Below are 114,442 nucleotides of genomic sequence, written 5' to 3' on the forward strand. Positions count from 1 at the left end.
TGCTTCCGTTATCTTTCGAATCGAAACTTAAGCCGCCATGTCGAAACGTAATACACCTCAGCGCCGCCACAACATTCTCGCCTTGCTCAACGAGCAGGGCGAAGTCAGTGTGGATGAATTGGCCAAGCGTTTCGAAACCTCCGAAGTTACGATTCGCAAGGATCTCGCCGCGCTTGAGAGTCATGGACTGCTGCTGCGCCGTTACGGCGGGGCGATCACCATGCCTCAGGAACTGGTCGCCGAAACCGCCCAGACCGTTTCCAAATACAAACAAGCAATCGCTCGCGCAGCGGTGAAGCGCATCCGTGAGCACGCGCGCATCATCATCGACAGCGGCAGCACCACCGCCGCGATGATCCCCGAGCTCGGCCAGCAGCCGGGTCTGGTGGTGATGACCAACTCCCTGCACGTCGCCAACGCCTTGAGCGAACTCGAGCACGAGCCGGTGCTGTTGATGACCGGTGGCACCTGGGATCCGCATTCGGAATCCTTTCAGGGCCAGGTCGCCGAGCAAGTACTACGCTCTTACGACTTCGATCAATTGTTTATCGGCGCCGATGGCATCGACCTGTTGCGCGGTACCACCACGTTCAACGAATTGCTCGGCCTGAGCCGGGTCATGGCTGAAGTGGCGCGTGAAGTCATCGTCATGGTCGAGGCCGACAAGATCGGTCGCAAGATTCCCAACCTGGAGCTGCCATGGAGCAGCGTCCATACCCTAATTACCGATGATCGCCTGTCTCTAGAAGCGCGCGATCAGATTCAGGCCCGCGGTATCACCGTGATTTGCGCGGCTGTCAGTCAGGAGAAATAAGCATGTGTGGAATTGTCGGCGCAGTTGCTGAACGTAATATCACCGCCATCCTGCTCGAAGGCCTCAAGCGCCTTGAGTACCGCGGCTATGACAGCGCCGGTGTGGCGGTCTACACCAACGACGAAACCCTCGAGCGCATGCGCCGCCCGGGCAAAGTCAGTGAATTGGAAAACGCGTTGGCCGAGCACCCGCTGGTCGGCCGTCTCGGTATTGCCCACACCCGTTGGGCCACCCACGGCGCACCCTGCGAGCGCAACGCCCACCCGCATTTCTCCGGCGATATCGCGGTGGTGCACAACGGCATCATCGAAAACCATGAAGCCCTGCGTGAACAGCTGAAAGCCCTGGGTTACGTGTTCACCTCGGACACCGATACCGAAGTCATCGCGCACTTGCTCAGCCACAAACTCAAAGACCAGCCAGACCTGACCGTTGCCCTTAAGGCAACCGTCAAGGAACTGCATGGCGCTTACGGTCTGGCGGTGATCAATGCCGCGCAGCCTGATCGACTAGTGGCTGCGCGCAGTGGCAGCCCACTGGTGATCGGTCTGGGTCTGGGTGAAAACTTCCTCGCCTCCGACCAACTGGCCCTGCGTCAGGTAACTGACCGTTTCATGTACCTCGAAGAAGGCGATATCGCCGAAATTCGCCGCGATAACGTGCAGATCTGGGATATCGACGGCAACGCCGTCGAGCGCCAGACCGTGCAGTACACCGATGGTGCCGAAGCGGCCGACAAAGGTGAGTTCCGCCACTACATGCTCAAGGAAATCCATGAGCAGCCAGCGGTGGTGCAACGCACCCTTGAAGGTCGCCTGAGTAACGATCAAGTGCTGGTTCAGGCATTCGGCCCACAAGCGGCCGAGCTGTTCGCCAAAGTGCGCAACGTCCAGATCGTTGCCTGTGGCACCAGCTACCACGCCGGCATGGTCGCTCGTTACTGGCTGGAAGAACTGGCCGGCATCCCGTGCCAGGTCGAAGTTGCCAGCGAGTTCCGCTACCGCAAAGTGGTAGTACAGCCGGACACCCTGTTCGTGACCATCTCGCAGTCTGGTGAAACTGCCGATACCCTGGCAGCGCTGCGCAACGCCAAGGAGTTGGGCTTCCTCGCCAGTCTGGCGATCTGCAACGTCGGCATCAGCTCGCTGGTGCGTGAATCCGACCTGACCCTGTTGACCCAGGCCGGCCGCGAAATCGGTGTAGCCTCGACCAAAGCCTTCACCACGCAATTGGTCGGTTTGCTGCTGCTGACCCTGTCGCTCGGACAAGTGCGCGGTACCTTGGCCAAAGGCGTCGAAGCCACTCTGGTCGAAGAACTGCGTCGCCTGCCAACCCGCCTCGGCGAAGCGCTGGCCATGGACAGCACTGTGGAAAAAATCGCCGAGTTGTTCGCCGAGAAAAACCACACCCTGTTCCTCGGCCGTGGCGCGCAATTCCCGGTGGCCATGGAAGGTGCCTTGAAGCTCAAGGAAATCTCCTATATCCACGCCGAAGCCTATCCGGCCGGTGAGCTGAAACACGGCCCGCTGGCACTTGTGGATAACGACATGCCGGTGGTTACGGTGGCGCCGAACAACGAACTGCTGGAGAAGCTCAAATCCAACCTGCAGGAAGTCCGTGCCCGTGGCGGTGAACTGATCGTATTCGCCGACGAGAAAGCCGGGATGACCAACGGCGAAGGCACCCACGTCGTGCAGATGCCGCACATCCACGACATCCTCTCGCCGATTCTCTACACAATCCCGCTGCAACTGCTGTCGTACTACGTTGCGGTGCTCAAAGGGACGGATGTGGATCAGCCGCGTAACCTGGCGAAGTCGGTGACGGTGGAATAAGTTATCCACAGTTGATCGACGCACAAAATAATCGCAGCTTCGGCTGCGATTTTTGTATCTGACTCGAGGGCCTCCATGGACCGCTTCCAGGAAATGCAAATCTTCGCCGCCGTTGCTCAGGAGCAAGGTTTCTCCGCAGCAGCGCGGCGCCTCGGTTTGTCGGCGGCCAGTGTCACTCGGGCGGTGGCGGCGCTGGAGCAGCGGATCGGCACGCATTTGCTGGTGCGGACCACGCGCAGCGTGCACCTCACCGAAGCCGGTCAGCGTTATCTGGAAGACTGTCGCCGAATTCTTGCCGAGGTGCAGGAGGCCGAGGATTCGGCGGCGGGCAGTCATGCCGAGCCGCGGGGGCAATTGACGGTCACGGCGCCGGTGTTGTTCGGTGATTTGTTTGTGACGCCGGTGATGGCGAATTATCTCGCGCAGTATCCGGATGTCACGATCAACGCCGTACTGGTGGATCGGATCGTCAACATGGTCGAGGAGGGCATCGATGTCGCGGTGCGCATCGGTGATCTGCCGGACAGCAATCAGCACGCGATTCGTGTGGGTGAGGTGCGCCGGGTCATTTGCGGCTCGCCGAAATACTTTGCCGAGCGTGGTCGGCCGGTTCATCCCCTCTCGTTGGCGGGAGCGCCAGTGGTGGCGACTTCGGCGATTGGTCAACAACGCAGTTGGCCGTTTCTCGACGGTGGCGAGCCGCTCGGTGTGCGTCCTGAACCGCGTTTGATCGTGACCGCCAATCAGGCTGCGATCACGGCTGCTTGCATGGGCTTGGGTTTGACCCGGGTGTTGTCCTATCAAGTGGCGAGTCAGGTGGCTGCCGGTGAGCTGGAAATCGTCCTCGCAGAATTCGAACTGCCGCCGTTGCCGATTCATGTCGTCTATCAGGGCGGGCGCAAGGCCCCGGCGCGAATCCGCAGCTTTGTCGATTTCACGGTCAACGCGTTGCGCGAACATCCTGCTTTGAAAAATGCTTCGTTATTGCACCCACTGAAATAATTGATTGCGCTTGATGGTGATTCTGCTGTTTTGGCGAACAGAGGAAGATGGCCCTCATTGGCGCTCTCATCCCCGCAGCGGCGCCCCTGTTCAGCGGAGTCGACCATGCAAGCGATCAAACTCTACAACTTTCCACGTTCCGGCCACGCCCACCGTGTCGAGCTGATGTTGTCCCTGCTGCAACTGCCGACCGAGCTGATCCTCGTCGATCTGGCCAAAGGCGAGCACAAACAACCCGCTTACCTCGCAATCAACAGTTTCGGCCAGGTGCCAGCCATTGATGACAATGGCGTGGTGCTCGCCGACTCCAACGCGATTCTGGTGTATCTGGCGCAGAAATATGGCCACGGTCGTTGGCTGCCAACTGATCCGGTCGGTGCCGCACGGGTACAGCGCTGGTTGTCGGCCGCCGCCGGACCGATCGCTTTCGGGCCCGCCGCTGCGCGATTGGTCACGGTGTTTGGTGCACAACTGAACGCGCAAGAGGCGATCACTCGTGCGCACAACCTGCTCAAGGTGATGGACGCCGAGTTAAGCACAACCCGGTATCTGGCCGGCGACGAACCGACCATCGCCGACGTTTCCGCCTACAGTTACATCGCCCACGCGCCGGAGGGCAACGTTTCGCTGGATGACTACGCGAACGTGCGTGCCTGGCTTGCCCGGGTTGAAGCCCTGCCGAATTTTGTCGGCATGCCGCGCACCGTCGCGGGTTTGCAAACCGCAGTCTGATTCCCGCAATCCACACTGTGCCGACGGCGCAGGGGAGAGGTCGTGATGGAACGTTCACCGTGGCACGCTGGCGAGCAACAACTGCAAGCACATGTCGGCGTTGCGGAACGCATGGAGGAATTCGGTCGTAAGGTGATTCGCACCTGGATGCCGGACCAGCACCGCGAGTTCTATCAGCAATTGCCGTTCATGCTCTACGGCGCAGTCGATGCTGAAGGTCGTCCGTGGGCCAGCGTGCTCGAAGGTGCGCCGGGGTTTGCCCATTCACCGGACCCTGAGCATTTGCACTTCGCCACGCTCCCCGCCGCCGATGATCCGGCGCTGTTGCGCAACGGCGAGCCTATCGGTCTGCTCGGCATCGAACTGCACACCCGTCGGCGCAATCGCCTCAACGGGCATGTCGGCGATTTGAATGGCGGCGGTTTCACCCTGAGCGTCGATCAGGCGTTCGGCAACTGTCCGCAGTACATTCAGCTTCGGCAGTTTCAGCGGGTACCGCTCAGCGATCCGCAGACGCGTCCATCTCAGCATCTCGACAGGCTCGACGACGCGGCCACAGCCCTGATTGCAGGCGCCGACACGTTCTTCGTAGCCAGTTACGTGGATGTCGAAGGCCAGCGTTCGGTGGATGTTTCCCATCGGGGCGGTCAGCCCGGTTTTGTCCGGGTGGAGGGCAATCGTCTGACCATTCCGGATTTTGCCGGCAACCTGCACTTCAACACCCTCGGCAATCTGCTGCTCAACCCCAAGGCCGGCCTGCTGTTCATCGACTTTTCCACAGGCGATCTGCTGCAACTCAGCGGGCGTACCGAGATTATTCTGGAAGGGCCGCAGATCGAGGCGTTTCAGGGCGCGGAACGGTTGTGGACATTCGAGGTGGAAAAACTGGTGCGCCGCCCGGCAGCACTGGCCTTGCGCTGGCGTTTCGACGGCATGTCGCCGACCAGTCTGTTGACCGGTAACTGGGCCGAGGCCGATGCGCGTTTGCAGGCACAGGCGTTGGGCAATCGCTGGCGGCCGCTGCGGGTGGCGAAGATCGACATGGAAAGTCGCCACATCCGTTCGATCTATCTGGAGCCGGACGACGGTGCTGGTTTACCGGTGTTTCAGGCTGGCCAGCACTTGCCCCTGCGTTTCACCCTCGATGGCGAGGTACACATTCGCACCTACAGCCTGTCGAGTGCGCCGTCGGACGGTTTTTACCGCATCAGCGTGAAGCGCGAAGGGCGGATTTCCACGCACTTGCATGAGCAGATTCGTGTCGGCGATGTCCTCGAAGCACGAGCGCCGCAGGGGCATTTCACCGTGGCGCCACTGGAGCGTCGGCCGTTGGTGCTGCTGGCCGCCGGGGTCGGCATCACACCGTTGCTGTCGATGTTGCGCGAGGTGGTGTATCAAGGCCTGCGCACTCGGCGGATTCGTCCGACGTGGCTGGTTCAGAGTTCACGCAGCCTCGCCGAGCAGCCGTTTCGCCAAGAGCTGGATCGTTTGCTGGAAGAGGCGGGTGATGCCGTGCGGGTCTTGCGTCTTCTGAGTCAGCCGGAAGTGGATGCACACCAAGGCGAGGATTTTGATCTGCAGGGGCGCATCGACGCTGACCTGTTGAGAAATCTGCTGGAGGTTGAGGATTACGATCAGATCGATTTCGTCCTCTGCGGCCCCGGCGGTTTTACCCAAGGGCTTTACGACAGCTTGCGCGAGCTGGACGTCAGCGATCGGCAGATCCACGCGGAAACTTTTGGCCCGTCGACCCTCAAGCGTCGACTCGATCCTGACGCCAATGTGCTCGAGCAGCCGCCCGCTGCCACCACGTCTGTGCCGGTGGTTTTCGAACGCTCGGCGAAAGAGGCGCGTTGGCAACCGGACGGCGGCAGTCTGCTGGAGTTGGCGGAAAGTCGCGGCTTGCGCCCGGAGTTCAGTTGCCGGGGTGGTTCCTGCGGAACCTGCAAGACCCGTCTGGTCAGCGGTGCGGTGAACTATCCACAGGTGCCGGCCGAGGTGCCGGAAGCCGGGCATGTGCTGATTTGCTGTGCGGTGCCAGCCCAAAGCGACCAAACGCTGGTGCTGGACCTATAAACTGCCGATCTCCATTCGGCACCAAAACCCTGTGGGAGCGGGCTTGCCCGCGATGGCGTCGGTAAATCCAACATCTATCTCGGCCGACATACTGCAATCGCGGGCAAGCCTGCTCCCACACGGACAGTGGTGGACAGGGGTCAGGCGTAGGAGAGGGATTTTTCCTCCAGCAATTCCTGGTACAGCTCCGTCCACTTGCGGCCCATTTCATCGGCTGTGAATAACTGCCGATAGCGCGCCTCGGCCTTTACCCCCATCTCTGCCGCGCGCAGCGGGTTTTCCCACAAGGTGCGCATGGCTTCGCGGAACGCTTGTGGATTACTCGGTGGCACCACCAGCCCGGTTTCGTTGTGGATATTGATGTAGCTGGTTCCGGTGCCGATTTCGCTGGAGATCATCGGTTTGCCGTACATCGCGCCTTCAAGCAGGGAGATACCGAACGCTTCGGAACGCAGGTGGGACGGGAACACAATGGCGTAGCTCAGTTGCAGCAGCGCCACTTTGTCTTCATCGCCCAAACGTCCGAGGAAATGAATATTGCGCAGCCCCAACGCCGAAGCCTGGGCATGCAGTTCCCGTTCAAGCGGACCGGCGCCGACGATGACCACCGGGTAATCAACATCCTTCAGTGCATCGAGCAGGATGTGCAGGCCTTTGTAGTAGCGCATCACCCCGACAAACAGGAAAAACTTATCCCCAAGCTGCTGGCGCCAGCGGTTCATCCGCTCGGTGTCCGCCTGTGGATAACCTGATTTGTTCAAGCCGTAGGGAATGACCCGGGTCTTGTTCTGGAATTGCTGCAATACATCGCTGGTGTGCAGGTAATTGGGTGAGGCGGCGACGATGCGGTCGGCGCTGGCGAGAAAGCGATTCATCAGCGGCCGATAGAGTTTGAGCAGGTGTTTCTGGCGAATGATGTCGGAGTGGTAGGTCACCACGCTTGGCTTGTTCATGCCACTGGCGAAATGCACCAGATCCATGAACGGCCAAGGGAAGTGGTAATTGACCACATCGGCTGCAGCGGCCAACTCGCGAAACTGTTTGAACACGCTCCAGGAAAATCCGGTGGAGGCGAACTGGATGTCGAGTTTCGCCCGGTGCACTTCGTGTTGCCCCAGTTGCACGACGGCGGGCGTCGGGTCGGCGCTGAGGGTCAGCACCTGACCGTCGATGCCGTGCTGGGCGCCGCTTTCGCACAGTTGGAAGATCACTTGTTCGATGCCGCCGACCGAATCAGGCAGGTACGTCTTGAAAAAATGAAGAACGCGCATTCAACCTCCCATGGCCTGTCGGTAGGCACCGGCCGTGGCCTGTGCACAACGCTTCCAGGAAAAAAATCGTGCCTGCTGCAATCCGGCTTCGCGGCATGCCTGCCAGTGCGTCTGATCGTCGATCAGGCGAGTCATCACATCGCGCAAGCCGTGCGCATCGTCAGCGTCAATATAGTTGCCAGCGGCCCCCGCCACTTCCGGCATGGCCGAAGAGCGTGTGGTCACTACCGGTGTGCCGCTGGCCATCGCCTCCAGTACCGGCAGGCCGAAGCCTTCGTACAGCGAAGGAAAAATCAGTGCCCGGGCGCCAGCGAGCAATTGCGCCACATGCTCGTCGGGCAGATAACCGAGCAGGCACACATGGCCGCTGGCCAGTGCCTGGCGCAACGGTTCACTGAACTGCTCACGCTGCCAACCGGCCATGCCGACGATCAGCAACGGAAAGCGCTCGCGCACGGCTTCCGGCAGCAAGGCATGGGCGCGCAAAGCCAGACTCAGGTTCTTGCGCGGCTCCAGCGTACCGACACACAGGAAATATTCCCGCGCCGTCACTGCGTGGGCCTTGAGCACCTCATCGATGGTGTGGGTTTTGCGCGGACGAAACCGTTCGGCGACACCCAATGGCGCCACGACGAAGCGCTCGGCGGGCAGCCCGAAATGTGCTTGAGCTTCGTCGGCAATCGCCTGCGAGTCCGTCAGGATCAGACGCGCCTGCTGTACCCCGACGGCCAATCGCCGCTCGATTTCCTTGAGCCGTGCCGGTGGCTGAGTCTCGGGAAAATGCAGGTGGGTCAGATCGTGCAGGGTGATCACGGTCGGGCCGTCAAAGGCCAGTGGCCACAGGCTCGGCTCGTGATACAGATCGATGCCCCGCGCGCGGCCCTGATCGAAGCGTTTCTGTTCCAGCCAACGGCGTGCCTGGTAAGCCCCGGGAATCTGCCGCAGCAGTGGCGTCAAACGCGAATAACCGGGCATGGCCGCTTCTGGCAACGCCGAACTCCAGCCCCAGCCGTGAAACAGATTTACTTCAACATCAGGTTCGTTGTGCAGGGCGTTGACCAGCTCAGCGACGTAGTGGCCGATGCCAGTGCGCGGCGCCTGGAGAATCCGCGCGTTAAGAGCAATGCGCATGCTGACTCTGCGGGCCGACCGCTGCGGGGTTCACATTGCGCTCGATGCGCTCGACCAGCTGCGCACTCGCTTCGCGCCAGCTCAACCAGCGCCATTGGTCCAGGCTGAGAGGGGCAGGAAATACCTCGCTGCGCTCCATGCCGGTGACCAGATCGGTCAGGCTCTGCGGGTTGGCCAAATCGAAGTAGGCCATGTAGTCGCCGCCGATTTCGCGGAACACCGGAATGTCACTGCCCATCGCCGGCAAGCCGCGCTGCATCGCTTCCACCAGCGGCAGGCCGAAACCTTCGACGTGGGACGGGAACACCAGCGCCGTCGCGTGGGAGTAAGCGTGTTCGAGGCTTCTGTCCGACAGCGAGTTGTACATGAACAAGCGCCGGTTCAATTCGGGATGCTGGCGGATGCGCTCGATCAACGCCTCGCACTTCCAGCCGATCTTGCCGACGATGCATAACCGCGCTTTCGACCCCGCAGCCCAGGCGCGCTCGAACGCATCCAGCAGATAAGCATGATTCTTGCGCGGCTCGATGGTGCTGACCATGAGGAATACCGGATCCGCCGTTTTGAACAGACGTAACAAGCCGCGATCGACCTCGGCGTCGGGGTCGCTCAGATCCAGCTCTGAACCGAGGTGGAAGTGATCGAACCAGCGTTGCGCGACCTGTTGCGGGCCGATGCGCCGCAGCATTTCCTCGCGCACCTGATCGCGGATAGTGGTCGAGATCGCCACGTAGCCATCGGCCGTGCGGGCGATCCAGTCGAACCAGTGGTTGAATACCTTGACCAGCCCGGCATCGCAGAACTGCGGATGGGTCAGCGGGATCAAGTCGTAGATCACCGAAACGATACCGACCCCTTCACGCTTGAGTTGCTCGGCCAAAGGGAAAAAGTTGGCGTGCCAGGACGAGTCGAGCAGCACCAGTTGATCACCGGCCCGATGCTGCAACGGCACGCAGCGTTCGGGGATCTGTTTGCCCTTGAGTGCTCGTCCGAGCAAGCGCATCGGCAGGCTGAAACAGGCGAAGGCGGTGAGCCGGCAACCGACGTACAACACGCGACGAGCGAAGTGCGACTGAGTGAACGGGCGCCGCCGCTCCAGGGCTCGGTGGCGCAACCAGAAGGCATTGGCCCACTGTTCGAGTTTCACCCGCAGACCGATCAGATCGAGCTTCAGCGATTTCAGCGGGGCCAGACTCTTAACCTGATACAGGCCACCGTCGATCATCACCACCGGAATACATTCAAGGTGCTCGTCGGCTGCGGGCAGTTGCTGGATGACGTTGCGCACCACACGCTGGATACCCGAATTGGCGCTGGGGTGTTCAAAGACGTAAGTGCATTCCACCAACAGTCGCGTCATTTCGAGATCTCTCTGTCGGGCAGGGGCGCGAGGTGTCCCCCGGAACGGCTGATTTCAGTTTGCGCTTGCAGCCAGGCGCAACCGACAAAGTCTTCCTGACGGTTGTTGATGACGTGGAAGATCAAACCGAAGTCGCGCCATTCGAAGTTGCGATCCAGATGCGAATCCAGACGCGACAGGCTCAGTGCGACCGAATAACTGCCCTTGCCCAGGCGCATGTCAAAAGCGAAGCGGAAGGTCACGCGCTCGCCGGCACTCAGATCGATGACCGGTTTATCGAGGCGATGGGTGTTGATGCCGTAAATCGCCTGACCCAGACGATCCTTGATCATGAAGCCGAGAATCAGCCGTTCGATGTCTTTGCGCACTTCGGTCTGTACTTCCAGCACCACAGGCTGGCCGACCTCCGCGACTTCGAGGCTGCGGCCCTGGGCATCGAGCAGGCGGACACTGACGATCCCCGCTTCCCCGGTGCCGGAAATGGTTTGCACCTGCCCATTGGCCAGCATCTCCTGACGCACGATCTGGCCTTCGCGCTGGGCGAGCATGGCGTTGTAGTAGTCCATGACTTCTTCGGGTTTGCCGCGCATCGCCAGACGCCCGTTTTCCAGCAGGATCGCGGTGTCGCAGATCGACTGGATGGCCGAGCGGTCGTGGGAGACGATCAGCAGGGTGGTCCCGGCCTTGCGGAAGCTGCGGATGCGTTCGAAGCTTTTGTGCTGGAAATAGGCGTCGCCCACCGACAACGCTTCGTCGACGATCAGGATATCCGGGCGGCGCGCGGTGGCGACACTGAACGCCAGGCGCATCTGCATGCCACTGGAATAGGTGCGCACCGGCTGATCAATAGCCTCGCCGATCTCGGCAAAACTTTCGATCTGCGGCATCAGCGCCTCGATCTCTTCTACCTGCATGCCCAATAACTGGCCGGCCATGAACGCGTTCTGGCGACCGGTAAAGTCAGGATGAAAGCCCATGCCCAGTTCCAGCAGGGCAGCGACTCGACCTTGCAGTTGAATCTGGCCGCGAGTCGGTTGGGTGGTGCCGGTGATCATCTTCAGCAACGTGCTTTTGCCCGCGCCGTTGACGCCGACGATGCCCACGGCTTCGCCCGCTTGAATCTCGAAATCGATGTCCTGCAAGACCCAGTGCAAGTGATGCCTGGGCCGGGAAAACGGCACCATCCATTCGAGCAGGCGGCTCCAGCGATTGGGGTACTGCTTGTAGGCCTTGGCCAGGCCACTGACACGTATGTTCCCCATCAGAGTTCGTCCACCATTTCACCGATACGTTGGCGGAACAGGCGCAGCGCCATGGCGCAGAACAGCAGGCCGATGATCAGCAGCGGCACCAGCGACGGCCAGTTCGGCCACTGGTTATAGAGGAACACGTTCTGGTAACTGGTCATCAGCGCCGTCATCGGGTTGAGGCTGATCAGGTGCTGGATGCCTGGCGGCAGAATCGACAGCGGGTACACGATCGGTGTCAGCCAGAACCAGAATTGCAGGCAGATACCGAACATCTGCCCGACATCGCGGAAGAACACGTTGAGGATGCCGAGGATCATCCCCAGTCCGGCGGCAAAGATCACTTGCACGATCAGCAGTGGTATCAGCGCCAGCAACGCCATGCCGGGCATACGCCCGCTGATCAGTAGAAAACCGAAAAACAGCGCGAGGATGATCGCGAAGTTGATCCCGGCATTGAACAACGCAATCACCGGCAGGCAGATACGCGGGAAGCTGATTTTCTTCAGCAGGTTGGCGTTTTCCAGAAACATGCTCTGGCTGCGCGAGGTGATTTCCGCAAACAGCCCCCAGGTCAGCAGGCCCGCACACAGGTACACGCTGTAGGCCAGACCGTCATCCACACCTGGCAGGCGTGCACGCATGATCTGGGAAAAGATCACCGTGTACACGACGATCATCGACAACGGATTGAGCACGGTCCACAGCGCGCCGAACAGCGAATTGCGATAACGCGCCTGAAACTCCCGCTTGACGCTACCGAGGATGAATCCACGGTAGCTGCGCAGCGAGCGGTACAAGGAAAGCAGCATTCAGGCCGTCCTGCCGTAATCGTCTTCGAAGCGCACGATGTCGTCTTCACCCAGGTATTCGCCGCTCTGCACTTCGATGATCACCAGATCGATGACGCCGGGGTTTTCCAGGCGATGCCGGTGTCCGGCGGCAATGAACGTCGATTCGTTCTTGGCCACCAGATGCGTGCCGGCGCCGTTGTTGGTGACCTTGGCCATGCCTTCGACCACCACCCAGTGTTCGTTGCGGTGATGGTGCATCTGCAGGGACAACTTGCCGCCGGGCTTGACCACGATGCGCTTGATCTTGAAGCGCGGGCCTTCCTCCAGCACGGTGTAGGTGCCCCACGGACGGCTGACCGTACGATGCAGGCGATAGGCTTCGTGGGATTTGTCCTTGAGCTGTTTGGCCACCCGCCGCACATCCTGTGCGCGGTCGGCGTGGGCCACCAGCACGGCGTCGGCGGTGTCGACGATAATCAGGTTATCGACACCGACAGCGGCGACCAGGCGGCCTTCGCTCTGGACGAAGTTGTCGTGGCTGTCGATGAAAATCGCTTCACCGCTGGCGCGGTTGTTGTCGGCATCCGCCGGCACCAGCGCGGCCACCGCGCCCCATGAGCCGATATCGCTCCAGTCGAAACCGGCGGGCACTACCACGACTTTTTCCGAACGCTCCATCAGCGCGTAGTCGATGGAGATGTCAGTGATCTCGGCGAACAGCGCCGGCGACAGTTCCTGTTGCAGGCAGCCGACGGTTTCCACCGGAGCGCTGGCGGCCATGCACGCGCGGGTCTGTTCCAGCAACTCAGGTGCATGCAATTGCAGTTCGGCGATCACGGTGGCGGTGGTGAAGCAGAACATCCCCGAGTTCCACAGGAAGTTACCGCTCTCCAGATAGTGTGTGGCGGTGTCCAGGTCGGGTTTTTCCACAAAGCGCTGCACTTTCGCTGCGCCTTTGGCGTCCAGTGGCGCACCGGTCTCGATATAGCCGAAGCCGGTTTCCGGGGCGGTCGGCAGCACGCCGAACGTCACCAGATAACCGTCCTTCGCCAGATTGACGGCGTGCTCGACCGCTGTTTTCAGTGCGTTCTGATTAACGATCAAATGGTCGGCCGGCATCACCACCATGATCGCGTCGTCGCCGTGCAGCGCTTGCAGCGACAGCGCGGCGGCGGCGATGGCCGGGGCGGTGTTGCGCCCGGTCGGCTCCAGCAGGAAGTGCCCGCGATGGCGCGATACGTGGGCAGCGCAATAGTGATCCTTGCTCTGGAAGTAATACTCGCGGTTGGTCACCGTGACGATGTCGCCCCAGCCGTCCAGCAATGCGGCGGCACGCTGATAGGTCTTGCCCAGCAGCGACTGGCCGTCGGGCAGGGTCATGAACGGCTTGGGATGGCCCTCGCGGGACACCGGCCACAAACGGGTGCCGGCACCGCCGGACAGAATCACGGGGATCAGCATGGCCTACTCCTTGGCGACGCGTTTCATGTCCGCATCCATCATCATGCGGATCAAGGTATCCAGGTCGGTCTTCGGCTTCCAGCCCAGCACGCGCTGAGCCTTGGCCGGATTGCCGAGCAGCACTTCGACTTCGGCCGGACGGAAGAAGGCCGGGTCGATTTTCACGTAATCGCGGTAGTTGAGGCCGACGTGATCGAAGGCGATACGGCACATCTCGCGCACCGTGGTGGTGACGCCGGTGGCGACGACGAAATCGTCAGGCTTGTCCTGTTGCAGCATCAGCCACATGGCTTCGACGTAGTCGCCGGCAAAACCCCAATCGCGTTTTGCGTCGATGTTGCCCAACGCCAGCTCCTGCTGCTTGCCTTGCTTGATGCGGGCGGCGGCGTCGGTGACTTTGCGGGTGACGAACTCGATGCCGCGCAGTGGCGATTCGTGGTTGAAGAGGATGCCGCTGCTGGCATGCAGGTTGAAACTTTCGCGGTAGTTGACGGTGATCCAGTGGCCGTACAGCTTGGCCACGCCGTACGGGCTGCGCGGGTAGAACGGCGTGTTTTCGTCCTGCTGCTCAGCCTGAATCAGACCGAACATTTCACTGGTCGACGCCTGATAGAAGCGGGTATGCGGGCTGAACTGGCGGATCGCTTCGAGCAAGTGAGTAACGCCCAGGCCATCGACGATGCCGGTGGTTACCGGCTGATTCCACGACGCGGCGACGAAACTCTGCGCCGCCAGGTTATAGATTTCGTCCGGAGTCGATTGAATGACTGCACGTTGGACCGAGCAGGCATCGGCCATGTCACCGTCCAGATAGACGATGTCGGCCTCGACGCCCATTTCGCGCAGACGCCAGCGCGAATCGCTGCTGCGCCGAGCCACGAAGCCATAAACCTTGTAGCCCTTGTCGAGCAACAATTTGGCCAGATACGCGCCGTCCTGACCGGTGATCCCTGTGATCAATGCACTTTTTGTCATTCTTGTCGTACTCGCGTCTCCCAGTCGGACAGGATCGCCCGCAGGGATTGTTGTGTAGTGATGTCTGGCGCCCAGCCGGTGGTGTTGGCCAGTTTTGCGTGGCTGCCGCAAACGCGGCGCTGATCGGCGCGACGCATGCGCGCCGGGTCCTGAACCAGTTGCATCTCGACTTCGGCCAGGTCCGCCAACTGTTCAATGAGGCTGCGGATGCTTTGCTCGCGTCCCGAGCAGATGTTGTAGACCTGCCCCGGTTGGCCTCTTTCGAGCAGCGCGAAGTAGGCCGAGACCACATCGCCGACATCGAGGAAGTCGCGCGTGACATCGATGTCACCGACTTCCAGTTGTGGCGTTTGCAGGCCCTGCTTGATGCGAATGATCTGGCGGGCGGCGCTGGCGATGACAAAGCTGTCTTTCTGCCCGGCGCCGATATGGTTGAACGGGCGCGCCACCAGCACCGGCCAGTGTTCGCTCAGGCCCCATTGCAGGCTGAGAAATTCCGCCGCGAGTTTGCTCACCGCATACGGGTTGCGCGGGCAGGGCGGTTGTTGCTCGGTGATTGGAAGATCGTGCTCAGCCACTTGGCCGTAAACGTCGCCGGAGCTGACATACAGGAAGGTGCCGGTAAAGCCGCGAGCCTTGAGGGCCTGCAACAGATTGAGAGTGCCGAACAGATTGATGTCGAGGGTACGGGCCGGATCGCGAAAGGCTTCGGGGACAAAGGTCTGCCCGGCCAGATGAATGACAGCGTCGGGCAATTGCGGCCAGAGATCGACGAGGCTGTCGGCATTCGTGAGGTCGTAGGGCGAAGCGACAGGCAGCAACTCCCAAGACGAATCAGGTACTGCCAGACGTGCCTGGATATGGTGTCCCACGAATCCGCTAAGACCCGTGACGAACAGACGCTTTTTCAAACAGCGACCCCTTGGTCTTGAACTTGCGCCACTTTCCCACAGGCTTTAAGGAAATATCCGTCAGATCGAAAGAAAAAAGCGTCTGAGGGGCTGGCGAAGTCAAATGTTGTAGTTGTTTGTTACCAATCTGTGCCAATTGCTCGGCAATTTCAACAGGCCAAACCGTGACCGGTCAGTTCTCATTAGCGTAGTCAGGTTTTTTCTCGCCGTGCGGTTCACGAATGCTCGACGGATGTGTTTAGAATGCCCCTCGTCGCCATGCTCGGAGTTCGCCGTGGGCTTGGCGCAACAGGGTGAAACCGACCACTAAAACAAGAACGAAGACGGGCCTCAAGAGTAAGGACAAGCACCGGTGATACCGGCTTGATCCGACGCCGGGCCGTCATAGCATGAGGTTGCCGGAATGGCTGCTTCATCGTGGGATGCCATGAATTTCATTCTTTACTCGGACGTCAACGACCGTTCCATCAGCCAGAGTCTCGGTCGTCCTGAATACAGTTACTACTTCGTGCTCAAGGCCTATCGCCCGGTGCTGGAAAGCCTTGGTCGCGTGCATGTGGTGGCGTCCGTCGCCGACGTCGATCCGCTGTATCAACAGCTGAGTCAGGCCGGTGAGGAATGTCTGTTCCTTTCGTTTTCGCCACCGCATAAAGCCCCGACCGATCTGCAATGCCCGATGGTCTGCGTGATTGCCTGGGAATATGACTCGATCCCGTCCGAGTGCTGCGACGACGATCCCCGCCAGGACTGGAGCCAGACCCTGGCGCGTCATGGCCGGGTAATTACCCTGTCCACCCACACGGCGCAGGCGATCCGTAAAACCCTGGGTGAGGACTTCCCCGTACTCGTGCTACCCGCACCGTTGTGGGAGCGCTTTGCGCAGGTGCGCCAAGACTATCCCGGTGCCCCGGTAAACCCGGGCACGACGTTGCAGATCAAGGGCTGCATCATCGACAGTCGCGCGATGGGCCTGTCCGCCGATGGCTTGATCGCGCCGATACACAGTGAGCAGGAACTGGAACTTCGCGGCCTGGCTGAACCTGAGCCGGAACCCGAGCCCGAAGCGGCACCGCCCCTGACCTGGCGTCGGCGTGGATTCATCACCAAGCATTACCTGCGCGAAGCTTGTCGGGCGCTGAGCAGCCCTGGCGAACACCCGCCGCTGTTCTTGCTCAAGCACAATCTGTTGTTGTGGTATCGCGAAGCCGTTGGCGATCTGGTGCCGGACGGCCTCCGCCAGCGGTTGGCGAAATCGCGTACGCCAGCATCGCCGCCCCTGCCGGTGGCCACCACGGTCAGCGAAGCGCTGGACCCCGCAGAACATCCGCAAGCGGTACTGCCCGACACCAGCGAGCAGGTGGCCATCGATGTCAGTGGCGTGGTCTACGTGAGCGTGTTCAACCCTGAAGACGGTCGCAAGAACTGGCATCACCTGATCACCGCTTTTTGCTGGGCCATGCGTGACAACGAAGACGCCACGCTGGTGCTGAAAATCACCCAGAACGACCTGGCGAGCTACTACGTTCACTTGATCACCTTGCTGTCGCAACTCTCGCCGTTTGCCTGCCGTGTCGTGGTCATGCACGGCTATTTGCAGGACGAGGAGTTCGCCCGGTTGTACGGTGCCGCGAGTTTCTACGTCAACGCCTCCCGCTGCGAAGGTTTGTGTTTGCCGCTGATGGAGTTCATGTCGTGCGGCAAACCGGTGATCGCCCCGAATCACACGGCGATGCGCGACTACATCGACGAAAAGGTCGGCTTCATCGTCAAGTCCAGTCACGAGCCGACGATCTGGCCGGAAGACGTGCGGATCCTCTATCGCACCGTGCGCCATCGCCCGGACTGGAGCTCATTGAGAGCCGCTTATGAGGACAGCTATGCCATGGCCAAAAACCACCCGCAGGCTTATCTGGCCATGGCCGCTGCCGCCAATCAACGCATGCGCGATTACTGCGGGTTTACCCCGGTGCAGCAGCGCGTGATGGCGTTTTTCGACCTGAAGGCGAACAGCGAAAACACACCGCTGATGGCCGAGGCGGGGACTGCCGCATGCTGATCATCATTCATTCGGAAACCAACAAGAGCAACATCCAGCAGAACCTCGGCCGCCCCGAGTACAGCTACTACTTCGTCCTCAAGGAATTCCGCCCGGTGCTGGAACGAATCGGTCAGGTGATCGAGGTCAGCAACCCGGACGAACTGGTTGATCGCCTGTATTTTGACTGCCTGAGCCGTGGCGAGGACTGCGTTTTTCTGTCGTTCTCGCCGCCGCATCGCACGCCGATTCATTACGCCTGCCCGACCATCCCGGTGTTTGCCTGGGAGTTCAGCACCATCCCCACCGAAAGCTGGCAGGGCGAACCTCGCCATGATTGGCGGGTGGTGCTGGAGGCATGCGGCCGGGCGATCACCCATTCGAGCTTCACGGTCGACACCGTGCGCAATGCGATGGGCGCGGATTACCCGATCTGCGCGATCCCAGCGCCCGTGTGGGATCGCTTCGCCGCGCGCGGTGAACATCTGGATCGACGCCCGGTCATCGAGCCGATCACCCTGACGCTGCGCGGGTTGCTGATCGACAGTCGCACGGTGGATTTACGCCCCTATGGGCCACCCGGGCGGTGCGAAGGCTCGCCGCTGTCCTTCGCCGGGCCGGCGCAGGATTGCTCGCTGCAGCTTGACGGCGTGGTCTATTGCTCGGTGTTCAACCCCTACGACGGGCGCAAGAACTGGCAGGACATGCTCAGCGCGTTTTGCACCACGTTCCGTGATACCGCCGATGCGACCCTGGTGCTGAAACTCACGCACCACGACATCGCCGAGGCGTTGACCGACATGCTGCACCACCTCTACAAGAACCAGTCTTACCAATGCCGGATCGTGCTGATCCACGGTTATCTGGCCGACGTCGATTACGAACGCCTGGTGCAGGCCACCAGCTACGTGGTCAACAGTTCCTTCGGTGAAGGCCAGTGCCTGCCGCTGATGGAATTCATGTCCTGCGGCAAACCGGCGATTGCGCCGTTGAACACCGCGATGGCTGACTACGTGAGCGCCGACAACGCGTTTATCGTCGATTTCACCGAAGAACTGACGGCCTGGCCCCACGACCCGCGAGCGGCCTATCGCACGATGCGCTACATGACCAATTGGGACTCGCTGTGCGCGGCGTATCGGGCCAGCTACGACGTGGCGAAGACTGATCAACAGCGTTATGCGGCGATGTCGGCCGAAGCGGTGCGCAGTCTTGAGCGCTTCTGCAGTCAGGCCAGCGCCGAGCAGCGTTTACAGGCGTTCCTCGAGCCGTTGTTGCAAGCGGCCGGCTCTTCATCAGCGCCAGTCGCCGTCGCATGATCCGGCGCCTGCTCGCACGATTGCGTCCGGCGCCTGCAGCGATCCCCGTCGTGGAGCCGGCCCCTGCCGCACCCGATGCCGCGTCGCCACTGTATGTCGGGTTGCGCGACGCGGTCCTCGACGGCTGGTTTCTCGGTGACAGCGGCGAGTTGCTCAAGGGCTTTGCCATTACCGCTGACGATACGTTGCTCGACGTCGGTTGCGGTGACGGCGTAGCGACACTGTTCGCCGTGCGCCAGGGCGCGTCTGTGATCTTCACCGACAGTGAACACGACAAGGTCCGCGAACTGGCGCGGCAGGTCGACGCGCAAAGCCGCCAGTTGAATCTGGGGCTGGTCAGTAACAGCCTGCCGCTGCCGCTGGCGGACGGTTGCGCCAGTAAAGTGGTGTGCATGGAAGTGCTCGAGCATGTCGACCAGCCTGAAGCGTTCATGGCCGAACTGGTGCGCATGGGCCGTCCTGGCGCGCAGTATCTGCTCAGCGTGCCGGCCCCGGTTGGTGAGCACCTGCAAAAAGGCATCGCGCCGGCCAGTTATTACCAATCGCCCAATCATGTGCAGATTTTTACTGCGGAGCGTTTCGCCGCGCTGGTGGAGGACGCCGGTCTGGTGATCGAGCATCGTCAGGCCAGCGGTTTTTTCTGGGTGATGGGCATGATCTTCTTCTGGGCCGGCGAACGGGCGGCCGGCCGCGAACTCACGGGGGCCGTGCGTGACCGTATCCATGAGCCGTTCACGCCGATGATGGAGCACTGGGCCAGGGCCTGGCAGAGCCTGCTCGATCAGCCTGACGGGCTGCTGATCAAACAGACGCTGGACCGGTTCATGCCCAAAAGTCAGGTGATCATCGCGCGCAAGCCACTGGACGGCGGAGGCGCACCATGAGCGACAAGCGCATCATGGACATCGAAGTCTTGCGCGCTGTCGCGGTAATGGGCGTGCTGTTCCATCACGTGCAGGGGAGTCTGTTTACCGATACCGTGCCGCTGCTGGTGAAAATTCAGGTGTGGGCGCAGTCGTGGTGGGGCGTCGATCTGTTCTTCGCGATTTCCGGGTTTGTCATCGCTCGCGGCCTGATCCCGGCACTGCGCCGTTGCAACACGCGTCAGGAGTATTGGCAACAGACGCGCAATTTCTGGTTGCGCCGCGCCTTCCGGTTATTGCCAGCGGCCTGGCTGTGGCTGGCGCTGATGCTGCTGGCGTGTGTCTTTCTCAATCGCTCGGGGGCGTTCGGTTCGCTGTACGCCAACCTGCAGGCGACGCTGGCAGGTGTGCTGCAGTACGCCAATTTCCGCTTGGCCGACAGTTTCTTCCATTACGAGTACGGCAGCAGTTTCGTCTACTGGAGCCTGTCGCTGGAGGAGCAGTTCTATCTGCTGTTCCCGCTGCTGATTGTGCTGTTGCGCAAACACCTGGTCTGGGCGTTGCTGGCGCTGATCGCGGTGCAGATTCTCACCGTGCGCTCGCCGTTGCTGATGTTTGTGCGCACCGATGCGCTGGCAGTTGGTGTGCTGCTGGCAATGTGGAGCGCGCAACCTTCCTATCGACGCTGGGAGCCGACCTTTCTGCGCTTGCCCGGGGTTGGCACAGCGGTGTTGCTGGGCATCGGATTGCTCTTGTGTTTCATGGCCACCGACCGCTTTACGTTTGCCAGCTATCGCATCGGTTCGCTCACCGTGCTCAGCGCGCTGCTGGTGTGGATCGCGTCGTACAACCGCGATTACTTGCTGCCGGCCGGCCGATTGCAGCAACTGATGGCCTGGATCGGCAGCCGTTCCTATGGCATCTACCTGATCCATGTTCCGGCCTATCTACTGGTGCGTGAATTGATCTTTCGCTTGCAGGCAGCCGGCCTGCCAAGTCCCGCCGGGCATCCGATTCTGACGTCGCTGCTTGCCCTGGGCCTGATCGCGCTGCTCAGCGAACTCAATTACCGTTTCGTCGAAATGCCCATGCGCAACCGCGGAGCCGCCCTGGTGGCGCGCCTCGGTACGTCCCGATCCGCTGTCCCATCCTCTGGAGCCACCTCATGCTGAGCTTTTTGAAGAAACGCACAGTGGCGGCGCCTGCTCCCGCCGTTGCGCCAGCCGTCATCCCACCGGCGCCCAGGGTCGATCCATTCCTGCTCGGCCTCCACGATTCGGAGCTCAGCGGCTGGTTCAACCAGAAGACCGGGGAGTTGTTCACAGGCTTTCCCGTGGGCCCCGAAGACACGCTGCTCGACGTCGGCTGCGGCGACGGCGGCAACGTGCATTTCTGCGGCATGCGCGGGGCGAAGATCATCATCGCCGACATCGACGGCGCCAAGGTTGAAGCCACCCGCCAGCGTCTGAGCGATACTCCGGCGCGCGACATCGAATGCCACGTCAGCGACTGCAACCCCTTGCCGATCGCCGATGGCACCGCGACCCGCGTGGTGTCCACTGAAGTCATCGAGCACGTTGACGATCCGGCGCAGTTTCTCGCCGAACTGGTGCGTGTCGGCCAACCGGGCGCGCTGTATCTGCTGAGCGTGCCGCACCCCAGCTCCGAGCACCTGCAAAAGGGCATCGCCGCGCCGGTGTACTTCGAGAAGCCCAACCACGTGCGGATCATCGGCGAAGAACAGTTCAAGACGATGGTCAGTGAGGCGGGGCTGGAAGTCATCAGCCACAGCCAGCACGGTTTCTATTGGGCCATGTGGATGTTGCTGTTCTGGGAAGCGAAGGTTGACCTGAGCAACCCCGATCACCCGTTGCTCAACCACTGGGCGGCTACCTGGCAGGCCCTGCTGGAAACTCCGCGCGGGTTGCAGATCAAACAGGCACTCGATGCGGTGGTGCCAAGATGTCAGATCATCATTGCCCGCAAGCCCTGAAGTTTTACCGCCGGGAGCCTGCTCGCGGCGGTTTTGTGTACCCTGCATTTTTGTGTCGGCAGGGATTAGCGATTTCATGCGGTTGGGTTATTCGATACTGATTACGGTGATGTTGCTGGCGGGGTGTGAACAACGGGACGCACCGCCACTCGACCAGCAACTTTATGTCTGGCAACGCCAGTGGACGCCCGCCCATGCGGCAGCGTTGCGCGATAGCCGAAATGATTTCTCCACCTTGCGCGTGTTGGCGTTGCAGGCTTTTCCGGGGGCGGACTGGAGCCGGGCGCGAATCGATGCAGCGTTGTTGAAAAGCGATGGCCGTCCGCTGATCGCAGTGATTCGTCTTGACGGCCAACTCAAGGCGCTGGACCAGCAACAGGTCACGGCGCAAATCCTTCAGGTGATCCAGGACTGGCAGGCGCAAGGCCTCACGGTGCAGGGCGTGGAGATCGACCACGATGCCGGCAACGCCCGCTTGCCGGACTATGCAAAATTCCTCAACCATCTACGTTCGGCGTTGCCGGTGTCATTGCCGCTGAGCATCACCGCGTTGCCGGCGTGGCTCGACAGTGCGCAGCTGCCGACCCTGCTGGCCGCGGTCGATAGCAGCGTGCTGCAAGTGCATGCCGTCAGTGACCCGCGACGCGGTCTGTTCGATCCCGAGCAGGCACGGCGATGGGCGGACGCCTGGGGGAAGATCACATCTAAACCCTTTTACCTAGCGCTACCGGCCTATGGTGTGGCGCTGTTGGCGGATGGCGACGGCGCACCGCTGGTTGAAAGTGAAGTACCGCTTGAGCGCGGCGGTCAGCGCCGCGAATTGCTCGCTGAACCGTTGCAACTGAGCCAACTCGGTAAAGCATTACGCGAAGATCCGCCTGCGCATCTGGCCGGGTTGATCTGGTTTCGGCTGCCGTTGGCCAATGACCGGCGCGCCTGGAGTCTGACCACGTTGCGCGCTGTAGCGCGGGGCGATGCGTTGTACAGCCAGCTCGGCCTGAGCTTTAGCGAGCAGGGTGGCCTTTACGACATCACGCTGAACAATCCCGGCAACCTCGACAGCCCATGGCCCGCGCGGATCACCATTAAGGCCCAAGGTTGTGAAGGGGCCGATGCACTCACCGGTTATTCGTTGCAACAAAGCCCGGATCTGCTTACCTTCACCCGCCTTCGCGACGGCCGCTTGCCGGCGGACGGGCAGCGCGCCATCGGTTGGGCACGTTGCGCACATATTGATCAAGGAGGTTCGCATGTTGACCCGTAACTGGCCCCGCCATCTGCTCTGCCTGAGCCTCAGCCTGCCGCTGGGTTCGGCTGTGGCCTGCGGCCCGGATTTCCCCAACCGGCTGCTCGATGATCGCGGGCAGACCCTGGCCGATTTGCCGGCGGGCAGTTTCAAATTCGAAATCAGTCGTCTCGGCAAGACCATCGCCGGGCTGAAGAATGTCACGGCGGCGACGTACAATCCCGATGAAATGTATGGCGATGAAGAGGCGCCGGCCAAGGCCCGCGAACAAGCCGAACAGCTTGGTCTGGACAACGAGCAGGCCGCGCTGGTCATGCAACTGCGTGGCCTGACCGATGCCCGTCAAGCCGAAGAGCAGGGCGCCAGTCTGCCAGCGGAAATCCGTCTGTACGTGGCGGGCGCGGTAGCGTTTGCGACCGGCGAGCATCAACTGGCGGTCGAGTATTTCGACAAACTGCTGGCGTTGCCTGCCGAGCAGCGTCCGTTGCGCAGCACCTGGGCGGCCTACTCGCTTGGCCGTACCTGGTTGGCCATGAGCAGTGAAGCGGACGACGCCGTCACTGCGCTGGAGCAATCGCGCGAGGCGTTCCGCCAAGCCCGCCAGATGAGCATCGACGGCTTCAGCGATCCGCTGGAACTGGGCGTTGCCAGTCTCGGCGAGGAGGCGCGGGTGTTGCGTAGCGCCGGCGACTGGAGCGGCGCCATCGAACTGTATGAAGCGCAAAATCTGCATGGTTCGGCCGTGGGTTACACCTCGCTGAAACAATTGGTGAACGAACTAGCCGAGTTGCCCGAGGCTGATCTGGCGAAATTGCTGCAACGCAAAGCGGTGCAGCAGTTGGTCACCGCATCGTTGGTCAGCCGTCTCGACTGGTCGTATGGCGAGCAGCCGCCGAACGAGAAAAAACTCATCAAACTGCTGCAGAGCAGCACCCGCGGCAGCCTCGAAAACGCCGATCGGCTGGCGGCAATGAATTACCAACAGGGTGACTACGCCAGCGCCAAGGCCTTCCTCGAAAACGCCGGTGACGGCGGACTGGCCTGGTGGTTGCGGGCGAAGCTGGCGGTACGCGATGGCGATAAAAATGCCGCCGCTGCTGCTTACGCCAAAGCCGCACAAGCGTTCCCGCAGAGCGAAAGCTGGGGCTATCAGCGCACGGCGGACTGGGCGTTTGAAACCGTCCAGCCGAAATGCCGGGTCGAGGGCGAAAGCGCGATTCTGGCCTTGCAACGGGGCGAATACCTGCAAGCTTTCGTGCAGTTGTATCGCAGCAACAGCATCTATTGGTTTGACGCCGCGACGGTGGCCGAGCGCGTGCTGACGGTCGAAGAGCTCAAGCAGTATGTCGATGAAAACGTCCCGGCCCCGGCAGTGCCGATTGACGATGGTCAAGGAGACGCCGAGCAACTGCATACAGCCGAAAATCTGCGTTATCTGCTGGCCCGGCGTTTGTTGCGTGAAGGGCATTACGCCGAGGCGGTCGACTATTTCGACAGCAGCAGTATGAAAGATGAGGCCAGGTACTACGGCGAACAGCGTCTGGCGGCAGACAATGCATGGTGGCCGACGAAACGCGCCACGGCGTTGTTCAATGCTGCGGTGGCCGCGCGTGAAAACGGCTTCTTGATCCTGGGGTACGAGATGGCGCCGGATTATGTGTCGTTTGGCGGTTTCTATTCTCTCGGCAGCCCGGCGTTGCAAGCCGGGCCGCTGGTCAATGAAGACGAAGTGCAACGCCAGCAGGCCAGCGAAGCGCTGACCAAGCATCGTTTCCACTACCGTTTCGTCGCGTCCGAGTTGGCCAATCGTGCGGCCGACAACCTGCCGCATACCAGTCAGGCGTTTGCTGCCGTGTTGTGCAGGGCCGCCGGGTTCAACACCAGCGTGGAAGATCAGCAAGCGCTGTATCAGCGTTACGTGAAGGAAGGGCCGTACGTGCAGTGGGCGGAGAATTTCGGCCGTCAGTGCGAGGAGCCGGACTTTGCCAACGCTGACAAACGTTACGTCACCCAAGTGACCGATGCCGTACGCACGGCGCTGCGGCCTTACAAATGGCCGGTGATCGGTGCCGTTGTGCTGTTTGGCGTTGCCGCGTTGCTGGTGTTCGGCCGTCGTCGCAAGGTGCGCAAAAACTAAGCCTGCTGGATGAACGTCAGGCGCACCGCAAAGCCGATCAACAGGCTGCCGAACAGCCATTGCTGAACCCGTTGCGCCGTTGGACTGTGTTGCAGCCAACGGCCCAGCGCGGCGCCGGTCAGGGCGTAGGCGCTGTCGAACAGCAATCCGACGCCAACCAGCAGCATGCCGAGGACGGTGAATTGGCTCAGCACCGGTGCGCCATCGGCGACGATGAATTGTGGCAACAGCACGGAGCAGAACAGCAGCGCCTTGGGGTTGAGCAGATTGGTCAGCAAGCCGCGCCGGATTGCTTCGCGCCATTGCCCGCGCGTGTCGGCAATGTCCCCGGCGTTCAGGTTCGGCACCAGTGTGCTGCGCAGGCATTGAATGCCGATCCACAGCAGATACGCCGCCCCGGCCAGTCGCACCACGTCGAACGTCCACGGCGCAGCCTTGAACAACGCCGCCAGCCCCAACGCCGCCAATGCCACGTGACAACCGCGGGCAATCGCCAGACCCACCGCCGTGGCCAGCGCTGCCCCACGACCCTGACGGGCGCCGGTTTGCAGCAGCAGGATCATGTCCGGTCCGGGCAACAGAAACACCACGGCCAATGCCAGGAAAAACAGCCAGAGACTCGCCACGTCATACCCCTTTCGTTGTCGATTCGGTGACGTCAGTCTAGGGCTGAAGGGCGGGGCAGGTGCTTGCGTAGTCAGCTTCAAAAGGTTGCAGATTTGGCATAACCTGCGTTCTTTTCATGCATACACCATCAGGATCTGCCAAAGATGAAACTCGACGCTTTTGATCGCAAGATTCTCGCCGCGCTGCAACGGGACGGACGCCTGAGCAACGTCGAGCTGGCGGACGAAATCGGCCTGTCTGCCTCGCCCTGCCTGCGCCGGGTGCGGATGCTGGAAGAGGCCGGGGTGATTCGCGGCTATCAGGCCAATCTGGATCGCGATGAAGTGGGGTTGGGGTTGACGGTGTTTGTCGGGGTGAAAGTCGAGCGGCATAACGATGAACAGGCGGAAGCCTTTTACCGGGCGGTCACCGCGTTGCCGGAAGTGATTTCGGCGTTTCTGGTGTCCGGAGAGTCGGACTTTCTGCTGCAGGTTGTCGTGCCGGATCTGCGCGCGTATGACCGTTTTCTCAGTGGTTGCCTGTTGAAGCTGCCGGGGGTGAGTGACATCCGCAGCAACTTTGCGATTCACACGGTGAAAACTCCGGGAGCCTTGCCGCTGGGGCATCTTCCTGCCTGAAAGCAGAGATCGCAGCCTTCGGCGGGCAATGCGTATTCCTGTAGAAGTTGCCGAAGGCTGCGATCTTTTGATCTTTACATCTGCGTCGCCATCCCCTCGACATTCATTGCTGCCTGGCGCAGCGCCTCGGACCGTGTCGGGTGCGGATGGCAGGTCAAAGCAATGTCCTCAGCCGAAGCGCTGAACTCCATCGCCACACAGAACTCGCCGATCATTTCACTCACGCTTGGGCCGACCAGGTGCACGCCGAGCACTTCGTCTGTGCGCTCGTCGGCGATGACTTTGGCAAAACCTTCGGTCTCGTGATTGATCTTCGCCCGGCTGTTGGCGGTGAACGGAAACTTGCCGACCTTGTAGGCGCGACCTTCAGCCTTGAGCTGCTCTTCGGTCTTGCCGACGCTGGCCAGCTCCGGTTTGGTGTAGATCACGTTGGGGATCAGGTCGTAATTGACCTCTCCGGCCTTGCCGTGAATCTGCTCGACGCAGGCCATCGCTTCATCTTCAGCCTTATGGGCGAGCATCGGCCCGGAGGTCACGTCACCAATCACCCAGACGCCGGGGGCTTCGGTGCGGTGCTGTTTGTTGGCGAGCATGCCGCGCTTGTCGGTACTCAGACCGACGTTTTCCAGGCCCAGGCCTTGGGTATACGGGCGGCGACCGATGGCCACCAGCACATAATCAGCTTCCAGCAGTTCGGCGCTGCCGCCCGCCGCCGGCTCGACGCTGAGCTGCACACCGTTGGCCGAGGTGGTGGCGCTGGTGACTTTCGAACTCAGTTTGAAGGCGATGCCTTGTTTGCTCAGCGCACGCTGCAGGGTTTTGCCGGCCTCGCCATCGACACCCGGACAGATGCGATCGAGGTACTCGACCACCGTGACTTGCGCACCAAGCCTGCGCCATACCGAGCCGAGTTCGAGGCCGATCACGCCGGCACCGATCACCACCAGATGTTTGGGCACTTCGCTCAGGGACAGCGCACCGGTGGAGTCGAGGATGCGCTTGTTGTCGATCTCGACACCCGGCAGGGGCGTGGGCTCGGAGCCGGTGGCGATGATGATGTCCTTGGCGGTCAGCTCGATCTTGCTGCCCTGATCGCCAGTGACCGTGACTTTGCCCGGCCCGTCGATATGTCCCCAACCCTTGATCCAGTCGACCTTGTTCTTGCGAAACAGAAACTCGATGCCTTTGGTCAGGCCGGCCACGCTCTCGTCTTTCTGCTTCATCATTTGCGCGAGGTTCAGCGTCGGTTTGACTTCGATGCCGAGGTTGGCGAATTCCGCGCCCATGGCCGCGTCGTACAACTCCGAGGCATGCAACAAGGCTTTGGACGGCATGCAACCGACGTTCAGGCAGGTGCCGCCAAGGGTCGCGCGACCCTCCACGCAAGCAGCCTTGAGGCCCAACTGGCCGGCGCGGATGGCCGCGTTATAGCCGCCGGGGCCGCCGCCCAGAATCACTACGTCATAGTTGCTCATGCGCTTACTCCTGGTTGAGGGATGCGGATCGCTAAAAGTAGTCGGTGATAAAAATTACGAACGTAATATGTGCGCGTATGGACATTTCGGTCAAGGCTTCAGGCAAGCGACAGGTTGCGCGTCTTTAGATAAGCGCAATTGTGTACGAATATTTCACGACTTTCGTTATATCGTAACGATAAGAGCAGTGAGCCGATGGCTTTGGGGTGATATGCAAGTCGATCTGGAGGTTGAGGGCACGCAAGTGACCGGACTGCCGCGCTTTCAGCAGGCCGCGACACAGGGCCGGCGATTACGCCGTCTGGCGATTGGCCTTGGCAGTCTGGCCGGGGCAGGGTGGGGGCTGGCGTTTTTTGTCGGGTTGTTTGCCCCGCAATCGTTATGGCTGCCGCTGCTGGTCAATCAGGGGGCGGCGTTGCTGGTGTTGGTCGCCGGACTGCAATCGGCGTGGGGGGTGACGCAGTGGCGTGCCCGGGTGATGAGTCCGCTGGCGTCGCTACCGCTTGCGGCTGAAGAGTCGCCCGCACCGGATGGCTGGTACGAGCGGTTGCTCGATCGTCTGAGTCGACGAAGTGTCTACTTGCTCGGCCTGATCGGCGCGGCGACGTTGTGGCTGGGTGGTTGGGCACTGTTGGTGGTGCTCAGTATCGAGCAGGTGTGGAACCTCGCCTTACCGGCCGCCGCAGTAGGTTTGTCCGCCACGGTTGGCGCGGCACTCGCCTTGCTGTTGGCGTTCGGGCTGCTGGTGCTGGAGCGGCAACTGGCTCAGGAAAACCCCACGCAATGGCCCGAAGCCGGTTCATTGGCCCAACTGATCCGCGTGGCAATTATCGGTCTGGTGCTGGGAGCGCTGTGTTTACTGTTTGCCAGTGACCAGGCGTTGTGGCCCGTTCGCTTAGCGGTGCTGTTGGGAATCTTGCCGGGATTGGTCGCGATCGAGTGGTTATTGCGTGCCGTTCTGTCACTGTTCAGCCCTCGACGTGATCAGCTTGAACCGACCTTGCTGGCGCGCAGTTTTGTCGCCGATCTGCTGCGTTGGCCGCCGCAACCCTTGCTCGCGTTACAGCACGAATTGCATAACCGATTTGGCATCGATCTTCGCCAGATCTGGGCGTTCAGCTACATGCGCAAGGCATTTCTGCCGGTGTTGGCATTGGTCGCGGTGGTGGGCTGGGCGTTAACCGGCCTCCACGAAATTCCCCTGCAAGGACGTGGTATCTACGAGCGCTTCGGCAAACCGGTGCAGGTGTTCGGCCCCGGCTTGCACGCGGGTTTACCGTGGCCATTGGGACGGGTATTGAGCGTCGAAAACGGTGTGGTGCATGAGTTGGCGACCAGTGTTGGCGAAACGCCGGCAGTTGTTCAATCCGAACCGGCCGAAGGACCTGCTCCGTACACAGCCAACCGTTTGTGGGACGCCAGCCATGTAAACGACAAATCCCAGGTCATCGCCAGCAGCCGTGGCGAGCAGCAGAGCTTTCAGATCGTCAACATGGACGTTCGCTTTGTCTATCGCATCGGTCTGAGCGATCAAGCGGCGCTGGCGGCAACCTACAACAGCGCCGATGTGCCGACGCTGATCCGCAGCACCGCCAGCCGAATTCTGGTCCACGATTTCGCCTCGCGCACCCTCGACGGATTGCTTGGAGCGGACCGGGCAGGGCTGGCAGAAGACATCGGCCGCGCTGTGCAAAGCGATCTGCAAAAACTCGACAGTGGCGTGGAAATTCTCGCCACGGTCGTCGAGGCGATTCATCCGCCGGCCGGTGCAGCCAACGCTTACCACAGCGTGCAAGCAGCGCAGATCGGTGCGCAGGCATTGATCGCCCGCGAACGCGGTGCAGCGGCCGAAGCGAGTAATCAGGCGCAGTTGCAGGCCAGCCTTGCCCGCGATCAGGCCAGCGCCAACGCCCGCGAAATCAGCGCCGCCGCGCAGGCCGCTGACTTGAAATTCAGCGCTGAGCAAAAAGCCTACGCCAGTGCCGGCCAGGCGTTTGTGCTGGAGCAATACCTCAGTCAACTCAGCCAAGGCCTGAGCAAAGCCGAATTGCTGGTACTCGACCATCGACTGGGCGGCAGCAGCAACGCCCCGACCATCGACCTGCGCTCATTCACGCTGCCGGCTGACCCGACGCCCGCGCGTACCATCGCTCAACCAGGAGTCGCCCATTGAGCCAGTCGCACACACACGATCATCATGACCACAGTGGCCACGATCACAGCCATGGCGGGCATCACCATCATCACGGTCATCACCACCACGGCGCGCCGGAAGAGGCGGGGCCATTGCCGTGGCGACGCATGGGTTGGGCGGCGTTGCTGGTGGCGTTCGCCATCGCTGCGGCGAGTCTGGTGCAAGTGCGCTCCGGCGAGGCTACGGTCATCACGCGTTTCGGTAATCCCTCGCGGGTTTTGCTTGATCCGGGCTTGAGCTGGCGCTGGCCGGCACCGTTCGAAGCGGCGATTCCGGTGGACCTGCGTCTGCGCACCACCTCCAGCGGTTTGCAGGATGTCGGCACCCGCGACGGTTTGCGCATTATCGTTCAGGCCTACGTGGCGTGGCAGGTCCAGGGCGATCCGGACAATGTGCAACGCTTCATGCGCGCCGTACAGAATCAACCGGACGAGGCGGCGCGGCAGATCCGCACGTTTGTCGGCTCGGCCCTGGAAACCACCGCGAGCAGTTTTGATCTGGCGAATCTGGTGAATACCGATTCCAGTCAGGTACGCATCGCCGACTTCGAGGCGCAGTTGCGCCAGCAGATCGATCAGCAACTGCTCGCCACGTATGGTGTGCGCGTAGTGCAGGTCGGTATCGAACGGCTGACGTTGCCCTCGGTGACACTCACCGCCACGGTTGATCGGATGCGCGCCGAGCGTGAAACGATCGCCACCGAACGCACCGCTATCGGCAAACGCGAAGCGGCACAAATCCGTTCTGCCGCCGAGCGTGATGCGCGAATCGTTCAGGCTGACGCGACAGTGAAAGCTGCCGATATCGAAGCGCAATCCCGTGTCGAAGCGGCGCAGATCTACGGGCGCGCCTATGCCGGTTCGCCGCAGCTGTACAACTTGCTGCGTTCGCTGGATACCCTCGGCACCATCGTTACTCCAGACACCAAACTGATATTGCGCACCGATGCCGCGCCGTTCCGTGTGCTGGTCGATGGCCCGCCGAATCTCGATAGCAAAAGCGGAACGCAGCCATGAGTGAAGAAGTTCCACGTGGAACACATGCGCTGAACAGTCCGTGGATTCAAGCCGGTCGCTTGGCGTTTTTCGCCTTGTACGCGGTTACCGTATTGGCAGCATTGGCGTGGGCGTTTTCCAATGTGCGGCAGATCGATCCGCAGAATCGTGCCGTGGTCTTGCACTTTGGCGCGCTTGATCGCATCCAGAATGCCGGTTTGCTGTTGGCGTGGCCGCAGCCATTCGAACAGGTGGTTCTGCTGCCAGCGGCGGACCGGGTAATTGAGCGGCGAGTGGAGAATCTGTTGCGCAGCGATGAGGCGTTGAAGGCCGACCGAGTCGCCTCGTTCGCGACACCGATCAGCGATGCGTTGGCCGGCTCTGGTTATTTATTGACCGGTGATGCCGGGGTGGTGCAACTGGATGTGCGGGTGTTTTACAAAGTCACCGATCCGTATGACTTCGTGCTGCAGGGCGACCATGTGCTGCCGGCACTCGATCGTCTGGTCACCCGCAGCGCTGTGGTCCTGACCGCCGCGCGGGATCTGGACACCATTCTGGTCGCTCGACCAGAACTCATTGGCGCCGACAATCAAGCCGCCGAACGCCGTGAACGCTTGCGCGGTGATCTGGTGCAAGGCATCAATAAACGCTTGGCTGAACTGAAGGCGAACGGGCAGGGCATCGGTGTCGAAGTGGCGCGGGTCGATGTGCAATCGAGTCTGCCCGATCCTGCCGTCAGTGCATTCAACGCCGTCCTCACCGCCAGTCAGCAGGCCGACAAAGCTGTGGCCAATGCCCGCACCGACGCCGAGAAACTCACCCAGTCCGCCAACGAGCAGGCCGACCGCACGCTGCAAGTCGCCCACGCTCAAGCCGGTGAACGCCTGGCCAAAGCGTCAGCTGACACCGCCACGGTGCTGAGTCTGGCCAAGGCCCGACAACAAGGCACCGACCCGCAAATGCTCCTGCGTCTGTACCGCGAGCGCATGCCGAAAATCCTCGGCCAGGCTGGATCGGTGACCACGGTCGATCCGCAAGACGATTCCCGCCTGATCATTCAGGGAGCCAGTCAATGAACGCGACTACCGCTGCACCGAGTCTGTTGTCCTCAGCCGAACAACGGCGCGCAGCCCGGCAACTGACGTTGGCGATGCTCGCACTCGGGCTGCTCGGCCTCGGTTTGATCTGGCGCTGGGCGATGCCGGAACAAACCGGTGTCAGCCAGTTGCTGCTAGGTTTTGCTTCTTTGTTAGTTGCCGTGCCGGTGATGCGTTCGGCGTGGTACAGCCTGCGTTATCCGAGCCTGCATGGCATTACCGATCAACTGATTGCTCTGGCGATGCTCGGGGCGTGGGCGACGGGTGATCTGCTGACCGCCGCGCTGCTGCCGATCATCATGATCTTCGGCCACGTGCTGGAAGAGCGCAGCGTCATTGGTTCACAGGAAGCGATTCACGCCCTCGGCCAATTGACCCGCAGTCACGCGCGCAAACTGCAGGCCGATGGCTCAATCATCGAAGTCGACAACGGCATGCTCAAACCCGGCGACACGGTCGAGGTGCGTGCCGGTGATCGTGTACCGGCGGACGGACGCGTTCTGTCTGGCCAGGCCAGTCTCGATACTGCTTCGATTACTGGCGAGGCGGTGCCGGTGGAAGCTGGCATCGGCATGTCGGTGTTCGGCGGTGCGATCAATCTGGACGGACTGCTGCATATCGAAGTGACCCGCACCGGTGATGAATCAACCCTCGGCAAAGTCATCGCGCTGATGCAAAACGCCGAGCGCTCAAAACCGCCCATCACTCGACTGCTCGAACGCTATGCCGGCAGTTACATGGTGCTGGTGTTGCTGCTGGCAGCGGTGACGTGGTTTGTCACCCACGATGCGCAAGCGATGCTCGCGGTGTTGGTGGCGGCGTGCCCGTGCGCCTTGGTGCTTTCCGCTCCGGCCACGGCGATTGCCGGTGTCGCGGTAGCGGCGCGCCACGGGATTCTGATCCGCAGTTCGGCCTTCCTCGAAGAATTGGCCGACCTCACTTCGCTGGTGGTCGACAAGACCGGGACCCTGACTTTTGGCACTTTGCGCGTGCAGTCGATCAACAGCCCATGCGCGGATTCGTCCTCGGTGATGGCGTTGGCGGCCAGTCTCGGCGCGGCAAGCAGTCACCCGGTCAGCCGCGCACTGGCCGGATTGGTGCGGCAGGAAGACTATTTGTCCCTCAGCGATATCCATGAGCGGCAGGGGCTCGGCGTCGTCGCCTTCACCGGACAGGGCGAAGCGGCTCTCGGCCGCCCCGAGTTGTTTGCGCAACTCGGCATCACCACGACCACGGTTCCCGATCACGACGGTCCCATCGCCGGGCTGTCGCTCAACGGGGAATTTCTCGCATGGTTGTTACTGGCTGACAGCGTCAAACCGGAAGCAAGATTTGCCCTCGGTGAATTGCGTGAACTGGGCCTTGGACGGCAACTGCTGCTTACGGGCGATCGACACAGTGTGGCGCAGTCTCTGGCCAGAGAGGTCGGGTTGCACGAAGTCGAAGCCCAAGCCTTGCCCGAGGACAAACTCAATCGCGTGCTCAAGGAAATCGACAATGGCTTCCGGCCGATGGTGGTCGGCGACGGCATCAACGACTCGCTCGCGCTCAAGGCGGGTGTGGTGGGTGTGGCGATGGGGGCGGGCGGTGCGGATATTGCTCTGGCGTCGGCGGACATCGTGCTGATCGGCAGCGATCTGCGCCGGCTCGGCACCTGCGTGCGACTCAGTCGTCAGTGCCGCAGGACATTGCAGGTCAATGTGATCATCGGCCTGGGCTGGACGCTGGCCATTGTGGTGTTCGCCGCGTTCGGCTGGCTGGGGGCTGCCGGGGCGATGATTGCGGCGTTGCTGCACAACCTCAGCACGCTGTTGGTGCTGGGTAATGCCGGGCGATTGCTGCGCTTTCAGGAGCCGTTGCTCAAGCTCAAGGAAGAATCCTGAAATTATTTTTCGCTCCTCTGTAACGCCGTCGGGGCTGCTCTCTCTAGTGCCATGTCGGGACTGAACAACCTTCCAGCCGACAACCCCTGACGATGACCGAGGATATAAAAATGACGATCAAGACCGCTGCTGCCGGTGCCGCCCTCGCTTTGGCCGCCGCTACCCTGTTTGCCGGTGTCGCAACCAACGCGATGGCCGCCGATGCCAACGTTCACTGCTACGGCGTGAATGCCTGCAAAGGCCAGAACGACTGCAAAACCAAAGACCACGCGTGCAAAGGCATGGGCTCCTGCAAGGGCCAGGGCTTCAAAGCCATGACTCAAGCGGCTTGCGAAAAAGCAGGTGGCAAGGTCGGCGAGTAACTGACCGGCAAGTGCCGCCGCAGTGGCTCACGCCACTGCGGCCACTTTTTATCAGGAGTTTGCTCATGCCCACCTCTGTACCTTTTCTCGGCTACGGCCTGGGATTGCGCAGCGCTTACTACCAGCAGATCCTCGAACAGTCGCCCGACGTGGACTGGTTCGAAGTGGTCTCGGAGAATTTCATGGTGCAGGGCGGCAAGGCCCTGTATCACCTCGATGCCATCGCCGAGCGTTATCCGTTGGTGATGCATGGTGTGTCGCTGTCCATTGGCGGTCCGCATGCCCTTGACGTCGACTATCTGCAACAGCTCAAGCAACTGGCCGAACGGGTCAGGCCAGCGTGGATCTCGGATCACTTGTGCTGGAGCCGCGGTAACGCCCATCAATTGCATGATCTGCTGCCGTTGCCCTACACCGAAGAGAGCCTGGAATACATCGCCGGGCGGGTGATGCAGGTTCAGGATATGTTGCAGCGCCCCTTGGTCCTGGAGAACGTCTCCAGTTACGTCCGTGCAGCCTCGGACGATTTCACCGAATGGGAGTTTCTCGCCCTGTTGAGCCGTGTCAGCGGCTGCGAGTTGCTGCTGGATGTGAACAACGTCTACGTCAGTTCGCGCAACCACGGCTTCGATCCGTGGACCTTCATTCAAAGCCTGCCTGTCGACAAAGTCCGCCAACTGCATCTGGCCGGGCACAGCGATTACGGCGATTACGTGATCGACACCCATGACCATCCGGTGAGCGATCCGGTCTGGGCGTTATACCAGCGCACGCTGGAGCATTTCGGTCCGGTGGCGACTCTGCTGGAACGAGACGACCATTTCCCGCCCTTCGAAGAACTCCTTGATGAATTGCAAAAGACTCGTGAGCTGGGCACCAAGGTCTTGGCCGGGAGGCAGCAATGCGCCTGAATGAATGGCAATTGGCGTTCGAAGCATTTCTGCTCGATGAGACAGCGACGGCCAATCTGAACCTGGACGAGAGCCTGATCGGCGGCCCGACGCTGGATATCGCTACTGGCCTGGCGATCTATCACAACGCCTACAAGGCACGTTTGCTGGAGGTGCTGCGTAACGACTTCGAAGCGATCTGGCAGTGGCTGGGCGACGAGGAGTTTGATCTGCTCGCCACGGCCTACATTCGCCAATCCCCGTCGGCGCACTACAGCCTGCGTTGGCTGGGCAAGGGTTTTGAGGGTTTTATCCGCAAGTATCTGGTGCCCGAGCAGAGCGCGCCATTGGCCGAAATGGCCGCACTGGAGTGGGCATTCACCCTGGCCTTTGATGCGCCGGCGGGTGATCCATTGACGATCGAAAGCATGGCGGCGCTAGCCCCGGAAGAATGGCCAGAACTGCAATTCAAACCGATACCTTCTTTGCAGTGGCTTGATTGCCGCTTCAATAGTCTTGCGCTGTGGCGCTCGGTCAAGGACGGCACTGATTTTCCGGCCAGTGCGGCGCTCGATACGCCCAACATCTGCCTGATCTGGCGCTACGAGCTGATCTGCAACTACCGCAGTCTTGAGTCGGCTGAAGCGGCGGCGCTGAATGGCTTGCTCAATGAAGGCTGGAGCTTTGCCGAACTGTGCACGAATTCAACAGTCACTTATGGTAAGGACGCGCCATTGCAAGCGGTTACCTGGTTGAAGCAGTGGGTGCAGGATGGTTTGCTCGAGCGTCTGCAACGATAGTTTCGGCTGATCAAATCGATAGCCTGCTATTTTTCAAGGATGGTCTACCCTCAGATCTGACGTCTGAAACAAGGGGGATTTTCCATGCTCGCGCAACTTCCACCGGCCTTACAGAATCTGCAGCTTCCGCTTCGCCTGCGGCTCTGGGACGGCCATGAGTTCAATCTGGGGCCGACGCCCAGTGTCACCATCGTGGTCAAGGACCCGCAGATCGTCAGCCAGTTCACCCATCCGAGCCTGGACGCATTAGGGGCGGCGTTCGTTGAAGGCAAACTCGAACTGGAGGGCTCGATCAGTGAGGTCATCCGGGTTTGCGACGAACTGAGTAATGCCTTGCTGGGTGAAGATGACGACACTCAACCTGTGCGTTCTGTCCACGACAAGGAAACCGACGCCAAAGCCATTTCCTATCACTACGACTTGTCCAACGCGTTCTACCAGCTCTGGCTGGACAGCGACATGGCGTATTCCTGTGCCTATTTCGAGACCGGCAGTGAATCGCTCGAACAGGCGCAGCAGGCCAAGTTCCGCCATTTGTGTCGCAAGCTGCGTTTACAGCCCGGTGACTATTTGCTGGATGTCGGCTGCGGCTGGGGCGGACTGGCGCGTTACGCCGCACGGGAATTCGGCGCCAAGGTGTTCGGCATCACCCTGAGCAAGGAACAACTGGAACTGGCGCGCGAGCGGGTCAAAGCTGAAGGCCTGGAAGATCAGGTCGAACTGCAGTTGCTCGACTACCGCGATCTGCCGCAGGACGGTCGATTCGATAAGGTGGTCAGCGTCGGCATGTTCGAACACGTCGGTCACGCCAATCTCGCCGAGTACTGCAAAACCCTGTTTGGCGCGGTGAAGGAGGGCGGTCTGGTGATGAATCACGGCATCACCGCCAAACACACCGATGGCCGCCCGGTGGGGCGTGGTGCCGGGGACTTCATCGAGAAATACGTATTCCCCAACGGTGAGCTGCCGCATCTGGCGATGATCTCGGCCGAGATCAGTGAAGCAGGGCTGGAGATCGTCGACGTCGAAAGTCTGCGTCTGCACTACGCGCGTACGCTGGATCATTGGAGCGAGCGGCTGGAAGACAACCTGGAAGCAGCGGGGAAACTGGTGCCCGATCAGGCGCTACGGATCTGGCGTCTGTACCTGGCCGGTTGCGCCTATGCGTTCGCACGTGGCTGGATCAATCTGCACCAGATCCTTGCGGTGAAGGCGCACGCCGATGGCAGCCATGAGTTGCCATGGACTCGCGACGACATCTATCACCCTTGACCCTTGATCACCTCTTTCCTTTCGGTAGAGAGGCGTTTCAAAGAATCGGTGAAATCAGCCGGGCGATCCGCATGCCGACCTGTTGCAGGCGGTGGATCTCCCGGCTTTCTTCTTTGGCGATCTCGTAGGATTGTTCGAAATCCTTGATGAGCATGTGTTCCACGCTGGCGGCGAAGGCGCTATCGACGGTCAGCAGCATCACCTCGAAATTCAACCGGAACGAACGGTTGTCCAGGTTGGCGCTGCCAATGGCGCTGATCTCGCTGTCGATCAACACCACTTTCTGATGCAGGAAACCGGGTTCGTAGCGGAACACCCGCACGCCGGCGCGAACCGCCTCAAAGGCGTAAAGGCTGGAGGCGGCGTAAACAATGCGGTGATCGGGCCGCGACGGCAGCAGCAAACGTACATCGACCCCGCGCAACACCGCCAGGCGTAAAGCGGCGAACACGGCTTCATCGGGAATGAAGTACGGGCTGGTGATCCACACCCGTTCCGTCGCCGCGTGGATGGCTTCGACGAAGAACAGCGAACAGGTTTCGTAGGCATCCGCCGGGCCACTGGCGAGCAATTGGCAGAGCACGCCGTCATCCGGGTATTCATCCGGCAGGATCAACGGTGGCAATGCACGGGCGGCCCAGAACCAGTCTTCGGCAAACGATTCCTGCATGCACGCCACTACCGGGCCGCGCACTTTTACGTGGGTGTCGCGCCAAGGTGCCAGTGGAGGCTTCTCGCCCATGTATTCATCGCCGACGTTGTGCCCGCCAACAAAACCGACCACGCCATCGACCACGACAATCTTGCGGTGATTACGGAAGTTGACCTGAAAGCGGTTGAGCCAGCCACTGCGCGTGGCGAACGCTTTGACCTCGACGCCGCCATCGCGTAACGCCTGCACATAACTGTGGGGCAGGGCGTGACTGCCAATGCGGTCGTAGAGCAAATGAATCGCCACGCCTTCGGCGGCTTTCTTCAACAGCAGGTCGCGCAGACGTTGGCCGAGTCGATCATCGTGGATGATGAAAAACTGGATGAGCACGGCTTCCTTCGCTTGGTCGATAGCGTGGAAGATTGCCTCGAACGTCGCGGTGCCGTTTACCAGCAATTGGACTTCGTTGTTGGCCAGACATGGCATGCGCCCCAGTTTCGGCATCGCACGCAGCGATGCGTAGGCTTTCGAGGCGCGAGCGGTCAGGGCTTCTTCCACCCAGGGACGCCAGTTCAGTTCGGAGATGGCCTGACGCATATGTTCGTTGGCCTGGCGGCGCGCCTTGATGTAACCATCGAAGGTGCTGCGGCCGAACACCAGATACGGAATAAGCGTCAGGTAAGGAATGAAGATCAGCGACAATGCCCAGGCGATCGAGCCTTGAGCCGTGCGCACGGTCAGCACCGCGTGAATCGCAGCGATCAAACCAAGGGTGTGTATCAGGGCGATCAAATAACCGAAAATGTGCGGTCCGAAATAATCCATGGGGCAGCCTTGCTCCTCAAGATTCAATGCCTTAACAGACCATGTTCTGTGGCGAATGTCGCTATTTAATTGGTGCATGAACCGAAGCAATCGGCCGACGTCTAACGGCCACTACTGATCAGGAGTTACTCGATGAACGTTCGTCTGCTGGGTTTGGCGCTGGGCCTGGGTTTTGCATTGCCGGTGATTGCGCAGGCGCAAATGCTGCAGCCGGGTCTGTGGGAAATGACCTCAAGCAATGTGAAGGTCGATGATCAGCCGATGGATGTGCAATCGATCCTTGGCCAGCTTCAGGGCCAGATGACCCCGCAGCAGCGGGCGGCGCTGGAGAAGAACGGCATCAATATCGGCGGCAAGGGGATCCGCGCTTGCCTGACACCTGAGCAAGTGGCGACCAACGATATTCCGCTGGCCGATCCGCAATCGGGTTGCAAGCAGCAGATCACCGAGCGCAGCGGCAACCAATGGAAGTTTCGTTTCAGCTGCCCGAAAGCGCAGGGTACGGGTGTAGCGACGTTCCTCAGCGATCGGGAGTTCACCACGGTCGCCAACGGTACGTTCAACGCGATCGGTATCAATCAGAAGGGCAGCCTGGAAACCCGCGCGGTGTGGTTGGGTCAGGATTGCGGCGCCGTCAAACCAAGAGCTTAAAAGCTTCGCGAGCAAGCCCGCTCCCACAGGTTCAGCGTGATCCTGTGGGAGCGGGCTTGCCCGCGAAGGCGTCAGTAAAATCAACGCATGAATCGCAGCGGCAATCCCCGACACCCATCATTCACGCGACCCTCGCGCCAGGCGATCTGCCCCGACACCAGCGTTGTGCTCACCCGATGCCGAAAGCTTCGACCCGCAAACGGTGTCCATCCGCATTGCGACAGTATCGTTTGTCGAGACACCTCCGACATCTGCGGTTGAACCAATACCAGATCTGCCCAATAGCCCTCGCGCAGATAACCACGATCCGGAATGGCAAAAAGGTCCGCCACGCGGTGACTGGTCTTCGCCACCAGCGTAGTCAGCGGCACCACGCCATCCGCCACCAGTTCCAGTAACGCCGGCAGCGCATGCTGCACCAATGGCAAACCCGACGGCGCCTCGGCGTAGGGTCGCTGCTTTTCGGCCCAGGTATGCGGCGCGTGATCACTGCCGATCACATCCAGTCGATTGCTCAGTAATGCCTGTCGCAATGCATCGCGGTCGGCTTGGCTCTTGATCGCCGGATTGCATTTGATCAGGTTGCCGAGGTTTGGATAGTCGCGATCATCGAACAACAAATGGTGCAGGCAGACTTCTGCGGTGATGCGTTTTTGCGCCAGCGGTTTGTCCTCGAACAGTTCGAGTTCGCGAGCGGTGCTCAGGTGCAAAACGTGCAGGCGAGTGCCGTGACGTTTGGCCAGGTCCACGGCCAGCGAGGAGGAGCGATAACAGGTTTCAGCATTGCGAATCTGCGAATGCGCCTCTGGCGGCAAACGATCGCCGAACCGTTCACGCAGTCTGGCCGCATTGGTGTCGATGCTCGGCGTGTGTTCGCAGTGAGCCAGCAGGATCGTTGGTACTTCAGCAAACAGCCGTTCAAGAATTTGCGGTTCATCCACCAGCATGTTGCCGGTCGAGGCGCCCATGAATACTTTGACCCCGGCCACCTCACAAGGATTGAGCGCGGCCACAGTGTCGAGGTTGTTCTGGCTGACTCCGAAGTGGAAGCCGTAATTGGCCACCGAACTGATTGCCGCTCGGCGCTTCTTGTCGGCCAGTGCTTCGAGGGTGAGAGTCGCCGGATGGGTATTGGGCATGTCCATGAAACTGGTGATACCCCCCGCGACTGCCGCGCGCGATTCGGTATGAATGCTGCCCTTGGCCGGCGCGCCGGGTTCGCGGAAATGCACCTGGTCATCGATCATGCCCGGCAGCAGCCATTGGCCGCAGGCATCGATTTCCACGCTCGCGTTTTCGCCTTCGATACTGCGAGCAATCTTGACGATGCGACCGTTGCTGACCAATAGATCGCTGTCGAACTCCCGTCCCTCGTTGACCAGCCGTGCGTTGCGGATAAGCACACTGCTCATGGTTCAGAACTCGTTCTGCAAGGCTTTGTAGCCGCGCACCAGATCGACATTGGTTCGCGCCACGTCTTCGGAAAACTCCGAGGCACTGACACTCACCGGCGGGAATAACGAGAGGTCGGTGTTCGGGCCAATGCGCGTAGTGGAGGGTACGTAGAACGCATCCGGCAAGTCGCGCCCGTCGACCACCGAGTTGTGGCGTACCACACAACCATTGCCGACTACGCAATTGAACAACACGCTGTTGAAGCCGATGAATACTCGGTCGCCGACCACGCAGGGGCCGTGCACGATCGAGCGGTGGGCGATGGACGTGTATTGGCCAATGGTCACCGCCGCGCCGGACTTGGAATGGATGACCACGCCGTCCTGAATGTTCGAATTGGCGCCGATGGTGATTGGCTCCATCTCGCCAGTCGCGTCGACTTCGTCGGCGCGGATAACTGCGTAGGGGCCGACGAAAACGTTTTCGCCGATCAGCACTTTGCCGCAGATGATCGCGGTTTTATCGACGTAGGCCGACTCGGCAATTTGCGGCAGATCGCCTGAAGGATTTTTGCGGATCATGGTTGGCTCAGCGCGTTGTAAAGGGTGTTGAGGTTGTATTCGAACAGCCCGGTGAAGGTGCTGGCCGGGCCGCTGGCAGCCAGGGCATCGGAGTAGAGCGTGCCGCCAATGTGTGCGCCGCTTTCGTCGGCGATCTGTTTGAGCAGGCGCGCGTCCTTGATGTTTTCCATGAACACCGCTTTGACGTTGGCCTGACGGATCTGGGTAATCAGCGCCGCCACTTCCGCCGCTGACGGTTCACGCTCGGTGGACAATCCTTGCGGTGCCATGAAGTCGATGCCGTACGCCTGACCGAGGTAACCGAAGGCATCGTGGCTGGTGACGATCTTGCGATTGCCCGGCGGCAGCGAACCGAGTTTGGCCTTGGCTTCGGCGAGCAGGGCGTAGATCTGCTTCAAATAGGATTGGCTGTTGCGCTCGTAGTCCGCCTTGTTCGCCGGGTCGGCGGTGATCAGCGCCTTGGTGATGTTGGCGATGTACAACTCGGCGTTGGCCAGATTGTGCCAGGCATGTGGATCGGGAACGGTTTCGCCGTCCTCATCCAGCGAACGCGGAATCACGCCATGGCTGGCACTGATGATGACGGCTTTGGTTTCAGTGCTGGTTACCAGACGATCAAGCCAGGGTTCAAAACCCAAACCGTTCTTGAAGATCAATTTGGCCTTGAGCAACGCTTTGGCGTCGTCCGGCGTCGGTTCGTAGGTGTGCGCGTCAGCGTCCCGGCCGACCAGATTGGTGATCTGAATGTGCTCGCCGCCGACGTGATGAACCATATCGGCGAGGATGCTGAAACTGGTGACCACTGGCAATTTCTCCGCCGCCGCCGACAACGACATCGACAGCATCAGGCTGAACAGCACGAGTAGAACACGCATCGGGAAACACCTCATTGGGATGTGAGCAACGGTGGGCGGCGCAGCAGCCCATGTACCGGTCCGAACACCACGGACAGCAGATAACCGACGCCGGCTACCAATACGATGGCCGGGCCGCTGGGTAGCGAGTAATAGAAAGACAGCAGTAAGCCGAGCCACACCGACAAGCAGCCGAGGAGGGCGGCGATGGCAATCAGGATCGGCAAGCGTCGACTCCAGAAACGTGAGGCAGCGGCGGGTAGCATCATCAATCCGACGACCATGAGCGCGCCGATTGCCTGGAATCCGATCACCAGATTCAGTACGACCAGGGTCAGGAACACGCCGTGGGCGAGTGGGCCGAGGCGGCTGACGGTTCGCAGGAACAGTGGATCGAGAGTGTCGAGCAGCAGCGGTTTGTAGATGAACATCATGGCAATCAAGCTGAATGCCGAGACCCACAACATGCCGGTGAGGGTCGGGCCATCGACGGCCAATGCTGAGCCGAACAACAGGTGCAGCAGGTCGAGGCGTTTACCGGCCATACCCAGAATCAACACACCGCAGGCCAGCGATATGGGATAGATCGCCGCCAGGCTTGCGTCTTCACGCAGGCCGGTACGGCGGGTAATCCATGCAGCGAGGCCGGCCATGCTCAGGCCTGCTCCGAGACCGCCGAGTGTCAGCGCCGGCAAACTCAGGCCGGCGAACCAAAAGCCAAGTGCTGCTCCGGGGAGGATGCCGTGGGCGACGGCGTCACCAATCAGGCTCATGCGCCGCAGGATCAAGAACACCCCGAGCGGCGCAGTGCTGCAGGCCAGCACCAGGCCGCCAAGCAATGCGCGACGCATGAAGACGAATTCGTTGAACGGTTGCCACAGGGTGACAGTGAGCATCAGGCCACCTGCATGTGCGGGGATTGCTGGATGAGTTCTGCGCTCGCGCCGTAAAGGCAAATTCGGTTTTTGATCAGCAACGTTTTCGGGATGTGTTGGCGAACGGCGGCGAGGTCATGGCAGACCACGACCAGCGTTCGTCCTTCGGCGTGCCAGGCGTGGATGTGTTGCCACAGGAGCTGTTGACCCAGTTCATCGAGTGCGGCGTGGGGTTCGTCGAGGAGCAGCACAGGCGAGTCGGTCAGGCTCAATCGCGCGAGGAGCGCGCGTTGTAGTTGACCACCGGACAGCGCCATCAGCGGGCGATTGTCGAGGCCATTCAGGTGCCAGGCTTCCAATGCCGCGGCGAGGCGTTGGGCGCGCAATTGGGTGGAAAGTCTGCGACCCCAGAATCCCGCGGCAACCAGTTCCTGGAGGCTGATCGGGAATTGACGATCCAGATGCTGTTGTTGTGGGAGGAAGGACACACCACTTTGACGTGGAACACTCAGGGTGACCTGTCCTGCCAAGGGTTTTTGCAGTCCGGCAATGACTTTCAGCAGGCTGCTTTTGCCACAACCATTGGCTCCGATGATTGCCGTCAGACTGCCGCTTTCAAGCTCAAGGGTCAGAGGCGAAGTGAGTGCTTGGCCGGGTGCGCCCCAGCTCAGGTCCTGGCAGCGAATCATGCTAGCTCCCGGTGCCAGGTGCTTTCCGCGACAGCGTCATGGGCATGGAGGCTTTCGGCGTGAATCACTCGCAGGTGGAGTGCGCTGACTCCCGGGGAGCGGCGTAGCGCGAGATTCAATCGGCGTGCGGCGTCTTCGCAGAACATCAGGTTCTGCCCATTGGCCAAGGCGAAGGCTTGTTCGTCTGCACGTTTCACCGCCGTTTGTACGGCGGTGCCGAGCGCTGCTTCAGCGTCGTTGATGATCGTGCTCAGCGGCAACTCGTCTATAAATTCGTCGAGGTGCACGTGCAGTTGGGCGGTGCTGCGTTGACTGTGTGGCGTGGCAACAATGCCTTGGGACGAGCCTAGCCAGGTTAGAACTTCGGCATGTTGCAGTGGCTTGTTGGCGAAATCATTGATGAATTGTTGCTGGATCAATTGCCTCGCCAAGGCTGCTGAGCATGGACAAGTTGAGGAGTATGGCACCTCGATTTTGAGTTCCACGTGGAACACTGTGTTTTTCAGGCTGGCAGAAATGATCGCGGGGTAGGACTTCCACCCAGCCAGAGGGCTGACCATCGCCGGCCTTTTCAGCAGCAAATTCGTATGAATATTCAGGTAGGCGTTAGTGGATAAACCATGGTGGCTGTCGAGGAAAAACTGGAGAAGTCGGCGCAATAGAGCAGGGCGGAGGTTCTCCTCCTCAAGGGCTTCCAAAGCCAGATACAGGCGCGACATGTGAATACCGCGCGCTTCACCATCGTCAAGGCTCACGCCTGCATCAGCCTTCGCGGTCAAGCGTTGGCCATCTAACAAGACCGGTAGCGCTATGCCGCACATGCCCACCCATTCGAGCGGCAAGGCTTGGCGAGCAGATTGTGCGGCGATATCCGGGAGTGTCAGCGAATTCATGTTCGGAACCATCGTGTTGATTGAATTAGATGTTACATTATAACAATTCAAATCACGATGCCTTTTTCATGAACAGGCTTTCATATGCACAGACGTCATTTGCTCACTCTGATTCTAGCCAGCGCCGCCTTCGCTTTACCTATAAGTGGCTCCGCGACACAAATCCGCCAAGCGAGGTTCTGGCGCTCCGATAAAAAGCTTCGGTTGGTGTTCGATTTAAGCGCACCTGTTCGATACAAGGCGTTCAGCCTCAGCGCACCAGAGCGGCTTATTATTGATTTGAGCGGTGCAACGCTCAGTGGAGATTTGAGCCAACTGGCTCTCAACGACACGGTGATTCGTTCGATTCGATCAGGGCAAACGGGGCTGGGCGACACCCGTATCGTTCTCGATCTGAAGGCTCCCGTGCGGCTAAGCAGCTTCCTGCTGGCGCCTCAGGATGGGCAGGGTCATCGCTTGGTATTGGACCTGATCAGTGCAAAACAAGAGTCGACAGTCGCAATGGTTCCACGTGAAACACCTGCGATTAAGGTCCATCGAAAGCGCGACATCATTGTGGTTGTCGATCCTGGCCATGGCGGCAAAGATCCCGGCGCAGTTGGCGCGAAAGGTGAGCGTGAGAAGGACGTTGTACTTTCAATCGCTCAGATGCTCGCCAAACGCCTGAAAAAAGAGAAGGGCTATGACGTAAAACTAGTGCGAAACGACGACTTTTTTGTGCCGTTGCGCAAGCGGGTGGAGATTGCCCGTCAGCATAAGGCTGACCTGTTTATCTCCGTGCATGCTGACGCAGCGCCGCGACTGACGGCCTCAGGCGCATCGGTTTACTGCCTCTCCGAAGGTGGTGCGACATCGGCGACTGCGCGGTTCATGGCGCAGCGCGAGAACGGTGCGGATTTGCTTGGCGCAACAAGTCTGCTCAACCTCAAAGACAAGGATCCGATGCTTGCGGGTGTCATCCTCGACATGTCGATGAACGCCACCATTGCTGCCAGTTTGCAGCTTGGCAGCAAGATTCTGGAGAGTCTGGCGGGGATTACCACACTGCATCAGAAGCGTGTGGAACAGGCAGGCTTTGCAGTGCTCAAGTCACCCGATGTGCCATCGATCCTGGTGGAAACCGGCTTCATTTCCAATGCTCGCGACAGTCAACGTTTAGTCACCAAGAGACATCAGCAGGCCATTGCGGACGGGTTGTACGAGGGCTTGCAGCGCTACTTTCAGAAAAATCCGCCGATCGACAGCTTTCTGGCCTGGCAGCAGGAGCAGCCCATAAGCCTGGTTTAGCAGCCGCTAATCCGGCTACAGGTAAATTTTGCGCTACTGCCTCCCGAGCTGGAGAAACGATTGATCGTCGTCCATCCCACGCGTCGGGTGTAGCCCACCCAGGCTTCACCGTCGGAGGCGATACCGGTGAAGAACGTCAGTTGGCCGAAGCGGCTGTTGGTTTGTGCCCAATAGCGTTGGCCGTTCTTCTCGAAACCTCGCAGGTAGAGCGTACTGCCAACAGTGTTGACGCTGTAGGCATTGCCGTCGACATCCATGCAGGCCAGCAGATTGGCGCTACGCGTGCAGGTGGCGGGCGCAGAATTCTTCGCCCAGGCGCTAGCGGCTGTTAACAACGCCAGACTCAATATTGAGCATTTCAGCGCTTCTTTCATGACATTTCCTGAGCGGCGTATTGATCGCAGCTTCCGACTCTTGGTCGTGAAGAGCAAGGGCGGGGCTGGCTAATTCACATTGTTATACTATAACATAAATTTGAACTGAGCCTGATTCGGTCGATTTCAAGCGTTTAGCTTCCTGCAAATCCATTGTTTGAAGCCCAAAAACGTCCAGCGCTACGCAAAAGCGCAGATCGGCTGCCACTTGTAGAGGATTACCCAATGTCAGCCGCACTGCCTGTGACCGTTCTTTCCGGATTTTTGGGCGCCGGAAAAAGTACACTTTTGAATTACGTACTACGTAATCGGCAAGGGCTGCGTGTGGCAGTCATCGTTAACGATATGAGCGAGATCAATATCGATGGCAGCGAAGTTCAGCGTGATGTAAGCCTGAACCGCGCTGAAGAAAAGCTTGTGGAAATGAGTAATGGCTGTATCTGCTGTACGTTACGCGAAGACTTGCTTGAAGAAGTCAGCAAACTGGCCCGCGATGGACGATTCGATTACTTGTTGATCGAATCCACCGGCATCTCCGAGCCTCTGCCGGTCGCGGAGACCTTCACCTTCCGCGATGAGCAGGGCCAAAGCCTCGCCGATATCGCCCGGCTAGACACCATGGTCACTGTAGTCGACGGGGTGAATTTCCTCCTCGACTATCAGGCCGCAGAATGTCTCGCCTCCCGCGGAGAAGTCCTTGGCGAAGAGGACGAACGCTCCATCACCGACTTGTTGATCGAGCAAATCGAATTCGCCGATGTACTGCTGATCAGCAAGATCGATTTGATCAGCCAGCGGGAGCGTGAAGAACTGGTCGCCATTCTCAAGCGCCTCAACGCCCACGCCGAAATCATCCCGATGGTGATGGGGGAGGTACCGCTGGACAGCATTATCAATACCGGCCGTTTCGACTTCGAGAAAGCCGCACAAGCGCCGGGTTGGTTAAAGGAATTGCGCGGTGCGCACGTCCCGGAAACCGACGAGTACGGCATCGCATCCACTGCTTATCGCGCGCGCCGACCCTTTCACCCGCAACGCTTCTTCAACTTCATCGACCGCCCGTGGCTCAACGGCAAATTGCTGCGCTCCAAAGGTTTTTTCTGGCTGGCCAGCAAGCCGAATGACGCCGGCAGTTGGTCGCAGGCCGGCGGTTTGATGCGTCATGGTTTTGCCGGGCGTTGGTGGCGTTTTGTACCGAAAGACCAGTGGCCGCAAGATCAGGAAAGCACCCTGGCGATCATGGAAAACTGGACGCCGAGCGTCGGAGATTGTCGTCAGGAGCTGGTGTTCATCGGCCAGAACATCAATTTCCCTCAGCTCTCAGGCGAACTCGATGATTGCCTGCTGACCGACGAGGAAATGGCGCTCGGTGTGGAAGGCTGGCGGTTGCTGGCGGATCCGTTTGGCCCTTGGCACGCAGAGGTGGCCTGATGCTCGCGTTGAAAATGCTCCACGACCGTACGCGTCATCAGCATCAAGGTAATACGCCAAAAGCACTGATACGGATTCTGGAAGATGACGTAAACCTCGCCATATGGCAGCGACAATTACCGCTGCACATCGCCGACTTTGCCAGTGTGCTGTTGTCACTCAACGAACCCTTGGCCGAGTCGCTGTGCCTGGAGATCAATGACGAAGACGCCGATCCTGATCTCACTGGGCTGGCCACAAGCTTCCGCGATCTGGAGGGCTACGAAGGCTTTATCGCTGACTTGAAATGGCTGGTCGGCGCGTTCGCCTGCCTGCTCGGTGCGCGGCGTATTGGCCTGCGCTTGCGCGTGCTGGATAAGGCCATGTGCCCGCGTTTCCACGTCGACCATGTTCCGGTGCGGCTGATCACGACCTATGCCGGCATTGGCAGTGAATGGCTCGAGGAAGGTGCAATGGATCGTCGTCAGCTTGGCCAGGCAAACGCCGAGCCGCACGAGCCCCGGCAGATTCAGCGACTCAAGAGTGGCGAAGTGGCGCTATTGAAAGGCGAAAAATGGCACGGCAACGAAGGTTTCGGGCTGATCCACCGCTCGCCGCAATTGGCGCCCGGCGAGCGTCGGTTGATGCTGACCCTCGACTGGCTCGGCTAGCGCTTCAAGGCTTGAGCCACGCGCCTTGGCTCTGACTTTCGCAATACGGCTTCAAGTAGGCCGCATCGGTGGCGACGCCGTAATAGTGGATATCCTGGCGATAGGGCATATTGGCGACTTGGGCGTTGCTGCACACGCCAAATGCCCCGCTCGGGCATTGATCGACGTACTGCACGTCGACCTTTTGCCCGGCCAGCGTTGGCTGACAGAAGCCGTCGTTAAACAGTTTTTCCGGGATGTTGCGGTTCTGCTGGCAGACTTTGACGTCGAGCCGTTCGCTCTGACTATGCACCACACAGGCCTGGGCCAGGACTTCGCTCGACACCAGCAGCAACAGCAACGACCATCCGTTTAAACGCATCTTCGACCCCCTCAGAAACTCTCCTCAGACAAGTGCCGGCCATGTTGCAGAACATTCCTACCCATGTCATCGCAGGCCCGCTGGGCGCTGGCAAGACCAGCCTGATTCGCCAGCTCATGGCGCAACGGCCGGCGGATGAGCGCTGGGCGGTGCTGATCAACGAGTTCGGTCAGATCGGCCTCGATGCCGCGCTGCTGACCAGCGACGGCGATGGTATCGCACTGGGCGAAGTGGCCGGGGGCTGTTTGTGTTGCGTGAATGGTGCGCCGTTTCAGATCGGCCTTGGACGGTTGCTGCGCAAGGCCAGGCCGCATCGGCTGTTTATAGAACCGTCCGGACTGGGCCATCCTGCGCAATTGCTCAAGCAACTGAGCGAGGCGCCATGGCTGGGTGTACTGACGGTTCAGCCGTGTGTTTTGGTACTGGATGCTCAAGCACTCCAGGCGGGTAAACCGTTGCCGGCAGCTCAACAGCAAGCATTGGCCAGCGCCGGTTTGCTGTTGCTGAACAAGGCTGAAAATCTGGATGAAGCCGCCCGACAGACGATATCCAGTCAGTTGCCGCCAGTCAGGCAGATCTGGACACAGCAGGCACAACTGTCAGTGAGCGAATTGCCGGGGTTGGCCATTCGAGCGGTGGCAGCTGTGGATAACCTGATCATGCCAAACGGTGCCGCGCCAATGCCGGCGCTCTGGAGCGACCCGACGCTGCCGATTTGTCTGAGTCAGGCGCAGGAGGGCGGATGGAGTGTCGGTTGGCGCTGGCATCCGAGCCAGACATTCGATCGACAAAGCCTCGACGATTGGCTCAGCGGTCTTACCTGGAACAGAGCGAAAATGGTTATCCACAGCACCGATGGCTGGACGTCAGCCAATGCTCTGGATAACGCAGCGCTCATTTGGCAAACCAGTGAATGGCGCAAGGACTCACGGATCGAACTGATTTTCGCCGATCCACAGAGCATCGCCGAGTTGCAGGCCGGGTTGGCGCAGTGCCGGATTCAGCCGAGCTGATTCACGGCTTCCACTTGGTGTGTTCCTGCCGCCACTGACTCAGCTCGATCACCTCGGCCCGGGGCTTGTGCACCTCGACCACCGGCGGCGTATCGTCGAACGGTGCCGGGTAAGGTGCCAGCTCGATCTGCGCACTGTGCGCGCCAAACTGGGTGATGGTGCCGTTGTGACGGGTCTCGCCGGTCACGGTGAACTCGAAGTTGTACACCCGCGCCAGACGTCGACGGCCGTTGGCGTCCTTGATGAAACCGATTTTCTTCAGCGCCACGTTGCCGTCGAGCAGCTCGACACGCACGTTCAGGCAATGTTGCTTGACCCGTTCCAGCGCCCGCTCGCGCAAGCCATGGTTGTGCCACAACCAGGCGCCGGCAGCGGCGAACAGCATCAGCACGAAGATGTTTTCGAGGGTCAGCATCAACAAGGGACTCCAAAAGATAGCGTCAGCTTAACTGCGTCGCCGGTCTGTCGTACAGGCTGCGTTTCGTCGCATACTGCGCGGCTTGAATTTCAATCGTTTTACGGAAAAACCCGAATGAAACGTACGCCTCATCTGCTCGCCATCCAGTCCCACGTGGTGTTCGGCCACGCCGGCAACAGCGCTGCGGTTTTTCCGATGCAGCGCGTCGGGGTGAATGTCTGGCCACTCAACACCGTGCAGTTTTCCAACCACACGCAGTACGGCCAATGGGCGGGCGAAGTGCTCCCGCCGCAGCAGATTCCCGAATTGATCGAAGGCATCGCGGCCATCGGCGAGCTGGGCAACTGCGACGCGGTGCTGTCCGGCTATCTCGGCAGCGCGGCGCAGGGCCGGGCGATTCTCAGTGGTGTGGCGCGCATCAAAGCGGTCAATCCCAAGGCTTTGTATCTGTGCGATCCGGTGATGGGGCATCCGGAGAAGGGTTGCAGTGTGCCCGCCGAAGTCAGCGACTTTCTGTTGGACGAGGCGGCCGCCGTGGCGGACTTCATGTGCCCGAATCAACTGGAGCTGGACAGCTTCTCCGAGCGCAAGCCGCAGTCGCTGTTCGATTGCCTGGCGATGGCGCGGGCGCTACTGGCGCGTGGGCCGAAAGCCGTGCTGGTCAAGCATCTGGATTACCCGGGCAAGCCGGCGGATGGTTTCGAGATGTTGTTGGTAACCGCCGAGGGCAGTTGGCATCTGCGTCGCCCGCTGCTGGCATTTCCGCGTCAGCCGGTGGGCGTGGGCGACCTGACGTCCGGATTGTTCCTGGCGCGGGTTTTACTGGGAGACAGTCTGGTCGCTGCGTTCGAATTCACGGCGGCGGCAGTGCATGAAGTGCTGCTGGAGACTCAGGCGTGCGCCAGTTATGAGCTGCAACTGGTGCGGGCGCAGGATCGGATTGCGCATCCGCGGGTGAAGTTCGAGGCGACCGCGATCAGTCTGTAAGACCGCGTTACCCCATTCGCGAGCAGGCTTGCTCCCACATTTGGTGTGTGTACGCCACCGATCCTATGTGGGAGCGAGCCTGCTCGCGAAAGCTTTCGTCAGATCGCTACCAATCTCAGGCGTCGCCCTTGATCTCCTGATAGCGCTTTTCCAGCTCCTGGCGAATCTGCCGGCGCTGCTGAGCCTGCATGTAGCGGCGTTTGTCTTCACTGTTCTGCGGTTGCAGCGGCGGCACGGCGGCCGGTTTGCGCTGGTCATCCACCGCGACCATGGTGAAGAAACAGCTATTGGTGTGGCGCACCGAGCGCTCGCGGATGTTTTCCGTCACCACTTTGATGCCGACCTCCATCGAGGTATTGCCGGTGTAGTTGACCGACGCGAGGAAGGTCACCAGTTCGCCAACATGAATCGGCTCGCGGAAAATCACCTGATCCACCGATAGCGTCACCACGTAGCGGCCGGCATAACGGCTCGCGCAGGCGTAGGCCACTTCGTCGAGGTATTTGAGCAGGGTGCCGCCGTGGACATTGCCAGAGAAGTTGGCCATGTCGGGGGTCATCAGTACCGTCATCGACAGCTGGGCGTTTCCGGGTTCCATAACGTTCTCACGGATCAAGGCTGGTTTGCTGGAAGCGCCTCTGCGGGCGCCTGGTCGCTTTTCAAAAGCACCGTTATCGGGACGCCGGGCGACTGGCCGCCGTCACGCCGGGATCGATCTGTTTCCATATATTGCACCGCCTTTCAGGCGTAAGTCGCGGTGTTACCCTGCAAAAGCCCACCCCAAGGGCAATTCCCACACGAAAAGCGGATTTTTACCCTGCTCGCTCAGATCTTTCTGACGCCTGACTGCGAGCCTCGTCATTCAAGGAGCCCACGCCATGCATGCCATCAGTTTTATTCAGGACCTGGCAGTGATCATGTTGGTCGCGGGTGTGGTGACTGTCCTGTTTCACCGTTTCAAGCAGCCGGTGGTGCTGGGCTACATCGTCGCGGGATTCATCATCGGCCCGCACACCCCGCCATTCGGCCTGATCCACGATGAAGAAACCATCAAGACCCTCGCCGAGCTGGGAGTGATCTTCCTGATGTTCTGTCTCGGGCTGGAGTTCAGCCTGCGCAAGCTGTTCAAGGTCGGCGCCACGGCGTTTATTGCGGCGTTCCTCGAAATCGTCCTGATGATCTGGATTGGCTATGAAATAGGTCGCTGGTTCGACTGGAACACCATGGATTCGCTGTTCCTCGGCGCAATTCTGGCGATCTCCTCGACCACCATCATCGTCAAGGCGCTCAATGATCTGAAGATGAAGAACGAGCGTTTTGCGCAGTTGATCTTCGGCGTGCTGATCGTCGAGGACATTCTCGGCATCGGCATCATCGCTTTGCTCTCGAGCATCGCGGTCAGCGGCACCGTCAGTTCCGGCGAAGTGTTCTCCACGGTGGGCAAGTTGTCGCTGTTCATGATCGTCGCACTGGTCATCGGCATTCTGCTGGTGCCACGTTTGCTGGCCTACGTCGCCAAATTCGAAAGCAACGAGATGCTGCTGATCACCGTGCTGGGCCTGTGTTTCGGCTTCTGCCTGCTGGTGGTCAAGCTCGAATACAGCATGGTGCTGGGCGCGTTCCTGATCGGCGCGATCATGGCCGAGTCGCGGCAACTGCTGAAGATCGAGCGGCTGATCGAGCCGGTGCGTGACCTGTTCAGCGCGATTTTCTTTGTCGCCATCGGCCTGATGCTCGACCCGATGATTCTTCTCCAGTACGCGTGGCCGATTGCGGTCATCACTGTGGCGGTGGTGCTCGGCAAGATGCTGTCCTGCGGGCTCGGTGCGTTCATCGCCGGCAATGACGGACGCACCTCACTGCGGGTAGGGATGGGGCTGTCACAGATTGGCGAATTTTCCTTCATCATCGCCGCGCTCGGGATGACTTTGCAGGTCACCAGCAACTTCCTCTATCCGGTGGCCGTGGCGGTGTCGGTCATCACCACGCTGCTGACGCCTTACCTCATTCGTGCGGCTGACCCGCTGTCGATCAAGCTGTCTGCCGCCATGCCCAAGCCTCTGGCACGGGTGCTCGGGATGTACGGCGAATGGTTGCGCAGCATCCAGCCGCAAGGCGAGGGCGCCATGCTAGCGTCGATGATCCGGCGGATTCTTTTGCAGGTGGGGGTCAATCTGGCGCTGGTGATTGCGATCTTCTTCGCCGGAGCGTACTTCGCCGAACGCATCTCGCTGTCGCTGCACGACTGGATCAGCGATCCGAGCTGGCAGAAGGCGTTGATCTGGGGCGGGGCGTTGCTGGTGTCGTTGCCGTTCCTAATCGCCGCTTATCGCAAGCTCAAGGCGCTGTCGATGCTGCTGGCCGAGATGGGCGTGAAGCCGGAGATGGCCGGAAGGCACACGCAGCGAGTGCGCCGGGTGATCTCCGAGGTGATCCCGATTCTCTCGCTGCTGGTGATTTTCCTGCTGCTGGCAGCCTTGTCGGCCAGTATTCTGCCGACCAACAAGTTGCTGGTGCTGATCGCCGTGGTCGCGGCCGCCGTGGCGGCGCTGCTCTGGCGCTGGTTCATCCGCGTGCACACGCGGATGCAGGTGGCTTTGCTGGAAACCCTCGACAATCACAAGGAGTCGTCGGGGCATTGACCACCCGGGGCATTGGGCAAATCAGCTTTCCAGCCAGACGTCCCGCGCCCAGTGCCACACCGATTCCCAGGATTCTTCGGTGATCAGCTCTTCTTCGCCGGACCACAGCACCACGGTGCCGTCTTCTTCGACGCAGTAATAGTTGTCGCCATCCTGGCAGATCGGGATCAGATCGCGCGGCACGCCGGCGTCCCAGGCATTCGCTGCCACATCCGGCAAATAGGTATGCGATTGCGGGTCGGTGACAGTCACCGGCTCCAGGCTGCCGTAAACCACGTCGCTGACGGTCAGCAAAAACTCTTTGAAGACGAATGGAATGTTGATGAAGAGTTCTTCTTCGACTTCCACCAGTTGGTCTTCGTCAGGCAACTCCAATGGAACCGGTACGGGTTCGTTGGCTTCGCGCAGTTGTTCGATGATTTCTTCCACGTCCGGGATCCTCTTGCTTGAATGGCGCGGTTTATATGGGCCGGTTTATACAGTAGCTCGCTATAGATGCAACCGCGAAATAGAAAAACCCCGGACAAGTCCGGGGTTTTCTTCAACCGTTGCCTGACGCAGAAGGGATCAACCGTTCTGGCGGATACCGGCCACCAGCCAAGGCTGGTTTTCGCCTTGCGGACGTTCCATGTTCCAGCTTTCGCTGAAGACTTCGCCCTGGTCGAAACGCGAGGTCTTCGACACACCGCTGAAGGTCAGGGTGGCGATGGTCTTGTCGGCACGGTCATCCACGCCGTCCAGTTGCACCTGAAGGTTGTCGATGTAGGTCGACTGGAAGCCGTCGCCCAGATCCGCACGCTCACGCTTGAGGAACTCAAGCATTTGCGGGGTCACGAACTCGGCGATCTTGTCCATTTCGTTAGCGTCCCAGTGTTGCTGCAGCGACTGGAAGTGGCTGCGCGCAGCGGCCAGGAAGTTCTGTTCATTGAACCATGCTGGCGCGTTGATTACCGGACGGGCGGCAGCCGGAGCAGCCGAACCACCGAAGATCGAACCCATGCCAGCAGGCTTCTGCTCGAATGCCTCACGCTGCATCGGCGCGCCGGCCGGAGCCAGGTGCTCCTGTTGCTTGCGTCGACGAGCGGCGATGAAGCGGAAGATCACGAACGCGATCAGGGCCATGATCAGGATGTCGAAGATCTGCATGCCCTGGAAGCCGCCACCCATGAACATGGAAGCGAGCAGGCCACCGGCGGCGATGCCGGCCAGAGGGCCGAGCCATTTCGAAGCGCCGCCAGCCTTGGCAGCAGCACCGGCGGCACCGGCAGCACCCGCGGTCGCCGCAGCGCCGCCCATGCCTGGAGAAGAAGGAGCCATCTGGCTGGTCTGGTGCGTCGGCGCAGCGCCGGCGCTTTTGCCACCACCAAAGCGCTTGGCATTGGCGTCGAGGCTCATCGTCAGGCCGATGCACAACGCCATGGCGATGCTAAGAAAACGTTTCATAAAGGGAATTCCCGTTTGTGGAGACACGCGCGCCATGTTGCACAGCTCAAGTGGCACTGGCTAGCGAGAGAGTGTTTCGGGCTTTTGCCTGACAGCTTACGTTCAGCTCGGTCGCGGCAATAGGACCCTGTACTTTTGTCTGTAGGAAAAAGGGATAGGTTCAGCGGGAAATGTTGCCTAGCGACGAAACGCCAGCATCACCACACCGGCAGTGATCAAGCCGATACCGCCCCACTGGCGCAGATCGAGTTTCTCACCCAGCAACATCACGCCAAGTACCGCCACCAACACCACACTGAGCTTGTCCACCGGAGCGACCAGTGAAGCCGGGCCCACCTTTAACGCGCGGAAGTAGCACAGCCACGACGCGCCGGTGCCCAGACCGGACAGCAACAGGAACAGATAGCTCTTGGCGGATATCGATCCCAACGACTGATATTGGCCCGTGGCATACAGAATCAAGGCCAGGCTGACGAGTACCACGATGGTGCGTAGCAGGGTGGCGAAGTCAGAGTTGACGTTTTCGATGCCGATTTTGCCGAAGATCGCCGTCAAAGCAGCGAAAGTCGCCGAAAGCAGGGCCCAGAATGTCCAGGAAGAAAAGAAGCCTGAGCCCATGGTGTTGCCTCCAGTGTTCATGTGCGATCGTTCCCACGCTCTGCGTGGTAACGCCGCCATGGACGCTCCGCGTCCACAGTGACGCGGAGCGTCACGGGATGCATTCCCACGCCGAGCGTGGGAACGATGAGCAACGACGGGCTGCCTTTAGATCGCTTCCAGCTTCGCGTACCCCAGCATCAGCCACTTGCTGCCTTCACTGAAGTTCACCTGCACCCGCGCCTGCGCACCTGAACCTTCGAAGTTGAGGATCACGCCGTCACCGAATATCGAGTGACGAACTGTTTGCCCAAGGCTGAACCCCGTTTCCGGGATCTCGCTGCCGCTGAACAGGTTGCTGCCGCTCATCGACTGATTGCCGCCGAACGGTCGGCTGACGCTGTTCGACAGGCGTACTTCCTGAATCAGACCTTTCGGCACTTCGCGCACGAAACGCGAGACCTTGTTGTAGGTTTCGCTGCCGTACAGGCGTCGGGTTTCAGCATAGGTCATCACCAGATTCTGCATCGCCCGGGTGATGCCCACGTAGGCCAGGCGCCGCTCTTCCTCGAGACGGCCAGGTTCTTCCAGGCTCATCTTGTGCGGGAACAAGCCTTCTTCCATGCCCACCAGGAACACGTAAGGGAATTCCAGGCCTTTGGCGCTGTGCAGCGTCATCAACTGAATGCTGTCTTCATGCTCGTCAGCCTGCGTGTCGCCGGCTTCCAGCGAAGCGTGGCCGAGGAAGGCCGCCAGTGGCGTCAGCTCTTCGTCGTCTTCGGTGTTTTCGAAGTTGCGCGCGGCGCTGACCAGTTCCTCAAGGTTTTCTACCCGGGCCTGGCCTTTCTCGCCTTTTTCCGCTTCGTGATAAGCGATCAGGCCAGACTGCTCGATGACAGTCTGGGTCATCAGGTGCAGCGGCATCTCCATGCACTTGGCGGCGAGGTTCTCGATCAGTTCGATAAACGCGCCCAGCGCACCGGCGGCGCGACCGGTCAGGCCTTTATTGGCGACCAGTTGGCGCATCGCTTCCCACATCGACACATCGCTGTGACGGGCGTGGTCGCGGATCGCTTCGACGGTTTTCTCGCCGATGCCGCGAGCCGGAACGTTGATCACCCGTTCCAGCGCGGCATCGTTGCCGCGACCTTCGAGCAGGCGCAGGTAGGCCATGGCGTTCTTGATTTCTGCCCGTTCGAAGAAGCGCTGGCCACCATAGATACGGTAGGGAATGCGCTCACGCAGCAAGGCTTCTTCCAAAACGCGCGATTGAGCGTTGGAGCGGTACAGAATCGCGATATCGCTACGAGCCAAGCCGGTTTTCAGCGCGCTTTCGATGGTTTCGACAACGTAGCGTGCTTCGTCGTGCTCGTTGAACGCGGCGTACAGATTGATCGCTTCGCCATCGCCGCCATCGGTCCACAGCTCTTTGCCGAGACGACCGGTGTTATTGGCGATCAGAGCGTTGGCGGCTTTGAGAATGCCAGCGGTGGAGCGGTAGTTTTGCTCCAGACGAATGGTCACCGAATCCGGGAAGTCAGACGAGTACTGATGAATGTTCTCGATTTTCGCGCCGCGCCAGCCGTAGATCGACTGATCGTCGTCGCCGACCACCATCAGGCTGTCGCCGCCCTTGCCGAGCAGACGCAACCAGGCGTACTGCACGGCGTTGGTGTCCTGGAACTCGTCCACCAGAATGTGCCGGAAACGCTTTTGATAATGCGCCAGCAGGCCCGGGTGATCGCGCCATAGATCGAGGGCGCGCAGCAACAGTTCGGAGAAGTCGATGACGCCGGCGCGCTGACACGCGGCCTCGTAGGCCTCATAGATGCCGCGCATGGTCGCCAGATACAAATCGCCGCTGGCTTGAATGTGTTTGGGACGCAGACCTTCGTCTTTCTGCCCGTTGATGAACCACTGGGCCTGACGGGCCGGCCAGCGCTGTTCGTCGAGGCCCAGCTCGCGGATCACCCGCTTGACCAGGCGTTGCTGGTCATCGCTGTCGAGAATCTGGAAGGTCTGGCTCAGCCCGGCCTCCTGCCAGTGCGCCCGCAGCAAGCGGTGCGCCAGGCCGTGGAAGGTGCCGACCCACATGCCGGCCGGGTTGATACCCAGCAACTGCTCGATGCGATGACGCATCTCTGCAGCGGCCTTGTTGGTGAAGGTCACCGACAAAATGGAGTGGGGCGAGGCGTTTTCAACCTGGATCAACCAGGCGATACGGTGCACCAGCACTCGGGTTTTACCGGAGCCAGCACCGGCCAGGACCAACTGACGGCCAACGGGGGCAGCTACGGCCTGGCGTTGGGCATCGTTGAGAGAGTTCAGCAGAAGGGAGAGATCATCGCGCATCGGGGCATTCTAGGGTGCGCCGCAGGCCCGGGCAAACCGAGCTTTGCATTAGCCGATGAAAGTGCTGCCGATGACGACCGGTCGGTCACCGGCTACAGGCGTTGGTCCGTCTCGCTTCGCGGGTTTTGCTGGCGAGAGAGGCGGGTAAAGTTTCGCCCGATTTATGATCTGGAGCAGTTTGGCAAAGGGGGCGGCTTGTGTATGCTCCGTCCACGTTTCGGGCGCACGCCCTCCTTATAAGAACAAGAACGTTGCCCATGACCCTCAGCGCCGAACTGTCGGGCCCCTCCGTGGAACCCCGGGTTATCCGCAAGCACTATGCCGTTGAAATGGCGGTGGAGCGCACGCGCCTGCTGTATCAGGGCTCCTTGTTGCCCACCCTTTTCATGTTGATCAATGGTCTGGTCTGCGCCGGTTTGCTCTGGAGCCCGCAGCGCTATTTCGTGGTCAGCGTCTGGCTGGTGTGGTTGCTGTCGCTGGTGGCGTTGCGGGTGATTCAGGTTGCCGCATTCGACTCGGCGATCCCCAACCGTCAGGCCCAACCGATCTGGTTCCGGATGTTCCTGATCGGTTCGACCATGACCGGCCTGACCCTGGCCGGTGCCGGCATCGCCTTGGTGCCTGCCGACAACTTCATTCAGCAAGCCTGGGTGTTCGGCCTGATTGGCGCCGCGACGCTGTCAGCCAGCGTCGCCTATGCAGTGAGCCTTCCAGCGTTTCTGTCGTTTACCTTGCCGTGTCTGTTGCCGGCGATTGGTTTTCTGTTCTGGGGCGGCGATGAACTGGCGCGAGGCTGGGGCTGGCTCGGGCTGATCCTGCTGGGCTCATTGAGCGTGGTGGCGTGGCAGGTCAATCGGCTGATTGATCGCAGCTTGCTGCGGCGCTTTCAGAATCAGCGCCTGATCGAACACCTGCAGCAAACGCAGTCGCGCAGCGAGCAGCTCAATCAAGAGCTGGCGACGGAAATCGACCATCGCCGCTGTGCCGAGGGCAAGTTGCGCGAAGCGCAGGTCGAGCTGGAGGATCGCGTCGCCCAGCGCAGCCGTGAACTGGATGCCGCCAATCAGGCCCTGAGCAAAAGCGAAGCGCGCCTGGCGCTGGCCTTGAAGGCCAGTGAGCTGGGACTGTGGGACTGGAATCTGCAAACCGATGAAGTCCATCACACGCAAATCCAGGAACTGTTCGGCCTCGCCCCGGAATACGTCACGGCGATCCTGCGTGACCTCAAGCCGCGCTTGCACCCGGAAGACGTGCCACCGCTAAAGCATGCGCTGGTCGAACATCTGAAGGGGCGCACCGAGGATTATCAGATCGAGTATCGCGTGCGTCACGGCGATGGCCACTGGGTGTGGATCGAAGACCGTGGTCGCGCCGTGGAGCGCAGCGACAGCGGGCGCGTGATCCGGATGGTCGGCACCCGTCGCGACATCAGTGCCAGCAAAAGCCTTGAAGAGCAGCAGAGGCTGGCGGCGACGGTGTTCGAAGCGGCCAGCGAAGGCATCGTGATTCTCGACCCGAACTACGCGTTGATCGCGATCAATCAGGCCTTCAGTCGGGTCACCGGTTATGACATCGACGACATGCTCGGGCGCAACGTCGTCGAGCTGCCATGCAGCCGCGATGCCCGTCGTCATTACGTAGCGATCCGTCACGCGCTGGAACAGCACGGCAGTTGGCAGGGCGAACTGGTGGAGACCCGCAAGAATGGCGAGCTGTACCCGCAGTGGCTGCAACTGAGCGCGGTGCGCGATCATCGGGGAAATGTCAGTCATATTGTCGGTTTCTTCGCCGATCTTTCCGCTCGCCGCGAATCCGAAGAGCGCATGCGTTACCTGACGCACTACGACGAACTCACCGGGCTGGCCAATCGCTCGCTGTTCCGCGAGCGTCTGCACGAAGCGCATCAGCGGGTCCGGCAGGGCGGGCGGCGCAGTCTGGCGCTGCTGCACATCAATCTGGATCGCTTCAAGTTGCTCAACGACAGCCTCGGTCATGAAATCGCTGACCAGTTGCTGCAGAAAATGGCTCGTCGTCTGGTCAACGCCTTGCCGGAAGCCGACACCATTGCGCGCCTGTCCGGTGATGAATTTGCCGTGCTGTTCGATGCCTACGGCAACCTGTCGAGTCTGGCCCGTGTCGCCACGCGGTTGTCGGCCAAGCTGCGTCTGCCGCTGACTGTGGAAGGGCATGAGCTGGTGGTCAGCGCGTCGATGGGCATCAGCATGCTGCCGGACAATGCGCGGGAGATTTCCGCGCTGGTCAGTCAGTCGAATATGGCCATGCAACATGCCAAGCATCTGGGCGGCAACAACTTCCAGTTCTACACCGAGAGCTTGCAGGCCAGCACCCTTGAGCGTTTGCAACTGGAAAACCAGCTGCGCAAAGCCATCGACGAGAAGCAACTGAAGGTGTTCTACCAGCCGAAGCTATGCCTGGAGACGGGACGCCTGAATGCGGCGGAGGCGCTGGTGCGCTGGGATCATCCGACGATGGGGCGGGTACCGCCGGGGGATTTCATCGGGTTGGCCGAGGAGACCGGTCTGATCGGGCCGATCGGTGAGTTTGTGTTGCGTCAGGCCTGCTGGCAGGCGTGCGAATGGCAGCGACAGGGGCTCGCGCCGATTCGTGTTTCGGTGAATCTGTCGGTGCATCAACTGCGTCAGGGCAAACTGGTCAGCCTAGTGCGTCAGGTGCTCGAAGAAACCGGGCTGGCGCCGCACTACCTTGAGCTGGAACTCACCGAAAGCCAGTTGCTCGACAGCGTTGAACACATCATCGCGACGTTCCAGCAACTGCGCGATCTGGGGGTGAAACTGGCCATCGATGATTTCGGCACCGGCTATTCGTCGCTGAGTTACCTCAAGCGCATCCCGGTGGATTACGTGAAGATCGATCAGGCTTTTATCCGTGGCCTGGGCGAGGGCAGTGAAGATGCGGCGATCACTCGGGCAATCATTGCCATGGCTCATGGCTTGTCACTGAAAGTGGTGGCCGAAGGGGTTGAGCGGCAGGAGCAGCTGGAATTTTTACGCGCTGAACGTTGCGATGAAGTGCAGGGCTATCTGATCAGCCGACCGGTGGAAGCTGCCGGGCTGGCCGGGCTTTTGCGCGAACAGGAAAACCCGGATTAAGGGCTACATGGATGCCATCGCGCCTGATATGGGGACATGGAGTTACGCATTGAGCAGGCAAAAAGCCGATTCATGTAGTATAACTACAAGCTTGCTACATCCCCGACCATAAGAAGAGTCCAGCCCCTTGAATCTGCTGCAACACATCGCCCAGTCACGTCACCTGTTACGCAAGTCGGAGCTCAAGGTCGCCGACCACGTGCTGCTTGACCCTGCGGCCGTGATGCACAGTTCCATGGCCGACCTGGCCCACAGCGTCGGCATCAGTGAGCCGACCATCGTGCGCTTCTGTCGCGCCATTGGTTGTTCCGGTTTTCAGGATCTGAAGCTCAAGCTTGCGCAAAGCCTGGCGGCGGGTGCCAGCTTCGGTCAGTTCGCGATCCATGAAGATGACTCGGTCGCCGATTACAGCCTGAAGATTTTCGACACCACGCTGCACACGCTGATGGAGGTTCGCGAGAAGCTCGATCCGGTGGAGTTGCAGCGCGCGGTGACGCTGATGTCGCAGGCGCAGCGTGTCGAGTTCTACGGCTTCGGTGCCTCAGGCGCGGTGGCGGCGGATGCCCAGCACAAGTTCTTTCGCCTGCTGCTGACGGCGGCGGCGTATTCCGATCCGCACATGCAGGCGATGTCGGCGGTAACGTTGAAGCCGACGGACGTGGCGATCTGCATTTCCCAGTCCGGGCGTTCGAAAGACCTGCTGATCACCGCCAACCTCGTTCGCGAGAGCGGTGCGTCGCTGATCACGCTGTGTCCGAGCCAGACGCCGTTGGCGGAGCTGTCCACCGTCAACCTGGCGATCGATGTGCACGAAGACACTGAAATCTATACGCCGCTGACCTCGCGTATCGCCCACCTGGTGGTGATCGACGTGCTGGCGATGGGCGTGGCCATGGCGCGCGGGCCGAGCCTGGTCAATCACCTCAAGAGTGTGAAGCGCAGCCTGCGCAGCTTGCGATTGTCGCCGAAAGCGGTGAAAGCGCTGGATGACTGACGTCATCGTAAGGTCGTTCCGACCTTAATCGCGGGCAAGCCCGCGATGACGTCCGCAAAAAACAACGCAAATTCATTGGACTGTCATCCTCCGGCAGCCAAACCGTCATCCCTCAGGCCTATTGTGAAACTCCCGTAAACGCCTTGGGAGACTCGAAATGGCTCAGCCTTACGAAGAACGCAACAGCGCCGCGAAAACCCGTCGTCAGCAGGAAGACCAGCGCCGCATGGAGTTTCGCCGCGCTATCGAAGATCGCTTCGAACTTCGTCAGCTTCAAGCCGAAATCGGCGACTTTCCCGAAATCAATCACTGGCAGGCAGCGCCCGCAGCTTCCCGTCGAAACGCTCAACCAGCGCGCTGATCTGCACGCGCTCGCTGCGGATAAACGCCAGGAAGGCGTGCGCCACCGGTGACAGCCGTTTGGCCTTGGCTTGCACCAGGCACCAACTGCGAAACAGCGGCAACTCCTCGACCGGCAGCTCCACCAGGCCGCCGGTCGCCAGTTCCAGGTTCAGGGCGTGGCGCGTCAACAGCGCCAGGCCCAGACCCGCCAACACGCATTCGCGCTGGGCTTCGGCCGAAGCGACCTCCTGGGTCTGAGTGAAGTGCACGCGCTTTTCCTTGAAATACTCCTCACACGCCAATCGCGTACCCGAGCCAGGCTCACGGATCAGCAATGTGTAAGGTTCAAGGTCCTGCAAGCGCAACGGGCCCATGTGTGCCAGCGGATGATCCGGACGCGCCACGGCAACAATCGGATTATTGAGAAACGGCAGAAACTCCAGGCCCATGTCTTGCGGCACCATCGACATGATCACCAGGTCGTCGCGGTTGTCGGAGAGGCGGCGAATCACCTGGCCCCGGTTGACCACGGTCAGTTGCAGGTTCACTTCCGGATGCTGGCGCTTGAACGCTGCGAACAGGTGCGGCACGAAGTATTTGGCGCTGGATTCCACCGCGAGTTTCAGTTGGCCCTGCAGCGAGCCCTGCATGTCCGACAGCTGCATATCGAGATTTTCCAAGCGCCCGAAAATATCCCGACTGGCCCGTTGGAGTGCTTCGGCGGCCTCGGTCATGTAGAGTTTTTTGCCGACGTAATCGAATAATGGCTGGCCGATCAGCTCTTCCAGCTGACGAATCTGTAGGCTGACAGCCGGTTGTGTGAGCGACATTTCTTCCGCCGCGCGGCTGTAAGAACGCAAATCGCACACTTCGTTGAAGATCTGCAATTGACGCAATGTCATACGCATCAAGGACTTACGCATTTTCTACAGGCTCTGAACGCGGGAAGATGCGCTGACTATAAGTCTTTACTTATGCCTGACCCAATTTTTATTCATTTTTGTTAATCTCTCATGAGCGCTAGTGTGGACCTGCGACTAAATTGAAACATTTGGTCACGCGTCGACCTGGGTCTAGCAGGTCGTGGTGCCACCGGCTCAAGGGAACCTCCAAGTGATAACAAAGATCCTGATCGCCAACCGTGGTGAGATTGCCGTACGAATTGTGCGGGCCTGCGCCGAAATGGGCATTCGCTCGGTTGCGATTTTTTCCGACGCCGACCGTCATGCGTTGCATGTGAAGCGTGCGGACGAGGCCCATAGCATCGGTGCCGAGCCATTGGCCGGTTACCTCAACCCGCGCAAACTGGTGAACCTGGCGGTTGAAACCGGCTGCGATGCGTTGCACCCCGGTTACGGTTTCCTTTCGGAAAACGCCGAGCTGGCAGACATCTGCGCCGAGCGCGGCATCAAATTCATCGGCCCTTCGGCAGAAGTCATTCGCCGCATGGGCGACAAGACCGAAGCCCGGCGCAGCATGATCAAGGCCGGCGTACCGGTGACGCCGGGCACCGAAGGCAACGTTGCCGATATCGAAGAGGCGTTGGCCGAGGGCGACCGTATCGGTTACCCGGTGATGCTCAAGGCCACTTCCGGTGGTGGCGGTCGCGGTATCCGTCGTTGCAACAGCCGCGAAGAACTCGAACAGAATTTCCCCCGCGTCATCTCCGAAGCCACCAAGGCCTTCGGTTCGGCGGAAGTGTTCCTGGAAAAATGCATCGTCAATCCCAAGCACATCGAAGCGCAGATCCTCGGCGACAGCTTTGGCAACGTCGTGCACCTGTTCGAGCGGGACTGCTCGATCCAGCGCCGTAACCAGAAGCTCATCGAAATCGCTCCGAGCCCGCAACTGACCCCGGAACAGCGCGCCTACATCGGCGACCTGTCGGTGCGTGCGGCCAAGGCTGTCGGCTACGAGAACGCCGGCACCGTGGAGTTCCTGCTCGCCGAGGGCGAGGTGTACTTCATGGAGATGAACACCCGGGTGCAGGTGGAACACACCATCACCGAAGAAATCACCGGGATCGACATCGTCCGCGAACAGATCCGCATCGCCTCCGGCCTGCCGCTGTCGGTGAAGCAGGAAGACATTCAGCACCGTGGCTTCGCGTTGCAGTTCCGCATCAACGCCGAAGACCCGAAAAACAACTTCCTGCCGAGCTTCGGCAAGATCACCCGTTACTACGCCCCCGGCGGTCCGGGTGTGCGCACCGACACGGCGATCTACACCGGTTACACCATCCCGCCGTTCTACGACTCGATGTGCCTGAAGCTGGTGGTCTGGGCGCTGACTTGGGAAGAGGCGATGGACCGTGGCCTGCGCGCCCTCGACGACATGCGTCTGCAAGGCGTGAAAACCACCGCTGCCTACTATCAGGAAATCCTGCGCAACCCAGAATTCCGTAGCGGCCAGTTCAATACCAGCTTCGTTGAAAGCCATCCTGAACTGACCAACTACTCGATCAAGCGCAAACCCGAAGAGCTGGCCCTGGCCATCGCCGCCGCCATCGCCGCCCACGCAGGCCTGTGAGGAATACAACAATGTCCAAGAAGATTTTTGTCACCGATACCATCCTGCGCGACGCTCACCAATCGCTGCTCGCCACCCGCATGCGCACCGAAGACATGCTGCCGATCTGCGACAAGCTCGACAAAGTCGGCTACTGGTCGCTGGAATGCTGGGGCGGCGCGACGTTCGATGCCTGCGTACGTTTTCTGAAAGAGGACCCGTGGGAGCGCCTGCGCCAACTGCGTGCGGCGTTGCCTAACACCCGCCTGCAAATGCTCCTGCGCGGGCAGAACCTGCTGGGCTACCGCCACTACAGCGACGACGTGGTCAAAGCCTTCGTCGCCAAGGCTGCGGTCAACGGCATTGACGTGTTCCGCATCTTCGACGCGATGAACGATGTGCGTAACCTGCGCGTGGCCATCGAAGCGGTGAAAGCGGCCGGCAAACATGCCCAAGGCACCATCGCTTACACCACCAGCCCGGTGCACACCATCGACGCCTTTGTGGCGCAAGCCAAACAAATGGAAGCCATGGGTTGCGACTCGGTGGCGATCAAGGACATGGCCGGTCTGTTGACTCCGTATGCCACCGGCGAACTGGTCCGGGCGTTGAAAGCCGAGCAGTCGTTGCCAGTGTTCATCCACTCCCACGACACCGCGGGTCTGGCGACCATGTGCCAACTGAAGGCTATCGAAAACGGCGCCGACCACATCGATACCGCGATCTCCAGCTTCGCCTCGGGCACCAGCCACCCGGGCACCGAGTCGATGGTCGCTGCCCTCAAAGGCACCGAGTACGACACCGGCCTGAATCTGGAATTGCTGCAGGAAATCGGCCTGTACTTCTACGCTGTGCGCAAGAAGTACCACCAGTTCGAAAGCGAGTTCACCGCTGTCGATACCCGTGTGCAGGTCAACCAGGTGCCGGGCGGGATGATCTCCAACCTCGCCAACCAGTTGAAAGAGCAGGGCGCACTGAACCGCATGGGCGAAGTGCTGGCGGAAATCCCGCGCGTGCGTGAAGACCTCGGCTTCCCGCCGCTGGTGACCCCGACTTCGCAGATCGTCGGCACTCAGGCGTTCTTCAACGTGCTGGCCGGCGAGCGTTACAAGACCATCACCAACGAAGTGAAGCTTTACCTGCAAGGTGGCTACGGCAAGGCGCCAGGCGTGGTTAACGAAAAACTGCGTCGTCAGGCGATCGGCAGCGAAGAGGTCATCGACGTGCGTCCGGCCGACCTGCTCAAGCCGGAAATGACCAAGCTGCGTGCCGACATCGGCGCCTTGGCCAAGTCGGAAGAAGACGTGCTGACCTTCGCCATGTTCCCGGACATCGGCCGCAAGTTCCTCGAAGAACGTGCCGCCGGCACCCTCGTGCCGGAAGTGTTGCTGCCGATTCCCGAGGCTGGTGCAGTGGCGTCGGCGGGTGGCGAAGGTGTACCGACCGAGTTCGTTATCGACGTCCACGGCGAAACCTACCGCGTCGACATCACCGGTGTCGGTGTGAAGGCTGAAGGCAAGCGTCACTTCTACCTGTCCATCGACGGCATGCCGGAAGAAGTGGTGTTCGAACCGCTCAACGAATTCGTCGGCGGTGGCAGCAGCAAACGCAAACAGGCGTCCGCGCCGGGGCACGTCAGCACCACCATGCCGGGCAACATCGTTGATGTGCTGGTCAAGGAAGGCGACACCGTCAAGGCTGGCCAGGCAGTACTGATCAGCGAAGCGATGAAGATGGAAACCGAAGTCCAGGCCGCCATCGCCGGCAAGGTCACTGCGATCCACGTCGCTAAAGGCGACCGGGTGAACCCGGGCGAAATCCTGATCGAAATCGAAGGCTGAGATAACAGCCGCGATCCAACGCTTTAAACCTCGGGGGAGCATGGTGCTCCCCTTTTTTTCGTCCGGGATTTGTCTGAATCACGCAAATCCCCTGTGGGAGCGAGCCGGCTCGCGATAGCGGCGGATCAGCCAACACTTATAGCGACTGACACTCAGTCATCGCGAGCAGGCTCACTCCTGCAATGAAGGCGTTCAGACCATCAGAATGCCATTCGCCATTGGCCCATCACGCTGTGAGTACGGCTTTCCGTTCCGAAATCACCAGTGATGCCCAGACCTACGGTGTGATTGGCCGATAGTCCGAGGTCAAGTCCTGCATCGACGCCCAGGCTGTTGCGATCCAGCGCCGCACCGGCCACTTCGAAACGCTTGCCACCCTTGACCAGCTGTTGCCGTGTATCGATGTCGAGCTCGCCGAAGGTGTGTTTCCAGCCGGCACTGAGTCGCGGTGTCAGGCTCATGCCGTTGTCCAGTCGGTTGATCCGCGCCGTGCGCAGGCCAAAGGTGCTGCTGAGGTTGTCACGGGTTTGCCCGAACACTTTCAGCGCCGCATCCCCACCTTTTTCACTGTAGCTGTCGCGTTGATAGCGCTGGTAGCCGAGGCTGGCGAAGGGTTCCAGCGTTACGTTGTTACGACCGAGATTGAAGCCCAGTTCGGCAAAGGCTTGCTGGGTGTTCGCGTCGTAGTCGCCCTTAAGGTTGTCGCTGAAACCCTTGAACGCCACCCGACGTTTGCTGCTGCCGTCGTGGCTGGCATAGGTGGCGCCCAAGCGCAGTGCCAACGGTCCGTCCTGACGCACGGCGTAGGCACCGAGGTGCCAACTGTCGAGGTCGCCGTCGTACTGGCGGGCGTCGAGTTTGGTTTGGGATTTGCCGCCCAGCAGACCGACATGCCATTGCTCATTGAGCCGCCAGTCAGCGCCCATGACCAGACCTTGGGTAGCGTGTTTGAGGGTGCTGTCGTAGTCTCGGTCGACCTTGCCGCCATGGCCAAGGGCCTGAACCCAGACTCGTCCGGAATCTGCACCGCCCGCCGCATGGCGAGGTGAGTTGCCGGAACCACGCGTAGTGTTGGAGCGGTTATCCAGTTGGCGCATGGCCGACAGCATGCTGGTACTCACGGGCGTGATGCTGTTCAGCGTGGCTTTGGCGAGGTTGGCGTTGCTGCCGGCGGCGAGTTGTTCGAGGGCGATGGAGGCTGTTTTCCTGTCGCTGGCCAGTATCGCGGCGACGGCGTTGTTGGCGGGTTTTTGCGGTGCTGAGGCCGGCGCTTCGACAGCTTCGCTGACCGGCGCAGTCACGAATTCATCCTGAGCGGGTGATGAAACTGAGGTTGCAGCAGGAGCAGTCACTGAATCGGAAGTGGGAGCCGTTGCTGTTGAAGCTGACGCTGTATCCGCATTTGGTAGGGGAGCTGATGCCGTCAGCGGTGTCGACGGTGCGGAAGACGATGGCACCATCGGCTCGACAATACTTTCTGCCACCGCACGACCACTGTCCGTAGTGGCGACGCTTTTCAGCGGTACATCGTTGCGGGCGTAAGTCAGTCCGACAGACTTTTTGTTGTATTGAGCTGTGGCCGTCATGAAAGCCAGATCGTTCTGGATCGTGCCGAACTCACCTTCAATCTTGGCGGCTTCGATGATTTTGTACGGGCTGGTTGCTGGATATTCCCCGGGAGCCGCAACGATTTTCAGGGTGGCGCCACCAAGCTCGGCGGTGCCGTCGACTTTGATCGTCTGGCCACGGCCCTCAGGGGTGACCTCGTAGGCCAGCTCGGCTGTCCGGGACAGGCTCAAATCGCCTTTGACCCGGGGGCTGCCATGCAATCCATTGACGGTGAGCAGGCCTTCAACGTGCAGGTTTCTTACCGTCCCCTTACCTGCAAAACTGCCGCCCGTCTCGACATGTACATCGCCTTTGATGCTTCCCTTGTTGAAAAACTTGCCGACGCTGATAGCACCACCCTCGATGCTGCCAAGGTTGGTCAGTGTGCCGTCGCGATCTACCAACACGCCTTCCGTGAAATCTCCCTTGCTGCTCAGTGTCCAGTCTCCACGCAGGAGATGCAGTCCATTGAAATTACGGGTGTCTTTGATCGTTCCGCCGTCAGTGGCGTTGAGTACCAGGTAGTTTACGCCCCCGTCACCGTCCAGCCGACCACTGAAGCTGGCACCGTCTTTGAGAACGATGAAATCGTTGATAGCAGTGCCCTGGAAAGTACTTTCGGGCGAGTCGAAGGAGATTGGAACGGTGTTTATATGGGTGGAAAAATCTTTAAGCCTTTGAAGAGCCGCTTCATATGGCGTGGCCTCCGGCAGTTCCGGGACTTCCATGATCACAGGTGAGTCAGTCATTTGCGAAGGTAGCTGTGCGTTCGCAAGCTCTACGCCGCCAAGTGCCAGCGCAATGGCCAAAGCCAGGTGTTGTGGTTTGTATCGATGTTGAACGGGCATCAAGTTCGGCCTCTTTTGACAGGAGACCCAACTCTATTGATGCGCCAGAAAATCCGATGTCGGCTACTTCCCGCAGCCTTGCAGGCGACGTCGGATCGTTTTGTAGAAAATCGCCACGGTGGTACCAACCGGTGCTTTTACTCGGCTGCACCGATCCCTTTTCCTACAACCAACCCGGACCTCGCCGACTGTTCAAACTCAAAAGCTCATCTGCCACTGCCCAATCAACCCATGATTGCGACTGTTGCTGCCGATCTCGCCGCTGTACCCCACGCCCAGCGTATGCCGCGCAGAAATTCCCACGTCCAGCCCGGCCTCCAACACCAGACTGTCGCGATCCAGCGAACTGCCATCGACACTGAACGCCGTGCCGCCAACCACGAAGGCCTGACGCGTCGAGCTGCTGACATCACCGTAGGTGTGCTTCCAGCCAACGGCCATTCGCGGTGTCACGCTCATGCCGTTGTCCAGGCTGCTCAGGTGCGCCAGACGCAGGCCGAAGGTGCTGCTGAAGTTGTCCTGGGTCTGGCTGTCGACTTGCAGCGCCGCCGCGCCACCCTTTTCCCGATAGCTGTCGCGGTGGTAGCGCTGGTAGCCGAGGTTGGCGAAAGGTTCGGCGCTGAGGCGGCCGCTGCCCATGGCGTAACCGAGTTCGGCGAAGGCTTGCTGGCTGTCGGCGTCGTAATCGCCTTTGGGGCGATCGCTGAAGCCATTGAAGGCGATGGTGCGTTTGCTCTCACCTTGATGGCCGCTGTAGGCCGCGCCGAGACGCAACGCCATCGGGCCGTTCTGATGCAAGGCATAAACGCCGGCGTGCCAGCTCTCGACGTTGCCATCGATGCCAGTAGCGTCCAGGTCGGTTTTCGAATAACCGCCGAGTATGCCCAGGCGCCATTGCGGATTGAGAGACCAGTCAGCGCCGAGCACGCTGCCCTTGGTGCGTTGTTCCAGACCGCTGCTGCCGTGTTCGCCGTCAAGCTTGCCGTAGCCGCCGATCGCTTGCAGCCAGAGTCGGCCGCGAGCGTTCGGATCGTTCAGATTGCGTGCGGCGGACGGCACGCCATTCGCTGCCAACACCGGGGTGTCGCGCTGATCGAGGCCGACCATCAAGCCCGGGCTGCCGCCCATTTGCTGCATCGCCGAGAGCATACTGCTGCCCACCTGACTGCTGGCGCCGAGGGTGGCGCTGGTCAGGTTGGCATTGCTGGCGCCGGCCAGTTGCTCGATCGCTGCACCGGCCGTGCTTTGGGTGGTGTTGAGCAGGGCGTTGTAGAGGGCGTTGTTCTTGCCCATCGAGGCCAGACTGTTGGCGGCATTGCTGCCGTTGCTGGTGGCGGCGAAGTCAGTGAAGGCGACGTCGTTGCGGGTGTACGTCAGGTCGACTTGAGTCGGCGTATAGGCCAGTGTCGGCGTGAGAAACGCATAGTCGCTGGTGACTTTGCCGAAGGTGCCGTTGACCTGCGCGGCTTGCAGCACGGTGTAATGGCTCTGCCACGGATAGGTGCCGCTGCCGGGGTTCACCGCCAAGGTCGCGCCATTGAGATTGGCCGTGCCGCCGACCTGTACAGGCGCACTGCTGCCGTCGGCGTTGACGCCGTAGGCGAGGGTGGACGCACTGCCCATGTTCAAGTCATGCACAACCGTTGCGCGACCGAGGCCGGTGTCAGTACGCAATGTGCCGTTGACGTTGAGGCTGCCCACCGAGCCGCCACCGGCATAGACACCGCCGGCATCCACGCTCAGGTTGCCGGCAATGCTGCCCTGATTGATCAGGGTCGCGCCGTTGCGCACTGCACCGCCGTCGCTGAAATCGCCCTTGCCGGTCAGCGTCCACGCGCCTTGGCTGACTTCCAGCCATTCGAAATTGCGACTGTCGCCGAAGCTGCCACCCGCCGCGTCGTCCATCACCACTTGGTCGTAACCGCTGCCGCCATCGACGGCGCCGACGAAGCGGCTGCCGTTGCGCAGGGTCAGGCTGTCGTTGCCAGCGCCCAGATCCAGCGCCAGGCCATTGCTGCCGCTGATGGTGCCGCCGTTGACGACGTTGTCGGCAAACTCGCCAACGAACTTCACGCCAAAGCCGTCGAGGCCCTGAATGGTGCCGAAGTTCTCCAGTGTGGTCGCCGCCAGCCCTGAACCGCCGCTGCCGTCGTCCACCAGAATGGCGCTGTTGGCACCACTGATCAGTGCGCCACTGGCGTTGAGAATGTAGCCGCCGCCGAGGGCAATGCCCTCACTGCCATTGGCGAAACCACCTTTGTCGACGCCGCCGGCGCCGACGCCTTGAATGGTGCCGTAGTTTTCGATGTGGGCGATCTTGTCGATGTCTACGCCATCGCCGTCACCGTTAGCTTGCAGCCCGGAGTAGGCGCCGGTGATGGTGCCGTGGTTGATCACCGTGCCGTCACCGTCGGAGCCGAATCCGGAGCCGTTGCGCCCGGTGATCTGCCCGTAGTTGACCAGCGTCGCGCCGAGGTCGGTGGTGATGCCGTGACGGCCGCCGGAAATGACGCCGTAGTTGGTGATCGAAACGCCCGTCGCCGTATCGATATCGATGCCGTCGAATTTCTGATCGGCGTTGTGCGAGTCGCCGGTGGAGATCTCGCCGTAGTTGGTAATCGTCGCGTTGGCGCCGGTCTTCATGCCGTCGCTGGCGTCGCCGCGAATCAAGCCGCCCTCACGGTTGATGATCGTGGTTTTCACGCCGTCGCTGCGCAATGCATCCAGATCCAGCCCTTGGCCGGTGGTTGAGCGAATGATGCCGCTGTTGTCGATCAACAGGCTGCCGCTGACGAAGTTGCTGTCGATGCGTAAAGCGTCGTTCGCGCCGAGAATCTGCCCACCGCTACGATTGTAGATGGCGTAGTTGCGCGCCTGAGTCAGATCGCCGCTGCTGTCGATGGCCCGACCGCCCGTGGAGATGATCTTGCCGGCGTTATCGATTACCACGCCGGCACCGCTGGTCTTGTCTTTAAGGCTCACGGTCTTGCCGCTGTTGGTGATGCTGCCCGGCGCCGAAATCGTCAACGTGTCGCTGCCACCGAGGGTTTGCGCGGCGGTGGTGGCGGTGTCGATCTGTACGGTTTTACCGTGGGCGGCGGTGGCGGAAATCAACAGAGCGATTGCGAGCGACAGACGCTGCGGCGGGAAGGGCATGAGAGGACGGCCTTTTGTTAGAGACGGGCCGTCCTGTATAGCGATGGGTTTTTACAGAATGATGTCTGTTACGTTGCCGTTCACCTCAGGAACGGCGCACGTAAGCCTTGCCGTAATGCCGTTCCATCCGCGCCTGAATCAGCTCGAGACCGATCGACATCAGCCAGTAAATGATCGCCGCCGTCGTCAGCATCTCGATGTAGCGATAGCTTGAACGGCCATACGACTGCGCCAGAAACATCACCTCCCAAACACCCATCACCGAAATCAGCGACGAGTCCTTGAGCATCGAAATGAACTGATTGGTTGTGGGCGGGATGATCGTGCGCATGGCCTGGGGCAGTGTGATGCGCCAGAGAATTACGGAGTCGCGCATGCCCAGCGCCAGTGACGCTTCGCGTTGGCCATAGGGAACACCGAGAATCCCGGCGCGGAAAATCTCGCTGAGATAGGCGCCGTAGTTCAGCGACAGCGCAATGATTCCGGCGACGATGGCGCCGGGCACGATGCCCAGTTGCGGCAAGCCGAGGTAGATCAGCAGGATCTGAATCAGCAGTGGCGTGCCGCGAAAAAACGAGGCGTAGAAACTGGCGATGCCGAACGCCACCGCGCTTTTCGACAGTCGCGCCAAGGCGGTAACGAAGCCCAGCAATGACGAAGCGACAATCGAGCACACGCACAGAAAAAGGGTCAGCGCCGCGCCTTGCAGAAAGCCATTGGGAGCAAGCTTGAGGCCAACAAGATTGGGCAGTTTGTCGACGATGATCGAGAACTTCAGGTCGAAGCTCAGGAAGAATCCGGCGAACAGACAGAACAGCGCCGCCCACGTCAGGTACAACCGTGTACGGAAACCGAAGAACCGTCGCAGGCGTGATTCAGCCACCGGTAGCGGTGGCTTTGGAGGTGTCGGGAAAGAAGTCATTGGCTGATATCAGCGCCGATCCATTTTTGCGAGAGCTTGCTCAGGGTGCCGTCCTGCTTGAGCTGGGCAAACACCTCGCGCACTTTCGCATCCCACTGGGCGTCACCCTTTTCGATGGCCACCGAGTTCGGCTCCGAGTACAGCGCCTCGCCAGCAAGCTTGAAGCGTTTGTCTTGATTCAGGCGTGGCTGGGCAGTGACGAGGTTGGTGAGGATCGCATCCAGACGCACGCCGGCACCCAGGCCCAAATCCTGGAACGCGACGTTGTCGGTGTCATACGGGGCGATCTGCACATCCTCAAACGGGTACTGCAACTGCGTGTCTTCAGCGCCTTCGATCACCAGATTCTTGTTCAGATAACTTTCGTAGCTGGAGGCGCTGGTGAGGCCGACTTTCTTGCCGCTCAGATCCTTGGCGCCGTGGATGCGATCATCCTTGGCGTTGACCACGATCACTGCGGGCGAGGCGTAGTACTCGACCGGGAAGTCGAACACTTCGGCGCGGGCCTTGCTCGGGGTCATCGAGCAAATGCAGATGTCGTAGCGCCCGCTCCAGCGGCCGGCGGCGATGACGTCCCAGGACGGCGTTTCCAGCCGCAGTTTCACGCCAAGTTTGTCCGCCACGGCTTTGGCGACGTCAACATCGAAGCCGTCGAGCTGGTTTTGCTCGTTGAGAAACGAGAAGGGCGGATAGCTTTCCATCAGTACGCCGACCAGCTCTTTTTTCTGCTCGACACGATCCAGTGTGGTGCCGCCGAAGGCTTGGGTGGAGGCAGCCAGAATCGTCAGACTCAGGGCCAGTAGTGGTTGAAATTTCACAGTCGATCCCTGAATAAAAAAGAGGTTGTTATTAACCGAATGGTGCGTATTAAATAGTTATAAGAACGACTCTGGTAGTGAGTTATTTTCATAAGCATATGAGTGAAAAGCATATGGGCGCAGCAAGCACGGTAATTCTGGATGGCGGCATGGGCCGTGAGTTGCAACGCGCCGGAGCGCCATTCCGGCAGCCGGAGTGGTCGGCACTGGCGCTCAGCGAAGCACCGCAAGCGGTCGAGGCGGTACACGCCGCCTACATCGACAGCGGTGCCAATGTGATCACCAGCAACAGTTACGCGGTGGTGCCGTTCCACATCGGCGAAGAACGTTTCGCCGCTGAAGGTCAGGCGCTGGCGGCACTGGCCGGTGAACTGGCACGGCGTGCGGTGCAGGCATCGGGCAAAGCCGTGCGAGTGGCCGGTTCCTTGCCGCCGTTGTTCGGCTCCTATCGCCCTGATCTGTTCGAGGCGTCCCGGGTGACCGAATTGCTCAACCCGTTGGTCAAGGGCTTGGCCCCGCACGTGGACCTGTGGCTGGCGGAAACCCAGAGCTCGATCATCGAGGCGCGGGCCATCCATGCCGGGCTGCCACAGGACGGCAAGCCGTTCTGGCTGTCGTTTACCTTGAAGGACGAAGACACTGACGAAGTGCCGCGTTTGCGTTCCGGCGAACCGGTGGCCGAAGCGGCTGCGGTGGCCGCCGAGTTGGGCGTCGAGGCGCTGTTGTTCAATTGCAGTCAGCCGGAAGTGATCGGCGCGGCGATTGATGCTGCGCGCGACACCTTCGAACGTCTGGGGGTGAAGATTCACATCGGCGCGTATGCCAATGCGTTTCCGCCACAGCCGAAAGAAGCGACGGCCAATGATGGACTAGACCCGTTGCGCGAAGATCTCGATCCGCCGGGTTATCTGCATTGGGCGCTCGATTGGCAGCAGCGCGGGGCCAGTCACCTGGGCGGTTGCTGCGGGATCGGCCCGGAGCACATTGCGGTGCTGGCGCAGAAACTCGGTTAAGAGAAGAGGCCTGATACGACAGATAAATCGCCAATTATTCTGGTGCAGTAAACCTCTGCCGTCGCTCTTGTTTAAAGCCTGTTGGCTTTACGTCTTGCGACCTACAAATCCTTGCGCCGCTGCCTACGCATGCACCAGAATCCGCCGGCTTGTGCGCCTTTGGCTGGCTGCGTAACTTGGTTTGCATCACTGATTTCCAGTGATCGGGCTTAGCGGCCCGGCTAGTCACTACGGTTGCACATATCTATCCAGTCAGGCATTTGCCTGCACTTGATGGTGGCTGTGCGCATGGCACCTTCGGGTGCACCGGGTTTTTGGTGACTACCGGTCCGCTAACTTGCGCACAGCCGCCACCCTTTCGCTTAGCGGTGAAAAGATGGCGGCCTCACAGAGGTTAGTCACCATGTTCAAACCAACGCCAAACCCGCCGGTCACCGACCCGGCATCCCCCTACGAATCGCCCGATTCAAAGAAATTCCACGAAGCCGCCGAGCGCGCCCTCGACCACTATCTCGGCCCATCGGCGGCCGACATCATGGCCGCGCCTTACAAGCCCAACACGCTGTACATGGCCAGCCCCGAGGCCGACAACGAGTCCCTGCTGGCAGATGCCACTGAAACCCTTGGCTCGGCCACCGTCATGATCAACAACCATATCGCGCAGGTTGAAGGCACCCACCGCAAAACCCTGCAAGGCATCGCTCAGGTGGTGATGCTGGCAGAGCTGGCGGTTAATCGGGTGCTGGACAGGTTAGTGCCAACGGAGTGATGGCGGCGCATGCGTATGTGCTGCCAGCACATTGGCTGGGAAAGACGTTGTGGGTGCTTCTGCATTTTGTTGCAGATGTATTCGCGGCTCTCGATTAAATATGCACTATATTGCAGTTATTAATGAAAACCCTTCGCTAAAGTGCATTTAAATGCAGGTAAAAAGCGTATGTACGACCTGACATTACAGATATTCGCGGTTGGGCAATGGCATGACGCGATGATTCTGAGTTTCGCTGACCCCGAAAAGGGTTTCGAAAGTCGCTGCGATTTCGGTTATCAAACCACTTATCTCGTCGATAACTTAGATGCCCTCGGTTCGCCGTTCTCAAAAGCTGTGAGTGTACGGTTCCCATTGGAATGGGATAGCCGGAGAAGCACCGAAGCTTTTGTTGGCAGAGAACAAGGCCGGTCTCCTATACCCCGATGCAGTCCTTGAGGATTCAGAGGTCAGTCAGCACTGGTTTGTGAAATTTGCCCGTAACAAAGGCAACCAGACCGATCAGGACATCTTGCGAAGTGAGTTCCACTACTACAAAGCCCTTCAGACATTAGGCATCGAAACGGTCGCATCACAAGGGCTGGCACTGGAAGAGGCGAGCAAACCCAGCTTGTGGATGCAGCGCTTTGATCGTCGGGTAACGGCTCAAGGTGTTGAGCGTTATGCGGTCGAATCGATTTATTCGCTGGCTAACGTGACAACGCCAGGCAGCGCGATGGACCATTTGGACGTGATTCGCATGCTTGCCCGTCTTTGGCGCGAGGCAGGGCAAGCGGAGCAGATTCCCGATCTGGTTGCGGATTACTTGCGTCGGGATCTGATCAACAAAATTCTCGGTAACTCGGATAACCATGGCCGCAATACCGCGATCATTCGTGGTTCGAGTTCGTTTCGACTTGCGCCCATTTATGACTTGGCGCCGATGGTCATGGACGATGAAGGCGTTACCCGTACGACTAAGTGGCCGAAAGCGTTGGAAAGAGCGGGTGATGTCGATTGGCGAGGCGTTTGTCGTGCATTGGCTGATATTGCAGACCCGGATGATCCCTTGGCTGCTTTGGCCGATGCGCCGGATTCATTCGAGCGCCTTCGTCAGGATGCACGACGCCTTGCGGCCCTTCCCGATATTTTGACCGAGAGCGGCCTGCCGGACCGAACCATGAATCACCCAGGCATCGCATTGAAGAATCTGGAGCAGCGATTGAAAGAGTGGGATCTGAAATGAGCCTGACCGTTGCCGAGCGCACTGTGCTTATTGAAAACATACGGGAAGCGCTGGCCCAAGGAACGCTTGAGATCGGCGAAGCCGTTCGCCGCCTGCGCGTAGAAGTGACGGGCCTGCATCAGACCCAGTTTGCGAAGATGTGCAAAATCTCGGTGCGTACCTTGGTGCACATCGAGCATGGTGAAGGTAATCAGACACTGAAGTCGCTGAACGCCGTGTTTCGTCCGTTTGGGATGAAGATGGGTGTTGTGCGGATTCGGCGAGATATCATTTAAAGATCAAAACATCGCAGCCTGCGGCAGCTCCTGCACAAGGCAAATGTAGGGCCTGCCGCAGGCTGCGATTTTTTGCTTTTAAAAGGTTAAGAACGGCACTCGACCAAGCCTTTAACCTGCCCGGTCGGTGTCTGGTTTTCATCACTCAACCATTGCTCAAACCCCGCCGCAATCGCCGGCCACTCACCATCCAGAATCGAATACCACGCCGTATCGCGGTTCTGCCCCTTGACCACCATGTGCTGGCGGAACACGCCTTCAAAACTGAAACCCAAACGCTCGGCCGCGTATTTGGAGCGGGCGTTGCCGTTGTTGCACTTCCATTCGAGGCGACGATAGCCCAGCTCGAAGGCGTATTTGCCCAGCAGGTAAACCGCCTCGGTGCTCTTCGGCGAACGCTGCATCGGTGCGCCGAAGGTGACGTGGCCGATTTCGATACGGCCCTGAGCCGAAACAATCGACATCAGGCTGAGAATGCCTTGCACCTGGCCGCTGGCGCGGTCGATGACGCTGAAGAAATACGGGTCGCTGCTGGCTGCGTGATCGTTCAGCCAGTCATTGAACACACTGCGCTCGGGGAACGGGCCGTAGGGCAAATAATCCCAGAGTTTCGGATCGGCGCCGGGACCTTGCAGCGCGTTGAACAACTCGTCGCCGTGGCGCGCCGGGTCGAGTCTTTCCAGACGGATGAAACGTCCTTCGAGCAGCTTGGTTGTGGGGGCGGGGACACCTTTCCAGTCAGCAAGTGAAGCAGTCATGCGCGTCTCTCCTTAAAGGGCTTTGCGAAACTGGATGAGGCCCGGGCGCTCGGCGATGCGCTCGTAGAGCTGGATCGCCGTGGCGTTGCTTTCGTGGGTCAGCCAATGGACTTTGCAGCAACCGTCGGCTTTGGCGGTGGCGTAGACGTGTTCGATCAGTTGGCGACCGACACCCGTGCCGCGGGTGTGCTCTGCGACCAGCAGGTCTTGCAGGTAGCAGGAGTTTTCGATGCTCCAGTTCGAGCGATGGTAGATGTAATGCACCATGCCCAGCGCTTTGCCGTCAGCCCAGGCGAGCGCCGCGTGAGTCGGCTCGCTCGGGTCGAGGAAACGCTGCCAGGTGCTGTGCGTTACGGCGTCCGGCAATTCGGTGTTGTAAAAGCGCAGGTAGGCCTGCCACAGCGGCAGCCAGGCGGCGTGGTCATCGACGCTGACCTGGCGGATCTCGATCTGACTCATGGGGTTTTCCTTAACGCATCAATTGGGCAAGAGTTTGGTCGTTGATGTCAGGGCTGGCGGCCAGACCTTCGCGCACGCCGGCAATGTCTTCGGCGCTGCGGTTCTGGCTGAGCTTGCGCTTGCCCTCCAGCCGGTCGATGGGAATGGCGAAACCGACGATGGCCTTGAGCATCCCGTCGATGTAGTCGGCGGGGGCGTCGTCGACCTTCCACGGTTGCGCGCGGCCCGCTTCATGACGGTCGGTGAGGGTGCTGACGATGTCGAGCAGCCGTCCGCCATCGCTGAAGGTTTCGGCATGGCCGTAGGCGTGCACGGCGATGTAGTTCCAGGTCGGCACGACTTTGCCGTGTTCGGCCTTGCTCGGGTAAAAGCCCGGGCTGACGTAGGCGTCGGGGCCGGCAAAAATCAGCATGGCTTCGGCGCCGTCGCGCAGGTCTTTCCACTGCGGATTGGCCTTGGCCAGATGCCCGTACAGCGTGCCATTTTCGCCTTGCTCGCAATGCAGCAGCACGGGGACATGACTGGCCTGCAGACCGTTTTCGCCGTGGGTCACGAGAATGGCGAGGCGGGTGGCGAGGATCAGTTCGTGGAGTTGCGACAACTCGTCGATGGCAAAGGCGCGCGGCGTGTACATGGAGATATTTTCCTTGGCGAATGCCTGCATCGTAGGCAGGCTATTGGTCTGTTGTAAGAGCCATTGATGACCAATTTCATAGGTCCATTGTCATGCCTGATGCGTCCACGTTGTCCATGCCCTTCAATCCGGCCGGAATCGAGCTCGACCGCCGTCAGGGCCTGACTCGTCAGCTCTACCAGGCGTTGCGCTTGCGTGTGCTCGACGGCCGTCTGGCCAGCGGTACACGATTGCCGGCCAGTCGCGATCTGGCGCTGGCCTTGGGTATTTCCCGCAACAGCGTGGTGCGGGCCTACGATCAGCTGTATGCCGAAGGCTTTATCGAGGGCAAAGTCGGGGATGGCACCTACGTCGCTCAATTACCCCAGACCGCGTCTTCGGATAAAAAACTATCCACAAAAGTATCCACAGGGTTTTCAACAGGCTTACCCACAGCCTTATCCACAAATTGGCTGGATTTACCTGTTGATCCATCCAGCAAAGTTATCCACAGCGACGCAATGAGCCGGGTCCAGAACAACCATTTGGCTCGTCCCCCGAGTGGCCCGCCACGCGCATTTCGAGTGGGCGTCCCGGCCTTTGATCTGTTCCCGTTCGACGTCTGGGCCAAGCTCAACGCGGCTTTCTGGCGCAAACCGGATCTTCAGCAACTGTGCTACGGCGATCCTGCCGGTGATGCGCGCTTGCGCAGCTTGATTGCGGCTTATTTGCGCAGCTCACGCGGTTTGCAGTGCACGGCTGAACAAATTGTGATCACCAGTGGCGCGCAACAGGGCATCAGCCTTTGTGCACAGCTGCTGGTGGCGCCGGGTGACGGCGTTGGCATCGAAAATCCCGGTTACCGCGCGGCGGGTCATGCCTTCGCTGTGGCAGGGGGCCGCTTGCGCGGTATCGCCGTGGATGAAGAAGGCATGGATTGCGCGGCGTTATCGGCGGCCAGTGATTGTCGCGTGGCGTACGTGACGCCCTCCCATCAATACCCGACAGGGGTGGTGATGAGTCTGGCGCGACGTCTGGAATTGCTCGCCTGGGCCGAACGGACCCAAGGCTGGATCGTCGAGGACGATTACGATGGCGAGTACCGCTATACCGGTGCGCCCTTGGCACCTTTGGCGGCACTCGATCGCCAGGGACGGGTGTTGTATGTCGGCACCTTCGGCAAAGTCGCCTTCCCGGCGTTGCGCCTTGGTTATCTGGTGCTGCCACCGGGGCTGGTGGACGCGTTCTCGCAACGCCGGGCGGTGGACGTCCGGCATTCCGAGGTGAGCACCCAAGCGGTGATGGCCGAGTTCATGGCCGCCGGGCATTTCCAGCGGCATATCCGGCGCATGCGCCGCGCTGCGCTCAGCCGTCGCAATGCGTTGCTCGACGGCTGGCCGACGGGCATTGCTGGCGTGGGTAAATTGCCCGCAGTATCTGCCGGACTGCACCTGACCGTGCCGGTAGAGAGCATCGCCCGCGAGCAGCAACTGATTGAACAGGCTGCCCGCGTGGATGTGGAAATCAACGGTTTGAGCCATTACTGGCTGCCCGATTCATCGACCGCTTCCGATCAGCGCGCCGGTCTGGTCCTGGGCTTTGCCGCTGTGCCCGAACCTGCAATCAGGGCAGCACTGACGCGGTTGCAGCAGGCTTGGCAGGAGGGAAAAAAAGCTCTTCGGCCAATTTAGGCGTCATCGCGCTGCGGTGAATTTTGATGAGTTCCTGATTGCTCAGGTTGCGCATGTCGTAGGCACCGCCAAGGCGCCGCTGCTCCAGGGTTTTCATATGGCGAGCCGTCGACGCGGTGGCCGGGGCGGTGGCGTTGTCATAGTGAATGTGCGCGTACCACAACGCTGCGCCGGTTCTGGCGTCGCTGATTTCATATTCATCGAGAAAATCTTTAGGGCCTTTGAGGCGGCGGCGAGAAACGGTTTTGCTGATTTTCACTTCACCGACATTGTTCAGCCATTGAACATGGGCGGCCGTCGGCGGCTGCTGTTTGATCAAGGTAATCCGGGTTTTTCGGCCCTTTTTATCGAGCGCAGCCGCTGCGCTGTCGAGCGCGTCCACCAGCGTGGACGCCACACGGTCTGCGGTCTCGTTGCTGGCGATCAAGGCCTGATCGATGGCCTCTCTGGCGCTGCGCAGAGTCACGGCATGCACCTGATAGAGCGATTCAGCTTCGGCCGGTATGCGTTTGGCGCGTTTGATATGGCCATCGGTTCGCTTGTGGAACGCGGGCAGGTCGTCGATCAAGGTTTGTCCCACGGCAAGACTGTTTTTCAGATTCGGCCTGGACGGGGTTGGCGATGTCTTCGGTGTAACTCGCTCGACCCACTCCCCGGGCGTTTTTTCATGAAACGTGGCGATGAGTCTGCCCGATACTTTCGCTCGCACGTCCACCAGGTCAGTGTCCTGGCCATCGGCGCTTTTTCGGACTTCACCGACAAGCGTGCCTTTGTAGCGGGTCTTGATGATTTTTTTGCCGGAGTTTGTCCTGGGGCGTGAGGGGCCGGGCTTCGGCCCCAGCAGGAGTTGGTCGCGCAACAGGTTGCCCAGCCTGTTCACCGTGGCTTCGCTGAATGCATTGATCTGCTTGCGCACTTGCGCCATCCGCTCGGGCTGAAAGTGTTCGGGGTACTCGACGAGCAGGTCGACAAAGCGCTGGTCGATGGCGGTAAATTGTTCGGCCAGATTGCTCGTGGCTTCTATTCGTTCGGCGAGGTTGTCCAGGTTTTCATCAGTGCTCAGGTCCATCGAACTCTGGATGTTGAGTGCGGCATCTTCAATCACGTCTTCCAGGGCAATCCTGGCGTCAGCCGCACTTTCTGGCGGACCCGCCTTGAGACAGAGTCTCTGCGCCAGGCTGATCTCGAGCATTTTCAGGTCGTTGATTTCATAAGCGGGGAGCTTGGCCTGGTAACGGCGTTGGGTCTCGACACCTTCTTTGCCAAGCAGTTTCAGTTCATCGAAGCGCGTATGGGCAAACTCCAGCTTCGCAATGAACTTGCCGGTCAGCTCGTTCAATTTTTCGAAGGCCGCGACATGGTCTGCTTGCGCCGTCGCGTTGTGATCGAACAGGTCCGTCGTCGCCGTCAGGGTAGTGCTGTAATCGAGATTGCGCTCGATAAACCAGGAGTGGCACAAAAACATTTGCATGGTCAGCCGGTCGATCATCGCCGTGCGGTAGTTGGGTACCGGCTCCGCCAGGTTCAGTGCCTTGAGCTGGTCGATGTGGGCCGTGTATTCGCTGAGTTGCGATTCAAGGGTGTCGAGGTACTGCTTGCGAGTCTCCTCTACTTTTTCCGGCAGTGCCTCAAGCAAGGCTGTATGGAAATCGGCCAGTGTGTCCTGCTTGGGTTGCATCGTCAGATCGAACGCGCTGATGTCACTCTTCAACTGAGCCAGCTTCTGTTGTTTTTCCAGGCGTGCTTGCGCGATACGACTGCGCAGCGCGCCGCCGCGCAGACGCAACCGCAGATCGATGACCCATCGCCCGCCGGCGGTAACGGTCAGCAAAGGCCCAGTACGTGTGGGCACTTGATGCGAATCGATGATTTGCACATCGCCGTTGTCGTTAAGTTGCACCTCGAACCAGCGTTTGCCGACGGGGGCGTACCATTTTTTCTGGTGAGCAAAGAGGCGCCGATGCAGGCCTTCGGTGGTTGCAGTGCCGAGGTCTTTGGGCTTTGTGGTTTTCAGGCTGTCGAGCAGTGACTCAAGACTGGGGCCTGAACGCGCCAATGCAACGCTCGCATTGAGCGATGTGTCATGGCCGACCGGCAGTTCGAGGGTTGTAACGTCTGGCAGCCGCACCGGTTTGACGACTTCGGGAACAACTGTTGGCAGCAACCGTTCTGCCGTTTCCGCCGCGCTGATGATTTCGCGCCGGGGCGCCTTGCCGACGGCAGCGCGGTGGGCCAGCACCATGCCGAGCGCCAGCAGGATATCGGCGAGCGCGGTCCAGGCGATCTTGCCGGTCGGCTGATTTGCGCCATCGCTGACTTCCTGCAAATCGTCGAGGATCTGCCAGATCCAGGCGGCGGTACTGATGCCCCGCCCGAGGAACGGCAGGGCGGCGTTGAACAGCATCCAGCCGCCGTGTTTTACCGAGGCCCAGCGTGCTTCGGCGTTGGAGACCGTCTGGCGGTCGGCCTGAGTGAGGATGGCCTCGACGTTGGCTTTGTGCAGCGTCCGCAGGACATCGTCGGTGATCGCGCGGGTGTGCAACTGGGCGACACCGAGCATGTCGACGGCAGTGACGGGATTGACCACTGCTTGAGGAATGACCCACACCGACGGCATCTTGGCCGGGAACACGTACTGGCTGTAGTTGAAACGAACATCATCCGGCAACCAGGCGAGCACCGACTCGCGCAGCAGGCGCGAGTGCTTGATCGCATAGAGCAGATTGGTGCGACTGGGGTACTGGATCAACGGTTTTTCGAACAGGGGTCGATAAAGCAGATAAGGACCCTTGTCGGTCTGACGCGGGCCGATGACAAACATGTTGACCACGGTGTCGGCCCTTGAGCTGATGTGGTGGGCATTGAACGCCAGCGGGCTGATGATGATTTCCTGCCCGTCGACTACACGGTCCTCGGCGCTGTCACCGAGGGCGGCCAACAGGTAGCGGTAACCTTGCTCGTCAATGCCGGCCTCGCCACGAATCTTGTGCTGCAGCGCCAGCATCGGCAGTTCGATCGGCAACTGACGGACATATAACTTCTGCAGGGCCGATGCCTGGACGCTATCGTCGACCAGGAGCTTCTGCAGGTACGCCGGATAGGTTTTGCCGATGTTGACGGTGGTGACCAGTTTTTCCACATAGGCCACGGTGAGCCAGTCCGGCAAGGCGCTGCCGTCCCTGTAACGCACGGTTTTGTTGCCCAGCGGCATCCCTTCGAGGTTTTGCAGGGTCAGTTCGCTCAACGAGAACGTCTGGTTCTCGCTGTTGAACGGCACGACAAACGTGCCCCAGACATCCAGGCTGGTGATGCTGATCTCGATCTCATCGATTTTTACCTCGCCGGCCTTGGGATGATCCTTGCGGATCTGCCGGGTCAGCGCTTCGCGGGTAAAAGTGTCGAGGCTGGCCACTTCACTCTGAAACGATTTGCCGGCGTTCTGGTGCTGCACCACGGTCAGGTCCAGCAGGTGTCGGCTGAAGCTGGTCTGATCGGCCGCATTGGCGTTGTCGAGCCAGGACGGCAGCATCGGTTGCAGACGGTCGACGTGGGGTTTGAGGCGTGGCGCCGGCTCTGAGTGATCGCCGGCCGTGCCGTTATGGGGAAAGAGGTTATTGAGGGTCGAGCCTGCGAAGAAGTTGATCTCGCCAAGGGCATCGGCCTCCAGAGCGATCAGCGTGCAAGCCTGATGATCGAAGAAGTTGCCGTCGGGTTCGAACAACCGCCAGTGCAGGTCACCGGCGGCGGTGTTCTCACGATAGCGACGCGGCAGGGCATCACCCAGCGCCTCCATCGAATCGAAACGGCGGAAACCATTCACCAGCGAATGGGTCACGATCAGCGTGCGCTTTTCATGGGTACCGACCAGCACGGCGGTATCGAGAACGTGTACATGGGTGCGCTTTTCACCGTCACCCTGATCCAGGTCGATCAGGCAGGCGCGCGTCTTGTACTTGTCGCCGGACAGCCGCTGGTGCTTGTCGGGGTGACGGAACACGGCGTGAGCCATGGCTTGCTGATCCGCGTCCCAGCCCAGACTCGCGTCGACATTCCACAGGTTGCGCAAAGCATCCGACAGTTGATACCAGCGCGGGTGTGCGGGAGAGGTATGTCGGTTCCAGTAATCAACCTGTTGTTCCCGGTACGCCACGAACAGCAGCGGCGCGAGTTCGTTGAGCAAGCTGGCGAGGGCGTCGACCTCTACGGGCAACTGGAACGCGGACTCGCTGCCGGGGTGCAGGGTCAGAAAGTGTTCATCGTCCAGATACGTGACGGTGGTACCGGACAGGCCGAGCCGCACCAGCACGTCGGTCAGGGACTCGACCTGATCGCCGCCGCTAACGACGCGGTCGTCTTTGACGATCCAGGTCGGGGTCACGACCATGGCCAATTGCGGATCGATATTCAGGTTCGGATACAAGGTCTTGAGCTCTGGGCGCAAAGCCTGGGTGGCGACTTCCCGCAGCGACGGACCGGTCACCAGTTGCGTCAGTACATCAACGGCGCTGGGCAAGGAGATTTCGGGCATGGGTAATTCCTGCTCTGACAAGGGCGGCGCGCCAAATGGCGCCGGGTCAGGGCAAGGTAAAAGTCGCGTGCCGCCGGTGTGCGGTACATACAGATGGCAGGCAAAAAAAAGACCCGCGAACGCGGGTCTCTGGCGAGGATTTGCTTACTGAGCGCTTTCAAAACCTTCCAGTACGTTCACGGCGTTAATGCCGATTTCCTCCACGGCATAACCGCCTTCCATGACGAACAGCGTGGGTTTGCCCAGGGCGGCAATGCGTTTGCCCATCGCCAGGTAGTCCGGGCTGTCGAGTTTGAATTGCGAGATCGGATCGTCCTTGAACGTGTCGACACCGAGCGACACGACAATGATGTCGGCGCCGTAGCGGTCGATCTCGTTGCAGGCCTGGTCCAGCGCCGCGCTCCAGACATCCCAGCCCGATCCGGCCGGCAACGGATAGTTGAAATTGAAACCCTCACCGGCCCCTTCGCCGCGCTCATCGTCATAGCCGAGAAAGAACGGAAATTCCGCTTCCGGGTGACCGTGGATCGAGGTGAACAACACGTCGCTGCGCTCATAGAAAATCGACTGCGTGCCGTTGCCGTGGTGATAGTCGACGTCAAGGATCGCAACCTTTTGGTGGCCCTGATCGAGAAACGCCTGCGCAGCAATGGCAGCGTTGTTGAGGTAGCAATAACCACCCATCAAATCGCTGGCCGCGTGGTGTCCCGGTGGCCGACACAAGGCAAAGGCACTGCGTGCGCCATGTTGAATGGCCGCTTGCGCGGTCAGTGCGACCTGCGCTGCGCTGTACGCCGCTTGCCAGGTGCCAGCGGTGATCGGCGCGCCGCCGTCGAAGCTGTAGTAACCGAGCTGACCATGCAGGCTGGTCGGTTTGATCGCGCGCAAGGTGCGCGCCGGCCAGGTGTAGGGCAGCAGATCGCCGTCGGTGTTGAATTCAGTCCAGCGCGCCCATGCACCTTTGAAAAAGTCGAGGTAGTCGCGGCTGTGGATGCGCGCGATCGGTTCAAGGCCAAAATCCTTCGGTGCCTCGACCGGCCCCAGGTGCTGGTTCTGCACACGTTGCAGTACATGGTCGGCGCGCGACGGCATCTCGAAACACGGCTTGAGCTGGCCGTCGATCAATTCGCAGCGGCCATGGTGCAGGTGATGATCGTCCGAGTAGATCGTCAGCATTTGTTGTTCTCCGCAGGGCTGATTCGGTTGCGCCCAGTGTTGCGGTGCAATGCGATTCGGAGAACGGCAGGAAAGGCCAAAAGGGGATCGATCTGGCCAAAAAGTCTGACCGCAAATCGCCCCGTCAAAGGCCGAAGCGCCCCTTTACGGGGCGCGATACACATTCAGGGACGGCTTGCGGTTTTATCCGTCGTGGCTTGATGGCGGTCGAGCGCCTCCAGCCAATCCGGTCGCTCGCGTTGCTCTAGCACCTTGCGCAATTTGCTGTAGGCATCCTTGCTGCAATCATTTCCCAGCGTCGGGTCGGCGCCTTTTTCCAGCATCAACGTGAACAGCCCGAACATCTGCTGATGGTCGAGTTCTTTGTCGATGTTGCTTCTCGGGGCCTGGCTTGCCAGCAGATAGAGCACCGAATCCAGGCGGTCACCCTTGTAGCAACGTCCGGAAGGATAGAGAAAATTCAACTGCGCCCCGGCGTCAACAAGACGTTTTGCCGCCGGATAGTTGTTGCGGTAAATCGCTTCGTACAGCGCGGTTCGCTGTTCCTCGCTTTCCCGCAAATCCAGGTTTTGCGGGTGCTTGAACAGCCAGTTGAACACCTCTTCATCCTTGGCCGATGCTCGCTGCATCAGCAGGGTCTTGCCGCGCGCATCGGGCTCGTCGATGGCGGCACCGGCGTTGAGCAGGAACTGCGTGCGCTGGGCTTGCTGCGGATCCTTGTCAGCCTTGAGGTCCTTGTTCAGTGCCTGCATCACCAGCGGCTCGCTGCCGTTGATGCCGTGGGTTTCGGCGCCGCGTTCGAGCAGCAGGCGGGCGATGGCGAAGTTCGGCGCATCCAGTGCATGCAACAAGGCACTGCGGCCGTCCTCGCCGAGGGTTTTGGCTTGCAGGCCGCTGTCGAGCAACTGCCGCACGCGCGGCTCGTCCTGATTGTCGACGGCCTCGATCAAGGGCCACTGCGCCTGGCAGGCCTGTGGGTCGGCCTGGGTGAGGTCGAGATTCTGCAGGACACGCTCGGGAACACTCAGACTACGTTGCAGGCGCAGCCCGCAGTAGATCCGGTAATACTCCTGCGCCAATGCGTATTGGGTGGTGTAGGTCGGTGCCTTTTCATAGTACTGCCAGGCCTGATCCGCGAGGTTGAGATACACCGGAATGCGTTGTGGCGCGCGGCGTACGACTTCCAGCAGCCATTGCCGTGAACCCTCGTCCGGTGCCAGTTGGCTCTTCCAGTAGGCAATGTCATTGAGCTGGCCGATGAACTCCGGCTGATCGGCACCAATCCGCCGAAAGTCCTGATTCAAAAACAGCTCATCGACTTTCTTCAGCCCCGGGCCTTTGTCACTGGCCTGGCTCAGTTGTCGGTGCAGTTCCCATAGCTCTAGCGCGCCGTCGCCGGCCAGGTAAGGTTTGGGGTCGACTTCAATGCTCAGCGGCGCGTCGGGTACTTGGTAGCGCATGGCGTCCCGGGCGCCTTCGACGCCTTTGAGCCAGGTGTCGAGCACTGCCGCCGGAGTGTCCTGCAATGGCTGGAATGACAGCAGGTGATCGTTGCGAATCCGCCCCAGCGCCAGCAACGGTGTACCGGGTGCGCGCGAATCGATCAGCAGATAACGCTTGGTTTCCCAGCCGCTGCTTTTGACGCAGTCGAACGCCAGCGTATCGACCACAATGCCGGGTGCGATGTCGGTACGACTGGCCGACGAGCCCAGATTCAAGTACTGGAACTCGGTAATGCAGCTGTGAAACTCCTCGGCGGTGAGCAGCGGAATCGGCCCGAGTTTTTGCGTGCGTTCGCGGTAGTCCTGATCGCGATAGACGTTCAGGTAAAACAGACCGCGAAAGCCGCTGAGCAACCCCACCGATGGCGTCGGTGTTTCGGCAGCGGTGGGCATCGGGATGATGGTGCGGGCGTACTCGGGCTTATCGACCACCGCTTTGGGTGGCAGCCCCCACCAGTTCAGCTCGATGGCATGGGCGGCCATGGGCAGGTTGATCAGAGCAGCGAGAACGACACGTTGTGCGCAGTAACGAAAAAGGGCCATCGAGCAAAAACACCGGCGACAGAATCAGGCCGCGTAATGTAGTGCAGTCTTTGGCGCTGCGCCTGATTTATCTCAAGGGCGGAACTGACTGGGCGCCACGCCACTCCAGCGCACAAAGGCATGGCGGAAACTTGCGGTCTCGCTGAAGCCCAGTGTCTCGGCGATGCGGTAGATCGGCAGTTGCTCCTCACACAGCATCTGCTTGGCGCGCTCGAAGCGCAGTTCATCGAGCAATTCCTGATAGCTGCTGCCCATGTCCTTGAGATGCCGGCGCAAGGTGCGCGGCGAGCACTTCATCTGCTGGGCCAGACCTTCCAGCCCCGGCGCGGCGTTCAACTGCGCGCTGAGCAATTGACGAATCCGCCCCAGCCAGGCCTGACGCCCGGTGAACTCCAGATTCTGTTTGCGGCAACGTTCGGCCATCGCTTGATGGGTGATGCTGTCGGCCAGCGGCAGCGGTTGGTCGAGCCAGTGCCGGTCGAAGGCGAAGGCATTGTCCTTGGCGGCAAAGTGCAGCGGGCTGGCGAAGTGTTCGGCGTAGCTGGCGCGATAGTCCGGGGCCGCGTGTTCAAACCGTGTGGCCAGCAATGGCAGCGGGTGACCGAGCAAGTCATCGCAAATGACTTTGAGTGAAACCAGACAGAACTCGGCATTGAACACCGCCATCGCCGGGCTCTCGCGATAGTCGGCAGCGACAAACCAGACACGTTCGCCATCGTCTTCCAGGCTCAGTTCGAAAAGTGTTCCCAGCAGCGCCGGATAACGGATCGCCAGGCGCAAAGCGTCACCGAAGGTGGCACAGGTGAGCAAGGCGTAACCGAGGATGCCGTAGCAGGAAACGTGCATGCGCCGGCCCAGTTCCAGACCGATATCGCGCTTGAGCGCGACCGCGTTGGCGCAAACCTGCATCTCTTGATTGGTGGTGATGCGCGTGTCGGCCCGGGCCAGATCCGCTGCACTGATGCCGCTGCCGGCCAGCAAGGCATCGCTCGACAAGCCTTCCGCCTTGAAGGTGTTGAGGACCAGTGAGACGGCGTTGAGGGTGGTGAGGTGGGAGTGGAGCATAAGATCTTCCAGCCTGATGATGGCTGGAACGCAGCAAGTTGCATGCCGGGTGAAACTCCTTTGTAGGAGTGAGCCTGCTTGCGATTACGGTCTGGCAGCCAACATCAATGTTGAATGAAAGATTGCTATCGCGAGCAGGCTCACTCCTACAGAGTCGTGCGGTGTGTCAGATCAGTTCGCCGCAGAGGTCGAGCTCAATCAGTCGGCGGACTTCTTGAGTTTCAAGGCCGGCACCGAGCAGCCCATTCAACTTGCCGAACGCCGCCTCGCGGGTCATGCCGCCACCGGACAACACGCCAACGCCACGCAAGCGGCTGCCGGCCTCGTAAACGTCCAGCTCGACACCGCCTTCATGGCACTGCGTGACCGCGACCACGACCACGCCGTTATCCCGCGCGCGGCCGAGGCTGGCGAGGAACTCGGGATTGTCGCTCGGTCCGGTGCCGCTGCCGTAGCACTCCAGCACCAGTCCCTGAATGCCACCGTCGAGCAGGCCGTCGACTATTCCGGCGCTGATACCGGGGAACAGCGGCAGCACCGCGACATTCGCCTGTTGCTTCGGCTGGTTGTAGTTCAACGCTGCAGGAATCGACGGGGCTTTCACGCCGCCACCCTGACGCTCCAGACGCTTGAACGGATGACGGCCGAAGCTGCGTACTTTCGCGCAACGGGTCGGTGGCAGCAGTTCGCCGTGGAAGTACAGATGTACACCCGGTTCCAGGCCTTGGCCCAGCGCAACCAGCGCACCGCTGAGGTTTTCCCAGGCATCGCTGTCGGTCACGCCGGCCGGCAACATCGAGCCGGTGAAGCACACGCGAGCCTGCAGGCCGAGCAACTGGAAGCTCATCGCCGCCGCGCTGTAGGCCAGGGTGTCGGTGCCGTGCAGGATCAGCACGCTGTCGCAGCCTTGCACATCCACAGCGTCGACCACTGCTTCACGCAGTTGCTGCCAGTAGGCCGGTGTCATGTTGGCGCTGTCGATCAGCGGCGACATCTCACGGAAGCGCCACTGCGGTACGACGAGTTCAGGCTGACTGTGCAGGTAGTCGCGCATCCGCGCTTCGAAACCGGATGCAGGGGCCAGACCGTTGGCGCTGGCCTGCATGCCGATGGTGCCACCGGTGTAGAGCACCATGACGTGCTGGGCGGCGGGGTAGGAATTGGCAATCATCTGAAGGTCTCCACAAGAGATGACATTGCAGGAGTGAGCCTGCTCGCGATAGCAGTTCATCATTCAACATTGATGTTGGCTGAAAGACAGCCATCGCGAGCAGGCTCACTCCTGCAAGTTATTGCATCACAATAACTGACGGGCGCAGGGGATGCGCCCGTCATTCACCTGTCAGCGTTGCGCTGCAGGCACGCCTTGCGGCTGAGCATCGGTTTGAGTGGCGGACGACGGATTGCTCGGCCAGGCCTTCAGGTCGAGATCCAGATCGGTAAATTTGCTGGAGTCGAACACGGGCTGTTTGACGCCGGCACGGCGCTGCTCGTCGTAGTCGCGCATCACGCGCATGCCAACCTTGAACAGCATGGCCAGGGCCACCAGGTTGACGAAGGCCAGACAGGTCATGGTGATGTCGGCGAAGGCGAACACGGTCGAAAGGTCCTGCATCGAACCCCATACCACCAGCGCCAGCACCAGGCCGCGGAAAACCATCAGCGCGGCGCGGTTGCGGGTGAGGAACTGCAAGCTGTTCTCGCCCAGGTAGTAGTTGTAGAGGATGCAGGTGAAGACGAACAGCGACAGCGCGACGCTGACGAACATGCGACCCCAGTCACCGACCACGGCGGCCAGCGAGTTCTGGGTCAGGACGATGCCGTCACCTTCAAAGCCCGGGGTGTAGAAGCCCGACAACAGGATCAGCAGCGCGGTGCAGGTGCAGATCACGAAGGTGTCGAGGAACACGCTGAAAGCCTGAACCACGCCTTGGGCGCCCGGGTGCTTCACGGCGGCCACGGCGGCGACGTTCGGCGCACTGCCCAGGCCCGCTTCGTTGGCGAACACGCCACGCTTCACGCCCATGACGATGGCGCTGCCGAGCAGGCCGCCAAAGGCCGGATCGAGGCCGAAGGCGCTCTTGAAGATGGTTTCCAGCATGGCTGGCACGTGTTCGATCTGGGTGCCGATCACGTACAGAGTCACGCCGATGTAGGCCAGGGTCTTGATCGGTACCAGCAGGTCGGACACCGAGGCGATGCGCTTGATGCCGCCGATGAAGGTGATGGCCAGCAACACCGCCAGGACGATCCCGGTGTGTTGTGGGTTGAATTCAAAGGCGTTCTGCAACGAGTGGGTCACGGTGTAGGACTGCAGGCCAATGAAGGCGAAGCCGTAGGTGACCAGCAGCAGAATCGAGAACACCACCGCCATGCCTTTCAGTTTCAGGCCGTGCTGGATGTAGTAAGCCGGGCCGCCACGGTACAGACCGTCACCATCGGCGCGCTTATAGACTTGGGCCAGGGTGCATTCGAAGAAGCTGCTGGACATGCCGACCAGTGCGGTCACCCACATCCAGAACACCGCACCTGGCCCGCCGAGGGTCACGGCGATGCCGACACCGGCGATGTTGCCTGCACCGACACGGCCGGCGAGGCTGAGCATCAGGGCCTGGAACGAGCTGAGTTGCCCGGCGCTGCCTTTCAAACTGTCGCGGAACACCGCGAACATGTGGAAGAAGTGGCGCAGTTGTACGAAACGCGAGCGAATCGTGAAGTAGCTACCGAGCCCGACAATGAGCACGATCAGTACTTTCCCTGAGAGGAAGTCGTTAATGACTTCGAGCATGGATTTTTCCTCGCTGTTTTTTGTGTAAGCAAATGCTGGATGTTCAGAAACATCGCGTTACACCGGTCTGCGCGCGGCACGACAGGCGAGGCGAGGGTTTCGTCCCGGATCCATTTCGCGGGTTTGTTATTAGTTCGGGTTTCGCATGGGTTATGGCCTCGTTACCGACGACCGCTCACGCGAAGAGGGGCGGCACTATACCGATCAGTGGCGCGCCCGTCTGCACGGTAGTGGTGCAAGCGACGAAACGAAGCTTTGAAGCACCCGACGTTACCGGCGTCGGGTTTGTGTGGGAGCCGCTTCTGTGTTGACTCAAACCCTGTGGCGAGGGGATTTATCCCCGAAGGGCCGCGTAGCGGCCCCAAAACCTGTAATCACGCTGTATCAGGCACATCGCGTGGCAGGGTTTTGCGACTGCTTCGCAGTCGATCGGGGATGAATCCCCTCGCCACAAGGGCTTATTTCCACATGAAGCAATCCCCAGACATACGGGTCTCAGGATCAGAAAGTTAAAAAAAAGGGCCTGGGGAAATATCCCCAAGCCCTCAAAAGGTGAGAGGTGTCTAGTCCCTCGACCTGGTGAGCGGTGCTACAAGTAACGCGTCGGCTCAGGCTTTGAGCGGAACCAGACGCGGAGCAATCATGTTTTCCGGGCGCAGGATGTCGGCAAGACTCTCTTCGTCGAGCAGGCCTTCTTCGCGCACCAGTTCCAGCACGCCGCGGCCGCTTTCAAGAGCGATACGGGCGATGCGGGTGGCGTTTTTGTAGCCGATGTACGGGTTCAGTGCGGTGACCAGACCGATCGAGTGTTCGACCAGTTCACGGCAACGTGCTTCGTTGGCGGTGATGCCGACGATGCAGTGCTCGCGCAGCATGTCCATGGCGCGTTGCAGCAGGCGGATCGAGTCGAAGATCTTGAAGGCGATCAAAGGCTCCATCACGTTCAGTTGCAGTTGGCCGCCTTCGGCTGCCATGGTCAGCGCCAGGTCGTTACCGATAACCTGGAACGCCACCTGGTTGACGGCTTCCGGGATTACCGGGTTGACCTTGCCGGGCATGATCGAGCTGCCTGGCTGACGCGCCGGCAGGTTGATTTCGTTGATGCCGGTGCGTGGGCCGCTGGACAGCAGGCGCAGGTCGTTGCAAATCTTCGACAGCTTGACCGCGGTGCGCTTGAGCATGCCGGAGAACAGCACGAAGGCGCCCATGTCGGAAGTCGCTTCGATCAGGTCGGCCGCCGGTACTACCGGTTGACCGCTGATCAGCGCCAGACGCTGGACAGCCAGCGCTTGATAGCGCGGGTCGGCGTTGATGCCGGTACCGATCGCGGTGCCGCCCAGGTTCACTTCAGTCAGCAGTTCCGGGGCCAGCGTCTTCAGACGGGCCAGGTCTTCGCCCATGGTGGTGGCGAAGGCACGGAATTCCTGGCCGAGTGTCATCGGCACGGCGTCTTGCAGCTGGGTACGGCCCATCTTCAGGACGTGGTTGAATTCTTCACCCTTGGCCGCGAATGCCTGAATCAAGCTGTCGAGGCTGGCGAGCAGGGTGTCGTGACCCAACAGCAGACCCAGGCGGATGGCCGTCGGGTAAGCGTCGTTGGTCGACTGCGCCATGTTCACGTCGTCGTTCGGGTGCAGGTACTGGTACTCGCCTTTCTGGTGACCCATTGCTTCGAGTGCAATGTTGGCGATCACTTCGTTGGCGTTCATGTTGGTGGAAGTACCGGCGCCACCTTGAATCATGTCGACCACGAACTCTTCGTGGAAATCACCGCGGATCAATCGTGCACAGGCTTCGCTGATGGCGGCGTGCTTGGCTTCGCTCAGGTGACCCAACTCGCGGTTGGCGTCAGCAGCGGCCTGTTTGACCATTGCCAGGCCGACAACCAGTTTCGGGTAATGCGAAATCGGAACGCCCGAGAGGCGGAAGTTGTTCACCGCTCGCAGGGTCTGGATGCCGTAATACGCTTGAGCGGGTACGTCGAGGGCGCCAAGCAGGTCGGTTTCTGTGCGGAAAGATGCAGCGGAGGACATGATAGAAATCATCTCGATATGGACCCGGTCTGTGCCGGAACGCTGCGAATGCTAGGCTTGTGGGAATTTTTGGGCCAATGCTGTTAAGCACTGCCCTATGCGCATTCGGCATAATGCCCGTGTGACGCCGCGTGCGCGGCAGACGTGTGACCTGTTTTGGTGCGTGTCCGGGAGGACGTGATGAATCTGGAAAGCAAATGGCTCGAGGACTTCAGTGCTCTGGCCGCCACCCGCAGCTTCTCGCAGGCAGCCGAACGGCGCTTCGTGACGCAACCGGCGTTCAGTCGACGGATTCGCAGCCTGGAAGCGGCGTTGGGGCTGACATTGGTCAATCGCTCGCGTACGCCGGTCGAACTGACGGCTGCAGGGCAGTTGTTTCTGGTAACCGCGCGCACCGTGGTCGAACAGCTCGGCGAAGTGCTGCGCCATCTGCATCATCTGGAAGGCGGGCAGGGCGAGGTGATGCAAGTAGCTGCGGCGCACTCGCTGGCGCTGGGCTTTTTCCCGCGCTGGATCGCGCAACTGCGCAATGAAGGTTTGAACATCGCCACGCGACTCGTCGCGACAAACGTCGGTGACGCTGTGCATGCCTTGCGTGAGGGCGGTTGCGATCTGATGCTGGCGTTCTACGACCCGGACGCGGCCATGCAGATGGACCCGGAAATCTTCCCGTCGCTGCACCTGGGCCAGACCGAAATGCTCCCGGTGTGCGCGGCGGATGCCGACGGCAAGCCGCTGTTCGATCTGGAAGGCGAGGCCAGCGTGCCGTTGCTGGCGTATAGCGCAGGCGCCTTTCTCGGGCGTTCGGTGAACGGTTTGCTGCGCCAGCGTCAGCTGCGTTTCACCACGATTTATGAAACGGCGATGGCTGACAGCCTGAAGAGCATGGCGCTGGAAGGCCTCGGCATCGCTTGGGTGCCGCAGTTGAGCGTGCGTGCGGAACTGGCACGGGGTGAACTCGTCGTCTGCGGCGGCCCGCAATGGCATGTGCCGCTGGAGATTCGTCTGTACCGCTGCGCGCTGGTGCGCAAGGCCAATGTTCGCCTGTTGTGGCGCAAGCTCGAAGGCGGAGCTGCGCACGGATCTTGAATCCGGCAACTAATCCTGTGGGAGCTGGCTTGCCAGCGATGCGGTGTGTCAGTCACCCTCTCTGTTTACTGGTCTGACGCCATCGCTGGCAAGCCAGCTCCCACAGGGATCAAAGTGATGTCTTGGCGCTGACCTTCAGGTCAATAAAACCGGGCTTTTGCGGCAGATGACAGATGGTCGCGATGGGGGCTGTTTATTGCTTTCATTGCGGTATACTGCGCGGCCTTCGGCCGGTACGTCCGGCCATTTTTCGTACAATCAAGCCACGCAATCCTGCGTGGCTTGTTGTTTTTGACGCGCCTGCGGGCGCCCAGAGAGAAGAGGCGCGACGATGAGTGCACTGGTTGGCGTGATCATGGGCTCCAAGTCCGATTGGTCCACCCTTAGCCACACCGCCGATATGCTGGAAAAGCTCGGCATTCCGTACGAGGTCAAGGTGGTTTCTGCCCACCGCACCCCGGATCTGCTGTTCCAGTACGCCGAAGAGGCTGAAGGCCGCGGCATCGAGGTGATTATCGCCGGTGCCGGTGGCGCGGCCCACTTGCCAGGCATGTGTGCGGCTAAAACCCACCTGCCGGTGCTGGGCGTTCCGGTGCAGTCGTCGATGCTGTCGGGCGTCGATTCGCTGCTGTCGATCGTGCAGATGCCAGCGGGCATTCCGGTCGCTACCCTGGCCATCGGCAAGGCCGGCGCAATCAACGCCGCGCTGCTCTCGGCGAGCATCCTCGGCGCCAAGCATCCACAGTTCCACGCGGTACTGAAAACCTTCCGTGCCGAGCAGACAGACAGCGTCCTGGACAATCCAGACCCACGTATTGCCTGAGGTTGTTGAGATGAAGATCGGTGTAATCGGTGGCGGCCAGTTGGGCCGTATGTTGGCCCTGGCGGGCACTCCGCTGGGCATGAACTTCGCTTTTCTCGACCCTGCGCCGGACGCCTGTGCGGCCGCATTGGGCGAACACCTGCGGGCCGACTACGGCGATCAGGATCATCTGCGCCAATTGGCCGATGAAGTCGATCTGGTGACCTTCGAGTTCGAAAGCGTCCCGGCTGAAACTGTCGCGTTCCTCTCGCAATTCGTCCCGGTTTATCCGAGCGCCGAAGCTCTGCGCATTGCTCGCGACCGCTGGTTCGAGAAGAGCATGTTCAAGGATCTGGGCATCCCGACTCCGGCCTTCGCCGACATTCAGTCGCAAGCCGATCTGGATGCGGCCGTCGCTTCGATCGGCCTGCCGGCCGTGCTGAAAACCCGCACTTTGGGTTACGACGGCAAGGGCCAGAAAGTCCTGCGCAAGCCAGAAGATGTGGTCGGTACCTTCGCCGAGCTGGGCAGCGTTGCCTGCCTGCTGGAAGGCTTCGTGCCGTTCACCGGTGAAGTCTCGCTGATCGCCGTGCGTGCCCGTGATGGTGAAACGAAGTTCTATCCGCTGGTGCACAACACCCACGAGAGCGGCATCCTCAAGCTGTCGGTCGCCAGTACCGATCACCCGTTGCAGGCATTGGCCGAAGACTATTCCAGCCGTGTGCTCAAGCAGCTGGATTACGTCGGCGTGATGGCGTTCGAGTTCTTTGAAGTCGACGGTGGCTTAAAAGCCAACGAAATCGCCCCGCGCGTGCACAACTCCGGGCACTGGACCACCGAAGGCGCCGAGTGCAGCCAGTTCGAAAACCATCTGCGCGCCGTTGCCGGCCTGCCGCTGGGTTCGACGGCCAAGGTCGGCGAGAGCGCGATGCTCAACTTCATCGGCGTGGTTCCGCCGGTGGAGAAAGTCATCGCCATCGAAGACTGCCATTTGCATCACTACGGCAAGGCCTTCAAGGCCGGGCGCAAGGTCGGTCACGCCAACCTGCGCTGCGCCGACATGGCCACCCTTCAGGCGCAGATCGTCAAGGTCGAAGCGCTGATCGCCGAGTAAAACAGTTTCATGTGGCAGCGGCGGAACCATTCAGGGGCCGCCGTTCTCTCATGGCAGGATGCGAAACACTGGCTAGTCTTTCGCATATCTACCAAATCAGAGGGAAATGCCATGGGAATTATCGGAACCATCTTTATCGGCTTGATCGTCGGCCTGCTGGCTCGGTTCCTGAAACCGGGCGATGACAGCATGGGCTGGATCATGACCATCCTGCTCGGTATCGGCGGTTCGCTGGCGGCCACCTACGGCGGCCAGGCTCTGGGCATCTATCACGCGGGCGAGGGTGCAGGCTTCATCGGCGCACTGGTCGGCGCGATCGTGTTGCTGGTGATCTACGGCCTGATCAAAAAGAACTGATCCAAAGCGACAAAGCCCTCTCGGCCAAAGTGGCCGGGAGGGCTAGAATGCTCGGCGATTTAACGTTCTCTCCTTTCTTTTCCGAGCACCTTCATGCGCCGTCTTCTGTTGACTCTCCTTTTCCTGGGCAGCGGTTTGGCCCACGCCGGCGAACTGCCGGAAACCGACTGGCTGGAACTGATGCCCAAGTCGGACCAAAAGGCCCTCGAGGCCATGCCTGAAATCGACCACAACTCCCCGGAAGCCACCGGCACCTTCACCGAGAAGGGCGGGATGAAGCAGGCCAAAGGTCTGCCGGCGGTGATGTATTCGACCAAAACGGTGGCGTCGATGAATGACAAGCATATTCGCATCGGTGGTTACCCGGTGCCGCTGGAGTCCGATGCCAAGGGCCGCAGCACGCTGTTCTTCCTCGTGCCGTACCCGGGCGCCTGCATCCACGTGCCGCCACCGCCACCGAATCAACTGGTGCTGGTGCGTTATCCGAAGGGTTTGAAACTGGACGATATCTACACGCCGCTGTGGGTGACTGGCACGCTGAAAGTCGAGAAGGTCAGCAATGATCTGGCTGATGCGGCGTATGCGCTGGAGGCCGACAAGGTGCGGGTGGTGCAAGAGTCGGATCTTTAACAGTCACCACGAAACAACTGTGTGCCAGCCCCTGTGGCGAGGGGATTTATCCCCGATGGGTTGCGAAGCGACCCCGCTTTTGAATCAAGAACAGGGGCCTGCTCCGCAGGCCATCGGGGATAAACCCCCTCACCACAAAGGCTCACTCCAACATTGGTACTGCGGGGTTGGTCAGAGCGGTTTGCTGCCGATGCTGACACCCATCGTATGGCTCGCACCCGATGCCAGATTCACCACATCATCCATCACGTTCGCCGTCTCGATGCACAGCATGCGCTGCCAGCCTTCGTTATCCATGTCGCTGAATGCTGCCGCGCGATCGATCCACGGATTCCAGATCACCGCCGTGCGCGAGCCGGTGGCCGTCAGCACGATACGCCGCTCCCAGGCCGGATCGACAATGCTCAGTCGCGGCGGAGCATTCAGGTAGATACGGTCGGTTTCGCCGGCAAACTGCAGGTCGCCTGTCTGCGCGTGGGTGTTCCAGTTGTCCAGGGTCTCGATGTAATCCAGACCATCCACGCCTTCGACCTGCACATTGCGTACATCGCTGACGGCGAAATACGTGTGCAGCGCCTGACTGATGCTGACGTCTTCGGCGCCACGGTTATGGCTGGTCAGGCTGATGTGCAACTGGTCATTCAGGTGCAGGGTCAGCGTCAGATCGACCTGATGCGGCCAGCCCGGGAAGCCGCCCTCCGGATAAGGCAGCTTGAATTCAACCTTGACGCCATGGTCTTCGGCTTCGATGCCGCCCAGCTCCCAATCCATCGCCCGGACAAAACCGTGAGCCTGCGCCGGTTCTTCGCTGACGCGCATCGCTTTCACGCTCTGCGGATTACGCTCGAAGACGCCAAACCACGGCCAGCACACCGGCACGCCGGCGCGGATGCTTTTGCCCGCCTTGAACACCGCCTTGTCATTGAGCCAGATAATCGGCGGCTGGCCGTCGATCTGATAACTGAGGATGTGCGCGCCTTGCTGGGCCACCAGCACTTCGGCCTGACCGTGGCGAATGCGCCAGCAGTTCAGTTCATCCAGTTTCACGGCTTCAACGTTGGGCGTGTTCATGGGACAGCTCTCGATCAGACACTTGGGACGACTATCGACCGCAAATCGGCCGCGATGTTTAACGTGCGCGTGGCGGCACCGAGCGAGTGCGGCCGCTGCCGTCGATGGCGACGAAGACAAATACCGCCTCGGTAACTTTACGCCACTCGCTGGACAGCGGATCGTCGCTCCACACTTCGACCATCATCTGGATCGAGCTGCGGCCGATTTCCAGGGTCTGGGTGTAAAAGGACAATTGCGCGCCGACTGCCACAGGCACGAGGAACGCCATGCGATCAATGGCAACCGTGGCGACGCGGCCACCGGCCACGCGGCTGGCCATTGCGGTGCCGGCCAAATCCATCTGCGCTACCAGCCAGCCGCCGAAAATATCGCCAAAGCCGTTGGTTTCACGTGGAAGTGCAGTGATTTGCAAGGCCAGGTCGCCTTGCGGGATCGGATCTTCTTGTTCGAGCTCTATCATGCCGGGGGTGCCTCTGACCCGTGACTCTTCGTTGGTATTGCTGGTGGTAGCCGTCTTCGGGAAAAACGATTCAGCACCGAACATTCTACGTTCGTCACGTTTTCCATCAGGCGCCTAAGGAGAAACTCTGCGAAACCGGCTAATCCCGAGCAAAGGCCGGGCCAACGACGTTTTCGCACAGCAACCCCCTACAAACCGGAGCAAGGTTGCGAGTATATCGGTCGGTAGACTCCACGACGACCATCCGGTTCTCATTTCGACCGTCAAATACGCGCCTCTATGTGCTTTTTCGAACAATTTGCTATGGTGCCGAACCTGCCCAAGTCACAGCCAGCGTTGTTGTGGCGGTAGATCCGACTATAAGAGAAGCCCTTGCCATGACCACAGCGCCTTCGAGCCTCGCGCAGCCCGAGCAACCCGCACGACCATTGACCCGCAACGACTACAAGACTCTGTCGCTGTCCGCCCTCGGCGGTGCGCTGGAATTCTACGATTTCATCATCTTCGTGTTCTTCGCCACCGTGGTCGGCAAGCTGTTCTTTCCGGCCGACATGCCCGAATGGCTGCGTCTGATGCAGACCTTCGGCATCTTCGCCGCCGGCTATCTCGCACGGCCGCTGGGCGGCATCGTCATGGCGCACTTCGGCGATCTGCTGGGGCGCAAGAAGATGTTCACCCTGAGCATTTTCATGATGGCCGTGCCGACCTTGATCATGGGGCTGCTGCCAACGTATGCGCAGATCGGCCTGTGGGCGCCGATTCTTCTGCTGTTGATGCGCGTGATTCAGGGCGCGGCGATTGGCGGTGAAGTGCCGGGGGCGTGGGTCTTCGTTTCCGAACACGTGCCGCAGAAACATATGGGTTATGCCTGCGGCACCCTTACCAGCGGCCTGACCGCCGGTATTCTGCTCGGCTCGCTGGTCGCCACCGCGATCAACAGCATCTATACGCCTGCCGAGGTTTCCGATTACGCCTGGCGGATCCCGTTCCTGCTCGGTGGTGTATTTGGCCTGTTCTCGGTCTACCTGCGCCGCTGGCTGCACGAAACCCCGGTGTTCGCCGAACTGCAACAACGCAAGGCGCTGGCTGAAGAAGTGCCGTTGCGCGCAGTGCTGCGCGACCATCGCGGTGCGATTGCGATCTCGATGCTGCTGACCTGGTTGCTGTCCGCTGGCATCGTCGTAGTCATATTGATGACCCCGACCGTGCTGCAAACGGTCTACCACTTCACGCCGACAGAGTCGTTGCAATCGAACAGTCTGGCGATCGTCTTTTTGAGCATCGGCTGCATCATCTCCGGTGCGTTGGCGGATCGCTTTGGCGCCGGACGCGTGTTCGTATTCGGTTGCCTTGGCTTGCTGATCAGCTCCTGGACCTTCTATCACAGCCTCGCCGCTCACCCGACCTGGCTGTTCCCGCTGTACGCGTTGACCGGTTTCCTGGTCGGCACCATCGGTGCGGTGCCGTATGTGATGGTTAAAGCGTTCCCGCCGGTGGTGCGCTTCAGCGGTTTGTCCTTCTCTTATAACGTTGCCTACGCGATCTTCGGCGGCCTGACGCCAATGGTGGTCAGCCTGCTGCTGAAAGAAAGCGCAATGGGCCCGGCCTACTATGTGGCGGTGTTGTGCACGGTGGGGATTCTGGTGGGGGCGTGGCTCTGGAAGAAGGGTCGCTGATTCCGAGCTATTTGTAGCTGTCTGATCATTCCCACGCTCCGCGTGGGAATGCATCCCATGACGCTCCGCGTCACCTCTCAATGCGGACGCAGAGCGTCCATGGCGGCGTTCCCACGCAGAGCGTGGGAACGATCTGTCGCGACATGCTGGCCTTTCATCCAATTGTCATATTTCAGCCATAGAGTGTTCACACGGCCTGCTGATACTTGGCCCCGACTTAACACACCCTATCTGCTAGGAGTAAGGCATGAAACTGAAGCGTTTGATGGCGGCAATGACTTTTGTCGCTGCTGGCGTTGCGACTGCCAACGCGTTCGCCGCTGTTGACCCTGCTATCCCGAGCTACACCAAGACCACTGGTGTGTCGGGCAACCTGTCCAGCGTCGGCTCCGATACTCTGGCCAACCTCATGACCCTCTGGGCTGAGAACTACAAAAAAGAATACCCGAACGTAAACATCCAGATTCAGGCCGCTGGCTCCGCCACTGCGCCACCTGCGCTGACTGAAGGCACCTCCAACCTGGGCCCGATGAGCCGCAAGATGAAGGACACCGAACTGGCGGCCTTCGAACAGAAATACGGCTACAAGCCAACCGCTATCCCGGTTGCCGTGGACGCCCTGGCGGTGTTCGTACACAAAGACAACCCGATCCAGCACCTGACCATGGAACAGGTTGATGCGATCTTCTCGTCCACTCGTCTGTGCGGCGCCAAAGCCGACGTGAAAACCTGGGGAGACCTGGGCGTGACCGGCGATCTGGCCAACAAGCCAGTGCAACTGTTCGGTCGTAACTCGGTATCCGGCACCTACGGCTACTTCAAAGAAGAAGCCCTGTGCAAAGGCGACTACAAGCCAAACGTCAACGAACAACCAGGCTCGGCTTCGGTCGTGCAGTCGATCAGCTCCTCGCTGAACGGTATCGGTTACTCGGGCATCGGCTACAAGACCGCCAGCGTGAAGACTGTTGCCCTGTCGAAGAAAGGCAGCACTGACTTCATCGAAGACACCGAAGAGAACGCCCTGAACGGCAAGTACCCACTGTCGCGTTTCCTCTACGTGTATGTGAACAAGGCCCCGAACAAGCCTCTGGCCCCGCTGGAAGCTGAGTTCGTGAAACTGGTTCTGTCCAAACAGGGCCAGGAAGTTGTAGTGAAAGACGGCTACATCCCACTGCCAGCCAAGGTTGCTGCAAAAGCACTGGCTGACCTGGGTCTGCAAGAAGGCGGCGCTGAAGTCGCAAAGAAGTAACAAATTGAGTCCGGGGTGAGCCCCGCCTGACTCAAGGAAAAAGGCCGGATCTGCTTGCAGGCCGGCCTTTTCCACACCTCAAATTTTCGATCCTCTGCCAGTCCTGCTGGCGGTGGATTTGCTGCGTCACTGCACTGTCATCTTTCTGTCATACAGGATCGCTAGGGTGAGCGCATGAATGATCTGGCCAATTCCCACATGACTACTAATCCTCCCAAGCGCATTGATTTCAATACGCCTGAGCTGCAACGCAAGCGCCGCATTCGCGCGCTCAAGGATCGCTTCACCCGCTGGTACGTCCTCGTTGGCGGTCTCGCGGTGCTGGCAGCCATCACCCTGATCTTCTTCTTCCTCGCCTACGTGGTTGCGCCGCTGTTCAAAGGTGCCGACCTGACTGCGAAAGATGCCATTACTCCCGCGTGGATGCAGGACGCTGGCAAGCCGCTGATGATTTCGCTCGAAGAGCAGAATCAGGTGGCGATGCGCGTTTCCGACAAGGGTCAGGCGCTGTTCTTCGACATCGACAGTGGCGCTGAATTGAAGCGCGTCGATCTGCCGGTTCCGGCCGGCACTACCGTAACCTCCATCGGCGAAGACCAGCCAGGTCATCCGCTGGTAGCTGTCGGTCTGTCCAACGGCCAGGCGCTGGTGTTCCGTCACACCTATAAAGTCAGCTACCCCGACGGCAAGAAAACCATCACCCCGGCCATCGAATACCCGTACGGCGAGACGCCGATCGCGCTGAACGAAGCCGGCGGTGCGCTTGAGCACGTCAGCCTCAACGCGACCGACACAACGCTGATGCTGGTGGGTTCGACCGGTTCGCAACTCAACGTTCTGTCGCTGACCAGCGAAGAAAACATGATGACCGGCGAAGTCACCGACGAGCAGAAGCGCATCGATCTGCCGCAGATGACTGAACCGGTAAAAAACATCTTCGTCGACCCGCGTCAGCAATGGCTGTACGTGGTCAACGGGCGTGCCCAGGCCGACGTGTTCAGCCTGCGCGACAAGAGCCTCAACGGTCGCTACAAACTGCTGGAAAACGCTGACGCCGAAGTCACCGCGACCACGCAACTGGTCGGTGGTATCTCGCTGATCGTCGGTGACTCCAAGGGTGGTCTGGCCCAGTGGTTCATGGCCCGCGATACCGATGGCGAGTTGCGTCTGAAGCAGATCCGCACCTTCCAGATGGGCACTACGCCAATCGTTGAAATCACTGCTGAAGAACGCCGCAAAGGCTTCCTCGCCCTCGATGCCAGCGGCAAGCTCGGCGTGTTCCACAGCACCGCGCACCGCACTTTGCTGGTTGATCAGGTAGTGGAAGGCCAAGGCCTGTTCGGTCTGTCGCCACGCGCCAACCGCGTAATCGTCGAAGCCGGCGGCAAGCTGCAACCGCTGCTGCTCGACAACCCGCACCCGGAAGTTTCGTGGAGCGCGTTGTGGAGCAAGGTCTGGTACGAAAACTACGACGAGCCTAAATACGTCTGGCAATCGACCGCCGCCAACACCGATTTCGAACCGAAACTGAGCCTCTCGCCACTGACCTTCGGCACCCTGAAAGCCGCGTTCTACGCGATGCTGCTGGCCGCGCCGCTGGCCGTCGCCGCTGCAATCTACACCGCCTACTTCATGGCCCCGGGCATGCGCCGCAAGGTCAAACCGGTCATCGAACTGATGGAAGCGATGCCGACGGTGATCCTCGGTTTCTTCGCTGGCCTGTTCCTCGCACCTTATGTCGAAGGGCATTTGCCGGGCATCTTCAGCCTGCTGATGCTGCTGCCGATCGGTATTCTGGTCGCCGGTTTCACCTTCAGTCGCCTGCCTGAGTCGATCCGCCTGAAAGTCCCGGACGGTTGGGAAAGTGCGCTGCTGATCCCGGTGATCCTGTTTGTGGGCTGGCTGTCGCTGTACATGAGTCCGTTCATGGAGAACTGGTTCTTCGGCGGTGATATGCGCATGTGGATCTCCCACGACCTGGGCATCACCTACGACCAGCGCAACGCTCTGGTAGTCGGTCTGGCCATGGGTTTTGCGGTGATCCCGAACATCTACTCCATTGCTGAAGACGCCGTGTTCAGCGTGCCGCGTGGCCTGACCCTCGGCTCGCTGGCTCTCGGTGCTACGCCATGGCAGACCATGACTCGCGTGGTGATTCTCACCGCCAGCCCGGGCATCTTCTCTGCATTAATGATCGGCATGGGCCGTGCGGTCGGCGAAACCATGATCGTGTTGATGGCCACCGGTAACACCCCGGTCATGGAAATGAATCTGTTCGAAGGTCTGCGCACCCTGGCCGCCAACGTCGCGGTGGAAATGCCCGAGTCGGAAGTCGGCGGTAGCCACTACCGCGTGCTGTTCCTCTCGGCGCTGGTGCTGCTGCTGTTCACCTTCGTCATGAACACCCTGGCAGAACTGATTCGTCAGCGTCTGCGCAAGAAATACTCGTCGCTTTAAGCAAAGGTAGAAGTCTGTGAAACAGAACTCCCTGAAAGGATGGTTCAAGAGCGGCGCCCCGGGCGTCTGGATCAGCGGTGGCGCGGTGTCCATCGCGGTCATCATGACCATTGGCCTGCTGGCCGTGATTGCCGTGCGCGGTCTCGGTCACTTCTGGCCGGCGGATCTGATCCACGCCAGTTACGACGTGCCGGGCCAGGCCCAGCACCTGGTCGTCGGTGAAGTGGTACAGAAGGAAGAAGTCCCGCGTGCCCGACTGAAGAGCGCTGGTTTGCCAGTGCCGGATCAGGGCCCGGAATTCATGACCCGCGAGCTGATCAAGGTCGGCAACCGTGACTTGAACGGCAACGACTTCACCTGGATCGTCGGCGAGTGGCTGACCAACCAGACCACGCCGCCAGAGTTGATGGCGATCGAACGTCGCGAGTGGGGCAACTTCTACGGCTATCTGGTCAACGTCAAACAGGACGGCAAAGTCATCGCCGAGGGCGAGGCTGCATGGCCTGAGCTGCAGGCGCGGATCAACCGTGTGAACGGCCTCGCTGCACAGCTCAAGTCGCTGGAAAAGACTGACATCGGCGCGATCAACGCAGGTCTGGAGCGCATCCGTCTGCACGGCCGCAAACTGGAGCTGGAAGGCAAACTCGACGCCACCGCGCAAGCGGACATGGAGTCCGAGCGCGCCGAGCTGAACGCACGTTATCAGGACATCGAAGCGCGGCTGGCCGATCTGCATGCGCAGTTCAACCGTGATGCCTTGACCGCTCGCGATGCCAACGGCAAAGAGATCGAAATCGGTCTGGGCAAAGTGGTTCACGCCTACCAGCCGAACGCGATGAGCACGTTCACCAAGGTCGGTTTCTACTTCAGCAAGATCTGGGAGTTCCTTTCGGACGACCCGCGTGAAGCGAACACCGAAGGCGGGATCTTCCCGGCGATCTTCGGCACCGTGATGATGACCCTGATCATGGCGATGATCGTGACGCCGTTCGGCGTGCTGGCGGCGGTGTACCTGCGTGAATACGCCAAGCAGAACACCCTGACGCGGATCATCCGCATCGCGGTGAACAACTTGGCGGGCGTTCCGGCGATCGTTTACGGCGTGTTTGGTCTGGGCTTCTTCGTTTACGTGTTGGGTGGTTCGGTCGACCGTTTGTTCTTCCCCGAAGCGCTGCCGGCACCGACCTTCGGTACGCCGGGTCTGCTTTGGGCGTCGCTGACGTTGGCACTGCTGGCAGTGCCGGTGGTGATTGTCGCGACCGAAGAAGGTCTGGCACGTATCCCGCGCACCGTGCGTGAAGGTTCGTTGGCCCTCGGCGCGACCAAGGCTGAAACCTTGTGGAAGATCGTGATCCCGATGGCCAGCCCGGCGATGATGACCGGCATGATCCTCGCGGTGGCCCGTGCCGCCGGTGAAGTGGCGCCGCTGATGCTGGTGGGTGTGGTGAAACTGGCGCCGTCGCTGCCGGTGGATGGCAACTACCCGTACCTGCACCTGGATCAGAAAATCATGCACCTGGGTTTCCACATTTATGACGTTGGCTTCCAGAGCCCGAACGTCGAAGCGGCCCGTCCGCTGGTGTACGCCACGGCGCTGTTGCTGGTGCTGGTGATCGCCACGCTAAACCTTTCGGCGGTGTATATCCGTAACCACCTGCGCGAAAAATACAAAGCTCTAGACAGTTAAAACCAATCCTGTGGGAGCTGGCTTGCCAGCGATGCAGGCGACGCGGTGTTTCAGTTACACCGCGGTGATGCCATCGCTGGCAAGCCAGCTCCCACAGGGATCGCGACAAAAACTGAATTTGCGTTACCCGCTGGTTTGGCCAGTGGTTCAACGAACCGAATTTGTTAGCACAGGGAGCCTCCCATGCAGCACGAAACACATACCCACGGCATCAACATGTCTGCCCTGGGCCGCGACAAGCAAAGCCTGAACCTGGCGCAGGAAACCGTGGCCATCGAAGTACCCGGCCTGAGTCTTTACTACGGCGAGAAACAAGCGCTGTTCGACGTCAGCATGAACATTCCGAAACAGCGCGTGACCGCGTTCATCGGCCCGTCCGGCTGCGGTAAGTCGACCTTGCTGCGCACCTTCAACCGCATGAACGATCTGGTTGACGGCTGCCGTGTTGAAGGCGCGATCAACCTCTACGGCAACAACATCTACCGCAAGGGCGAAGACGTCGCCGAGTTGCGCCGTCGCGTCGGCATGGTGTTCCAGAAGCCCAACCCGTTCCCGAAAACCATCTACGAAAACGTGGTGTACGGCCTGCGTATCCAAGGCATCAACAAGAAACGCATCCTCGACGAAGCCGTTGAGTGGGCACTCAAAGGCGCGGCGCTGTGGGACGAAGTCAAAGACCGTCTGCACGACTCGGCACTCGGCCTGTCCGGTGGTCAGCAGCAGCGTCTGGTGATCGCACGTACCATCGCGGTGGAGCCGGAAGTGCTGCTGCTCGACGAACCATGCTCGGCTCTCGACCCGATCTCGACGCTGAAAGTCGAAGAGCTGATCTACGAGCTGAAATCCAAGTTCACCATCGTCATCGTGACCCACAACATGCAACAGGCCGCGCGGGTTTCCGACTACACGGCGTTCATGTACATGGGCAAACTGGTGGAATTCGGCGACACCGATACCCTGTTCACCAATCCGGCGAAGAAGCAGACCGAAGACTACATCACCGGTCGTTATGGCTGACAGTTGCGGGTTACTCACAGTATTGACGCTGCGGCCCACCGCACCTTACCGGACGCTCCAAGGACGCCAACATGATTAGTAAAGAAGGCCTTACCCACCACATCTCCGCGCAGTTCAACGCCGAGCTTGAGGAAGTGCGCAGCCACCTCCTGGCCATGGGCGGGCTGGTCGAGAAGCAGGTCAATGACGCGGTGACCGCGCTGATCGAGGCCGATTCCGGTCTGGCTCAGCAGGTGCGCGAGATCGATGACCAGATCAACCAGATGGAACGCAACATCGACGAAGAGTGCCTGCGCATTCTGGCCCGTCGTCAGCCGGCGGCGTCTGACCTGCGTCTGATCATCAGCATCTCCAAGTCGGTGATCGACCTCGAGCGCATCGGTGACGAAGCGACCAAGATCGCCCGTCGTGCGATTCAGCTGTGCGAAGAAGGTGAAGCGCCACGCGGTTACGTCGAGGTTCGCCACATCGGCGACCAGGTGCGCAACATGGTCCGTGATGCGCTGGACGCGTTTGCCCGTTTTGACGCCGATCTGGCGTTGTCGGTGGCGCAGTACGACAAGATCATCGACCGCGAATACAAGACTGCCCTGCGTGAGCTGGCGACCTACATGATGGAGGACCCGCGCTCTATCTCGCGGGTCTTGAGCATCATCTGGGTGCTGCGTTCGCTGGAGCGGATCGGCGATCACGCGCGCAACATCTCCGAATTGGTCATCTACCTGGTGCGCGGCACCGACGTGCGCCACATGGGTCTCAAGCGCATGAAAGAAGAAGTTGAAGGCACAAGCGGCGAAACCGCTAATGTTCCGGGCGATGCTGACGATAAGTAAGATTGCCTGAGAAAAGCGCCCGGCCCTTTGGCCGGGCGTTTTTGTTTAGGGCACTTGAGTAAGAGCATCGAATTCAAAAGCAGCACCCGCGAACGAAAAGTCCCGGCGTGACTGAAGATTGTTGGCAATGTGCCATCAGTAAAAGCGGTATGCTTGCCGGGATTTTTATAGGGGTGTTGGATGAGCAAGATCAGTGTGTTGGTCGTGGACGACGCTTCGTTCATTCGTGACCTGGTAAAAAAGTGCCTGCGTAACTACTTCCCCGGGATCCGCACCGAGGACGCCGTCAACGGTAAAAAAGCTCAAGCGATGCTGGCCAGAGAAGCCTTCGACCTGGTCCTGTGCGACTGGGAAATGCCGGAAATGTCTGGCCTCGAACTGCTGACCTGGTGCCGCGAGCAAGACAATCTCAAGACCATGCCGTTTGTCATGGTCACCAGCCGTGGCGACAAGGAAAACGTCGTGCAGGCGATTCAGGCCGGCGTGTCCGGCTACGTCAGCAAGCCGTTCACCAACGAGCAACTGCTGACCAAGGTCAAGCAGGCGCTGAACAAGGTCGGCAAGCTCGACACCCTGATGAACAGCGCACCGACCAAGATGAACTCGGCGTTCGGCAATGATTCGCTCAGTGCGTTGACGGGCGGCAAGCCTGCCGTGGTCGGTGGCGCTCCGGCGGCCGCTGTGGTCAATCCGTTCGCCAAGCCTGCCGCTGCTGCTCCGGCACCCGCCGCTGCGCCGTCCCGTGGTCTGCTCAACAGCCCACCCGTGCAGGCACCTGCCGCATCGAAAGCGCCGGCCGGTGGACGTGGTCAGGGCCAGTTGCGCCTGCCAAGCGGCAACCAGCAGTGCGTGATCAAGGCCCTGAGCATCAAGGAAGCGCTGTTGGTGGTGAAACGCACCGACACCCTGCCGCAGATCCTCGACAGCGCTGTGCTCGATCTGGAGCAGGGTGACAACGCCGAAATCGCCCGCCTCAATGGCTACCTGCACGCCATCGTCGCCCACGAGCAGAAAGCCGACAGCGACTGGCTGCAACTGACGTTCCGCTTCGTCGATCAGGACGCGCAGAAACTCGATTACATCTCCCGCCTGATCGCCCGCGGCACGGCGCAAAAGCACTTCGTTCCGGGCGCGTAACACAGTTTTACGCTGATCGTTCCCACGCTCTGCGTGGGAATGCCTCAACCGGACGCTCCGCGTCCTCTCGCATGGGACGCAGAGCGTCCCGGGCTGCATCCCCACGCAGAGCGTGGGGACGATCATTTGAAACATCTGTCGACTAGCCTGGTCTGCTTCACCTGCTAGGCTCATTCCCAGGCCTTACTTCGACAGACTCTTGCCCATGCTCGCGCGCCTGCTGTTTTTCTGTGGTCTTTTCATGGCCTCCACCTCGGCTGTGGCCATGACCATTTACAAATCCACCGATGCCAACGGCGTGGTCTCGTACAGCGACCGTCCGAGCAAAGGCTCCCAGGTGTTCGTGTTTCAGGACCGCATGGTCGAGCGCCTGGAGCGACAGGTGTACCTCGACATCAAGAAGCAGAAGGGCGCCGACGTGGTGTTTGTGCGCAACGACCTGTACGCGCCGGTCGAGGTGGCGCTGGCGTTTACTGGAATGAGCAACGTGCGTGGTGCACCGGCGCAAACCATCCGCCGGGTGCTGCCGGCGCGCAGTAATACGCGCCTGGCGTTGCTGACAGCGGTTTCCGGTAAGCAGCCGCTGGTGTACACGCCGCAATTTCACTATTCCCTCGGCGACCCTGCCGGAACCGCACAGGGCTATCGCTATCCGCTGCCCTGGCGCGGTGGACCGTTCCGTCTGAGCCAGGGCGCCAACGGCCAATACAGCCACTACGGGCCGAAAAACAAATACGCCATGGACATCGCCATGCCGGTCGGCACGCCGATCATTGCGGCACGGGCAGGGGTAGTGGTGAAAACCGAGAATTCACAGAGCGGGCGTGGCAACGATGCGTCGGGCAATTTCGTTCGGGTACTGCACGATGACGGCACGATGGGCGTGTACCTGCATCTCAAGCAGGGCTCGGTGAGCGTGCGCGAAGGGCAAAGGGTGACGGTGGGCAGTCCGTTGGCGCTGTCGGGCAACACCGGCAACAGCAGCGGCCCGCACCTGCACTTTGTGATACAGCGCAACAGCGGGGCGGGGCTGGTGTCGATTCCGTATCAGTTCAACCAGCCGCTGGGGGCGTTGCCCAACTTTGCGTTGGGCAAGCAATAAACACACGAGGGATCAGATGTGGATGGCTTTTGTGGCGAGGGGATTTATCCCCGATGGAGGGCGCAGCCGTCCCAAAAACACTGAATGCGTTGTGTCAGATGCTATACGAATGCAGATTCAGGGCTGCTTCGCAGCCCATCGGGGATAAATCCCTTCACCACAGAAACCGCCCCCAGAACACCCATCAATCCAGCATTAACACCTTCGCCAATACAATCTTCGGCCCTTTCATCTTCTTGATGATGATTCGCAGGCCTTCGACTTCCAGCACTTCTTCCTCTTCCGGCACCCGTTTCAGGGTCTCGTAGACCAGCCCGGCAAGGGTTTCCGCTTCGATGTGGTCAAGGTCGATACCCAGCAGACGTTCAACCTTGAACAACGGCGTATCGCCGCGTACCAGCAGCTTGCCCGGCTGATAGGCGAGGATCCCGCGCTCAGCCTTGCGGTGTTCGTCCTGGATATCACCGACCAGCACTTCCAGCACGTCTTCCATGGTCAGGTAGCCAATGATGTTGCCGTCAGCCTCCTCGACCACGGCGAAGTGCGAGCCGCCCTTGCGGAACTGTTCCAGCAACTGCGACAGCGGCATGTGCCGCGACACGCGCTCCAGCGGACGGGTCAGCTCGGCCAGGTTGAACGACTCGGGGATGTGATCCAGCGCCGCCAGTTCCAGCAGCAGATCCTTGATGTGCAGCAGGCCGACGAACTCCTGGCGCTCGCTGTCGTACACCGGGTAACGGCTGAACTTGTGGCGACGGAACATCGCCAGGATTTCTTTCAGCGGCGCGTTGAATTCCAGGGTGATCAGGTCTTCGCGGGAGTTGGCCCAGTCGACCACTTCCAGTTCGCCCATTTCCACCGCCGAGGCCAGTACGCGCATGCCTTGGTCGCTCGGATCCTGGCCACGGCTGGAGTGCAGGATCAGTTTCAGTTCTTCGCGGCTGTAATGGTGTTCGTGGTGCGGGCCGGGTTCACCTTGGCCGGCGATACGCAAAATTGCGTTGGCGCTGGCGTTAAGCAGGTAGATCGCCGGGTACATCGCCCAGTAGAACAGGTACAGCGGCACCGCCGTCCACAGCGACAGCAGCTCGGGTTTACGGATCGCCCACGACTTGGGGGCCAATTCGCCGACGACGATGTGCAGGTACGAAATGATGAAGAACGCGGTGAAGAACGACACGCCTTTGACGATCTCCGGCGACTGCACGCCGACCGCGCTCAGCAGCGGTTCGAGAATGTGCGCGAAGGCCGGCTCACCGACCCAACCGAGGCCGAGGGAGGCAAGGGTGATACCGAGCTGGCACGCCGAGAGGTACGCATCGAGCTGACTGTGTACGGTGCGCAGAATGTGTCCGCGCCAGCCGTTCTGATCAGCGATGGCCTCGACGCGGGTCGAGCGCAGTTTGACCATGGCGAACTCTGCCGCAACGAAGAAGCCGTTGAGCAAAACCAGGATCAGAGCAAAAAGGATCATGCCGAAATCGGCGAATATTGTTGCGAGGGACAAGCCAGGGGAAGGGTCCATGATGGAGTTTTGCGGGTTCCGTGTGATTCAAGAGAGGTAAAAGCCGCGCCTGAAAGGCAGGCACAAGTCAGCCAATGTAGCGGCTGACATGGCGATTGCCTAGTGGTGAGTGCCGGTCGGTCTTACTCGGTGGCGCTGATCGCCCGCGCTTGAGCGACTTGAGCCGGGGCGAAATGGCAGGTGAACGTGCTGCCGTGACCGGGCACGCTGCTGATCTCCATGCGTGCGCGGTGGCGCAGCAGCACGTGTTTGACGATGGCCAGGCCGAGGCCGGTGCCGCCGGTGTTGGAGTTGCGGCTGGAGTCGACGCGGTAGAAGCGTTCGGTCAGGCGCGGCAGGTGTTTGCTGTCGATGCCGATGCCGGAATCCTGCACGCTCAAGTGCGCGCCCTGATCGTCGCCCCACCAGCGAATGCGGATGTTGCCCTCGGCCGGGGTGTACTTCACCGCGTTGAATACCAGATTGGAAAACGCGCTGCGCAGTTCTGCCTCGCTGCCCTTGAGCAGCAGGCTGGCGTCGGCTTCGAGGGTGATGCGCTGGTTTTTCGAACCGGACAATTGCTGCGCATCGCTCTTGATCGATTGCAGCAGCGTATCGACCTGTACGGGTTGGTTGTCCGACGGGTAATCAGTGGCTTCCAGTTTCGCCAGCAGCAGCAAGTCGTTGAGCAGCGTTTGCATGCGCCCGCCCTGTTGCTGCATCTGCTGCAACGCACGGCTCCAGCGCGGGTTCACTTCTTCGACGTTGTCGAGCAGGGTTTCCAGATAACCGCAGATCACCGTCAACGGCGTGCGCAGTTCGTGGGAGACGTTGGCGATGAAGTCTTTGCGCATCTGTTCCAGCTGATGGATGCGCGTGACGTCGCGCACCAGCATCAAGTGTTCGTTGTTGCCGTAGCGGGTCAGGTACAGCTGAATGCGCACGCGATCATTGGTCGGCGAGGGGATTTCCAGCGGTTCGGCGTAGCTTTCCTGCTCGAAGTACTCCTTGAAGCGCGGATGCCGCACCAGGTTGGTCACCGGTTGGCCGCTGTCTTGTGGGGTCTTGAGGCCGAGCAGGGTTTCGGCGGCGCGGTTCCACCATTCCAGATTGCCGTCGCTGTCGAGCATGATCACCGCGTCTTTCAGTGCAGCGGTGGACTCCTGGACCCGGTCGATCACCGCTTGCAGACGCCCGCGCACTCGTTGGTCGCGGCGTTGCAGGTGATAGATGCTGTCGAACACTTCGCCCCACAGGCCAT

94 protein-coding genes and 1 pseudogene (1 of these 95 running past the window's edge) are annotated in these 114,442 nt (G+C 60.3%); 51 read left to right on the forward strand and 44 right to left on the reverse strand.

The window, feature by feature from the left end:
* Positions 1–37 precede the first annotated feature (37 nt).
* From AC3WMT_RS03595 to AC3WMT_RS03615, 5 genes are all read left to right on the forward strand, one after another.
* On the forward strand, positions 38–814 hold the full coding sequence (locus AC3WMT_RS03595; protein ID WP_103302848.1) for a DeoR/GlpR family DNA-binding transcription regulator: 777 nt from the start codon (positions 38–40) through the stop codon (positions 812–814).
* A gap of 2 nt (positions 815–816) precedes the next feature.
* Positions 817–2,649: a glutamine--fructose-6-phosphate transaminase (isomerizing) gene (gene glmS / locus AC3WMT_RS03600; protein ID WP_103302846.1), complete on the forward strand. Its 1,833-nt coding sequence runs from the start codon at positions 817–819 to the stop codon at positions 2,647–2,649.
* A 75-nt stretch (positions 2,650–2,724) separates the two neighbouring features.
* The gene (locus AC3WMT_RS03605) at positions 2,725–3,651 is read left to right on the forward strand and encodes a LysR family transcriptional regulator (RefSeq protein WP_103302844.1); all 927 of its coding nucleotides are present in this window, start codon (positions 2,725–2,727) and stop codon (positions 3,649–3,651) included.
* A 105-nt stretch (positions 3,652–3,756) separates the two neighbouring features.
* Positions 3,757–4,383 (forward strand): glutathione S-transferase family protein, encoded by a 627-nt coding sequence (locus AC3WMT_RS03610; RefSeq protein WP_103302842.1) that lies wholly within the window; start codon positions 3,757–3,759, stop codon positions 4,381–4,383.
* A 45-nt stretch (positions 4,384–4,428) separates the two neighbouring features.
* Positions 4,429–6,459, forward strand: a complete 2,031-nt coding sequence (locus AC3WMT_RS03615; RefSeq protein ID WP_103302840.1) for a 2Fe-2S iron-sulfur cluster-binding protein — start codon at positions 4,429–4,431, stop codon at positions 6,457–6,459.
* Between the two features lie 140 nt (positions 6,460–6,599).
* Here AC3WMT_RS03615 and AC3WMT_RS03620 read toward each other — a convergent pair whose 3' ends face one another.
* From AC3WMT_RS03620 to AC3WMT_RS03655, 8 genes are read right to left on the reverse strand one after another with little or no spacing between them, the layout of a single operon-like run.
* Entirely contained in the window at positions 6,600–7,730 is a 1,131-nt protein-coding gene (locus AC3WMT_RS03620; protein WP_103302838.1) for a glycosyltransferase family 4 protein, read from the reverse strand.
* On the reverse strand, positions 7,731–8,861 hold the full coding sequence (locus AC3WMT_RS03625; RefSeq protein ID WP_103302837.1) for a glycosyltransferase family 4 protein: 1,131 nt from the start codon (positions 8,859–8,861) through the stop codon (positions 7,731–7,733). It abuts the gene before it with no gap.
* Positions 8,845–10,221 carry a glycosyltransferase family 4 protein gene (locus AC3WMT_RS03630; RefSeq protein WP_103302835.1) on the reverse strand — a complete coding sequence of 459 codons (1,377 nt, stop codon included), beginning with the start codon at positions 10,219–10,221 and terminating at the stop codon, positions 8,845–8,847. The genes AC3WMT_RS03625 and AC3WMT_RS03630 overlap by 17 nt, the downstream gene beginning before the upstream one ends.
* On the reverse strand, positions 10,218–11,483 hold the full coding sequence (locus AC3WMT_RS03635; protein ID WP_103302833.1) for an ABC transporter ATP-binding protein: 1,266 nt from the start codon (positions 11,481–11,483) through the stop codon (positions 10,218–10,220). Before AC3WMT_RS03635 ends, AC3WMT_RS03630 begins: the two co-directional genes overlap by 4 nt.
* Positions 11,483–12,280, reverse strand: coding sequence for an ABC transporter permease (locus tag AC3WMT_RS03640; RefSeq protein WP_103302830.1), 798 nt, complete (start codon positions 12,278–12,280; stop codon positions 11,483–11,485). The genes AC3WMT_RS03635 and AC3WMT_RS03640 overlap by 1 nt, the downstream gene beginning before the upstream one ends.
* Positions 12,281–13,723, reverse strand: coding sequence for a mannose-1-phosphate guanylyltransferase/mannose-6-phosphate isomerase (locus AC3WMT_RS03645; RefSeq protein ID WP_103302828.1), 1,443 nt, complete (start codon positions 13,721–13,723; stop codon positions 12,281–12,283).
* A 3-nt stretch (positions 13,724–13,726) separates the two neighbouring features.
* Positions 13,727–14,698, reverse strand: a complete 972-nt coding sequence (gene gmd / locus AC3WMT_RS03650) for a GDP-mannose 4,6-dehydratase (RefSeq protein ID WP_103302826.1) — start codon at positions 14,696–14,698, stop codon at positions 13,727–13,729.
* Positions 14,695–15,609, reverse strand: coding sequence for a GDP-mannose 4,6-dehydratase (locus AC3WMT_RS03655; protein WP_103302825.1), 915 nt, complete (start codon positions 15,607–15,609; stop codon positions 14,695–14,697). Before AC3WMT_RS03655 ends, gmd begins: the two co-directional genes overlap by 4 nt.
* Before the next feature lie 427 nt (positions 15,610–16,036).
* Here AC3WMT_RS03655 and AC3WMT_RS03660 point away from each other — a divergent pair, with 427 nt between their 5' ends.
* The 7 genes from AC3WMT_RS03660 (at position 16,037) to AC3WMT_RS03690 (ending at position 25,202) form a co-directional block, all read left to right on the forward strand.
* Positions 16,037–17,665 carry a glycosyltransferase gene (locus tag AC3WMT_RS03660; RefSeq protein ID WP_103302956.1) on the forward strand — a complete coding sequence of 543 codons (1,629 nt, stop codon included), beginning with the start codon at positions 16,037–16,039 and terminating at the stop codon, positions 17,663–17,665.
* A complete protein-coding gene (locus AC3WMT_RS03665; RefSeq protein ID WP_103302823.1) occupies positions 17,659–18,963 on the forward strand; it encodes a glycosyltransferase in 1,305 nt (434 codons plus the stop codon). Before AC3WMT_RS03660 ends, AC3WMT_RS03665 begins: the two co-directional genes overlap by 7 nt.
* A complete protein-coding gene (locus tag AC3WMT_RS03670; RefSeq protein WP_103302821.1) occupies positions 18,960–19,847 on the forward strand; it encodes a class I SAM-dependent methyltransferase in 888 nt (295 codons plus the stop codon). Before AC3WMT_RS03665 ends, AC3WMT_RS03670 begins: the two co-directional genes overlap by 4 nt.
* A complete protein-coding gene (locus AC3WMT_RS03675; RefSeq protein ID WP_103302818.1) occupies positions 19,844–20,998 on the forward strand; it encodes an acyltransferase family protein in 1,155 nt (384 codons plus the stop codon). Before AC3WMT_RS03670 ends, AC3WMT_RS03675 begins: the two co-directional genes overlap by 4 nt.
* Positions 20,992–21,819, forward strand: coding sequence for a class I SAM-dependent methyltransferase (locus AC3WMT_RS03680; RefSeq protein WP_103302816.1), 828 nt, complete (start codon positions 20,992–20,994; stop codon positions 21,817–21,819). Before AC3WMT_RS03675 ends, AC3WMT_RS03680 begins: the two co-directional genes overlap by 7 nt.
* Before the next feature lie 76 nt (positions 21,820–21,895).
* On the forward strand, positions 21,896–23,083 hold the full coding sequence (locus AC3WMT_RS03685) for a DUF3142 domain-containing protein (protein WP_103302814.1): 1,188 nt from the start codon (positions 21,896–21,898) through the stop codon (positions 23,081–23,083).
* A complete protein-coding gene (locus tag AC3WMT_RS03690) occupies positions 23,070–25,202 on the forward strand; it encodes a hypothetical protein (protein WP_103302812.1) in 2,133 nt (710 codons plus the stop codon). The genes AC3WMT_RS03685 and AC3WMT_RS03690 overlap by 14 nt, the downstream gene beginning before the upstream one ends.
* Here AC3WMT_RS03690 and AC3WMT_RS03695 read toward each other — a convergent pair.
* Complete coding sequence (locus AC3WMT_RS03695) at positions 25,199–25,828, reverse strand: LysE family translocator (RefSeq protein WP_103302810.1); 630 nt, start codon at positions 25,826–25,828, stop codon at positions 25,199–25,201. The two genes, AC3WMT_RS03690 and AC3WMT_RS03695, sit on opposite strands and share 4 nt — an antisense overlap.
* A 144-nt stretch (positions 25,829–25,972) precedes the next feature.
* Between AC3WMT_RS03695 and AC3WMT_RS03700 the strand changes: the two genes are divergently transcribed.
* The gene (locus tag AC3WMT_RS03700; RefSeq protein ID WP_103302808.1) at positions 25,973–26,446 is read left to right on the forward strand and encodes an Lrp/AsnC family transcriptional regulator; all 474 of its coding nucleotides are present in this window, start codon (positions 25,973–25,975) and stop codon (positions 26,444–26,446) included.
* 74 nt (positions 26,447–26,520) lie between these two features.
* Here AC3WMT_RS03700 and lpdA read toward each other — a convergent pair whose 3' ends face one another.
* The gene (gene lpdA / locus AC3WMT_RS03705) at positions 26,521–27,921 is read right to left on the reverse strand and encodes a dihydrolipoyl dehydrogenase (RefSeq protein ID WP_103302807.1); all 1,401 of its coding nucleotides are present in this window, start codon (positions 27,919–27,921) and stop codon (positions 26,521–26,523) included.
* A gap of 211 nt (positions 27,922–28,132) precedes the next feature.
* Between lpdA and hflK (AC3WMT_RS03710) the strand changes: the two genes are divergently transcribed.
* The 8 genes from hflK (AC3WMT_RS03710) to cfaB all read left to right on the forward strand — a co-directional run bounded on the left by hflK (AC3WMT_RS03710) (position 28,133) and on the right by cfaB (position 37,417).
* The gene (gene hflK, locus AC3WMT_RS03710; protein WP_103302805.1) at positions 28,133–30,094 is read left to right on the forward strand and encodes a protease modulator HflK; all 1,962 of its coding nucleotides are present in this window, start codon (positions 28,133–28,135) and stop codon (positions 30,092–30,094) included.
* Positions 30,091–31,131 carry a protease modulator HflC gene (gene hflC / locus AC3WMT_RS03715; RefSeq protein ID WP_103302803.1) on the forward strand — a complete coding sequence of 347 codons (1,041 nt, stop codon included), beginning with the start codon at positions 30,091–30,093 and terminating at the stop codon, positions 31,129–31,131. Before hflK (AC3WMT_RS03710) ends, hflC begins: the two co-directional genes overlap by 4 nt.
* Positions 31,128–32,189 (forward strand): protease modulator HflK, encoded by a 1,062-nt coding sequence (gene hflK / locus AC3WMT_RS03720; protein WP_103302801.1) that lies wholly within the window; start codon positions 31,128–31,130, stop codon positions 32,187–32,189. Before hflC ends, hflK (AC3WMT_RS03720) begins: the two co-directional genes overlap by 4 nt.
* Positions 32,186–34,093, forward strand: a complete 1,908-nt coding sequence (locus tag AC3WMT_RS03725) for a cation-translocating P-type ATPase (RefSeq protein ID WP_103302799.1) — start codon at positions 32,186–32,188, stop codon at positions 34,091–34,093. Before hflK (AC3WMT_RS03720) ends, AC3WMT_RS03725 begins: the two co-directional genes overlap by 4 nt.
* 110 nt (positions 34,094–34,203) lie before the next feature.
* Complete coding sequence (gene bufA2, locus AC3WMT_RS03730) at positions 34,204–34,455, forward strand: BufA2 family periplasmic bufferin-type metallophore (RefSeq protein WP_103302797.1); 252 nt, start codon at positions 34,204–34,206, stop codon at positions 34,453–34,455.
* Positions 34,456–34,520: 65 nt separating this feature from the next.
* Positions 34,521–35,366 (forward strand): MNIO family bufferin maturase, encoded by an 846-nt coding sequence (gene bufB / locus AC3WMT_RS03735; protein ID WP_103302794.1) that lies wholly within the window; start codon positions 34,521–34,523, stop codon positions 35,364–35,366.
* The gene (locus AC3WMT_RS03740; protein ID WP_103302792.1) at positions 35,357–36,145 is read left to right on the forward strand and encodes an HvfC/BufC N-terminal domain-containing protein; all 789 of its coding nucleotides are present in this window, start codon (positions 35,357–35,359) and stop codon (positions 36,143–36,145) included. Before bufB ends, AC3WMT_RS03740 begins: the two co-directional genes overlap by 10 nt.
* Before the next feature lie 84 nt (positions 36,146–36,229).
* Complete coding sequence (gene cfaB / locus AC3WMT_RS03745; protein ID WP_103302789.1) at positions 36,230–37,417, forward strand: C17 cyclopropane fatty acid synthase CfaB; 1,188 nt, start codon at positions 36,230–36,232, stop codon at positions 37,415–37,417.
* A gap of 37 nt (positions 37,418–37,454) precedes the next feature.
* Here cfaB and cls read toward each other — a convergent pair whose 3' ends face one another.
* Positions 37,455–38,894, reverse strand: coding sequence for a cardiolipin synthase (gene cls, locus AC3WMT_RS03750; RefSeq protein WP_103302786.1), 1,440 nt, complete (start codon positions 38,892–38,894; stop codon positions 37,455–37,457).
* A 132-nt stretch (positions 38,895–39,026) separates the two neighbouring features.
* Here cls and AC3WMT_RS03755 point away from each other — a divergent pair, with 132 nt between their 5' ends.
* Positions 39,027–39,545, forward strand: coding sequence for a DUF3617 domain-containing protein (locus AC3WMT_RS03755; RefSeq protein WP_103302784.1), 519 nt, complete (start codon positions 39,027–39,029; stop codon positions 39,543–39,545).
* A gap of 80 nt (positions 39,546–39,625) precedes the next feature.
* On the opposite strand, the gene AC3WMT_RS03760 is transcribed toward AC3WMT_RS03755, so the two are convergent.
* The 6 genes from AC3WMT_RS03760 to folE2 are packed head-to-tail and all read right to left on the reverse strand — an operon-like array spanning position 39,626 to position 44,832.
* Positions 39,626–40,957: a dihydroorotase gene (locus AC3WMT_RS03760; RefSeq protein WP_103302783.1), complete on the reverse strand. Its 1,332-nt coding sequence runs from the start codon at positions 40,955–40,957 to the stop codon at positions 39,626–39,628.
* 3 nt (positions 40,958–40,960) lie between these two features.
* Positions 40,961–41,521, reverse strand: coding sequence for a gamma carbonic anhydrase family protein (locus AC3WMT_RS03765; RefSeq protein WP_103302781.1), 561 nt, complete (start codon positions 41,519–41,521; stop codon positions 40,961–40,963).
* Positions 41,518–42,396, reverse strand: coding sequence for a metal ABC transporter substrate-binding protein (locus tag AC3WMT_RS03770; protein ID WP_103302780.1), 879 nt, complete (start codon positions 42,394–42,396; stop codon positions 41,518–41,520). The genes AC3WMT_RS03765 and AC3WMT_RS03770 overlap by 4 nt, the downstream gene beginning before the upstream one ends.
* An 11-nt stretch (positions 42,397–42,407) precedes the next feature.
* On the reverse strand, positions 42,408–43,271 hold the full coding sequence (locus AC3WMT_RS03775) for a metal ABC transporter permease (RefSeq protein ID WP_103302778.1): 864 nt from the start codon (positions 43,269–43,271) through the stop codon (positions 42,408–42,410).
* Positions 43,271–43,939, reverse strand: coding sequence for a metal ABC transporter ATP-binding protein (locus tag AC3WMT_RS03780; RefSeq protein ID WP_103302776.1), 669 nt, complete (start codon positions 43,937–43,939; stop codon positions 43,271–43,273). Before AC3WMT_RS03780 ends, AC3WMT_RS03775 begins: the two co-directional genes overlap by 1 nt.
* Positions 43,936–44,832 (reverse strand): GTP cyclohydrolase FolE2, encoded by an 897-nt coding sequence (gene folE2, locus AC3WMT_RS03785; RefSeq protein ID WP_103302774.1) that lies wholly within the window; start codon positions 44,830–44,832, stop codon positions 43,936–43,938. The genes AC3WMT_RS03780 and folE2 overlap by 4 nt, the downstream gene beginning before the upstream one ends.
* 84 nt (positions 44,833–44,916) lie before the next feature.
* Here folE2 and AC3WMT_RS03790 point away from each other — a divergent pair, with 84 nt between their 5' ends.
* A complete protein-coding gene (locus AC3WMT_RS03790) occupies positions 44,917–46,119 on the forward strand; it encodes an N-acetylmuramoyl-L-alanine amidase (protein WP_103302772.1) in 1,203 nt (400 codons plus the stop codon).
* Here AC3WMT_RS03790 and AC3WMT_RS03795 read toward each other — a convergent pair.
* Positions 46,116–46,493 carry a glutamine synthetase gene (locus AC3WMT_RS03795; protein ID WP_103302771.1) on the reverse strand — a complete coding sequence of 126 codons (378 nt, stop codon included), beginning with the start codon at positions 46,491–46,493 and terminating at the stop codon, positions 46,116–46,118. The genes AC3WMT_RS03790 and AC3WMT_RS03795 overlap by 4 nt on opposite strands.
* A 225-nt stretch (positions 46,494–46,718) precedes the next feature.
* On the opposite strand from AC3WMT_RS03795, the gene zigA reads away from it, so the two are divergent.
* Together zigA and AC3WMT_RS03805 are read left to right on the forward strand one after the other, a co-directional pair.
* The gene (gene zigA / locus AC3WMT_RS03800) at positions 46,719–47,924 is read left to right on the forward strand and encodes a zinc metallochaperone GTPase ZigA (RefSeq protein ID WP_103302769.1); all 1,206 of its coding nucleotides are present in this window, start codon (positions 46,719–46,721) and stop codon (positions 47,922–47,924) included.
* Positions 47,924–48,574 carry a DUF1826 domain-containing protein gene (locus AC3WMT_RS03805; protein WP_103302767.1) on the forward strand — a complete coding sequence of 217 codons (651 nt, stop codon included), beginning with the start codon at positions 47,924–47,926 and terminating at the stop codon, positions 48,572–48,574. The genes zigA and AC3WMT_RS03805 overlap by 1 nt, the downstream gene beginning before the upstream one ends.
* A 4-nt stretch (positions 48,575–48,578) precedes the next feature.
* Here AC3WMT_RS03805 and AC3WMT_RS03810 read toward each other — a convergent pair whose 3' ends face one another.
* On the reverse strand, positions 48,579–48,935 hold the full coding sequence (locus AC3WMT_RS03810; protein ID WP_103302765.1) for an NADH:ubiquinone oxidoreductase: 357 nt from the start codon (positions 48,933–48,935) through the stop codon (positions 48,579–48,581).
* Between the two features lie 41 nt (positions 48,936–48,976).
* Here AC3WMT_RS03810 and AC3WMT_RS03815 point away from each other — a divergent pair, with 41 nt between their 5' ends.
* The gene (locus tag AC3WMT_RS03815) at positions 48,977–49,948 is read left to right on the forward strand and encodes a CobW family GTP-binding protein (RefSeq protein WP_103302763.1); all 972 of its coding nucleotides are present in this window, start codon (positions 48,977–48,979) and stop codon (positions 49,946–49,948) included.
* A 1-nt stretch (position 49,949) separates the two neighbouring features.
* On the opposite strand, the gene AC3WMT_RS03820 is transcribed toward AC3WMT_RS03815, so the two are convergent.
* Positions 49,950–50,363: a DUF3301 domain-containing protein gene (locus AC3WMT_RS03820; protein WP_064389782.1), complete on the reverse strand. Its 414-nt coding sequence runs from the start codon at positions 50,361–50,363 to the stop codon at positions 49,950–49,952.
* Positions 50,364–50,480: 117 nt separating this feature from the next.
* Between AC3WMT_RS03820 and pdxY the strand changes: the two genes are divergently transcribed.
* Complete coding sequence (gene pdxY, locus AC3WMT_RS03825; protein ID WP_103302762.1) at positions 50,481–51,353, forward strand: pyridoxal kinase PdxY; 873 nt, start codon at positions 50,481–50,483, stop codon at positions 51,351–51,353.
* A gap of 115 nt (positions 51,354–51,468) precedes the next feature.
* Here pdxY and AC3WMT_RS03830 read toward each other — a convergent pair whose 3' ends face one another.
* A complete protein-coding gene (locus AC3WMT_RS03830; protein WP_003229693.1) occupies positions 51,469–51,951 on the reverse strand; it encodes an acyl-CoA thioesterase in 483 nt (160 codons plus the stop codon).
* Between the two features lie 280 nt (positions 51,952–52,231).
* Here AC3WMT_RS03830 and AC3WMT_RS03835 point away from each other — a divergent pair, with 280 nt between their 5' ends.
* Entirely contained in the window at positions 52,232–53,995 is a 1,764-nt protein-coding gene (locus AC3WMT_RS03835) for a cation:proton antiporter (protein ID WP_103302760.1), read from the forward strand.
* A gap of 21 nt (positions 53,996–54,016) precedes the next feature.
* Here the strand turns inward: AC3WMT_RS03835 and AC3WMT_RS03840 are convergent, their stop codons facing one another.
* From AC3WMT_RS03840 to uvrD, 4 genes are all read right to left on the reverse strand, one after another.
* Complete coding sequence (locus AC3WMT_RS03840) at positions 54,017–54,424, reverse strand: SMI1/KNR4 family protein (protein WP_007995855.1); 408 nt, start codon at positions 54,422–54,424, stop codon at positions 54,017–54,019.
* Between the two features lie 138 nt (positions 54,425–54,562).
* Entirely contained in the window at positions 54,563–55,438 is an 876-nt protein-coding gene (locus AC3WMT_RS03845; RefSeq protein ID WP_103302758.1) for a Tim44 domain-containing protein, read from the reverse strand.
* A gap of 177 nt (positions 55,439–55,615) precedes the next feature.
* Positions 55,616–56,056, reverse strand: a complete 441-nt coding sequence (locus AC3WMT_RS03850) for an EamA family transporter (protein WP_103302756.1) — start codon at positions 56,054–56,056, stop codon at positions 55,616–55,618.
* A gap of 147 nt (positions 56,057–56,203) precedes the next feature.
* Positions 56,204–58,387 carry a DNA helicase II gene (uvrD, locus tag AC3WMT_RS03855; RefSeq protein WP_103302754.1) on the reverse strand — a complete coding sequence of 728 codons (2,184 nt, stop codon included), beginning with the start codon at positions 58,385–58,387 and terminating at the stop codon, positions 56,204–56,206.
* Between the two features lie 257 nt (positions 58,388–58,644).
* Here uvrD and AC3WMT_RS03860 point away from each other — a divergent pair, with 257 nt between their 5' ends.
* The 3 genes from AC3WMT_RS03860 to AC3WMT_RS03870 all read left to right on the forward strand — a co-directional run bounded on the left by AC3WMT_RS03860 (position 58,645) and on the right by AC3WMT_RS03870 (position 62,873).
* Positions 58,645–61,518: a GGDEF domain-containing phosphodiesterase gene (locus AC3WMT_RS03860; protein WP_103302752.1), complete on the forward strand. Its 2,874-nt coding sequence runs from the start codon at positions 58,645–58,647 to the stop codon at positions 61,516–61,518.
* Between the two features lie 127 nt (positions 61,519–61,645).
* A complete protein-coding gene (hexR, locus tag AC3WMT_RS03865) occupies positions 61,646–62,512 on the forward strand; it encodes a transcriptional regulator HexR (protein WP_007962240.1) in 867 nt (288 codons plus the stop codon).
* Positions 62,513–62,669: 157 nt separating this feature from the next.
* Entirely contained in the window at positions 62,670–62,873 is a 204-nt protein-coding gene (locus AC3WMT_RS03870) for a PA3496 family putative envelope integrity protein (protein ID WP_103302750.1), read from the forward strand.
* Here AC3WMT_RS03870 and AC3WMT_RS03875 read toward each other — a convergent pair.
* The gene (locus AC3WMT_RS03875; RefSeq protein WP_103302748.1) at positions 62,815–63,777 is read right to left on the reverse strand and encodes a LysR family transcriptional regulator; all 963 of its coding nucleotides are present in this window, start codon (positions 63,775–63,777) and stop codon (positions 62,815–62,817) included. The two genes, AC3WMT_RS03870 and AC3WMT_RS03875, sit on opposite strands and share 59 nt — an antisense overlap.
* Before the next feature lie 190 nt (positions 63,778–63,967).
* Here AC3WMT_RS03875 and AC3WMT_RS03880 point away from each other — a divergent pair, with 190 nt between their 5' ends.
* Both AC3WMT_RS03880 and oadA read left to right on the forward strand, forming a co-directional pair.
* Positions 63,968–65,383, forward strand: coding sequence for an acetyl-CoA carboxylase biotin carboxylase subunit (locus tag AC3WMT_RS03880; protein WP_025112637.1), 1,416 nt, complete (start codon positions 63,968–63,970; stop codon positions 65,381–65,383).
* A gap of 11 nt (positions 65,384–65,394) precedes the next feature.
* The gene (gene oadA / locus AC3WMT_RS03885) at positions 65,395–67,203 is read left to right on the forward strand and encodes a sodium-extruding oxaloacetate decarboxylase subunit alpha (protein ID WP_103302746.1); all 1,809 of its coding nucleotides are present in this window, start codon (positions 65,395–65,397) and stop codon (positions 67,201–67,203) included.
* Positions 67,204–67,403: 200 nt separating this feature from the next.
* Here the strand turns inward: oadA and AC3WMT_RS03890 are convergent, their stop codons facing one another.
* From AC3WMT_RS03890 to AC3WMT_RS03905, 4 genes are all read right to left on the reverse strand, one after another.
* Positions 67,404–69,659 (reverse strand): autotransporter outer membrane beta-barrel domain-containing protein, encoded by a 2,256-nt coding sequence (locus tag AC3WMT_RS03890; protein ID WP_103302744.1) that lies wholly within the window; start codon positions 69,657–69,659, stop codon positions 67,404–67,406.
* 198 nt (positions 69,660–69,857) lie between these two features.
* Entirely contained in the window at positions 69,858–72,815 is a 2,958-nt protein-coding gene (locus AC3WMT_RS03895; protein WP_103302741.1) for an autotransporter outer membrane beta-barrel domain-containing protein, read from the reverse strand.
* Positions 72,816–72,900: 85 nt separating this feature from the next.
* Positions 72,901–73,737, reverse strand: a complete 837-nt coding sequence (locus AC3WMT_RS03900; RefSeq protein WP_103302739.1) for an amino acid ABC transporter permease — start codon at positions 73,735–73,737, stop codon at positions 72,901–72,903.
* Positions 73,734–74,555, reverse strand: a complete 822-nt coding sequence (locus AC3WMT_RS03905) for an ABC transporter substrate-binding protein (RefSeq protein ID WP_103302737.1) — start codon at positions 74,553–74,555, stop codon at positions 73,734–73,736. Before AC3WMT_RS03905 ends, AC3WMT_RS03900 begins: the two co-directional genes overlap by 4 nt.
* Before the next feature lie 113 nt (positions 74,556–74,668).
* Here AC3WMT_RS03905 and AC3WMT_RS03910 point away from each other — a divergent pair, with 113 nt between their 5' ends.
* From AC3WMT_RS03910 to AC3WMT_RS03925, 4 genes and pseudogenes are all read left to right on the forward strand, one after another.
* Positions 74,669–75,568 (forward strand): homocysteine S-methyltransferase family protein, encoded by a 900-nt coding sequence (locus tag AC3WMT_RS03910; RefSeq protein WP_103302736.1) that lies wholly within the window; start codon positions 74,669–74,671, stop codon positions 75,566–75,568.
* Between the two features lie 403 nt (positions 75,569–75,971).
* A complete protein-coding gene (locus AC3WMT_RS03915; protein WP_103302734.1) occupies positions 75,972–76,337 on the forward strand; it encodes a DUF6124 family protein in 366 nt (121 codons plus the stop codon).
* Between the two features lie 168 nt (positions 76,338–76,505).
* Positions 76,506–77,562 (forward strand): annotated as a pseudogene (locus AC3WMT_RS03920) (HipA domain-containing protein).
* On the forward strand, positions 77,559–77,837 hold the full coding sequence (locus AC3WMT_RS03925) for a helix-turn-helix domain-containing protein (RefSeq protein WP_103302732.1): 279 nt from the start codon (positions 77,559–77,561) through the stop codon (positions 77,835–77,837). The pseudogene AC3WMT_RS03920 and the gene AC3WMT_RS03925 overlap by 4 nt, the downstream one beginning before the upstream one ends.
* Before the next feature lie 86 nt (positions 77,838–77,923).
* Here the strand turns inward: AC3WMT_RS03925 and AC3WMT_RS03930 are convergent, their stop codons facing one another.
* Genes AC3WMT_RS03930 through AC3WMT_RS03940 form a run of 3 tightly spaced genes read right to left on the reverse strand, consistent with a single transcriptional unit; the run spans position 77,924 to position 79,688 of the window.
* On the reverse strand, positions 77,924–78,595 hold the full coding sequence (locus AC3WMT_RS03930) for a GNAT family N-acetyltransferase (RefSeq protein WP_103302730.1): 672 nt from the start codon (positions 78,593–78,595) through the stop codon (positions 77,924–77,926).
* Positions 78,596–78,607: 12 nt separating this feature from the next.
* A complete protein-coding gene (locus tag AC3WMT_RS03935; RefSeq protein WP_103302728.1) occupies positions 78,608–79,054 on the reverse strand; it encodes a GNAT family N-acetyltransferase in 447 nt (148 codons plus the stop codon).
* A gap of 10 nt (positions 79,055–79,064) precedes the next feature.
* Entirely contained in the window at positions 79,065–79,688 is a 624-nt protein-coding gene (locus AC3WMT_RS03940; RefSeq protein ID WP_103302726.1) for an FMN-binding negative transcriptional regulator, read from the reverse strand.
* A 92-nt stretch (positions 79,689–79,780) separates the two neighbouring features.
* Here AC3WMT_RS03940 and pdxR point away from each other — a divergent pair, with 92 nt between their 5' ends.
* A complete protein-coding gene (gene pdxR / locus AC3WMT_RS03945) occupies positions 79,781–81,358 on the forward strand; it encodes a MocR-like pyridoxine biosynthesis transcription factor PdxR (protein WP_103302724.1) in 1,578 nt (525 codons plus the stop codon).
* Here pdxR and AC3WMT_RS03950 read toward each other — a convergent pair.
* The 7 genes from AC3WMT_RS03950 to aspA form a co-directional block, all read right to left on the reverse strand.
* On the reverse strand, positions 81,291–85,886 hold the full coding sequence (locus AC3WMT_RS03950; protein WP_492577661.1) for a dermonecrotic toxin domain-containing protein: 4,596 nt from the start codon (positions 85,884–85,886) through the stop codon (positions 81,291–81,293). The two genes, pdxR and AC3WMT_RS03950, sit on opposite strands and share 68 nt — an antisense overlap.
* Positions 85,887–86,030: 144 nt before the next feature.
* On the reverse strand, positions 86,031–87,062 hold the full coding sequence (locus AC3WMT_RS03955) for a histone deacetylase family protein (RefSeq protein WP_103302722.1): 1,032 nt from the start codon (positions 87,060–87,062) through the stop codon (positions 86,031–86,033).
* 164 nt (positions 87,063–87,226) lie between these two features.
* The gene (locus AC3WMT_RS03960) at positions 87,227–89,107 is read right to left on the reverse strand and encodes an ankyrin repeat domain-containing protein (protein ID WP_103302720.1); all 1,881 of its coding nucleotides are present in this window, start codon (positions 89,105–89,107) and stop codon (positions 87,227–87,229) included.
* Positions 89,108–89,179: 72 nt separating this feature from the next.
* Positions 89,180–90,172: an AraC family transcriptional regulator gene (locus AC3WMT_RS03965; protein WP_103302718.1), complete on the reverse strand. Its 993-nt coding sequence runs from the start codon at positions 90,170–90,172 to the stop codon at positions 89,180–89,182.
* Between the two features lie 166 nt (positions 90,173–90,338).
* Entirely contained in the window at positions 90,339–91,343 is a 1,005-nt protein-coding gene (locus AC3WMT_RS03970; RefSeq protein ID WP_103302716.1) for an asparaginase, read from the reverse strand.
* Positions 91,344–91,514: 171 nt separating this feature from the next.
* Positions 91,515–92,960 carry an alanine/glycine:cation symporter family protein gene (locus tag AC3WMT_RS03975; protein ID WP_103302713.1) on the reverse strand — a complete coding sequence of 482 codons (1,446 nt, stop codon included), beginning with the start codon at positions 92,958–92,960 and terminating at the stop codon, positions 91,515–91,517.
* A gap of 608 nt (positions 92,961–93,568) precedes the next feature.
* Complete coding sequence (gene aspA / locus AC3WMT_RS03980) at positions 93,569–94,993, reverse strand: aspartate ammonia-lyase (protein WP_103302711.1); 1,425 nt, start codon at positions 94,991–94,993, stop codon at positions 93,569–93,571.
* A gap of 180 nt (positions 94,994–95,173) precedes the next feature.
* Here aspA and AC3WMT_RS03985 point away from each other — a divergent pair, with 180 nt between their 5' ends.
* The 5 genes from AC3WMT_RS03985 to AC3WMT_RS04005 all read left to right on the forward strand — a co-directional run bounded on the left by AC3WMT_RS03985 (position 95,174) and on the right by AC3WMT_RS04005 (position 98,985).
* Positions 95,174–96,082, forward strand: a complete 909-nt coding sequence (locus AC3WMT_RS03985; protein ID WP_103302709.1) for a LysR substrate-binding domain-containing protein — start codon at positions 95,174–95,176, stop codon at positions 96,080–96,082.
* Positions 96,083–96,413: 331 nt separating this feature from the next.
* A complete protein-coding gene (gene purE / locus AC3WMT_RS03990; RefSeq protein ID WP_003229641.1) occupies positions 96,414–96,905 on the forward strand; it encodes a 5-(carboxyamino)imidazole ribonucleotide mutase in 492 nt (163 codons plus the stop codon).
* Positions 96,906–96,915: 10 nt separating this feature from the next.
* Positions 96,916–97,998 carry a 5-(carboxyamino)imidazole ribonucleotide synthase gene (locus AC3WMT_RS03995; RefSeq protein ID WP_103302706.1) on the forward strand — a complete coding sequence of 361 codons (1,083 nt, stop codon included), beginning with the start codon at positions 96,916–96,918 and terminating at the stop codon, positions 97,996–97,998.
* 111 nt (positions 97,999–98,109) lie between these two features.
* Positions 98,110–98,355, forward strand: a complete 246-nt coding sequence (locus tag AC3WMT_RS04000; RefSeq protein ID WP_007920223.1) for a GlsB/YeaQ/YmgE family stress response membrane protein — start codon at positions 98,110–98,112, stop codon at positions 98,353–98,355.
* Positions 98,356–98,448: 93 nt separating this feature from the next.
* Positions 98,449–98,985 (forward strand): DUF3299 domain-containing protein, encoded by a 537-nt coding sequence (locus AC3WMT_RS04005; RefSeq protein WP_007920225.1) that lies wholly within the window; start codon positions 98,449–98,451, stop codon positions 98,983–98,985.
* 171 nt (positions 98,986–99,156) lie between these two features.
* Here the strand turns inward: AC3WMT_RS04005 and AC3WMT_RS04010 are convergent, their stop codons facing one another.
* Positions 99,157–100,056 (reverse strand): D-hexose-6-phosphate mutarotase, encoded by a 900-nt coding sequence (locus AC3WMT_RS04010; RefSeq protein ID WP_103302705.1) that lies wholly within the window; start codon positions 100,054–100,056, stop codon positions 99,157–99,159.
* A 58-nt stretch (positions 100,057–100,114) separates the two neighbouring features.
* Positions 100,115–100,519: an acyl-CoA thioesterase gene (locus AC3WMT_RS04015; protein WP_003229628.1), complete on the reverse strand. Its 405-nt coding sequence runs from the start codon at positions 100,517–100,519 to the stop codon at positions 100,115–100,117.
* A 377-nt stretch (positions 100,520–100,896) separates the two neighbouring features.
* On the opposite strand from AC3WMT_RS04015, the gene AC3WMT_RS04020 reads away from it, so the two are divergent.
* From AC3WMT_RS04020 to AC3WMT_RS04055, 8 genes are all read left to right on the forward strand, one after another.
* Positions 100,897–102,195 (forward strand): MFS transporter, encoded by a 1,299-nt coding sequence (locus AC3WMT_RS04020; protein WP_103302704.1) that lies wholly within the window; start codon positions 100,897–100,899, stop codon positions 102,193–102,195.
* 247 nt (positions 102,196–102,442) lie between these two features.
* Entirely contained in the window at positions 102,443–103,444 is a 1,002-nt protein-coding gene (locus AC3WMT_RS04025) for a phosphate ABC transporter substrate-binding protein PstS (RefSeq protein WP_034152107.1), read from the forward strand.
* 423 nt (positions 103,445–103,867) lie between these two features.
* Positions 103,868–105,901: an ABC transporter permease subunit gene (locus tag AC3WMT_RS04030; protein WP_177431367.1), complete on the forward strand. Its 2,034-nt coding sequence runs from the start codon at positions 103,868–103,870 to the stop codon at positions 105,899–105,901.
* 16 nt (positions 105,902–105,917) lie between these two features.
* Entirely contained in the window at positions 105,918–107,588 is a 1,671-nt protein-coding gene (pstA, locus tag AC3WMT_RS04035; RefSeq protein ID WP_103302699.1) for a phosphate ABC transporter permease PstA, read from the forward strand.
* 183 nt (positions 107,589–107,771) lie between these two features.
* Entirely contained in the window at positions 107,772–108,605 is an 834-nt protein-coding gene (gene pstB, locus AC3WMT_RS04040; RefSeq protein ID WP_103302696.1) for a phosphate ABC transporter ATP-binding protein PstB, read from the forward strand.
* Between the two features lie 71 nt (positions 108,606–108,676).
* Positions 108,677–109,438 (forward strand): phosphate signaling complex protein PhoU, encoded by a 762-nt coding sequence (gene phoU, locus AC3WMT_RS04045; RefSeq protein ID WP_007954334.1) that lies wholly within the window; start codon positions 108,677–108,679, stop codon positions 109,436–109,438.
* A 180-nt stretch (positions 109,439–109,618) separates the two neighbouring features.
* Positions 109,619–110,575, forward strand: coding sequence for a response regulator (locus tag AC3WMT_RS04050; RefSeq protein ID WP_103302695.1), 957 nt, complete (start codon positions 109,619–109,621; stop codon positions 110,573–110,575).
* Between the two features lie 205 nt (positions 110,576–110,780).
* On the forward strand, positions 110,781–111,677 hold the full coding sequence (locus tag AC3WMT_RS04055; protein ID WP_103302693.1) for a peptidoglycan DD-metalloendopeptidase family protein: 897 nt from the start codon (positions 110,781–110,783) through the stop codon (positions 111,675–111,677).
* Between the two features lie 184 nt (positions 111,678–111,861).
* Here the strand turns inward: AC3WMT_RS04055 and AC3WMT_RS04060 are convergent, their stop codons facing one another.
* Both AC3WMT_RS04060 and phoR read right to left on the reverse strand, forming a co-directional pair.
* Positions 111,862–113,202, reverse strand: coding sequence for a hemolysin family protein (locus AC3WMT_RS04060; protein ID WP_007920256.1), 1,341 nt, complete (start codon positions 113,200–113,202; stop codon positions 111,862–111,864).
* A 122-nt stretch (positions 113,203–113,324) separates the two neighbouring features.
* Positions 113,325–114,442 carry the 3' portion of a phosphate regulon sensor histidine kinase PhoR gene (gene phoR / locus AC3WMT_RS04065; RefSeq protein WP_256583480.1) on the reverse strand. Its footprint extends 169 nt past the window's final position, so 1,118 of the gene's 1,287 nt are visible here — the last part of the coding sequence; its start codon lies off the right edge, out of view — the gene reads right to left on this strand; the stop codon is at positions 113,325–113,327.

Source organism: Pseudomonas sp. FW305-7 (genome assembly GCF_058786735.1).

What these genes read in the sequence shown, in the direction of transcription:
- AC3WMT_RS03810 (WP_103302765.1), bottom strand. Translation starts at nt 48,935, where the DNA reads ATGCGTTTAAACGGATGGTCGTTGCTGTTGCTGCTGGTGTCGAGCGAA.
- AC3WMT_RS04010 (WP_103302705.1), bottom strand. Translation starts at nt 100,056, where the DNA reads ATGAACACGCCCAACGTTGAAGCCGTGAAACTGGATGAACTGAACTGC.
- AC3WMT_RS03925 (WP_103302732.1), top strand. Translation starts at nt 77,559, where the DNA reads ATGAGCCTGACCGTTGCCGAGCGCACTGTGCTTATTGAAAACATACGG.
- AC3WMT_RS03790 (WP_103302772.1), top strand. Translation starts at nt 44,917, where the DNA reads ATGCACAGACGTCATTTGCTCACTCTGATTCTAGCCAGCGCCGCCTTC.
- cls (WP_103302786.1), bottom strand. Translation starts at nt 38,894, where the DNA reads ATGGATTATTTCGGACCGCACATTTTCGGTTATTTGATCGCCCTGATA.
- AC3WMT_RS03775 (WP_103302778.1), bottom strand. Translation starts at nt 43,271, where the DNA reads ATGCTCACTGTCACCCTGTGGCAACCGTTCAACGAATTCGTCTTCATG.
- AC3WMT_RS04030 (WP_177431367.1), top strand. Translation starts at nt 103,868, where the DNA reads ATGCAGGACGCTGGCAAGCCGCTGATGATTTCGCTCGAAGAGCAGAAT.
- purE (WP_003229641.1), top strand. Translation starts at nt 96,414, where the DNA reads ATGAGTGCACTGGTTGGCGTGATCATGGGCTCCAAGTCCGATTGGTCC.
- AC3WMT_RS03950 (WP_492577661.1), bottom strand. Translation starts at nt 85,886, where the DNA reads ATGCCCGAAATCTCCTTGCCCAGCGCCGTTGATGTACTGACGCAACTG.
- AC3WMT_RS04025 (WP_034152107.1), top strand. Translation starts at nt 102,443, where the DNA reads ATGAAACTGAAGCGTTTGATGGCGGCAATGACTTTTGTCGCTGCTGGC.
- AC3WMT_RS03910 (WP_103302736.1), top strand. Translation starts at nt 74,669, where the DNA reads ATGGGCGCAGCAAGCACGGTAATTCTGGATGGCGGCATGGGCCGTGAG.
- AC3WMT_RS03610 (WP_103302842.1), top strand. Translation starts at nt 3,757, where the DNA reads ATGCAAGCGATCAAACTCTACAACTTTCCACGTTCCGGCCACGCCCAC.
- AC3WMT_RS03870 (WP_103302750.1), top strand. Translation starts at nt 62,670, where the DNA reads ATGGCTCAGCCTTACGAAGAACGCAACAGCGCCGCGAAAACCCGTCGT.
- AC3WMT_RS03690 (WP_103302812.1), top strand. Translation starts at nt 23,070, where the DNA reads ATGTTGACCCGTAACTGGCCCCGCCATCTGCTCTGCCTGAGCCTCAGC.
- AC3WMT_RS03795 (WP_103302771.1), bottom strand. Translation starts at nt 46,493, where the DNA reads ATGAAAGAAGCGCTGAAATGCTCAATATTGAGTCTGGCGTTGTTAACA.
- AC3WMT_RS03685 (WP_103302814.1), top strand. Translation starts at nt 21,896, where the DNA reads ATGCGGTTGGGTTATTCGATACTGATTACGGTGATGTTGCTGGCGGGG.
- AC3WMT_RS03940 (WP_103302726.1), bottom strand. Translation starts at nt 79,688, where the DNA reads ATGTACACGCCGCGCGCCTTTGCCATCGACGAGTTGTCGCAACTCCAC.
- AC3WMT_RS03805 (WP_103302767.1), top strand. Translation starts at nt 47,924, where the DNA reads ATGCTCGCGTTGAAAATGCTCCACGACCGTACGCGTCATCAGCATCAA.
- AC3WMT_RS03640 (WP_103302830.1), bottom strand. Translation starts at nt 12,280, where the DNA reads ATGCTGCTTTCCTTGTACCGCTCGCTGCGCAGCTACCGTGGATTCATC.
- AC3WMT_RS03820 (WP_064389782.1), bottom strand. Translation starts at nt 50,363, where the DNA reads ATGCTGACCCTCGAAAACATCTTCGTGCTGATGCTGTTCGCCGCTGCC.
- AC3WMT_RS03680 (WP_103302816.1), top strand. Translation starts at nt 20,992, where the DNA reads ATGCTGAGCTTTTTGAAGAAACGCACAGTGGCGGCGCCTGCTCCCGCC.
- AC3WMT_RS03665 (WP_103302823.1), top strand. Translation starts at nt 17,659, where the DNA reads ATGCTGATCATCATTCATTCGGAAACCAACAAGAGCAACATCCAGCAG.
- AC3WMT_RS03620 (WP_103302838.1), bottom strand. Translation starts at nt 7,730, where the DNA reads ATGCGCGTTCTTCATTTTTTCAAGACGTACCTGCCTGATTCGGTCGGC.
- AC3WMT_RS03930 (WP_103302730.1), bottom strand. Translation starts at nt 78,595, where the DNA reads ATGACTGCTTCACTTGCTGACTGGAAAGGTGTCCCCGCCCCCACAACC.
- gmd (WP_103302826.1), bottom strand. Translation starts at nt 14,698, where the DNA reads ATGACAAAAAGTGCATTGATCACAGGGATCACCGGTCAGGACGGCGCG.
- bufA2 (WP_103302797.1), top strand. Translation starts at nt 34,204, where the DNA reads ATGACGATCAAGACCGCTGCTGCCGGTGCCGCCCTCGCTTTGGCCGCC.
- hflK (WP_103302805.1), top strand. Translation starts at nt 28,133, where the DNA reads ATGCAAGTCGATCTGGAGGTTGAGGGCACGCAAGTGACCGGACTGCCG.
- phoU (WP_007954334.1), top strand. Translation starts at nt 108,677, where the DNA reads ATGATTAGTAAAGAAGGCCTTACCCACCACATCTCCGCGCAGTTCAAC.
- AC3WMT_RS03860 (WP_103302752.1), top strand. Translation starts at nt 58,645, where the DNA reads ATGACCCTCAGCGCCGAACTGTCGGGCCCCTCCGTGGAACCCCGGGTT.
- AC3WMT_RS03670 (WP_103302821.1), top strand. Translation starts at nt 18,960, where the DNA reads ATGATCCGGCGCCTGCTCGCACGATTGCGTCCGGCGCCTGCAGCGATC.
- AC3WMT_RS03700 (WP_103302808.1), top strand. Translation starts at nt 25,973, where the DNA reads ATGAAACTCGACGCTTTTGATCGCAAGATTCTCGCCGCGCTGCAACGG.
- AC3WMT_RS03830 (WP_003229693.1), bottom strand. Translation starts at nt 51,951, where the DNA reads ATGGAACCCGGAAACGCCCAGCTGTCGATGACGGTACTGATGACCCCC.
- AC3WMT_RS03815 (WP_103302763.1), top strand. Translation starts at nt 48,977, where the DNA reads ATGTTGCAGAACATTCCTACCCATGTCATCGCAGGCCCGCTGGGCGCT.
- AC3WMT_RS03985 (WP_103302709.1), top strand. Translation starts at nt 95,174, where the DNA reads ATGAATCTGGAAAGCAAATGGCTCGAGGACTTCAGTGCTCTGGCCGCC.
- AC3WMT_RS03675 (WP_103302818.1), top strand. Translation starts at nt 19,844, where the DNA reads ATGAGCGACAAGCGCATCATGGACATCGAAGTCTTGCGCGCTGTCGCG.
- AC3WMT_RS03760 (WP_103302783.1), bottom strand. Translation starts at nt 40,957, where the DNA reads ATGAGCAGTGTGCTTATCCGCAACGCACGGCTGGTCAACGAGGGACGG.
- AC3WMT_RS03645 (WP_103302828.1), bottom strand. Translation starts at nt 13,723, where the DNA reads ATGCTGATCCCCGTGATTCTGTCCGGCGGTGCCGGCACCCGTTTGTGG.
- AC3WMT_RS03975 (WP_103302713.1), bottom strand. Translation starts at nt 92,960, where the DNA reads ATGCTCGAAGTCATTAACGACTTCCTCTCAGGGAAAGTACTGATCGTG.
- AC3WMT_RS03875 (WP_103302748.1), bottom strand. Translation starts at nt 63,777, where the DNA reads ATGCGTAAGTCCTTGATGCGTATGACATTGCGTCAATTGCAGATCTTC.
- AC3WMT_RS03965 (WP_103302718.1), bottom strand. Translation starts at nt 90,172, where the DNA reads ATGCTCCACTCCCACCTCACCACCCTCAACGCCGTCTCACTGGTCCTC.
- AC3WMT_RS03845 (WP_103302758.1), bottom strand. Translation starts at nt 55,438, where the DNA reads ATGAAACGTTTTCTTAGCATCGCCATGGCGTTGTGCATCGGCCTGACG.
- AC3WMT_RS03835 (WP_103302760.1), top strand. Translation starts at nt 52,232, where the DNA reads ATGCATGCCATCAGTTTTATTCAGGACCTGGCAGTGATCATGTTGGTC.
- AC3WMT_RS04060 (WP_007920256.1), bottom strand. Translation starts at nt 113,202, where the DNA reads ATGGACCCTTCCCCTGGCTTGTCCCTCGCAACAATATTCGCCGATTTC.
- AC3WMT_RS03895 (WP_103302741.1), bottom strand. Translation starts at nt 72,815, where the DNA reads ATGCCCTTCCCGCCGCAGCGTCTGTCGCTCGCAATCGCTCTGTTGATT.
- zigA (WP_103302769.1), top strand. Translation starts at nt 46,719, where the DNA reads ATGTCAGCCGCACTGCCTGTGACCGTTCTTTCCGGATTTTTGGGCGCC.
- hflK (WP_103302801.1), top strand. Translation starts at nt 31,128, where the DNA reads ATGAGTGAAGAAGTTCCACGTGGAACACATGCGCTGAACAGTCCGTGG.
- AC3WMT_RS03900 (WP_103302739.1), bottom strand. Translation starts at nt 73,737, where the DNA reads ATGACTTCTTTCCCGACACCTCCAAAGCCACCGCTACCGGTGGCTGAA.
- AC3WMT_RS03960 (WP_103302720.1), bottom strand. Translation starts at nt 89,107, where the DNA reads ATGGCCCTTTTTCGTTACTGCGCACAACGTGTCGTTCTCGCTGCTCTG.
- AC3WMT_RS03955 (WP_103302722.1), bottom strand. Translation starts at nt 87,062, where the DNA reads ATGCTGACGATCTACTCGGACGATCATCACCTGCACCATGGCCGCTGC.
- pdxY (WP_103302762.1), top strand. Translation starts at nt 50,481, where the DNA reads ATGAAACGTACGCCTCATCTGCTCGCCATCCAGTCCCACGTGGTGTTC.
- AC3WMT_RS04015 (WP_003229628.1), bottom strand. Translation starts at nt 100,519, where the DNA reads ATGATAGAGCTCGAACAAGAAGATCCGATCCCGCAAGGCGACCTGGCC.
- AC3WMT_RS04020 (WP_103302704.1), top strand. Translation starts at nt 100,897, where the DNA reads ATGACCACAGCGCCTTCGAGCCTCGCGCAGCCCGAGCAACCCGCACGA.
- AC3WMT_RS03755 (WP_103302784.1), top strand. Translation starts at nt 39,027, where the DNA reads ATGAACGTTCGTCTGCTGGGTTTGGCGCTGGGCCTGGGTTTTGCATTG.
- AC3WMT_RS04050 (WP_103302695.1), top strand. Translation starts at nt 109,619, where the DNA reads ATGAGCAAGATCAGTGTGTTGGTCGTGGACGACGCTTCGTTCATTCGT.
- AC3WMT_RS04000 (WP_007920223.1), top strand. Translation starts at nt 98,110, where the DNA reads ATGGGAATTATCGGAACCATCTTTATCGGCTTGATCGTCGGCCTGCTG.
- folE2 (WP_103302774.1), bottom strand. Translation starts at nt 44,832, where the DNA reads ATGAATTCGCTGACACTCCCGGATATCGCCGCACAATCTGCTCGCCAA.
- uvrD (WP_103302754.1), bottom strand. Translation starts at nt 58,387, where the DNA reads ATGCGCGATGATCTCTCCCTTCTGCTGAACTCTCTCAACGATGCCCAA.
- AC3WMT_RS03630 (WP_103302835.1), bottom strand. Translation starts at nt 10,221, where the DNA reads ATGACGCGACTGTTGGTGGAATGCACTTACGTCTTTGAACACCCCAGC.
- AC3WMT_RS03660 (WP_103302956.1), top strand. Translation starts at nt 16,037, where the DNA reads ATGAATTTCATTCTTTACTCGGACGTCAACGACCGTTCCATCAGCCAG.
- oadA (WP_103302746.1), top strand. Translation starts at nt 65,395, where the DNA reads ATGTCCAAGAAGATTTTTGTCACCGATACCATCCTGCGCGACGCTCAC.
- AC3WMT_RS03850 (WP_103302756.1), bottom strand. Translation starts at nt 56,056, where the DNA reads ATGGGCTCAGGCTTCTTTTCTTCCTGGACATTCTGGGCCCTGCTTTCG.
- AC3WMT_RS03770 (WP_103302780.1), bottom strand. Translation starts at nt 42,396, where the DNA reads ATGCGTGTTCTACTCGTGCTGTTCAGCCTGATGCTGTCGATGTCGTTG.
- AC3WMT_RS03635 (WP_103302833.1), bottom strand. Translation starts at nt 11,483, where the DNA reads ATGGGGAACATACGTGTCAGTGGCCTGGCCAAGGCCTACAAGCAGTAC.
- lpdA (WP_103302807.1), bottom strand. Translation starts at nt 27,921, where the DNA reads ATGAGCAACTATGACGTAGTGATTCTGGGCGGCGGCCCCGGCGGCTAT.
- pstB (WP_103302696.1), top strand. Translation starts at nt 107,772, where the DNA reads ATGCAGCACGAAACACATACCCACGGCATCAACATGTCTGCCCTGGGC.
- AC3WMT_RS04005 (WP_007920225.1), top strand. Translation starts at nt 98,449, where the DNA reads ATGCGCCGTCTTCTGTTGACTCTCCTTTTCCTGGGCAGCGGTTTGGCC.
- AC3WMT_RS03915 (WP_103302734.1), top strand. Translation starts at nt 75,972, where the DNA reads ATGTTCAAACCAACGCCAAACCCGCCGGTCACCGACCCGGCATCCCCC.
- AC3WMT_RS03625 (WP_103302837.1), bottom strand. Translation starts at nt 8,861, where the DNA reads ATGCGCATTGCTCTTAACGCGCGGATTCTCCAGGCGCCGCGCACTGGC.
- AC3WMT_RS04055 (WP_103302693.1), top strand. Translation starts at nt 110,781, where the DNA reads ATGCTCGCGCGCCTGCTGTTTTTCTGTGGTCTTTTCATGGCCTCCACC.
- AC3WMT_RS03995 (WP_103302706.1), top strand. Translation starts at nt 96,916, where the DNA reads ATGAAGATCGGTGTAATCGGTGGCGGCCAGTTGGGCCGTATGTTGGCC.
- glmS (WP_103302846.1), top strand. Translation starts at nt 817, where the DNA reads ATGTGTGGAATTGTCGGCGCAGTTGCTGAACGTAATATCACCGCCATC.
- AC3WMT_RS03890 (WP_103302744.1), bottom strand. Translation starts at nt 69,659, where the DNA reads ATGCCCGTTCAACATCGATACAAACCACAACACCTGGCTTTGGCCATT.
- AC3WMT_RS03725 (WP_103302799.1), top strand. Translation starts at nt 32,186, where the DNA reads ATGAACGCGACTACCGCTGCACCGAGTCTGTTGTCCTCAGCCGAACAA.
- AC3WMT_RS03935 (WP_103302728.1), bottom strand. Translation starts at nt 79,054, where the DNA reads ATGAGTCAGATCGAGATCCGCCAGGTCAGCGTCGATGACCACGCCGCC.
- AC3WMT_RS03780 (WP_103302776.1), bottom strand. Translation starts at nt 43,939, where the DNA reads ATGATTCGCTGCCAGGACCTGAGCTGGGGCGCACCCGGCCAAGCACTC.
- pdxR (WP_103302724.1), top strand. Translation starts at nt 79,781, where the DNA reads ATGCCTGATGCGTCCACGTTGTCCATGCCCTTCAATCCGGCCGGAATC.
- aspA (WP_103302711.1), bottom strand. Translation starts at nt 94,993, where the DNA reads ATGTCCTCCGCTGCATCTTTCCGCACAGAAACCGACCTGCTTGGCGCC.
- AC3WMT_RS03605 (WP_103302844.1), top strand. Translation starts at nt 2,725, where the DNA reads ATGGACCGCTTCCAGGAAATGCAAATCTTCGCCGCCGTTGCTCAGGAG.
- bufB (WP_103302794.1), top strand. Translation starts at nt 34,521, where the DNA reads ATGCCCACCTCTGTACCTTTTCTCGGCTACGGCCTGGGATTGCGCAGC.
- AC3WMT_RS03970 (WP_103302716.1), bottom strand. Translation starts at nt 91,343, where the DNA reads ATGATTGCCAATTCCTACCCCGCCGCCCAGCACGTCATGGTGCTCTAC.
- AC3WMT_RS03595 (WP_103302848.1), top strand. Translation starts at nt 38, where the DNA reads ATGTCGAAACGTAATACACCTCAGCGCCGCCACAACATTCTCGCCTTG.
- AC3WMT_RS03740 (WP_103302792.1), top strand. Translation starts at nt 35,357, where the DNA reads ATGCGCCTGAATGAATGGCAATTGGCGTTCGAAGCATTTCTGCTCGAT.
- AC3WMT_RS03615 (WP_103302840.1), top strand. Translation starts at nt 4,429, where the DNA reads ATGGAACGTTCACCGTGGCACGCTGGCGAGCAACAACTGCAAGCACAT.
- AC3WMT_RS03765 (WP_103302781.1), bottom strand. Translation starts at nt 41,521, where the DNA reads ATGATCCGCAAAAATCCTTCAGGCGATCTGCCGCAAATTGCCGAGTCG.
- cfaB (WP_103302789.1), top strand. Translation starts at nt 36,230, where the DNA reads ATGCTCGCGCAACTTCCACCGGCCTTACAGAATCTGCAGCTTCCGCTT.